We start from the raw sequence: 115343 nt of genomic DNA on the forward strand, positions 1-115343 counted from the left end.
GGCGTATCCAGATGGATGGCGCACTGCCCCCGCTGGTACTGCACGCGGCAGTCAAAGCCCAGATGCAGGCTCTTCTGGTCGCTTTTTTCCAGCGTCTGCTGAAGATGCCAGAACAGCGCCTCGCGGGCGAGATCGCCACGCCAGTAACGGAGCAGGCTCTGCGAATCTCGAATCGGGTGCCACGGCGAATCCCACATGATCGACAGCGTATCCTGTTTCACCTGCTCGCTGATCAGGCTCACCGGCTGCTGCGGCAGCGGCGTCAGGGTCGGCATCGGGGCCGGGGTTTCACGTTTGCCCTGCAGCGGCGAGAACGCCTTGTTGATCTGCTCGCCCAGGCTGCGGCTGTCGACCTTGCCGACCACGAACAGCGTCATGGCGTCCGGGGTATACCACTGTTGATAGAATTTCTTCAGCTGCTCGAGATTGACCGGCCGTTTCGCCGGCTGCGCCGGATCGTGCGCCAGCAGCGTCGAGCCTTTCAGGCGGTAACGCCACCAGGCATCTTGGGTATTGGGCGGGAAAGTGCCGACCGGATTGATGCTGGAATTCATCACCGCGTGCACCGTATGCTCGTCGATCGCCAGTTTGCCGGTGGTGTCCGCCAACCAGGCCAGCGCTTCTTTCAGCAGGTCGGGCCGGTTGTTCGGCAGGCTGAGGTTATACATGGTGAAATCATACGAGATGATCGCCGGTGGCAGCGGCCGCTCGTTATCCACGCTCTGTTGCCACAGGGCGCGCAGCTGCGGCGCGGTAAAGCTTTCGCTGCGCGCCAACGCCAGCCGCGGCAGCAGATGGGCGAAACCGGTCTGCTGCGAAGACTCCACCAGAGAGCCGGTATTGACGATCAGCCGCAGTTCCACGCGGTCGCTTGGCCGCTGCGGCGTATCGAGAATCTGCCATGAAAACCCGTTGGCCAGCGCCCCCTGCTGCCAGGCAGGATCGGGTTGTAGTGCTTCAGCCTGCACGCTGCTACTGGCTGCCGCCAGTAGCAGCCCACCAACTATAAGATGAATTCTGGTGCCCTGCATGTGAACCCCTACTTAATGACTATCCAATTTCTTATGCAAATGCGTGTATTCCATTCAATGGAATCATAAAAATACGCCCTGAGTTTCACAGTGGGGCGGAAAGCAGAAAGTGTACCATCGTGTTAGACCGCGCGCCTTTGCGGATGTCACTCATTAGAGTGAAAAATAATAGATTGCGGGGTTTTTAATGCAAAAAATCGTTACGAGGCAAGGGAAGAAGCTCACCGGCCGCGGCTGCGGCCGGTGATTTACCACCGAAATCAGGCGGAAGGCAGCGTTTTGTCCGCGCCGGTGTTTTTGTTGTTCAGGGTGTCTTTCAGCTGTTTCTCATCCAGCTGATTACACCATTTGGCCACGACCACGGTCGCCACGCCATTGCCCACCAGGTTGGTCAGCGCGCGGGCTTCCGACATAAAGCGGTCGATGCCGAGGATCAGCGCCAGGCCGGCCAGCGGCAGGTGGCCTACGGCGGAGATGGTGGCGGCCAACACGATAAAGCCGCTGCCGGTCACGCCCGCCGCCCCTTTGGAGGAGAGCAGCAACACCACCAGCAGGGTAATCTGATGCATGATATCCATGTGGGTGTTGGTCGCCTGAGCGATAAACACCGCAGCCATGGTCAGGTAGATAGAGGTGCCATCCAGGTTGAAGGAGTATCCGGTCGGGATCACCAGACCCACCACCGATTTCTTGCAGCCCAACTTCTCCATTTTATCCAGCATGCGCGGCAGCGCGGATTCGGACGACGAGGTTCCCAGCACGATCAGCAGCTCTTCTTTGATGTAGTTGACGAATTTGAAGATGCTGAAGCCGTTGGCGCGGGCGATGCTGCCCAACACCACCACCACGAACAGGATGCAGGTGATATAGAAGCACACGATCAGTTGGCCGAGTTGCACCAGCGTGCCGACGCCGTATTTACCGATGGTAAACGCCATGGCGCCGAAGGCCCCCAGCGGCGCCAGGCGCATGATCATGTTGATGATGCCGAAAATCACCCGCGAGAAGCTGTCGATCACGTTGTAGATCAGTTGCCCTTTGTCGCCCAGACGATGCAGGGCGAAGCCGAACAGTACCGCGAACAGCAGCACCTGAAGAATGTTGCCGCTGGCGAACGCGCCGATCACGCTGCCGGGGATGATGTCCAGCAGGAACGGAATGATGCCCTGCTGCTGCGCCTGCTCGGCGTAGACTGCCACCGCTTTGGCGTCCAGTGTGCCGGGATCGACGTTCATGCCGGCGCCCGGTTGCACCAGGTTGACGATCACCAGGCCGATAATCAGCGCGATGGTGCTGACGATTTCAAAATACAGCAGCGCGATGGCGCCGGTGCGCCCCACCGCCTTCATGCTTTCCATGCCGGCGATGCCGGTCACCACGGTGCAGAAGATCACCGGCGCGATGATCATCTTGATCAGTTTGACGAAACCATCGCCCAGAGGTTTCATCTCGGCGCCGAGGTCAGGGTAGAAATGGCCAAGCAGGATACCCAGCGTGATCGCCGTCAGCACCTGAAAATAGAGGCTCTTAAAGATCGTTGTTTTCATATGAACATCCTATGGGGGGAAGACACGCACCAGGCAGCAGTCTAAAAATCCAGCCTGTTCATCGCTTGCGCGGAAAATAACACCCACTTAACAACATGGAAATAATTTGTTGCACCCACCGTGTGGGGTTGATGTGAATTTAAGAGCTGAAACGCGTCAGTCGGGGTGCAAAGCTGAAAATTGCGTAAGCCTTTGTTTGCACTAACGCAAAAGAGGTAGGTAAAGAATGGCGATTTTCGGACGAGGAAAAGTACCGGAAAAGTATCGCGACGCTCACGGCGCCGCGCGGCAAAACTCGGCTTCGAACGCTTCGCGCGGCAGCGGCCGGGCGAACAGGAATCCTTGCCCACTGCGAATGCCGTGCTGCAGCAGCCAGTTGCGCTGTTCGGCGTTTTCCACGCCTTCGGCCATCACCGGCAACGCCAGCACTTCGGAGATCGAACTGACGATGCGCACCATCGCATCGTCGGCCGGCAGCCCCTGAATGAAACTGCGGTCGATCTTAATCAAATCGATCGGCAGGGATTTCAAGCGGTTGAGGTACTCCAGGCTGGAGTAGCCCATGCCGAAGTCGTCCAGCGCGATCGACAGCCCCAGGTCGTGCAGCTCGCGCAGCAGCGCCAAGGCGCGATCGAGATCGTCGATGCGTACCGTCTCGGTGATCTCCAGCAGCAGCTTGCGCGGATCGATCCGATACTGCGCCAGCAGGTTTTTCAGATGCGGGACGAACGCTTCATCCTGCATCTGAATACCGGAAACGTTAACCGCCAGCGGCAGCGCAATGCCGCGCTGCTGCCAGTCCGCCAGGATACGGCAAGACTCTTCCAGCACCCAGTTGCCGAGAGGCACGATCACGCCCAGCTCTTCCGCGAGCGGGATAACGTCGGCCGGCAGGGTATAGCTGCCGTCATACTGCTGCCAACGCAGCAGCGCTTCGGCGCCGATCACCTCGTTGGACTGCATGTCGATCTGCGGCTGCAGGAACAGCGTGAAATGCCGCTGCTCGATGCCGTGCAGGATCTCGCTCTCCTGCGTCAGCCGCTTCTGCGTGCGTTCCGTCAGGCTGGGTTCGAAGAACAGGATCTGATTTTTTCCTTCGCGGTGCGCGGACATCATCGCCGAGGTGGCGCTGCGCAGCAGCTGCTCCGCGCTCTCCCCCTGATTGAGGTAGTGCGCGATGCCGATGCTGGCGTTGGGCCGCAGCGCCAGACCTTCCAGCGTCAACGGCGCATTGATCTCCGCCATGATGCGCCGCGCCAGCTGCATGGCGTGGAACGGCCGCTCAATGCCTTTGGCCAGAATGGCGAATTCGGTATTGCTCAGCTGTGCCAGCACGCCGTTTTCGTCGATGCAGCCGCGCAGCTTCTTCGCCAGCGCCAGCAGCAGCGCTTCACGCATCGCCGGGCTCATCACGCCAGACGCTTCATGCAGCGTCTCGATGCCGATCACCAGCAGGTTAAAACGCTCAGGGCGCAGACTGGAGGCGATATGCTGTTCCAGCAACGCGTTCAGCAATGCAGGATTCGGCAGTTCGGTCACCGGGTGGCGGGTACTCAGGCGGCTCATATCGGCATGCGCCTTGGCCAGCGTCTGTTGATTGCGGTTGTAATTGCGCACCAGCAGGCCGAGCTCGTCGTCCTGGTGCAGCGCCGGCAGCATCAGCTGGTGATAGGGCGCTTCGTCCTGCGAGATGTTCTCCAGCTCTTTGGCCATCGCGCGCAGCGGATGCACCATCAACCGGTTCATGCACCAGGTGATGGCCACCGACAGGATCAGCGCCAGCAGCAGATAGGTCGACAGCATGGTCGACAAAATGCTGAGGATAAACTGGTACATGCGGAACGAATCGGCCTGCAGCACCAGATAGGCCAGCGGCTGCTGGTTGGCGGGCACCCGCTCCAGCGAATAGAGCGGCACGGAAATTTGGATAGGCAGTTCAAACAGCCGGGCGATCAGCGTCGGCACCGGCCGCTCCGGCGGGAAATTGGCGTGCAGCGCCTGAAACTCGTTCGGCAACACAATATCCGCCCGGCTGAGAATGCCGACCGGCAACAGCGTGTTCAGCACCCTTTTGGCTTCCGGCACGTCCATGCGCAGCACCGCTTCCGCCAGCGGCTGGCGCACGGAGTGAGCGATATTCTCCAGTTGCTGGGCGTAGTCATCCCTGCGCTGCTGCACAAAGTGGAATAACTGGATCACGATAAAAATGCAGATCGTGACCAGCGCCACGCCGGACACTGTCGCCATCTGCTTAATCGTTAACGAACGCCTGACCCGCAAACCTGCTCTCCGTGAAATCGGGCTGAAACAAAAAAGGGGGCTGACTCTCACCCGCCCCCTCGAACCGGGCTGAGTATACTCGATCATCGGCTGTTTTTATCTGGCTATGCCGCAGGCAAAACCAAGAAAATCGCGGGTTTCAGTCTTTTCCTAAAGCGAACAAACGCGACCCGGACACAGGGTAACAAAACTCCCCGGCGTCCGACACTCCGAATCTTTCCCCTTCCGGCTACTTGAAGTCGGCGTAAGGCGTCAGCGGCTGCGGCGGCAAATCGAGATCCCCTTGCCAGCCGGCCAGGGAATAACGCAGATAAATCAACGCGTGGCTCGGCGTATAGTCCTTCGCCTGTTGAATATCGATGCCGGCGCCGAGCGTCCAGTGCGAACTGAGACGGCGTTCGACGATCGCCCGCAGGGTATAACCGACGCCGCTCGAAGAGCTGCCGTCCTCGACGGCGAACTTATCGGGCAACGAATCCGGGATCAGCCCCTGCAGCGGATAGCGGCGCTGGCTGTCGGTTTTCGAATGGGACAGCGAAACCGAACCGCCCAGCTCCCACGACCAGTTCTCGGTGCGCTGGCGGTAGTTGACCGGCAGCGACAGCGACAGATATTGCTGCGGGCTGTAATAGCCGCCCTGCCCCAGCGAATAGCCGCTCAAATCCTTCTGGTAGTGCCACAGCATGGTATTGAGCCCGACGCTCAGGCGGCGATTGTCTTCGTTGATCAGCTTGTAGTAGTAACCGGCCATCAACCGCTGCCGCTGGTTGTCCGCCACGTTTTTGCCGGTAATCTGGTGCGCGCTGAGATCGGCCCAGACGCCGTTCGCCTCGCCGCGATCGTAGCTGGCGCTCAGGCTGACGCCGGTGGCGCGCACGCCGCCCCAGGTGATGCCGGTATTCGGGTCTTTGGCGCCGCCGAACGCCAGCAGCGAGCTGGAGATCGGCCGTCGCGAGGCCGCCACCGTCCAACCAATGTGGTTCCAGTCGCCGCTGTAGGCCAGGCCGCCGGTCCAGTCGACCACCTCAAAGCCCATCGGCGTCGTGCCGATGTCGGCGGCCCAGCGATCGTTTTTCCAGCCGGCCGCCACGCTGGTGCCGGTGGTTTTCTGGTGTTCATCGCCGCGGCACCCTTGTGTGTGGCAGGTGCCGAAGGTTTCGTAGTATTTGCCGCTGCCGTCGGTCGAGAAGCGGCCGGCATCCAGCTGCACGGTGTCGGTGCGCAAGAAGGCGCGCCCGTCATGCAGCGGCATGTCCACCTGCAGCATGGTATCGTGCGCGTTGAAGTCGGAAATGCCGCCGGTGCCGCTCGAGCGCCAGTAATCGTGATCGAGCGTGACGTTCACGTCTTGCTGTCGATACAGATCCGCGGCGTCGGAGCGGATGCCGCGTTTCAGCCAGTCGTCGCTCGGATTATTGCGCGTCAAATAGGTGTAGCTGTCATTATCCTGCGGCAGCGTCGGCGTGATGCCGCTGGCCACCATCGCCTGGCGGTAATCCTGCTGCGCCCGCTCAGGCTGTTGCTGAGCCCGCTCCAGCCGGGCGGCGTCACGGTAAACCAGCGCCTTGGTCTGTCCGACGGGCTCCGAAGCCGCCGCCGTTTTCAGTCGGTCGAAGATAGCTTCGGCCTGCTGCGGATCGCCGACCGCCCCCCAGGCGTTGGCGACTCGCCGCTGGCTGTTGAGCGAAGCGTCTTGTGGCTGCGGTTCGGTTTTCAGCCGCTGACGCGCCGCGTCCAGATCTCCCTGCGCCACATAGGCTTCGATCTCGCCCAGCTGCGCATCCGGGTTATTCGGCTCACGCCGTTTCACCCGCTGATAGTCGTCCAGCGCCGCCGCATACTCCCCGCGCGCCAGCGCCCAGTCGGCCAGCAGCAAATCGATGCGCGTGTCCGCCGGCTGCCGGCGCAGATAGGCCTCCGCCGCCGGTTCGTCACCGGCCGCCCGCAGCCGTTCGGCATGCTCGATTACCGCCTGCATTTTCAGCCGCTGCGCCAGCTCGCGCATGTTGTCGTTCCACTGTGCCGCAGGCAGCGTATTAAGCTGCGCCAGCGCCTGCCTGTCGCGATCGCTGCCGGAAAGATAGAGCGCATAGGCGTAGGTCAGCTGCGGATTGGCATGTTGGCGCTGCGCCAGCTGCCGGAACAGAGCGTCTGCCTGCTGCGGCTGCCCGGCCTGACGCAGCGCCTGCGCATAGCGATAGGTCAGCCAGACGTCGTCGGGATCCATCGGCTGAGCGCGGCGATAGATTTCCGCCGCCTGCTGCCACTGCTGCTGTGCCGCCAGCGTCTCCGCCTGCTGCTTCAACATATCGAGCCGCAGTCCGTCGAGGGTGCTGCGCAGCTTGGCCTGTTGGCTGCGCGGCAGGCCGTTGAGGTAGGCCAGCGCTTTTTCCGGCGACTGGCGCTGATAGATATTCACCAGGCCGCGCAGCGCGCTGCCGTTGCCGGGATCGCGTCGCAACGCCTGCTGATAAAACCCTTCCGCCGCGGCGTCATCCTTGCTCGCCACCGCCACATCGCCCAGGCCGATAAACGCATTGCCGTCGCCGTCGTCGAGCTGGCGCGCCTGCTGATATTTCTGCCGGGCCAGCGCGAGATTGCCGGCCTTGAGCGCTTTGTCGCCCTCGTCGATCGCCAGCCAGTAGCCGGTGCTCTTGATCAGGCTCTGCCATTTGCCGCTGCCGTAGCCATTCTTGTCGGCCGCCAGCGCCTGGCGGAACAGCTTCAGCGCCTGCGGGCGGTTGCCGGCGCGCGAGTAGGCCTGGCCGAGCGCCCCCAGCACCTCGGCGTCGTTCGGCGCCGCCGCCAGCGCCTTTTGCAATTCCGGAATAGCCGCCCGGCTGCCGCCTTTATCCACCTGCGCCAGGCCGCGCACCCGCGCCTGATAGGCCGGATCGGCCAGCAGCTTCTGCTGTCTGGCCAGCTCTTCGCGGGCGCTGGCCGCCTGATCGCCGGTGTCGAATACGCCGAGGAAACGGTTGAGCGCCGCTACGCTCTGCGCGCTGACCGGCATCGCTTTGACCTTGTCCAGCCACAGATCGGCGGCGTCGCCGCGCCCGGCCGGATCGGCGGCGATCTTCTGCAGCAGTTCATAGGCCTGCGCGTCCTGGTTCTGACTGAACAGCATGCGCGCCAGCGACATGCGCAGCGCCACATTGCCTGAATATTGCTGATCCAGCGCCTGCAGTTGCTTTAACGCCTTCGCCTCCTGCCCCGGCAAACGCGCCACCAGCCGCCAGTATTCGACCGCCAGATCGAGCGTCGGCGGCTCGCCGTGAAACAACGCATCGTACTGCGCCTTGGCCTCCGGCAACCGGCCGGCGGTCGCCATCAGGCGCGCCTGCTGCAGCTTTTGCCGGGTTTCCGGCTGGGTCAGCAGCATGTTCATTTGCGCCTGGCGATAGGCGCTGGACTGCGGCGCGAGGGTTTTCAGCTTGTCCAGCTGCTGCTGCGCCAGCGCCATGTTGCCCTGCCGCAGCGCCAAACGCATGCGCGCGGCGATCACGTCCGGGTTGTTCGGATCCATCAGCTCGAGCCGGTACAGCGACTGGCGCACCAGATCGTCCTTGTTGCCGGCCTCACCAATGCGCACCTGTTCCAGCAGCCACTGTTCCGGGGCCACGGCCTCCGCAGCGCGCGCCTGCGGCAGCATCGCCAGGCTCAGCGGAATCAAACTCAGCCAGTTTATTTTGAAGTTGTGCATTGGCCGTCCCACGAGGGTTGCAATTCACCCTGACGATTAAAGCGATAACGTTGTTGATCCCATCCCTGACCGAACAGCGTCAGCGAAGCGCTGAAATAGGCGTCGTCACCCGGCGGGTGCTCGCTGATGCGCTGCCGCTGCACCGCCAGCGCTTCAGCCTGCGTCGCCAGCATCGGCAGCACAGAAGCGGAGAAACCGACCGGGCCATCGCCGGTGGTTTTGCCGCTGGCGGTATCGGTTTTCTCCGGCGGAACGCCCTGTTTGGCAGTGAGCTGCGCCATCGGCTGGAAGCGTTCAAGCAGCGCCGCCTTGTGCTCATCGTCGTCCGCCAGCATGCCGGCCCACAGATAAACCCGAATGGCGTCGTAGCTGCCGACGTTCGGCTTGACGGTGTCCGGCTGCCAACCGGCGCCGACCCGCCACACCACCCAATCCGGTGAGAAACCGTGCGGCGCGGTGTCCAGCCACAGCCGTTGATTGACCTCGCGCATCGCGCGCCATGGGCCGTTCAGCGCCGCAAAACGCGCCAACAGCTGCGGTGGCAGGTAGCTGGGATTCAGCCGCCAGCGATCTTCCGCCACGAACCCGACTTTGCCCGGTAGCAGCATCAGGCCCAGGCCGGGAATGTCGGCCACTTCCTCGCGGCCGATGCGTTGCAGCAGCAGCGTCCCCAGGGTTTGATAACGCCGGCTTTTCCACAGGCGGCCGGCTTCGAGCAGGTTGTAAGCGATCCACAGATCGGCGTCCGACGCCGAGTTGGCGTCCAGCACCTTCCACTGCTTATCGTCGCTCTCGCCCCACAGCCAGGCGGGCAAACGGGCGCTGAGATCGCCCGCCGCCAGATTGTTCTCCGTCCAGGTCAACAGCTGGTCGAAGGTCGGCCGGTCATTGGCCACCAGGGCGAAAAACAGGCCGTAACTCTGCCCCTCAGAGGTGGTGATTTTGTTCGGGCTGCTCGGGTCGATCACCCGCCCCTGCGGGCTGATGTAGAACTGCTTGTACTGTTGCCAGCCCGGCCATTCGCAGGCCGCCGCCGCGCTGAAAGCGCACAGCAGCAGCATGCCGAGCGACAGGCGTTGCAGCATCGCGTTCACCGCCGTCAATCCCGATCTTCAGGCGCCAGACGCCGCCGGCTGAAGGCCTTCAGGCCACGCCACAGCATCAGCCCCAGGATCACCACCAGCACCACCGCGAGCACCGCCAGCAGAACAGGGTGGGTGGAGAGGGCATACCACAGCCGCTCCCACCACGGCAGGTGGCCGACATAGTAAACATCGCCGACGCGCAAGCTGTTGACCCCCGATTCGCGGATCACCGCCACCGAGCCGAACACCGCGGCACGTTTGCCGCTGTCCAGCAGGGCATTGTTCAGCAACTCATAGCCGCGCGGGCTGTCCGCCAGCAGCGCCACGATGCTGCGCTGATCGTTGAACGGCGATTGCACGCCGATGATCGCCGACATTGCGCCCTCGGAGCTGACGGTGGTCTTGCTGTCCGGCTTGGCGTCCTCGGCCAGCAATTCCGCGCTCGGCAACGGCGGTTGGCGCGTCGGCTGCTTCACCCAGCTTTGAGTGGCGTCCACCAGCAGGCTGATTTTCTTGTCGTCGCGCAACGCCGGCGGAATGGTGCCGATCATCAGGATATCGTCGTCACGATCCTTGGCCAGCGACCAGTCGTCGCTCAGCGTAAAGGCCAGCGCCGGGTAGCCGGTTTGCGCGCCGATCACGCCGAGCGCGTTCAGCAGCGCGCTGACCTGCGCCGGCTGCGGTTTCTGGTTCACCAACACCAGCGTTTGCGACAGATCCGCCAGGCGGCTGAACGGGAAGCCGGCGTTGGCGAAGGCGCGCAAATCCGGCATCGCCATAAAGTGGCGATAGCCGGAGAAATCGATGGTGGACGCGCCGTCGATCACCGCGTGGTTTTGCGTGAAGGAGTAGGTTTCGCAGCGCCCTTCCGCGCCGCTGGCCAGCAGCGTGGTGTAGTCAAAGTCAAAGCGCAGCTGGTTGGTGGCGCCCAGCCGCAACGCCGGGATGCTGACGTTCCTGTCGGAGTCGAGCAGCCCCTGCGTCAGCGGCAGGCGCAGCAGCTGCGCGCCCTGCTCGTGTTCCGGCACCAGCGAGTAAGCCTGCACGAACTGGTTGTTCAGGCTGACGCTCAGCCGCGAACCGTCCTGAATGCGCGGCGCGGTATAACGGTATTTCAGGTGCATGTCGATGCCGGTGCTGCGGATCAGGAACAGATCCGGCGGCAGGTTCATGGTCAGCGAAATCGGGCCGGGTTCGATGCCGCTGGTTTGCAGCTGTTCGGCATATTGCTGCAGCTCGGCGAAGGTCATCGGCCGATCGGTGCGCACCCAGTTCGGCGCGTCGTAAGGCTGGCGCGCCGCGAGCTGTTCCACCTTGTCCACCGTCACGTTCTGGCCGCGGAACAGGATGTTACCCTGCGCGATGCCCTTCACCGCGGTGATCAAATCGTTGTCGTCACGCCCCTGAATCAACAGCAGTTTGACGTACGGATTGTCGGGGTGGCTGATCATCTCCACCGTCGGGCCGTTGACCGCCGGATAATCGAGCAGGAAATCCGGGCGCTGCGAGTTGGTGGCGAACACCACCGCGTGCTGCGCCGGCAGCGCGTTATACAGCGTCGGGAAGGATTGCCCGCGCCACTGCGCCTTGCTGCCGAACCAGGAGGCCAGAATACCCGCCGCGCGCTGCTGGGCGAGATCAGGCTGGCCGGCGAATACCATCGGCAGCGTCAGCGGCCGATTGTCGCGGCTGTCGAAGAACGGCTCAGGGAAGTGCGACAGCTCGTTTTTCACCGGCAGCGTCTGGAAACGCAGCTTCAGCGCGCTGGACTTGCTGACGTCGAGCCACAGCGAAGTGCTGGCCGGGTTTTCGCAGATGTTCTGATAATGGCCGACAAACACCAGCCGGACGCGGTTAAAATCGGTGATATAGCGCGGATCGATCGCCATCTGGATGCGATTGGGCTTGCCCAACTGCTCCTTGGCGATCGTGGTCACGCCCATCAATTCGTCGTTCAGATAGATTTTGACGTGCGACTCGACCGGGATCAGCGCCGGCGACGGCGTAAATTCCAGGTCGAGCATCGCCTGCGAGACCACCTCATCGCTGCGCACGCCGAATTCGATCTGCCCGTCTGGCCGGGTGCCGCGCAGAACAAAGGTGCCCGGCGGCGGCGCTATCTGCGCGAACGGCAGCGACACGTCGCGCACCGGCGCATTCGGATCCTGCGGCGCGGTCGCCGTATCGGCCGCCGCGGCGATCGGCGGCTGGGCCGCCACGGTCGGCGCGGTAGCGGTTTCGGCCTGCGACAGGGTGCTGATGCCTAAGGCCAGAGCAGTTAACCAGGTTATTTTTCGCGTCATCGTATCATCATCAATGTTGGAGCCTGTTCACCGGGCGAGTGAGCGGGCGGTTGAACTCGCAGCTAACCCACTGTTTCTTGTTGACCCAAGGTCGGATCCCTGCCGACGCCGCGCGGAATAAACGACACTACCCAGGCGGTCAGCGAAGTGACCCCGACCAGCAGGCCGCGCACCAGCGGCGGCGCGTAGTCCGCCATGCGCACATAGCCGCGGAAGCCCAACGCCAGCACGTCGCGCAGGCTTTCGATCGGCCGGTCTTCAGGGAACCCGTCCTGCCACAGCGCCCAGGTATCGGCGCGGGCGAAGGTGCACTGAATGAAATCGATGTGTTCACGGGTGGAGAGACTGACCAGACGCACCCCCACCTTGTTGCCGAAGGCTCGCGTCACCACACAGGGGAAGCTGTACTCCTGCTGGCCGCGCTTGAGCAACAGCGAGGCCTTGTCGCCATCTTTCAACGCGTTTTCCACTCGCATCTCAATGCCCACGCCGCCGTCGGAGTAATCGCGCAGCGTGCAGGGGTAAAGGTGGCCATCGGCACGCGCGATCGCCGCCGGCATGGCGATCTCCACGCGGTGCGCCTGGCGCACCTGCTTGGCCTCCACCGCCACCGCCACCGCGCCGCCGAGAATGGTCATGTTGTACAGCACCCACACCAGGCTGATGATCACCGTCATCACCTCGTCCGTCGGGCCATAGGCCAGCCGCCAGGCGCCGAACGCCAGCCCAGCCAGGTTAAGCACCACCAGGAACATGTAAGGCCGGGTGATCACCCAGTCGACGTGCTCCTCCTCCACCAGCCCGCCCTTGGCGGTCACGTTGAATTTGCCCTTGTGCGGATTGAACAGCGCCACCGTTGTCGGCCGCGCGATATACCAGGCCAGCACCGTTTCATAGATTTCGCTCCAGAACGAATGGCGGTATTTTCCCTGGATGCGCGAGTTGGTCAGGCTGGCGTGGATCATGTGCGGCAGCACATAAAGCGCGATCGCCAGCGCCGGCGCGAAGATGATGTAGGCATGCAGCAGTAAAAACGCCAACGGCGCGGTGAGGAAGATCAGCCGCGGAATACCCGACAGGAAGTGCAGCATGGCGTTGGCGTAGCACAGACGCTGCGCCAGTTTCAGCCCTTTGCCCAGCAGCGGGTTATCGAGCCGGAAGATCTGCACCATGCCGCGCGCCCAGCGAATGCGCTGGCCGATATGCGCCGACAGGCTCTCGGTCGCCAGCCCGGCGGCCTGCGGAATGCGGATATAGGCCGAAGTGTGCCCGCGCCGGTGCAATCGCAGCGAGGTATGGGCGTCCTCGGTGACGGTTTCCACCGCGATGCCGCCGATCTCGTCCAGCGCACTGCGGCGCAGGATGGCGCAAGAGCCGCAGAAGAAAGTGGCGTCCCACATGTCGTTGCCGTCCTGCACCAGCCCGTAGAACAAAGTGCCTTCGTTGGGCGTCTGGCGGAAGCGGCCGAGGTTGCGCTCGAACGGATCCGGCGAGAAGAAGTGGTGCGGGGTCTGCAGCATCGCCAGCTTTTTGTCTTTGAAGAACCAGCCCATGGTCAGCTGCAGGAAGGAGCGCGTCGGCACGTGGTCGCAGTCGAAAATCGCCACAAACTCGCCGGTGGCCTGCTTCAGCGCATTGTTGATGTTGCCGGCCTTGGCGTGTTCGTGGGTCGGCCTGGCGATGTATTTCACCCCCACTTCGGCGGCGAACGCCCGGAATTCGGGGCGATTGCCGTCGTCGAGGATATAGATGTTCACTTTCTCTTTCGGCCAGTCGATGCCCAACGCCGCATAGAGGGTGGGCTTCACCACCCCGAGGTCTTCGTTGTAGGTCGGCACCATCAGATCGATGGTCGGCCAGGTGGCGCTGTCTTCGGGCAACGGCACCGGCTGGCGGTTAAGCGGCCAGATGGTCTGGAAATAGCCCAGCACCAGCACCACCCAGGCGTAGGTTTCCGCCACCAGCAGCAACAGGCCGCACACCAGGCTGAGCGGATCGTCCCAGTTCAGCGTGGCGGTATAACGCCACCACAGGTAACGACAGGACACGGTCAGCGACAGCACGATCAGCATCAGCGCAGGCAAACGCCCCGGCACCCGGCGCACCACCATCGCGATCCCCCACAGCAGCACGACGAACACGAACTGCGCCGACAGATCGAACGGCTGCGAAATGCACAGTATGGCGAGGATCGCCGCCAGCACGCCGACCAGAATAAACAGCGCGCGTCGCATGCCGCGGTTCATGCGGCCGAGGCGCTCTACCGAACGCTGTTCCACGCCGGCGTTTTTCAGCCGTTGCGGCAGGCTCTGCAGCCAATCGGCGTAGCGCTGCTGCAGCCGCCGCCACCCGGCGAAATAGTCGCGCGGCACCGGCGCGCGGCCGCTGCGAAACAGCAGCAGCCACAGGCCCTGCAGCAGATAGCGCAGCGCATCCGCCGGGCGCGGGCGTTCGGCGGACAGATGCGGGAACCAGTAAGCGCGGCCGACGCGCACGCGCTGCCAGGCCGGTGACTCGAAGCGCAGCAGCATCCACCCCAGCGCCACCAGCAGCGTGGCGAAAAAGGCGGTCAGCGCCGACGCGCCGTTGCGGCGATAGCCGCGGTAGCGCGCCTGCACCGCCTGACGCACCGGCGGCACCAGCAGCAGGCTCAGCACCCGGCTCATGGCGCAACGCCCCGTTTGAGGTTGATCAGGCACCAGTTGGCCAGCGTCAGCACTTCATCCGCCGCCAGGCTCTCGGGGCGATACTCGCCCAACGGCTGTTTGACCGCCAGCGCTTCCGCCAACGCTTCGTCGCGGTGGATCACCACCGGCAGCAGGCCGCTCAGGGTTTGCAGCCACAGCTGATGCAGATCCTGCTGCAGCTGGCTGGCGGAGGAGTAGTGATTGACCAGGAAATGGCAGTCATTCGGCAGCGTCTGTTGATGGAGCCGCACCTGACAGTTGGCATCGGGGTTCAACAGCACGAACACGCTGTCGGCGAGCTGCAGCGCCTGCTGCGCCAGCACGCCGTCCCCGACCGGGACATCCAGCAGGATCCAGCGCTGCGGATCGCCGGCGATCAGTTGGCGCAGGTTGTCGCGCCAGCGTTCCGGCTGTTGCCGACACTGGCGCTGCACTTCTAGCCGTTCCGCCCCATTCAGGCGGCCAAAAGGCAGAAAGTCGAGGTTTTCACAATAACGCAGCGCGCCTTCCTGCCAAAGGCCGCCATCCCGCTCCGCGCGGGCCCAGCCGCGCGCCAGCTCGAACGGGGTGTTGAAATGCAAGCGCAGCAGATTATCCGGCGTGAAGTCGATCGCCAGCACCGACTCGCCCAGCTGCTGCAACGCCCAGGCGAGCGCCGCCGTGACCGAGGTCGTCCCCATTCCACCCCGCAACCCTTGCAGCGCGAGCACCGGCATAGATCAGTGACTCCCCGTGGTCTGCGCCAGTTCGGCCAACAGTGGCCAGCGCGTCATCATTTGCGTTAACCGCTCCTGCCGCGAAATATCGACATAGCGTAATTTCGGCAATGAAAAAGCCTGGCTGAGCGCCTGCAGGTCATCCTGGCTCTCCCCAGGCGCCGCTGCACGAAAATGGGTGGGTGCGTTATTCATTCTTCCGCCTTGGCGAAAATAGGCTATGTTAATTAACTATAGCAACGATACAAAAAGAGAGAGGCAATAAGATGATTCTCAACAAATATTGTTTAAGAGCGTCGGAGATTTGTTATTGCCAGCGTAAAAATGGCTATCTTTAAATATAAACGCCTTTAGTCGGCTTTCAACGAAAGTAGAACACATCCTATGGCGCACTCTTTTTCTCTAGGCATTCGGCAGATTTGGGAAGAGCTGTCGGTGATGCAGGCCCCCGGTCTTTATTGGATCAATATCGACAGGCAAAGCGACGCCGCGCTGCTGTGTCGCCAGGTCATCGCCGCTCAACCGGCCACCCACAAAGCCGCCCTGATCTGCAGCGGAGACAAACCCGAGCGCCTGCTGGCCGAGCTGGCTGCGCCCGCGTTGCAGAAGCTGCCGCTGTATCAATTACCGGAGAAAAAAGCCGCGCTGACACAGTTGAACGACGATCTGATGCGCGCCCTGCGGCCGCAAAATCGCTTACTTATCCTGCTGGCCCACGCCAGCCTGTGGCAAACCTTCACCACCGAAGAGCTGCGCGAGTGGACGCGCACCCTCGCCGCCTGGCTGCGGCGGCAGGGCTGTACGCTATTGATCCTCAGCCACGGCGGCGGCATCAATAAGCTCAAAGGGCAGCTCAGCGCACAGCACCGCATCCTGAACGGCCTGTCCAGCCTGCAATGGCAGCAGGACAGCGCGCAATACCTGGTGAACTGGTGGAGCACCGAAAACGGCATCAACGCCAACCAGCTGCTGACCTTGTATGCGGCGGAAGGCGGCTGGCAGGGCGAGGATGAAAATAGCCAACCCTCCCCCACCGCCTTACGCAGCGACGAAAGCCAGTATCTGGCCGAGCGCAGCATCCTGGAAGGCGCGCCGCCGCTGTCCGCCAACTGGCAACTGCTGGAGAGCAACGACGAACTGGCGCAGCACGGCATGCTGAGACTCTCGGCGACGTTGATTTTCGCGTTGTATCAAAGCGACCAAATCGATCATCTGGCGCACCAGATCCACACCCTGCGCCGCAGCCGCGGCAACGGCCTGAAAATCGCGGTGCGCGAGATGAGCGCCAGCCTGCGCTACAGCGACGAACGGCTGCTGCTGGCCTGCGGCGCCAACCTGATCGTGCCGCACGTCGCGCCGCTGTCGCGTTTTCTGACCATGCTCGAGGGCATCCAGGGGCAGCGCTTCTCACGGCATGTGCCCGCCGACATCGATGCGCTGTTGGCCGGGCTGCGTCCGCTGCAGCTCAAAGGCTACATGCGGCCGGAAGCGTTCAGCCAGGCGGTGCTTTCGCTGATGGCCAACACCTTGCTGCCCGAGGACGGCAAAGGCGTGATGGTGGCGTTGCGCCCGGCCACCGGCCTGCGCGCCGAACAGGCGATGACCCTGTGCCACCTGCGGCGGTTCGGCGACGTGATGACCGTGGTGCAGGGGCGGCTGGTGCTGTTCCTTTCCACCTGCCGCATCAACGATCTGGATACCGCGCTGAAGTTCATCTTCCGCCTGCCGGTGGATGAAGCCTTCAGCAACCGGGTGGTGTGGCACCAGGATGTCGATATCATTTCGGAAATAAAACGCATGGCCCAGGGGCGCTGGCAGATTTCGGCCACCGGCGCCGCCGGTGCCGCGCCGCGCCCCCGCGTGGCGGCAGCCGAGGTGCCCGCGGAACGGCGGCAGCCGGTCGCCTTCACGCTGCCGCTTGGCCCGCAGGAGGAACCGCATGCTGAACCTTAACGACATCGTGCAACTGATCCTGCTGTGCGCGCTGATCTTCATTCCGCTGGGCTACGCCTTTCACCGGCGTTTTCCGCATTTGCGTCAATACTGGCAAAACCTGTTGTTATCGCCGCGCTATTTGAAATCCGCCGGTTTATGGGTGCGCACAGGCTCCTCATCTCAGATTAAACGTAAGAAGCAGCCATGAATCCAAACTCGAAGACGCAATCCGATAACGCTCTGTGGCGCTACTGGCGCGGGCTGGGCGGCTGGAACCTCTACTTTCTGGCCAAATTCGCCCTGCTGTGGTTCGGCTACCTGAATTTCCACGCGCTACCGAACCTGGTGTTCATGGCGTTTCTGCTGATGCCGATCCCTTCGCAACGCCTGCATCGCTGGCGCCATTACCTCGCTATCCCGATCGGCATCGCGCTGTTCTACCACGACACCTGGCTGCCGGGCATCAACAGCATCCTCAGCCAGGGCTCGCAGCTGGCCGGTTTCAGCGCCCAGTATCTGCTGGAGCTGATCAACCGCTTTATCAACTGGCAGATGATCGGCGCGGCCTTCGTGCTGTTTATCGCCTACCTGTTCGTCGCACAGTGGGTGCGCGTCACGGTGTTCACCGTGGCGGCGCTGGTGTGGCTCAATATCGTCAACATCGCCGGGCCGGCGGTTTCACTGCTGCCCGCCACTTCCACGGCTGCCGCCGGCGGCGCCAATACCCCGGCCACATCAGCGCCGGCGGCGGGGGACGCTGCGCCGGCAGACAGCCTGCCGCCGACCAGCGCCAACCTGACGGCCTACCTGAACCAGTTCTACGAGCGGGAAAAAGGCCGCGCCACCGCGTTCCCGGCCACCTTGCCCGCCGACGCCCAACCGTTCGATCTGCTGGTGATCAACATCTGTTCGCTGGCCTGGGCCGATATGGAGGCGGTCAACCTGCAGAACCATCCGCTGTGGTCGAAGATGGACATCATGTTCGACAGCTTCAACTCGGCCACCGCCTACAGCGGCCCGGCCTCGATACGGTTGCTGCGCGCCAGCTGCGGCCAGCTTTCGCATCATGATTTGTACCAGCCGGTGAACCAGCAGTGTTACCTGTTCGACAACCTGGCGAAGCTCGGCTTCAAGCAACAGCTGATGCTCGATCACTCCGGAGTGTTCGGCAACTACCTGAAAGAGCTGCGTGAACAGGGCGACATGCAGGCGCCGTTAATGTCGCAGGCCGGCATCGGCAACGAGCTGACGTCGTTCGACGGTGAGCCGATTTATAACGATCTGGAATTGCTGACCCGCTGGCTGGATCAGCAGCAAAAAGCCGGAGACGCCCGCACCGCCACCTTCTTCAACGTCATCCCGCTGCACGACGGCAACCGCTTCGTCGGCTCCAACAAGAGCGCCGACTATCAGCCGCGCGCGCAGAAGCTGTTCGATCAGCTGAACACCTTCCTCGATCAGCTGGAAAAATCCGGCCGCAAAGTGGTGGTGGTGATCGTGCCGGAGCACGGCGCGGCGTTGGTGGGCGACAAGATGCAAATGTCCGGCCTGCGCGATATTCCCAGCCCGAACATCACCCATACGCCGGTCGGCATCAAACTGGTGGGCATGAAGGCGCCGCATCAGGGCAGCCCGCTGCAGATCAAAACGCCGAGCAGCTATCTGGCGCTGTCGGAGCTGGTATCACGTCTGGTGGACGGCAAGGTCTTCAGCGAATCCAGCGTCGACTGGCAGGCGCTGACCCAGGGGCTGCCGCAGACCCCGGTCATCTCCGAAAACGACAACGCCATCGTGATGCAATATCAGGGGAAACCTTACATTCGCCTGAACGGCGGCGACTGGGTGCCTTATCCGCAATAAGCGCGGCCTCATCAACCTAAAGCGCGCCGACGGCGCGTTTTTTTGGGCTTTTATAATAAAAATGGTGAAGCCGATAGGCCGATATAATGTTATTAACAACAACCCGTTGAATTCCATAATTCGATTATTATTCTCATGCGAAGATTCTTAGAAAAATAACTCTTATCAGAATTTAATTAGGGAGGTAATTAAAATGGCGGACTGTGGTAGTTTTCTACTTATTAACCCTTTGATTGAGTAATAAAAAACGCCGGCGTGATGCCGGCGTGAATTTAAGCGATGACGTTCGACGCTTTACGCCCCCGGATGTTCGTCCTGATCGACCGCAAAGCAGGCCACCATCTGCTCACCGTACTGTTTTAGCTGCGGCTGCAGCTGCACGCAGGTGCCGAAAGCGCGGCGGCAGCGGGCATTGAACGCACAGCCCGGCGGCGGATTCATCGGGCTGGGTAGTTCGCCGGTCAGCTTGATGCGCTCGCGGCGCATATCCGGGTTCAACCGTGGCGTCGCCGACAGCAGCGCCTGGGTGTACGGATGGCGCGGGTTGTTGAAGATCGCCTCTTTGCTGCCCTTTTCCACGCAGCGGCCGAGGTACATCACCATCACCTCGTCGGCGATGTGTTCCACCACCGACAGATCGTGCGAGATGAACACATAGGACAGCCCCAGCTCCTGCTGCAGATCCATCATCAGATTCAGCACCTGCGCGCGCACCGACACGTCCAATGCCGACACCGGTTCATCGGCGATCACCACGTCCGGATTCAACATCAGCCCGCGGGCGATAGCGATACGCTGGCGCTGGCCGCCGGAGAACATGTGCGGGTAGCGGTCATAATGCTCGGTCTTCAGGCCGACCTTCGCCATCATCTCCAGCGCTTTTTCCCGCCGTTCGGCGGCGCTGAGCGACGTGTTGATCAACAACGGCTCCTCGAGGATCTGCCCGACCTTCTTGCGCGGGTTGAGCGATCCGTAAGGATTCTGGAACACGATTTGGATCTTCTGGCGCCGCAGTTTCTCGGCCGAGACGTCCGGCTTCAGCAGATCCTGCCCCTGGTAATACAGCTCGCCGCCGGTCGGCACTTCAATCATCGTCAGCAGGCGGCCGAGCGTTGATTTGCCGCAGCCCGACTCACCGACCACCGCCAGCGTTTTGCCGCGCTCCAGGGTGAAGGACACGCCGTCGAGCGCCTTGACCAGCCGCTCCGGCGCGAACAGGCCCTTTTTTACCGGGTAATGCTTCTTCAGGTCAATCGCCTGCAGTAAAGGTTGATTCTGGCTCATACGGTCGGCCTCCCCGCATCATCCAGCGGTGTGTGACATTTAACCTGACGGCCGGGAATGCTGCGCAGTTCCGGCTCCTCGTTACGGCAGCGTTCGTTGGCGTACGGACAACGCGGGTTGAGCAGGCAACCGGTCGGGCGATCGTATTTGCCCGGCACCACGCCCGGCAGCGAAGCCAGCCGCGCCTTGTCGGCGGCGAACTCCGGCAACGCGCGCAGCAGCGCCTGGGTGTACGGGTGGCGCGGCGCGCGGAAAATCTCCGCCGCCTTGCCGGATTCCACCACCTGGCCGGCGTACATCACGATGATGTGATGCGCCGCTTCCGCCACCAGCGCCAGATCGTGAGTGATCAGCAACAGCGCCATGTTTTCGCGCTGTTGCAGATCCAGCAGCAGTTCGATGATCTGCGCCTGGATAGTCACATCGAGCGCGGTCGTCGGCTCGTCGGCGATCAGCAGCTTCGGCCGACAGGCGATGGCCATGGCGATCATCACGCGCTGGCTCATGCCGCCGGAAAGCTGGTGCGGGTAGACGTCCAGCCGCGAAGCCGGATCGGGAATGCCCACCTGCGTCAGCAGGTCGATAGCGCGCTGACGGCGGGTGCGGCGGTTGCCGCCCTGATGCACCTTCAGCGCCTCCATGATCTGGTAACCGACGGTATAGCACGGGTTCAGGCTGGTCATCGGATCCTGGAAGATCATCGCCACTTCGGAGCCCACCAGCTGGCGGCGCTCTTTTTCGGAGATCTTGCGCAGATCCTGGCCGTTGAACTCCAGCTTGTCGGCCATCACCTTGCCGGGGAAATCGATCAGGCCCATGATCGCCAGCGAGCTGACGGATTTTCCGGAGCCGGATTCACCGACGATGCCGACCACCTGACCTTGCTCCACGCTGTAACTGATGCGGTCTACCGCGCGGAACGGGGTGCCTTCGTCACCGAAGTGCACCGAAAGCTTGTCTACATTCAATAACGCCATCTCTCTCGTCCTCTGTTACTGCTTGAGTTTGGGGTCGAGAGCGTCACGCAAACCGTCCCCCATCAGGTTAAATGCCAGCACCGTCAGCAGGATCGCCAGGCCGGGGAAGGTCACCACCCACCAGGCGCTTTGCGCGAACTGCAGCACGTCGGAGAGCATGGTGCCCCACTCCGGCGTCGGCGGCTGCGCGCCCATGCCCAGAAAGCCGAGAGCGGCCATGTCCAGAATGGCGTTCGAGAAACCGAGAGAAGCCTGCACGATCAAAGGCGCCAGGCAGTTAGGCAGAATATTGACGAACATCTGGCGCAGCGCGCCGGCGCCCGCCACCCGCGAAGCGGTGACGTAGTCGCGGTTGACCTCCACCAGCACCGCCGCGCGCGTCAGACGCACATAGTGCGGCAGGGCGACGAAGGTCAGCGCCAGCGAGGCGTTGACGATCGACGGCCCGAATACCGCCACCAGCACCAGCGCCAGCAACAGGCTCGGCAGAGCCAGCATGATGTCGACGATGCGCATGATAATCGCGTCCACCACGCCGCCGAAGTAACCGGCCAGCAGGCCGAATATCACGCCCATGATCAGCGACAGCACCACCACCAGACAGCCGACCAACAGCGACAGCCGTGCGCCGTACATCAGGCGCGACAGCACGTCGCGGCCCACGTCGTCGGTGCCGAGGATATATTGCCAGCTGCCGCCTTCTTGCCACACCGGCGGCTTGAGCAGCGCGTCGCGGAACTGGTCCGCCGGCGCATGCGGCGCCAGCACGCCGGCGCCGAGCGCGATCACCAGCATCAGAACGATATACACCAGGCCGACCACGGCCCCTTTATTGCGCTTGAAATAGTGCCAAAACTCCTGAAACGGGGTCATCGGCTTCGGCGCACCTTTAACTGCAGACTCAGTGATTTGAGACATGAGAGCGCCCCTTATTTCTTGTGGCGAATACGCGGGTTGACCACGCCGTAGAGCACGTCTACCAGCAGGTTAACCAGAATGATCATACAGGCGACCAGCAATACCCCGCCCTGCACCACCGGGTAATCGCGGCGCTGCAGCGCGTCGATCAGCCAGCGGCCCAGCCCCGGCCAGGAGAAGATGGTTTCCGTCAGAATAGCGCCGGCCAGCATGGTGCCGACCTGCAGCCCGATCACCGTCACCACCGGCAGCAGCGCGTTGCGCAGCGCGTGGACGACGATCACTCGCATGCGGCTCACGCCCTTGGCGCGCGCGGTGCGGATATAGTCTTCGCCCAACACTTCCAGCATCGAGGAACGGGTCATGCGCACGATCACCGCCAGCGGGATGGTGCCCAGTACGATGGCCGGCAGGATCATGTGCATCACCGCGTCGACGAAGTCGCCAGGCTCGCCCCAGATCAGGGTGTCTATCAGCATGAAGCCGGTCAGCGGCTGGCTGTCGTCGAGGAATACCGTGTCGCTGATGCGCCCCGACACCGGCGTCAGGTTAAGCTGCACCGACACCAGCATGATCAGCATCATGCCCCACCAGAAAATCGGCATCGAATAGCCGGTCAGCGAGATGCCCACCGCGGTGTGATCGAAGACCGAACCGCGTTTGACCGCCGCCAGCACCCCGACCGGGATGCCCACCAGCACCGCGAACAGCATCGCGCAGAAACCCAGCTCCAGCGTGGCCTGGAAGCGCGGAACGAACTCGCTCCAGACGGAGATGCGGCTTTTGAGTGAGGTGCCCAGATCGCCGTGCAGCACGTTGGACACGTAGGAGAAATATTGTTGATAGAGCGGCTTGTCCAGCCCCATTTCCGCCATCAGCTGCGCGTGGCGCTCGGCGGAGATACCGCGTTCCCCGGCCATGATGGTCACCGGGTCGCCGGGGATCATATGGACAAATGCAAAAGTCAGCAACGTAATGCCGATAAACGTTGGGATAACTAACCCCAAACGTCGGAGTATGAACTGCAACATATCCCGAACTCTCTGTATCAATGCCCGGCAGCTCATCGTCCGCCAGGCTTATTAACGCTCACATGCCTTTGAACGATTCGACGGCCATACGCCGGAGACTGGTCAGCAGAGGCGCAAACCTGTTGCGCCCCTGCAAGTCCATTCGTGCGTCTCCGGTAAAGCGGTCGAAATCAGTCTACAGAGACATTCTCGAAGTGATGCTTACCGAGCGGATCCACGACGTAGCCTTTCACTTCCTTACGCACAGGCTCATACACGGTGGAGTGTGCGACAATCAGCGCCGGAGCCTGATCGTGCATCACCACCTGCGCCTGTTTGTACAGTTCGATACGCTTGTCGTGGTTGGATTCGGCGCGCGCCGGTTGAATCAGATCTTCAAACGGCTTGTAGCACCAGCGGGAGTAGTTGGAGCCGTCTTTCGCCGCCGCGCAGCTGAACAGCGTGGCGAAGAAGTTGTCCGGATCCCCGTTGTCGCCGGTCCAGCCCATCATCACCGTCTGGTGCTCGCCCGCTTTGGCGCGCTTGAGGTATTCACCCCACTCATAGGTCACGATTTTGGCTTTCACGCCGATCTTGGCCCAGTCGGCCTGGATCATTTCCGCCATGCGACGCGCGTTCGGGTTGTAAGGACGCTGTACCGGCATCGCCCACAGATCGATGCTGAAACCGTCGGCCATGCCCGCTTCTTTCAGCAGCTCTTTCGCCTTGGCCGGATCGTAAGCGTAATCCTGCACCGCGTCGTTATAGCCCCACATGGTCGGCGGGATCAGGTTCTTGGCCGCCTGGCCCGCGCCCTGATAGACCGCGTCGATGATCGCCTGCTTGTTGACCGCCATGGTCAACGCCTGACGCACCTTCAGGTTATCCAGCGGCTTTTTCTCGACGTTGAACGACAGATAGCCCACGTTCAGGCCCGGCTGTTCCATCAGGTTGATGGACTTGTCCTGCTTCATGCGGGCGATATCGGCCGGGTTCGGATACGGCATCACCTGGCATTCGTTTTTCTGCAGTTTGGCGTAGCGCACGGAGGCGTCAGGCGTGATGGAAAACACCAGGCGATCGATCTTCGGCTTGGTGCCCCAGAAACCGTCGAACGCCTTGTACAGGATCTTGGAGTCTTTCTGGTATTGCAGCAGCTGGAATGGGCCGGTGCCGATCGGGTTCAGATCGACTTTCTCCGGCGTGCCGGCTTTCATCATCACGTCAGCGTATTCGGCGGACAGAATGGATGCGAAGTCCATGCCCAGGTCAGCCAGGAACGGCGCCTCCGGGCGGTTCAGCACGAAGCGCACGGTGTTGTCGTCCACTTTTTCGATCTTGGCGATCAGCTTTGGCATGTCCATGCCTTCAAAGTATTCGTAACTGCCGCCGGACACTTTGTGATAGGCGTTGTTCGCATCCAACTGGCGTTCAAAGGAGAACACCACGTCGTCGGCGTTGAAATCGCGCGTCGGTTTGAAGTCCTTGCTGCTCTGCCACTTCACGCCTTTGCGCAGGTGGAAGGTGTAGGTTTTGCCGTCTTCGCTGACGTCCCACTTCTCAGCCAGCCCCGGCTGCAGCTCGGTGGTGCCGGTCTTGAATTCGACCAGCCGGTTGTAGATTGGTACCGAGCTGGCGTCATAGGTGGTGCCGGAGGTAAACAGCTGCGGGTTGAACCCTTCCGGGGAACCTTCAGAACAGTAAACCAACGTCTTGGCCTGTACGCTGGCCGCCACGGTCAGCGCGATCAGCCCAATACCGAATTTCAGAATCCCCGATTTACCCAAGGAACGTGTCATCGTTAGTGCTCCATTGTGTGATGTGATGTGTGTAATTGCCGCCAGACCTGTATTTTTTATTGCGTGGCCTGTGCGATCGGCGCCCGAAGGCAGAAGGCGTACGAGGAGAGAATGCCGGATGGAACGCATCGCGGCGGGGACGTCTGAGCGCGTGGAATTCACTCAAACAACTCTCGCTCTTACCCCTGAGGCTATCAAGTTGCCAACTGTTTGGGGTGTCGTCAATATAACCAGTGGGGATTTACGCAGACTGTGAGAAACAGCAAACAAACATAAAAAAAACCTTTTGTTAACAGTTCCAGCATGAAAATTTATGCTAAGCGGCCATTTTTAGCGCATTGGTCTGACCCTCACAAACTTACTGGTTTTTAACTCCGTTAAAAAACGCCAAAACTTTGTTGCTGAATGATGAATATCTGAACGGTTATTTTTGTGATCGCCGTTAAAGACAGGAGGAAATGCTGAAGGATTACCCAAAAGGGTGAGTCCGATGAGCGCGTTTTGCACCGGGCAGGCCCACAATCTGTGCGGCGTAAAAAAACTTTCGGCGGCGAAAAAGCCGGGGGCGAAAGGATATCCCCCGGCAACGCACTGCAACCGATTATTGAACGCCGGCGCTGTTGCCCAGGCTGGCGTTCATGCTGTTGAGAATATCGCCGTTGTCCGCGTCGATCTCCCAAGAGAACAGGCCGCCCAGCTGCTTATCCAGCACGTACTTGCCTTTGGCCTGCACCGAGCGGGCATCGTCGAAGGTGATCAGATCGCCGGTGGAAGGCTTGAACACGTATGGCGCTTCTGCCGTGGCGTCGTAGGTGTACTGCCACTCGCCGCTCATGAACTGGCCAGCGATTTGGCGGTAGTCCACGATGCCGTTCTCCCAGGTGCCTTTAACCGGCCCGGTGGCGGTACCGGTGAACGGAATGTTGTTCTGGTAGCCGTTCACCCCGGTCCAGCCGCGGCCATACATGGCGGTGCCGACGACGATTTTGCCCGGCTTGACGCCCTGCGCCAGCAGCGCATTGACGCCGTTCACCGTGGTGTAAGCGGTGTCCGGCTTCCAGGCCGGCGCATTCAGCGCGGTCTGATGCCCCAGGTTCTTCAGATCGAAGGCGCCATAGAAGTCGTAGCTCATCAGGAAAATGTGATCCATCGAGTTCTGCGCGACGTTGTAAGCCACCTTGTCGATCTTGTCCTTGCCGGCGCTGATGGCGGAGGTCAGTTCATATTTGCGGCCGGTTTCCGCCGACAGCTGATCCAGCATCGCCCGCAGCTCCTTCATCAGCAGCACATAGGTTTCCCCGTCCTGCGGGCTGCCCAGGTTCGGGTTGGCGCCTTTGCCGCCCGGGAACTCCCAGTCGATATCCACGCCATCGAAGAACTTCCAGGTCTGCAGGAACTCTTTCACCGAACCGACGAAGCGATCGCGCTTCACCTTATCACCCATGAAGAAGAACGGGTCGGACAGCGTCCAGCCGCCGATCGACGGCAGAATTTTCAGGTCAGGATGCGCCTGTTTCAGCGCCATCAGCTGGCCGAAGTTGCCCTTGTAGGGGTCATCCCAGGCGGTAACGCCCTTCTGCGCTTTTTGCAGCGCGGCGAACGGATCGTGGATCGAGACTTTGAAGTCCTCGCGGCCCTGGCAGGAGCGCTGCAGCGCCTGGAAGCTGCCTTCGATCTCTTTCAGGCTGTCGTTGATGCCGTTGCCGCCGCAGATCGGGATAAAGCCGTACAGCAGGTGGGTCAAGTTCTGCGCCGGGATCTTGTCGACGGTGAAATTGCGCCCGTAAACGCCCCACTCGACGAAATAAGAACCCACCACTTTGCCGGAGTTCTGTTTATACGGTTTATTCTTTTCCAGCAGCGGCTCTTTCAACGGCGCCAAATGGCTGCCGTCGGTGTCGGCCACCACAATTTCGGTGGCGTCGCTGGCGCTGCAGCCGTCGGCATTGCACAATGCCACCTGCATTTGATAACGGCCGCCTTTATTGACTTTAAAATTCGCCGTACCGGAAGAACCGGTTGAAGGGCCGCTCCACGCCTCCTTGCCATTTAATAAGACTTTTGCCGTCGTACCGGTGTCGCCATTCCATAAATTCCAGGAGACCGAAACATCGGCGGCATTTTTTACCTTCACCAAATTATTATAAGCGGTAGCCGCCTGGTCAACTTCAACGATGGCGAACTTGGTGTTGCCCCAGGCGATGGTCGGCTTGCCCGGCGCGGCGGCCTGCGCCGCGGAACACAGTGTGCTGCCGATCAACAGCGCCAACAGCGGTTTATTAAATTTGCGCATAACTGATTCCTTTATTCCGAGAGGATAAACATAAAAGAGTTAATCGTCGCGATGCATTGCCGAAGCGAAAAATCCCGCAATAATCCTCGAAGATTAACGTTAATAAATAATCACGATATTTTCCACGCAGCGGGAATAACATATCCCGCGTTGTCCATTCAGACTATAGGTAAAAAAAATGTGAAAACAAGAGCGCTATAAACCGGGTTTTATTCGGCAAGCATGAATTTATTTAAATATGAGAAAAAGAGTCCAATGGGAATAAGGAGTGTGAATTAATTAAGCGTAAAGGATAAATATATTTCACGAGGACGGTGGATTGACGCACGCCATAAAGCGAAGCCGACCGTATCGGAGGAGGTGCTCATCCTCATAAACTGCAGGCGAAAAAAAACCTGCTTTAAAAGCAGGTTTTTCGAATGGTGGTCGGCGAGAGAGGATTACGCGCATCGTTGATGCGCGCCCTGCGGGCCGTTGCTAAAGCAACGTTGTCTCGCTTCGCGAGGCTCGAACCTCCTGCGGAGGTGCTCATCCTCATAAACTGCAGACGAAAAAAAACCTGCTTTAAAAAGCAGGTTTTTCGAATGGTGGTCGGCGAGAGAGGATTCGAACCTCCGACCCACTGGTCCCAAACCAGTTGCGCTACCAAGCTGCGCTACTCGCCGATGCGGGGCGCATCTTACTGCTGGCGGTTATAGGCGTCAATCACTTTTTTGCCCCTGCATTTCAAGTGGTGATAAAAGCGCCATAATACGCTGCGCCGGGGGTTGCGCAGCGTATTTTACTCAGGCGTTGGCCGGTTTCAGCGCCGGCGTCTGCGCGCGCAGGAATGGCAGCAGGAACAGCGCCGACAGGCAGGCGGCGATGGAAATCACCACGAAGAAGCCGTTCCAGTGCCAGATCTCCATCACCCGCGCGATCGGGTAGCCGGACAGCGCCGCGCCCAGGTAGGCGAACAGGCCGACGAAACCGGTCGCGGCGCCCGCCGCATCCTTGTGCGAGCACTCCGCCGCCGCCATGCCGATCAGCATCTGCGGACCGAAGATAAAGAAGCCGATGGCGAAGAAACAGCAGGCCTGCAGCAGGTAGGTGACGCCCGGCATCAACCACAGCGCCGCCACCGACAGGAAGATGCCGATGGCGAAGATCAGGTTCATCGGGCCGCGGTTGCCGCGGAACAGCTTGTCGGAACCCCAACCGGCCACCAGTGAACCGATGAAGCCGCCCACTTCAAACAGCGAGATGGCCGAGTTGGCGGTCATCAGCGAATAGCCCTTTTCCTGCGTCAGGTAGAGATTGCCCCAGTCGTTGATCGCGGTACGCACGATATACACCAGCACGTAAGAGACCGCCAGCAGCCAGATGTACTTGTTGGTCAGCACGTAGCGCTTGATGATCTCGCGGTTGCTCAGCCCCTGGCCTTCCGATTCCTGCACCAGTTCCATGGCGTCGTTGCGCCATTTGCCGACGCTCGGCAGCCCCAGGGTGGATGGCTTGTCACGCAGGCGCCAGCACATCAGCAGGCCGAGCACCACGCCGATGATGCCGGGAATGATCATGCCGTAACGCCAGCTGAAGTGCAGCGAGATAAAGCCGACCAACAGCGGGATCAGCGCGCCGCCGACGTTGTGCGAGGTGTTCCAGATCGCCCACCAGCTGCCGCGCTCGGAGCGCGAATACCAGCTGGTGAGGATTTTGGAGCACGGCGGCCAACCCCAGCCCTGGAAGAAGGCGTTGAGGATCCACAGCGTGCCCAGCATCAGCAACGATGAGCTGAGACCGAAGAAGATATTCAGCACCCCGGTCATGATCAGGCCCAGCCCCATAAAGTAACGCGGGTTGGAGCGATCGCTGATCATGCCGGAAATGAATTTCGAGCAGCCGTAGGTGATGTAGAACAGCGTGCCGAGGATGCCGACGTCGGACATCGTCAGGCCCAGATCGCTCAGCATCGCCGGCATGATGAAGTTGAAGCTTTTGCGCGTGAAGTAAAACGCGGCATAACCTATGTACATGGTGCACATCAGCTGAATGCGCCAGTATTTGTAGCTGGCGTCGATCTGCCGTTGATCGGTGACCTGCGGCGCATCCGGGCGGCTTTTAAGGAAAGACCACATGTGGAACCTCAGAGGATTGAATTAAAGTGCCGCTATGATGCTCCTCGCGCGCGCAGGGGGCTTACGCCGGATTCTCGAGGCGGTTAGGAGTTTTTCCTAGTTTTGCGTTTGCGCCGGTGAAACTGTGGGCAAGATCACACTCAAACAGGCGCCCCGCTCAGCGGTGAACCGCAGGCTGCCGCCGAGGGCGCTGATGCGCTCCTGCATGCCGCGCAGGCCGTACCCCGGCTGATGGTTTTCCGCATCGAAGCCCACGCCGTTGTCGCGGATGGTCAGGGCGATCTGCGGCGCGGCGCCTTTGCGCGGCTGCAGCCGCGCATCCAGCGCCAGGCGGCTGGCGCCGGCGTGGCGGCACACATTGGTCACCCCTTCCTGACACACCCGATACAGCGTGATTTTCAGCGTTTCATCCAGCAGCTCGTCGGGCACCTGCCACTGCATGCTGCTCACCAGCGACGCGTCCTGCGGCAGCGACTCCCGCAGCATCGCCGCCACCGCCGCCGACAGCGGCAGGTTGTTCAGCGCCGCCGGCCACAGCTGGGTCAGCACATCGTGCACCCCGTCGTAGACCCGCAGCGCCAGCGCATCGATGGTGTCGGCGCAGCCGATCACCGCCGGTTCCGGCGCCAGACGCTTGACGATGCTGGCCTGAGTGCGGATCACGGTGATGGTCTGCCCCACTTCATCGTGCAGCTCGCGCGCCACCTCGCGCCGGGTTTGCTCCTCCGCCGTCACCAGCGCCCGCGCCAGCTGCCGATTCTCCGCCAGCCGCAGCCGCAGTTGCTGATTCAGTTCGCGCTGGCGCTGAATGCCGGCGCCCAGCAGCAGCCCGGTCAGGCTTTGGGCCAGCAGCGACAGCAGCAGATCGCGGTGCGACTCCGGCTGCGGCGGCTCGTTGACCATCAGCGCCACGCCGTTGAGCAGCGTCGCCAACAGCGCGCCCTGCCAGCCATAGCGATAAGACATGAACACGATGGGGATCGCCAGGCAGAACGGTGCGAAACGGCGCAGCTCGGCGGCGTTAACCTGCTGCTGCAGCCAGATGCTGAACGCAAACAGCAACAGATAGCTGGCCAGGTGGCCCAGACGCAGCTCCACCGGCTTGTGGATCAGCCCCGGCTCCAGCGGCACCCAGATTTGGCGCGCCAGATAGTGCCACAACAGCAGGCAGGTTGGCGCGATGGTGAAACCGCCGGTCAGGCCGAGCAGCAGCGCGCGGGCGCCTTCGCCGCTCACCAGCTGCCAGACCAACGCCTGCAGCAAGGCGGCGATGGCGACCACCGCGCCCTGCAACAGCGGCCAGCGCCATTCGCTGTCGCTCTGCTGATGGCGCAACAGCCACGGCGAGGCCAGCAGACTGAGCAGCACCGTCAACACCAGCACCGCCACCGACGCCCACAGCGCCGGGCCGTAGCCGAACTGATCCGCCAGCAACGCCATCAGCAGCAGGTCAGCCAGCAGGATCCCCGGCCAGAAACGGTACGGGCTCTGCAGCAAAATGCCCATGCGCAGGCCGAACGGGAACAGCAGCAGCGCCTGCCAGGGGGGGTCGATCAGCGCGGTGCCGATGCCCCACAGGCAAAACGCGCTGGCGGCGTAGATGAAAAACAGCGCCAGCTGGGTGATCAGGCGCTGCGTCACAGGTTCAGCATCCGTCTGGCCAGTTCGACGTTGTTGTTGATGCCCAGCTTGGCGAACAGGTTGGCGCGATGCACATGCACCGTCTTCGGCGACAGCCCCAAGGCGGCGGCGATCTCACGCACCTCCTGCCCCTGCGCCAACAGCAGCGCGATCTCGCGCTCGCGGCGGGTGAGCGGATCCACCTTCACCCGCGCCAGCTGCTGCGCGATTTCCGGCATCAGGTAGACGCCGCCGCCGGCGACGGTGCGCACCGCGGTGATCAGATCTTCCGGCTTGCAGCGCTTGGAGAGAAAGCCGCTGGCGCCGCGTTCCAGCGCCATTTCCACCAGCGCCGGGTTATCGTGCATCGACAGCATCACCACGCGGATGCCGGAGGGAATGTCCGCCAGCAGATCCAGCCCGCTGCCGTCCGGCATCGAAATGTCGCAAATGCAGATTTCCGCCTCCAGCCCCGGTAGGCCGGCGCGCGCCTGCGCCGCGCTGCTGAACTCGCCCACCACCTGGATATCGGCCTCCAGCGACAGCAGTTGCACAAAGCCCGAACGCACAATGTCATGATCGTCGATAAACGCCACGCGCAGGGTCATGGAAATCTCCGGTTAGCAGGGGAAGTGCGCAAGTATACCGTATGCGCACACCGGAATAATTGATGAAGAGAATGTATTGGATGAAATTACCGGGTGCGCAAGGCAGGCACCCGGCGAGAGGGATCACAGGCGGGCAGGCGCCGTTTTATCCTGCGGCAGATGGCACCAGTTGTTTTTATCCACGATGCCGCCATCAGGAGAGGTGTAGCCGAGGCAGCCGAGGATGGTGTCAAACAGCTCGACGTGGCGATGCGTTTTGCCGATGCGCTGCTGCGCCTGCAGCTGCTCAAAGGCGCTGAGGTGCTGCGGGTTTTCGAGGAACTTGTCCGACGCCCACACGATCATCGGCACGCGGAATTGCTCCGGCGGCGCCATTTCGCGCGGCGTGCCATGCAGGTGCGTATTCTCGCCGATCGATTCGCCGTGATCGGCGGCATAGAACACGATAGCTTTCTTGTCGCGCACCTGGTCTATCACATTGGCGATAAAGCTGTCGGTATACAGCACCGTATTGTCGAACGCATTGATCAGTTGCGCCTTGGTGCAGGAATCGTCCACCCCCATGCACTCCGGCTGATAACGCGCATAGCTGCGCGGATAACGCTGCGAGTACAGGTAGTGCGAGCCTTTGGTATGCAGGATCACCAGGTGCTTGCCCTTCGGATAGCGCGCCAGCGACTCCTTCATTTCGTCCACCAGCAGCATATCGTCGACCGCCTTGCCGTCGTTGCGCTTCTCGGACGCGATCATCTCGCGGAACGAATAGTTGTTCACCTCGGTGTTGTTGTAGAACCACACCTCGCTCTGCATGGCGAACAGCTCGGAAGAGAAGCCCAGATCCTTCAGCACCGCGAACACGTTCTGCTCTTTCAGCGTGCGCTGCGGATTGTCTTCGGTGCCGCCTTCACGCACGAACATGCAGCGCAGCGACAGCTTGGTGGCGGTATCGCACGACTCGCCGCGGAACGCCACCAGATTCTTCTCTTTAGACAGCCGCGGCGTGGTATCGCGCTCGTAGCCCAGCATGCCCATGTGATCCCAGCGCGTGGTCTCGCCGATGATGAACACCACGTAGGTGTCGTCGATGTCCGCCGGCGGTACGTAGGTGAAGTGTTTGCCCGGATCGAACATCGTGCTCTGATCCTGGCTTTCGTCATAGCGGGTGTAAGCAAACAGCCCCAGCGCCGACAGCCAGTTGGACGGCAGATACGAGTGCGCCACCACGCCGCCGTAGCTTGGCAAATCGACGTTGGAAAGCTTCTCTTGCACGCTCTGCTCGTCGTCCAGCATGCGCAGCGGCAGCCAGACCAGCGCCACCACCGCCAGCAATACCAGCAGCGGCTTGATGCGATGACCAGGGGTTTTCAGCTGTTCTATCAGGGTATAGCGCAGGTTGTTTTTCCAGATCAGCAGCAGCGGCAAGGCGCTGAGCGCCACCATCCACAGCACGAAGTGCAGGCCAACCACCTCTTTCGACAGATCGATATCGGTGGTCATCACCGACACCACGATGCCGTAGCCGATCACCACGTTGAAAAACGTCATGTAGTAGCTGGCGGCAACCGAAATCAACACCAGCAGCGAGGCGACGATGCGATAAAACAGCCGGCCGCCGAGCGATACCAGCCGCATAATGAAGAACGTAAACAGGACGATAGCGATGACTTCCGTCACCGCCGAAATAAGCTTAATTCCCTGAATGCCGTGCGCCAGCGAATCAAAACGGCGATAAAAAACGGACAGGTTTAGAAAGATGCCGATATAGATCGCTAACAATAACGATAAATTCTGCTGTGATAGCGATTTAACTTTGTTCATGTAACGCGGTGGCTCCGGGGACGGTGTAGCGGTTCTGACTCAGTCAGACACTGATTGCGGCTTCTGGTTCAGCCAACCGGCAATAAGCGTTATTTTGCGGGTAATAATCAAGAGAATTCTCACAAAACGGACAAAATTTACCGTTTTTTTGAGCGGTTTTCAGACAGGGCACGCAAGAAAATGGAGGGATAAACCCTCCATTTTTTCCAGATATCGGCAAAAATCTTACTTAACGTTCAGAGTTACATCGATATTTCCACGGGTGGCGTTGGAGTATGGGCACACCACATGCGCCTTTTTCACCAGATCTTCCGCCACGCTGCGCTCGATGCCCGGCAGCGAGATATCCAGCTGCACTTCGATGCCGAAGCCATTCGGGATTTCACCGATGCCGACGGTGCCGTCGATCTTGGCTTCGGCCGGAATTTTGACCTTTTCTTTCGCCGCGACAAACTTCAACGCGCCGAGGAAGCAGGCCGAGTAACCGGCGGCGAACAGCTGTTCGGGGTTGGTGACTTCGCCGCCGGCGCCGCCCATCTCTTTCGGCACGCCCAGTTTCACGTCCAACACGCCGTCGGAGGAGGTCGCACGGCCGTCGCGGCCGCCGGTTGCGGTGGCGTGAGCGCGGTAAACCACTTTCTCAATAGACATCGTTCATTCCTTCTTGCTGGTTGGCGAGATGACTACGGCTTCCACGAGGTAAAGCCGGTCACATATTTATCTTTTGCGATTAAATCGCGCACTACTTATTTTTGACGCTTATTAACCAGTGTAGACCACCCCTGCCGTTCTTGCGTCCGGCGCTGGAGGATCAAATCTGATCGATCAGGCTGCCGCGCAGCTTTTCCAACTGCTGTTTGAGCGAGACGATCTCGTCCAGGCTGCAGTCGGTGGCGCACATCACCGCCTCGGGCACCGATTGAGCCCGCTCACGCAGCGCGCGGCCGGCTTCGGTGAGGGCAATGATCACCTGCCGCTCGTCGGTGGTGGCGCGATAGCGCACCAGCAAACCGGCGGTTTCCAGCCGCTTCAGCAGCGGCGTCAGCGTGGCGGAATCGAGGAACAGCCGCTCGCCGATATCCGATACCGTCACCCGATCGCGCTCCCACAGCACCATCATCACCAGGTATTGCGGGTAGGTGAGTTCGAGCTGATTCAACAGCTTGCGGTAGACTTTGTGCAGCGCCAGGTTGGCGGAGTACAGCGCGAAACAGAGCTGCTGATCGAGCTGCAGCAGATTCTTCGCGTTGGGTTGTGCGGTATCGGTGCTTTTCATGATTGTGAATATAGATAGCGCACGATGTAATCGCAAGCTATTTCTTGTGAGGTATGCTACCTTTTTTTCATGCAGAGGATGCTCGGAGGGAAAGGAAATGACGAATACGCTTGCAGAACGCGCGCGCCGCTACGCCACCAAGGCGCATGCGGCCATCGATCAGCGCCGCAAATACACCGACGATCCGTACATCGTCCACCCACAGGCGGTGATGGAGCTGGTGCGCAGCGTGCCGCACACCGAAGAGATGCTGGCGGCCGCCTGGCTGCATGACACGGTGGAAGATACGCCCACCACCCTCGGCGATATCGAAAGCCACTTTGGGCCAAAAGTGGCGGAACTGGTGCGGATGTTGACCAACGTCAGCCGCGCCGAGGACGGCAACCGCTTCGAGCGTAAAAACCGCGATCGGCGCCACAGCGCCGGCGCGTCGCCGCAGGCCAAAACCATCAAGCTGGCGGATCTGATCGACAACACCCGCTCGCTGCTGGACTACGACAGCCACTTCGCCCAAACCTATCTGATCGAGAAACAGCGCCTGCTGGAAGTGCTGACCGAAGGCGACCCGACGCTGTGGCGCCAGGCCAGCCATATCGTCGAACAGGGGCTGCTCAGATTGCAGCAGCCGCCGCACAACGTGCCGGCCAGCTGGTTTGAGCACGCCCGCCGGCGCTACCGCGAGAGCGACGCGGCCTGATCAGAAGGTCACCACCGTTTTCAACGCCGTCACCCAGGCGTCCTGCGTCTCGCTGACGCCCGCCGGGTGATGCCAGTATTGCAGGCCCGGCTGCAGCTGCAGCCACGGCGTGACGTTAACGCGATAATAGAGCTCCGCCGTCACCGAGTGGCCCGGCACCGGCCGATAGTTCGGATCGTGATAATCGCTGATGCCGCTCATCTGGTTGAGATAACGCTGATTGTCTTTGTAGCGGTCGCTCAGCTTCACCACCGAGACGCCGAGCCCCAGCCAGTCGTCCGGCCGCGCATCGAACAGCCCGCGATAGCGGATGCCGGTCGAGGTAGACCAATGCAGGTAGTTGCTGCGCTGATCTCCCAGCCCCAGGCTGTAAAACACACTCAGACCGCGGTTGACGTCGTCCGCATGGCGCGTCACCTGCTGGTTGAAACCGGTATACAGGAACCAGGTGCGATCGTGGCTGCGATAGCCCTGCGGATCGCTGGCGCCCGGCCCGCCGGACACCCCTTCATAAAGATCGCTCTGGCGCGCGTTGGTGAACAGCACGCCCAGGTTATACACCCCCGGCAGCTGGTTGACGGCGTGGGTTTTCAGCTCCAGCTCCATCGGCAACAGGAAGCCTTTGCTGCCCTTGGTGGACCAGCTCCAGGCGTGGCTGCGGCTGGGGGCGCTCGGGTTCTGTTCCATCACGCCGCCCTTGAGCGTCAGGCCGTCGGTCAGTTTGTATTGCAGCGTGGTGCCCCAGTAATGCACGTTCCAGTTGTACCAGGTCAACGAGTTGGCGGACTTGCCGCCGCACAGCGTCAGCGTCTGAAAATCGCAGGGGATGATCTGATCGAAATCCTGCACCTTGTTCATCATGCCGATGCGCCACTGCAGCCGGCGATCGAGGAAGGAACGGCTGAAGGTCAACCAACCCAGCCGGGTAATCGACTGCCCGCCAAAGCTCTCCTGCGACAGATCGGTCAGGCCGACGCGCGGATCCTGCAAGCGATCGCGGGTCAGGTTGTTGTCATGGTTGCGGTTGACGATATTGCCTTCGATCGCCGCGTCCGGAATGCCGGTCAGCGCCTGCAAATCCTGGCTGAAGGTCAGCGAAAACTGGTCGATATACGACGCCTGTTTATCGTGGTTGTAACCGCCACCGGCGTTATACGACAGCTGGCTGAGGTAGCCGAGATTATAGTGGAAGCCCTGATCCTCCAGGATCGGCCTGATCCCCAGCATATCCCCCAACAGCCCGGGCTGCGGCGGCTCAAAGCCGAGCGCCACCCCTTCCCATTTGGCGGTGGGGGCTTCGACGTCCTTGCCGGTTTGCAGCGTTTCCGCCTGCGCCTGGCTACAGAGCAGCGCCAGCGCCGCCAGGGTCATGGAACGAGGTAATAAGCTTTTCATCATTATTATATTTCTCCGCATAACGGCTGACTGCGGGCAACAGCATTCCCTGGGAGAGAATTTCCCATCATGAACAGCAGCGAATAACGTTAGGTTAACGCCCGGCGCTTGCCGCCGGGCTGAAGGGTTAGCGTCGGTCTTTCAGGCTGGCGCCGTTGCTGTGGATCACATCGCGGTACCAGTAGAAACTCTTCTTGCGGCGGCGCTCGAGGCTACCGTTGCCGGCATCGTCCCTGTCGACGTGAATGAAGCCGTAGCGCTTCGACATTTCGGCCTTCGAAGCGCTGACCAGATCGATCGGCCCCCAGCTGGTGTAGCCCATCACCTCGACGCCGTCGTCGATCGCTTCCGCCACCTGCACCAGATGATCATTGAGGTAGTTGATGCGGTAATCGTCGTTGATGCTGCCGTCGGCCTCGACGCGGTCTTTGGCGCCCAACCCATTTTCGACGATGAACAGCGGTTTCTGATAGCGGTCGTACAACACGTTGAGCAGGTAGCGCAGCCCGATCGGGTCGATTTGCCATCCCCACTCCGAGCTGGCCAGATGCGGGTTCGGCACCATATCGAGAATGTTGCCGCGCGCCGTCTCATACTGCTCCGGGTCGGCGGTGACACAGCCGCTCATATAATAGCTGAACGAGATGAAATCGATGGTTTCACGCAGCGTTCGCCGATCTTCCTCGGTGATCGCCACCTCAATGCCGTTTTCACGGAAGAAGCGTTGCATATAGGCCGGGTAATAGCCGCGCGCCTGCACGTCGCCGAAGAACAGCCAGTCGCGGTTTTGCCGCTGGGTTTCCAGCAGATCTTCCGGCTTGCAGCTCAGCGGATACAGAATGCCGCCCAGCAGCATGTTGCCGATTTTGCCCTCCGGCACGATCTCGTGACAGGCCTTCACCGCTTTGGCGCTGGCCACCAGCTGATGGTGGATCGCCTGATAGATGGCGCTCTTGTCGCTCTCCGGCGGCAGACCGACGCCGGTGAAAGGCGCGTGCAGCGACATGTTGATCTCGTTGAAGGTCAGCCAGTGTTTGACCTTGTGCTTGTAACGTTCGAACACCGTGCGCGCGTAGCGCTCGAAGAAGTCGATGGTGCGCCGATCGCCCCAGCCGCCGTAGCGTTTCACCAGGCCGTAAGGCATTTCATAGTGCGACAGCGTGATCAGCGGCTGAATGCCGTACTTCGCCATCTCGTCGAACAGCCGATCGTAAAACGCCAGCCCGGCTTCGTTCGGCGTCTCTTCGTCGCCCTGCGGGAAAATGCGCGTCCAGGCGATCGAGGTGCGCAGGCATTTGAAGCCCATCTCGGCGAACAGCGCGATGTCTTCCGGATAGCGATGATAGAAATCGATCGCCACGTCCTTGATGCCGCTGTCGCCCGCCGTACGCGGCGTGATGGCGCCGAAGATGCCCTGCGGCTGCAGATCGGAAGTCGACAGCCCCTTGCCGTCGGCCTGATACGCGCCTTCAACCTGGTTCGCCGCTACCGCGCCGCCCCACAGAAAATGTTGCGGAAACTTGCCGTTCATCGCTTGCTCCTCAATTAGCGTAATAAAGTCAGCAGCGGCGCCTGTTCCTGCACCGGAGACAGGCCGCTGGTCAACACGTCCACGTAATCATCGCTGTTGCTGATGATGATCGGCGTGGTGGTGTCATAGCCGGCGGCATGGATCGCCGCCTGGTCGAACTCGATCAGCAGATCGCCCGGGGCGACCCGCTCGCCTTCCCGCACGTGGGCGGTGAAATGCGCCCCGTCCAGCTTCACGGTATCGATGCCGACGTGAATAAGAATCTCCGCGCCGTCGTCCGATTCGATGCCGATGGCGTGTTTGGTTTTGAACAGTGACGCCACGCTGCCGCTCACCGGCGCCACCACGCGCCCCTGCTGCGGCGCGATCGCCACGCCTTTCCCCAGCAGGCCACTGGCGAAGGTCGCGTCGTTCACCTGATCCAGCGGCACGATGTCGCCGGCGATCGGGCTGAGGATGGCCTGCTTACGGTTAAGCGGCGCGGCGGCTTCAGGCTGCGCCGCGTCTTCCGCCGGCGCAACGCCGAACAGATAGCTGGCCAGCGCGGCGAACACGAACGACAGCAGGGTGCCACCGATCGCGCCCCATACCGTGGCGTCAATGCCGCCGCCGGGGATGATCTGCGCGAAGGTGAACACGCTCACCAGGCCGAACGAGTAAACCGAAGTATGGAAGTAGCCGATCACCGCGCCGCCCAGCGCGCCGCCGATGCAGCCGAAGATGAATGGGCGTTTGTTCGGCAGCGTGACGCCATACACCGCCGGCTCAGTGATGCCGAAAATCCCGGCGCCGATGGCCGAAGCGGACAGCGCCCGCAGTTTGGCGTCGCGGGTGCGCAGCATCACGCCCAGCGTGGCGCCGACCTGCCCCATCACCGCCGGCAACAGCAGCGGCACCATGGTGTCGCGCCCCAGCACGCTCAGGTTGTTGATCATCAACGGCACCAATCCCCAATGCAGGCCGAAGATCACGCATACCTGCCACATCGCCCCCATAAAGGCGCCGGCGATGATCGGGTTAAAGGCGTAAATGCTCTGATAGCCGTTGGCCAGCAGGTGGCTGAGCCAGGTTGCCGCCGGGCCGATCAGCAGGAAGGTCAACGGCACGGTGATCGCCAGGCACAGCAGCGGCGTGATGAAATTGCGCAGCGCGCTGTGGATCACCCGGTTAAACAGCGGCTCCAGGCGGCAGGACACCCAGGCCGCGAAGATGATCGGGATCACCGACGAGCTGTAGTTGATGAAGGTCAGCGGAATGCCGAAGAAATACTCGCGCACCGCGCCCGGCTGCTGCGCCGCTTCGAAGGCCGCTATCATCAGCGGATGCGTCAACGCGCCGCCGATCGCCATGGTGACGAACGGGTTGCCGCCGAATTTTTTCCCGGCGGTGTAGCCGAGCATGATCGGGAAGAAGTAGAACAGCGCGTCGCTGGCGGCGAACAGCATTTTGAAGGTGCCGCCGCTCTCCAGCAGCCAGCCGCAGGCCAGGCTCAGCGCCAGGAAGCCTTTCAGGATCCCCGAAGCGGCCATCACCCCGAGCAGCGGGGTAAAAATGCCGGACACCAGATCGATAAAGCGGCTGAGCAGGTTGTCTTTTTTGCCGCCCGCGTCGTCGCTCGGCGCGCCTTCGGCCAACCCGCCGACCCGATTGACCGCGTCGAACACCTCCGCCACGTGGTTGCCCACCACCACCTGGAACTGACCGCCGCTCTCCACCACCATGATAACGCCCGGATTTTTCTTCAGCGCTGCCGCGTTGGCGCGATTGTCGTCGCGCAGCTTGAAACGCAGGCGGGTAGCGCAATGCACCAGGCTTTTCACATTGTCGCGGCCACCGACGCCGGCCAAAATCTCACTGGCTAATGTGTCATATTTCATACTGTTATCCTTAGACTTCGCGTTCTGCCGCTCCCCGCCCCGCACTGGCCTGGCGCTGAGGCGAAATTCGGCGCAAAAAAAAACCTAAACCTCGCGGCCTCTGCCCCATCGGGGAACAGAAACGCGAGGTTTAGGTTTTGCCTGCCGTAGCAGTAACAACCCTAAATCGGTTGAGTTATGACGTTAACACCGCGGATTTTGCCGGGGCAAGCCTTTGCGTCGGCAAATTGCCGAACTGTGATCGGGCGGGCAAAACCGACCTGAGGTATCAAATAAGGCCTGTCGCCCTCTATCGGCTTCAGCACAGCAGTGATATATCGCGCAGGCGGAATAGAGAGGGGGCGGAATATCGCCCGCCTCAGGCCCAAAAAAACATAAGATTAACTAACCAAATAATTCACTATCAAGCGAAAGCAAAGCGCTCGTCCATCCACTGTCAATCCCCGCTTTTTTAGCCACAATCGGCAATCAATAAGGCAAATAGATCGCCAAGCTTGATTGCACATCGTTAACATTCCACGATATTCACCTGCGCAAAAATCACCATGCGCAATTGATAATGGTGAAAGAAACATCAGAATGACTAATTAAAACGACTGGACAAAAGTCACGCGGGCGATTATTACTGGTCAACGCGTAATCGATTGTAAGGATGACAGCGACCATGACGTTGCGGACTGAGTTGGGACGGATTCTGATCACCGGCGCCGGCGGCCGGGTAGCCACGGCGTTTCGCCAGGCGATGGGCAATCGCTACGCGCTGCGGTTGGCGGAAAGGGATGTCAGCCTGCTGCACGATCTGCAGCCCGGCGACGAAGTCATCAGCTTCAACATCGCCGATCTCGACGCCTGCCGCGCGGCCTGCGCCAATATCGACACCGTGTTGCACCTGGCGGCCGATCCCTCCCCCGATGCCGACTTTTGCGGTTCGTTGATGGACAACAACATTCTCGGCACTTTCAATATCTTCCGCGCGGCGAAAGACGCCGGCTGCCGCCGGGTGGTGTTCGCCAGCAGCGCGCAGGCGGTGGAAGGCTATCCGCTCGATTACCAAATCCGCCCGGATGACGCGCCGAAACCGAAAAACCTGTACGGCGCCAGCAAGGCGTTCGGCGAAGGCATCGCCGCCTACTTCGCCCATCAGGAAGGGCTTTCCGCCCTGTCGGTGCGCATCGCCAACTTCACCACCCTCAGCCCGGGCGATCGGCTCAGCGCCCGCGACATGAGCGCGTTTCTCAGCCATCGCGACGCCGCCGATCTGCTGGAGCGCTGCATTCGTGTCGAAGGGGTGCAATATGCGGTGGTGCACGGGGTTTCCAATAACCGCTACACGCGTTTATCGCTGGAAGAGACCCGTCGCCTGCTCGGCTACGCCCCGCAGGACGATGCGTTCAGCCTGCTCGGCTTTGAGTGAGCGCGGCGGGGAACCCCGCCGCACGCTGTCGTTTTTAACCGTTGGCGTAGGCCACTTTTTCGGCCTGACGGTGGGTGAACAGCACCAGCAGCAGCGCCAATCCGGCAATAATCGCCCCCATCACCGGCACGAAGCTGTATCCCAGCCCGGCGGAGACTACCGCGCCACCGGCGGCGGCGCCCAGCGCATTGCCCAGGTTAAAGGCGCCGATATTGACCGAAGACGACAGCCCCGGCGCTTCACTGGCGACACGCATCACGCGCATCTGCAGCGGCGGCACCACGGCAAAGGTCGCCGCGCCCCAAATCACCATGCTGACTGCGGCGCCGATTTCACTACGCGCCAGGAACGGGATCACCAGCATAATGACCACCAGCAGCAACAGGAAACCCTTCAGCGTCGCGCTTTCGGAGCGGTCGGCGAACTTGCCGCCGAGGTAGTTGCCGATGGAGAAACCGACGCCGATCAACACCAGCATGGACGTCACGAACAGCGGTGTCGCATCGGTGATGTGCTGCAACACCGGCGAGATATAGGTATAGAGCGTGAACATCGCGCCCGCGCCCAGCACGGTCGTCAGCAAGGCAGACAGCACCTGCGGGCGCACCAATACCGACAGCTCGCGTTTCACATCCGGACGCGCGCCAGCGCTGCCTTGCGGCAACGAGAACCACAGCCCCAGCATGGCGATCACGCCCAGCCCGGCCGTCGCCAGGAACGACATGCGCCAGCCGATGGTTTCACCCAGCCAGGTCGCGGCGGGCACCCCGCCGATATTGGCGATGGTCAGGCCCATAAACATGGTCGCCACGGCGCTGGCCTGTTTCTCCTTCGGCACCACGCTGGCGGCCACCACCGATCCGAGGCCAAAGAACGCGCCGTGGTTCAGGCTGGTGATGATGCGCGACAGCATCAGGGTGGTGTAGTCAGGCGCAACGGCCGACAGCACGTTACCCAGAGTAAAGATCGCCATCAGGAAGATCAGCGCGCTTCTGCGTGCCCGGTGAGAAAGCAGCAACGTCATCAGCGGTGCGCCGACCATCACGCCGACGGCGTAGGCGCTGATCAACATGCCGGCCATCGGGATGGAGACGTCCACCCCTTTGGCGATGGTCGGCAGCAACCCCATCGGGGAAAACTCGGTCGTGCCGATGCCGAACGCCCCCACCGCCAGGGCTAATAAGGGAAAGTTAATTTTCATTCAACAACTCCGGTTAACCGCTGCCGAAGCGCGGGAAAGTTAAGATGCCAAAAGTATGACATTGATCACACCAAAGATAAGCAGGCGGGAGGCTAAAAGACTTTTGCGATTTTGTTAAAAATCGTGGGGAAAAACAGCAGCCGACTCTATCCCAACCACGCGCCGACAGGCAATAGCCGCCGTCGCCCGAGCGCACATCGGGTTCATTCCCGCCACCTGCGGCAAGCCGGCGGCCACCGCAACTATTGAACACAGAGCAAAAGTGTTTTGTTATTGTGCGCGTTTTTAGAATTAAACGACGAAATATAATGGCCTCAGTAAAACATCAATGCCCTACGGCCCCATTCACACAGAGGGAAGCGCCATGCTTTTTGACTCGTATTCTTTAAACGGTTTATCGCTGAACAATCGCATCGTCATGCCGCCCATGACCCGCTCTCGGGCCGGCGCCGGCGACGTCGCCACCGACATGATGGCTGAATATTATGCCCAGCGCGCCAGCGCCGGGCTGATCGTCAGCGAAGGCACGCAGATTAGCCAGCAAGGCCAGGGTTATGCCTGGACGCCCGGCATTTACACCCCGGAACACATCGCCGGTTGGAAAAAAGTCACCGACGCCGTACATCAGGCCGGCGGCAAGATCTTCGCGCAGCTTTGGCACGTCGGCCGCGTGTCGCATACCATTCTACAGCCTGGCCACGCCGCGCCGGTCTCCTCCTCCGCTATCCAGGCCGATGGGGTCAAGGTATTTGTGGATGTCGAAGGCCGCGGGCCGGAACATGGCGTGGGTGAAATGGTGCAACACTCCGCACCGCGCGCCTTAACGCGGGAAGAAATTCCGGCGATCGTCAATGACTACGCTCAGGCGGCCCGCAACGCCATCGCCGCCGGTTTCGATGGCGTAGAGCTGCACGGCGCGAATGGCTATCTGATCAATCAGTTTATCGACTCGCGGGAAAACCAGCGCGACGACGAATACGGCGGTTCACTGCAAAATCGCCTGCGTTTCCTGCGGGAAGTGGCGCAGGCGGTAGCGGACGCCATCGGCAAAGAGAAACTGGGCGTGCGCCTGGCGCCGCTGACCACCCTGATGGGCTCGCAGGACGATACCCCGGAAGCCACCTATCTGGCGGCGGCCAGCGTGCTGAACGATATCGGCGCCGCTTACATTCACATCGCCGAAGCGGACTGGGATGACGCCCCGGTGATGCCGGCGGCGTTCAAAGAATCACTGCGCCTGATTTTCCGCGGCACGCTGATTTACTCGGGCAAATACACGCGTGAACGCGCTGAAGAAGCGCTGGCCAAAGGCTGGGCGGATCTGATCGGCTTCGGCCGCCCGTTCATCGCCAACCCGGATCTGCCTCACCGCCTGCAACACGGGCTGGCGCTGAATGCGCCCATTAAAGAGAAATTTTTCGGCGGCAGCCGTGAAGGCTACACCGATTACCCGGCGATCGGGTAACGCTCGCCGACAACGCCGGCTCAAGCCGGCGTTATTTTTTTCTGTGCTTCGATCCAGTCAAGAAATTGCATCATTCTGTCGCTAAAATCCGCGTCATTCGCCTCCCCTGCCGCGTGCGCTAACCAATAGTCCATTTCATCGCGCTGCTCTGCATAAAGCGCCAACAGCTGATCGGCATAGTCGGTTAGCGTTATCGGCCAGAACGGGCTCCCCTCGGCGCGCAACATATTGGTGGCGCGGATCAGCTTTCTGGCCGCTTCGCGCTTTAAGCGCCTCTCATCCGATACCGTCCTTGCCTGCAGCAGTTGCTCCCGATAACGCGCCAACGCGGGCCGTAAATCAGCATTGACCGCCAGCGCGATGCTCCGGCGCCAACGCTTCATCAACGCCACCTCATCCCCTCCCATTGCGCACTTTGCCCGCGCGCAGTTCGATGTTCCGCTGCAGTTCGCGCAGCCCGCCGGCCAGGAAGCAGGCTTCCGCCAGCACGAACAGCGGGCCGATGATAAGGCCCGTCACGTCGTCCATAAACGCCGGTTTTCGCCCCTCCCAAAAGTGCCCGGCAAACTGAAACAGCCAGCCGATGACGAAGCCGCCGATGCCGACGCTCAACCACGCCGCCGTCGACAGCGACGCCACCCAGGCACCGAACCCGAGGCACAGCAGCAGCAACGCCAGCATCATGATGCCAAGGCGCAGGTTCAGCCGCAGGTAATAGAGCGCCGAGACGATAACCGCCGCGCAGGCCGGCGAAAACGGCAGCCCTCCCGCGCCCCACGCCGGCCGGGAGAGCAGCGCCAGCAGGCTGATGACGATCAGGGGGATACCGATAAAATGCGTGGCGATATTGCGCGCATCGCGGTGATAGGCGGCATAAGCGGCAAGGTGATCTTCCAGACTTCGCATGTTGACCTCCGGTATGTGCGGCCTTCGTCGCCGAACGCGCGCAGCCGCATGCGGCTGCCCTTACCCATAGCTTAGCGCGGGATCACCAATACCGGTTGACCGATCTCATCCAGCAGGCCACGCGTGACGGAAGCGTTCAGCCAGCGCCCCAACGAAGACAGGTGGCGGTGCGAGATGATCAACAGATCGCAGTTGAACAGCGCCATCTGTTCCGGGATCACCTCAATGGGCGAGCCCGCGGCCAGCAAGCCCTGGGCATTGAAGCCCTGCTGTTTCAGCGCCCGCGTCACCTGCCCGACCTGCTTTTCCGCCAGCGCTTCTTCCCGTTGGGCGGCGGGATACTCCTCGCGCTCATCGCTGTCGAAACGCAGGCCGCTGCGGCTGAGCGTGAAGGCATTGTCCACCACCGTCAGCACAATCACGCCGCCGATGCTGCCTTGCAGGCGCGCCATAAATTCCAGGGCGTTGCCGCTGTGTTCAAAGCAGTCCACCGCCAATAACACTCTCTCAATCATAACCATCCTCACTCGCCCGAGTTAAATCGCGCCCTTGAAATTGGCTTCGCCCTTTTTCCAATAACCTTTGGCAAACAAGGCGGCGCGGGAAATGCCCATTTCGTTGATAAAACGCGCCTTCAGATAGGCGGCGACCTGTTGCTCGCAGGCCAACCACACCTGCCCTTCGCCGGCCGGCAGCTCGCAGTGGCTGACGGCCTGCACCAGCGGACTGTTCATCACGCTGTCGAAATGTCGGGTGCGGATTTGCCAGCTGTTCACCTGCAAAAAGGAGCAATCGACGTCCTGGATCTCCTGCGCATCGCCCACCTCGGCGAACCACAGCACCGGCAACGGGGCGGAGAGCGAGGCGATAATGGTGCGCATGGCGGGCAGCGCGGTCTCATCACCCAGCAACAGCAGCCAGCGAGTTTGCGGCAACAGCCGAAAGCCGCCGGAGCAAGGGCCGGCGAACCCCAGCTTGTCGCCCGGCATCGCGTCGCGCGCCCAGTTCGACGCCGGGCCTTCGCCGTGCAGCACCATGTCGATATCGAAGGTGCGGGCGAGTTTGTCGATGCCGCTCAGGGTGTAGGCCCGCCCGGCCAGCGTGTCGCGCCACGGGAAGAACACCTTGACCCAGCTGGCCGGCTCCTGCGCGCGCGGATCGGCGATAAACTTATCCACATCATCGCCGCTCAACGTGATGCGCCTGATCCGAGCGGTGACTTGCCGCACGGCGCTCACCCGGGCCTCCCGTTTGCGGCGGGTGTCCCTTTCCAGCATCTCGTCGACAATCTTATTCAGCGTGTTGTGCATCAGCCTTCTCCTGTGGCGCCGCAGACGGGTAGGTGAGTTCCCAGCCGCCGCCCAGCGCTCGATAGATATTCACCACGGCGATCGCCGTCTCCTCCTCTGAAACAATTTGCGCGGACTGCAGATCCAGCAGCGCGCGCTGCGTGCTCAGGACGTGGATAAAATCGCTGGCACCGTTCAGATAGCTGTCGCGCGCCAGCGCAAACGCGTGTCGGTTGGCGGCCAGCGCTTCGGCCAGGTGCATCTGGCGGCGCTGTTGGGCGCGATAGCCGGAAAGCGCGTCGTCGATCTCGTGCCAGGCGCGCAGCACCGTTTGCTGGTAGGCGATGGCCATTTCCTGCTGGCGATATTCGCTCAGGCGTACCCGCTGGGTGATTTTTCCCCCGTCGAACAACGGCAGATACAAAACGGGGCCGATGGCGAAGGTATGCGTGGACCAGCTGCCCATATCCGACAAGGCCAATGCCTGGTAGCCCGCGTTGCCGGTCAGCGTGATGCGCGGGTAGTAGTCGGCGGTGGCGACGCCGATCTCGGCGGTCGCCTGATGCAAACGCTCCGCCGCTTCGCGAATATCCGGCCTGCGCAGCGCCAGATCCGACGGCACCCCCATCGGCACCGCGCGCGCCAGCGTCGGCAGCGGCCCCGGCGGCGACAGCATCGCGTTCAGCGCGCCCGGCCGCTCGCCCAACAACAGGCCGATGGCGTTAATCAGCCGTTCTTGCCGGTCGGCCAACGTCGGCAGCAGGGCATCCACCTGCGCCAACTGCACCTGCGCCTGATCGATATCCAGTTCGTTGCCCGCGCCGCTTTGATAGCGGCTTTGCGTCAGCTGCAGCGTGCGCAGCGCCGTAGCACGGTTTTCCTGCGCCACCGCCAGCTGCTGCTGCGTGGCGCGCAGGCGCAGATAGTCGCTCGCCACCTCCGCCGTCACCGACGTCAGCAGCGCGCGCCGATTCTCCTGCGAAGCGGCGAAGCCGGCGCGCGCGCTTTCCGAGGCGCGGCGCAGCTTGCCCCACATGTCCAGCTCCCAGGCGGCGCTGAAGCCGCCGCGCCAGAGGTTGTAATCCGCCTCTCCGCCGTTGCCGGACGGATCCATGCTGCCCACCGAGGTGGCGCGCTGGCGCTGATAGGCGCCGTCCAGGCTCAGATCCGGCATCAGCGCCGCCTCTGTCGCGCCCAGCAGGGCGCGGCTCTGCTGCAGGCGCGCCGTGGCGAGCTGCAGATCCAGGTTACCGGCCGCCACGCGCTGCACCAGCTGCGACAGCGGCGCATCGTTGAATATCGACCACCAGGCCACCGGCAATGCCCCGCCGCCGGCCTGCTCACCCCAGCTCTCGGGCAGCGCGCTCTGCGGCCGAGCGTAGTCCGGCCCTACCGCCCGGCAGCCGCTCAGCGCCATCAACAGCAGCGGGATCACGGCTCTGTTCATTGCAGGCCTCCGTCCAACGTATTGATGCTGACGTCCGCAGACATGCCGACGCGCAGGGCGCTCAACAAGGCGGCATGCTCTTTGTTGATATCAAATACAATTTTCACCGGGATGCGCTGCACGATCTTGGTGAAGTTGCCGGTGGCGTTCTCCGGCGCCACGGCCGCGAAGCTGACGCCGGAAGCCGGCGCGATGCTGTCCACCTGCCCTTTCAGCGTTTGGCCGGGAAAGGTATCGATATGGATGTCTACCGACTGCCCGTGCGCAATGTTTTCCAACTGGGTTTCCTGGTAGTTGGCGATGATGTACAGCTTGTCCTGCGGCACGATGGCCAGCAGCGCATCGCCCGGTTTGACGAACTCCCCGACCCGCAGACTTTTCTTGCCGATCACGCCGCCGATCGGCGCGGTGATGCGGGTGTAAGACAGGTTCAGTTCGGCCATCGCTTTCTTGGCCTGCGCCAGCATCAGCTCGGCATCGCTGTCCGCCAGCTTGGCCTGCAGCACCTGCTCCATGTTTCGCGCCGCTTTGAGCGTCGCCTCCGCCTGCGCCACATTGGCGGAAAGCGTGTGCACCCGCGTTGTCGCCTGCTGCGCCGCCTGCTGCGACCCCGCGCCGCTGCTGGCCATTCTCTGGTAGCGGTTCTGCTCCTGACGCGCAAACGCCAGCTCCGCCTGCGCCGCCTGCCGCTCCGCCAGCGCGGCGGCGATCAGCGCGCTCTGCCGGGTGAGGTTGGCCCTGGCGTCGTCCTGCCGGGCGCGGGCGGATTGCTCCTGCGCCGTCGCCTGCGCAAGGGCAACGTTGAATTCACGCGGATCGATCACCGCCAGCAACTCCCCCTGTTTAACCCACTGGTTGTCCCTGACCAACACCTGCGCAATTTCACCGGCAATCTGCGGAGAAATACGCGAGATATCGGCGCGAATATAGGCGTCGTTGGTATTCTGCTGTGTCTCTTTAATAAAAAACTTATTCATTAATAACCCCAGCGTAATGACGGTAACCGCCAATACGGCGACGGCGACTTTTTTGTTAGCCATAAAAGTGACTCCACTTAATATTTATTTCTGATGATAAAATGTCAGGCGGCGACCGAACGCGGCGGATAAATACGGGTCGGCATAACTAAAATCAGCGCGGTCAGTAATAACGCCAGGCCGGCAACCAACAGATAAAGATCGGCGCTGGCCAGCACGTGGCCCTGCCGGGCGGCAAGCTGCGCCAGCTGCTCCGCCGACCCCGATGCGCTGCTGTAGGCCGAGCCGAAACCGTCGGCGATCGTGCCGGCGTGATAATCCCCGCGCTGGCGGCTGAGCAGCGCGATGGCGCCGCCGGCTGCGGTGGCCGCGAAGCCTTTCACCGCGTTGAACCAGGCCGCCGCAAACGGCCCGTCGGTCGGCAACAGCCCACCGGTCGCCTGCATCAGCAACGGGATGATCGCCATCGGTTGAGCGACCGCCTGCAACAGCGCGATGACGCGAAACGTGTCGCCGTTCCATTCCGGCGTCAGTTGAGCCGCCAGCACGCAGGCGGTGGCCATCAACAGCAGGCTGATCGCCAGCACCCAGCGGCAATCCACCCGCGGCGTATTGCAAATTATGGCGACGATCGGCAGCGTAATTAATTGCGGCAACGCAACCCACAGCATTAAGTCGGAGGTTTGTTCCTGACGATAACCTTGAATCGCGGCTAAATATCCCGACGTGATATTAACCAGCGACACCATAATTAACAGCACGCCACCCAGCGTAATTAAGGAGAAAGACAAATTCCTTTTGCTTAATAGCTGTAAATTAAAAAAGGGCAGCGGGTGGTACCATTCGTTAATCAGAAATAACGCCAATAATCCGCCGCCGCCCAATAATAAAACGTAGATCAGCGGCGAATTCAGCCAGTCGAGCCGCTCCCCCTGTGAAATGCCCACCGTCAGCATGCCGAGCGCCATGCCGCCGAGCAGCAGGCCGCGCCAGTTGAACTGCCGCAGGCGCTCCAGCCGCAGCGGATCCTGTGGCAGACCGTAGCCGATGCACAAGGCGGCGATCGCCATCAGCGGCAGGTTCCAGTAGAAATACCCGCTCCAGCCCCAGTGGAAGGCGAAGGCGGCGGCGGTGGCGCCCAGCGTGGCGCTCCAGGCCGAGACCCAGCCGTAGGCGCCCAGCCCCAGCACCTTGATCAGCGGCGGCATAAAACGCAGCACCACCGTCATCAGCATCGGCGGCAACGCGCCGCCGGCGAAGCCCTGCAGGCTGCGCACCGCCAACAGCGTGCCATACTGTTCTCCCAGCCAGGGCGTCAGCAGCCCGCCGGCCAGATAAATGCCACACATCGTCAACGCCACCCGGCGCAGCGAAAAAGTCGGCCAAAAACAGGGCGTGAACCCGGAACCGATCACAAAACCGGTGACGTAACAGGTAGTCAGCCAGCTGCCGGCATCGAAGCTCAGCAGCATGCCGCCCTGTATGTCCGCCAGCGCGAACTTGCTGGCGTTTTCCCCCACGCCGCTGGCCATCACCGCCAAAAACACGCCGAACAGCCCCAGCCAGGTGCGGCCGTTGATTTCACCGGCGCTGGCGAGCCATCGATTTTTGTGGTGCGGCGTAACAGACACCTCAACCATTCCCCACTCCTGCTGTTTCAGCCTCAATCTTTGTTGTCGTGGGCAGTATCCGGACTTATTTCGATTGTTTAAAATGAAATCATGTAATTAACTAATTGCACAAAACGCAATCCACCACACACGTCACGACCGGAGAGGCCATGCCGCAAAAAATTGATTTCAATCTGATCTATGCGCTGAATCTGCTGCTGGAAGAAGGGAGCGTGAGCGGCGCCGCCGAAAAGATGAACCTGAGCGCGCCGGCGATGAGCCGCATTCTGGGGCGCATCCGCCGGCAGTTCGACGATCCGATCATGGTCAGGGCCGGCAAGCATCTGGTGCCGACGCCGCGCGCGCTGGAGTTGAAACGCCAGCTCGGCGAGATCATCGAGCAGGCCGCCGCGCTGATCGCACCGAATGATGCGTTCGAACCCGGCAAGCTGACCCGAACCTTCACCATTCGCGCCAACGACATTTTTATCGGCGCGCTGGCGGGCGGCTTGCTGGAGACGCTGCGGGACATGGCGCCGTTAAGCGGCCTGAAGTTTATCGCTGAAAGCGACGGCGAGGATGACGCGCTGCGCAGCGGCAAGGTGGATCTGGTGATCGGTTCCTCGCGCGACTGGCACCCGGAAATCAAGACGCAGAGCCTGTTCACCAGCACCTTTCAGGCGCTGGTGCGCCCTGGGCACCCAATCATCGGCCGGGTAACGCCCGAAACCCTGACTCATTACCCGCATATCAGCGTCTCCCGCCGTGGGCGCACGCAGGGGCCGATCGACGACGCGCTGCGCGATCTCGGCCTGCAGCGCAACGTCGCCCTGACCCTGCCGGGCTTCCATTCGGCGATGATGCTGACCATGAAATCGGACTTTATCCTGCCGCTGCCGCGCCACGTGCTGCAAGGGGTGAGCAACATCCACCTGCCGTTGGCGGAGATCGAGCTGCCGCTCGAGCTGGAGTCGGTGTTTATCGTGCAGGCCTGGCACCCGCGCCTGGATCGCGATCCGGCGCATCGCTGGCTGCGGCAGACCATCAAGCAGTTCTTTTTGCAGCGGGAGTGAGGGGGTTAGGGGTTGGGGAGAAGAGACGCTCGCGGCAGAACCCAAATACGCCTGCCAGATAAGCCGGTAATATGGCATTTTGCCGAAGCCCTGCGCATACTCAGACGTCTTGGGTAAACCGAGCGGCGCGGGCAATGGCATCGATGTTCCATTTCGCCAAGCACGAAACAGAAAGGAACTCATGCGCAGGGAGGCGAAAATGACCAAAGTGTATTATTGGAAAAGTCAGGCGTGGGGCGTGACTTACTTTTTTATCGCGCTTTATTACATCTATTCTTTCCAGGACATGGTGAATATCGCACTTTCGTTGATCCTCTCCATCCTGAGCTTTTTACTGTATCCCTGTGCTAAAAAAGGCACTGAAACGGCCGCCCTGCAGTTCACGAGTGAAGAATTTTGGCACCGCGGACTGTTCGCCGATACCATAGGCAAAAATGGCGTGCTGATCCTGTATTATGCATTCTGTTATGTCATGGCCCTGCCGCTGGGCGCCCTGTATCTGCTTGCCCTGTTTCTCAGAAATAAAAAGGCCGCGTAAGCGGTTTTTACGTCAACGGCTTACTGCCTCATAGTCCTTCTTCATGAACGTTTCTTCTACCCACGCAAGCTGCACTAACACAAAGCGAAAGAAGCAAACTCACTCTACCGGAGCCGACAATCACAGAGGAGGTTGGGAGATATTGATTGGCGGAAGATCACAGGAGTCGAACCTGCCCAGGACCGCTGGCGGCCCCAACCGGATTTGAAGTCCGGCCGCCCCACCGGGGACGAGGATCTTCCTTGGAGAAGAGGGAAGCAAGGCGCTGATTATAGCGCAGTTCGTTCGCTGCGCTAAGCGGGAAATGGCGGCCGCCGGCGATTCGGCGGCCGGGGAGCGCTACTTCAGGAAATCCTTCACGTCCAGCAGGATGAACTCGTTGTCATCCGCCATATTAGGCTGGCGGCTGGAGGAGAACGGGAAGTTGTTGTCGTTGCCGACGATGATGTGGTTGGCGTCCACCACGTCCACGTTCTCGATGGTGAAGAACGGGAAGGTCAGCACGTCGTCGTTCAGCGGCTTGCGCGCCAGCTTGTTCGGATCCTGAATGTTCATCAGGTCGATATAACCCAGTTTCTCGACCGGTTTACCGACGTTGGCGTCCGAGAAGGCGATTTTATACACCCGCTTGAACTTGGCCAGCTGGCTGAAGCAGTTGTCGGTCGGCGCGCCGGCGGCGCAGGCTTTATCCGGCGTGCCTTCGCCGTTGTCGCGCTCGATCACCAGCCCGTGGGTGGCGTCGATCATGTTGAAGTCGCCGATGGCGTTCTGGTTGTCTTCCAGTACGTACTGCCAGCTGCGGCCGGTCCAGGCCTGCTGTTTGACGTCGAACTCCAGCACCCGCAGGTAGCGTTTGCCGCCGACGTTCTCGAACTGTTCGCCGTCCCACAGCGCCCCTTCCAGCAGCGGGTACAGCTTGCTGCCGTCCGGCGAGGCAGCCATGCCTTCAAAGCCTTTGGAACGCGCCACCTGGAAGTTCTGTTTGCCGTCCGGCGCGCCCGGCAGGGTCAGCGTCGGGTTGTCCGGCGATTTCACTACTTTGCCATCCACCTGGGTGTCGAACACCGCCAGCACTTTGCCGTTCAGGTCGGCCTTGATCAGGTAAGGCCCAAATTCTTCGCCGATCCACAAGGCATCGTCGGCAAACTGGAAGCTTTCCGGATCGAAATCGCTGCCGGTCAGATAGCGCTGCTCGGTGCTCTCGTTGATGATGTGGAACGGCACCTTTTTATCCGGATCGTGCAGGAACACCGTCTTCAGCGGCGCGACCGTGCCGTCTTTGAAATCGATCTTGTAGTGGTTGAGGTACAGCATGGCGTCCGGCGAGTTGGCCTTGCTGCCGAAACCATTGTCGGTCAGCACCCAGTAGGTGCCGTCGGGCATGTGTTTGATGCCGGAGTGGCCCTGCAGCGGCTGGCCGTTGATCGGCAGGCCGATCCCGGTCAGGCGATCGGCGGATTTGCCCGCCACGCTGCCCAGCTCGGTGATGCGTTTGCCGCTGGTGTATTTGCCGCTCTGCTGCAGATCGCTCGGCGCGTCCTTCGGTGTGGCAACGGTGGATTTCACCGGCAGCAGCGCATGCCCGGCCAGCGTCGCCTGCACCGGCTGCGCCTCGGCCCACAGGTTGGCGCTCAGCGCCATGCAGCCGACCAGCAGCGCCAGCCGGGTTTTGATGTTGTGCATGTCATTATCCCTTTTCGTTGTTATCGCCCAGAAGTAAAAGCAACGTCACTATAGGGAGCGGCAATGACAGAAATATTATTCGGCGAACGCCCGTCGGTAGCTGTGCGGGTGGAAGCGCCAGGTAATGGCGATCAGCACCACCACCAGCAGCGCATGGATCTGCCAGTCCAGCTCGAAGCCGCCGCTGTAGTCGCGCAGCAGGCCGGAGAGGTAGGGCGTCACGCCCGCCAGCAGAAACCCGACGCCCTGCATAAAGGCCACCAGCCGCCCGGCCGCCGCCGGCTGGTGCAGGTGATCGAGCGCCAGCACCAGGCACAGCGGGAACGCGCCGCCCAGCCCCAGCCCGGAAAGCAACACCCACAGCCACGGCAACGTCTGCGGCAGATAAATCAGGCCGATAAAGCCGATCAGTTGCATCATCAGCGCCAGCAGCAGCAGCGGCCGCCGGTCATGATTGCGCGCCAGCGCCGGCAGCAGCAGCGCGCCCATCACCTGGCCAAAGGTCATCAGCGCCAGCAGTGAACCGCTGGCCTGCGGCTGCCAGCCCAGCTGCATGTAATACGGCGGCAGCCAGGCGATCAGGCTGGTATAGCCGCCGTTGATCAGGCCGAAATAGGCGCCGAGCAGCCAGGCGCGCCGGTTGCGCAGCAGGCTTGGGCCGCGGTGTTCGCCCGCCGCGCCCAGGCGAGACAGCCCGCGGCTGACCGGCCACCAGGCCAGCAGCGCCACCAGGGCCGGCAACGCCCACCAGGCCAGCGCGCTGTGCCAGTCGCGCCCCGTACTCATCAGCCATGGGGTGATCGCCGCACCCAAACCGCCGCCACCCATCAGCGCCGCCGACCACAGCCCGGCCACCAGCGCCATGCTTTTAAGGAAGTGATGCTTGATGATGCCGGGCATCACCGCCTGGATCACCCCGATGCCGAGCCCGCCCAGCACCGCGCTCATTAACAGTTGCACGCTGCCGGGGGCCAGTTCGCGCCAAAGCGCGCCCAGCCCGATCGCCAGCAGGCTCAACGCCACGGCGCTGCGTTCGCTGAACAGTCGGTTGATGGCGCCGCCCGCCAGCGCCATCAGCCCCATCATCAGCACCGGCAGCGTGGTCAGCAGCGCCGCGCCGCCAAAACTCAGCCCGGTGGCCTGGCGCAACGTCGGCAGCAACGGGCCGATCGAAGTCAACAGCGGCCGCATGTTCAGGCCGATCAACACCAGCGCCAGCAACAGAGGGTTGAGCCAGCGACGTGGAGAAGGCGAATTAACAGAATGATTTAACACGGTATATTCCTGGTACTGCAAAATGAAGAGTGCGGCGTCACAGCGCGATCGCCGCAGCGTTGCGTTACTGTAGGCAACGCCGCTAGTATTGGGAAATTAAATAATAAAATAGCCAACAGTGGGAAAATGAATCGCTACCCGATGTTCAATCCGCAGCTGCTGCTCAGCTTCGTCGCCGTGTGCGACAGCAACAGCTTCACCCGCGCCGCAGAGCGGGTGTTCTTGTCGCAGTCCACCGTCAGCCAGCAGGTGCGCCGGCTGGAAGAGATGCTGGGCAAGCCGCTGTTTGAACGCTCCTCGCATCAGGTGCTGCTGACCGAAGAAGGCGTCAAGCTGTTGAGCTACGCGCGCCGCATTATCGCGCTGAATGAAGAAGCCCATGACGCGCTGACCGGCATCTGGCGCGACGGCGTGCTGCGAATCGGTATGCCGGAAGATTTCGCCGTGCCCACCACCGAGCTGCTGGCGGAATTCAGCCGCGAGCACCCGCACCTGCGGCTGGACGTCGCCAGCGGCCTGAGCGCCGATCTGCACAGCGCCTACGCGCGTGAAGAGCTGGATCTGATCCTGGTGAAGCAGCGCCGCCAGCAACCGCCGCGCGCCGCGCGGCCGGAACCGCTGCTGTGGCTGGACAGCCTGGCCTTCCCGGCCATCGAACAATCGCCGGTGCCACTGGCGGTGTTTCCACTCAGCGGCCTGTACCGCGACGAGCTGTGCCAGGCGCTCGACAACCTCGGCAAACGCTGGCGCATCGGCTACAGCAGCGCCAGCCTGGCGGCGCTGACCGCCGCTTCCGCCGCCGGGCTGGGCGTCACCCTGCTGCCGGCCGGCTGTCGTTTACCCACGCACCGGGTGCTGGGGGCGGCCGAAGGATTGCCGCCGATAGACAGCTTCGAACTGGCGCTCTACTACCGCGACGGCGCCCCCGCCGCCACGCTGGCGCTGGCCCAGCGTCTGACGGTGTTTTGCGGGTTGATATAAACGCCAGCGCACGCCGGTCATTACCAAATCGAATAGTTACCAGTGGCAAATGTCGCTGCCAACCGGCCGGTTCCTCTCCTAAATTGGGGGATGTTTTCACCCACCTCACCTCTGGATTAAGGAACCGAACGTGGAAAACCCTCAACAACCGGGCCGCAGAGCCTTCCTCAGCCAAACCGGCAAACTCACCACCGCCTGCGCGGTGATCGGCCTGACCGGTGGCGTGGCACAGGCCGCGTCTCCTGGCGGCGAGCAGTGTGCGCCAACGCCGATGACCCTGACCGATCGCCACTACTGCCTGAGCGAGGTGCGGCTGGAAGACGGCTTTGAATACGACGGCGACACGGTGATCGGCACCCGCACCGCGCTGTACACGCTTGAGATCAAAGACGGCAAGATCGCCGCCATTCACGCCGCCAACGCTGCGTTGCCCGCCGGCGTGCCCCGCTATCAGGCGCAGGGCCAGCTGCTGCTGCCGGCGTTTCGCGATATGCACATCCACCTGGATAAAACCTTCTACAGCGGCCCGTGGCAGGCGCCGCGCCCGCGCCAGGGCAAAACCATCATGGACATGATCGCGCTGGAGCAGACGCTGATCCCGAAACTGCTGCCCACCTCGCAGCAGCGGGCGGAAAATCTGATCGCCCTGCTGCAATCCAAAGGCAGCACCGTGGCGCGCAGCCACTGCAATATCGATCCGGTCAGCGGCCTGAAAAGCCTGGAGCACCTGCAGCGCGCGCTGGAAAACCACCAGGCGGACTTCAGCTGTGAAATCGTCGCCTTCCCGCAGCACGGCCTGCTGCACTCCAGGGTCGATGCGCTGATGCGCGAAGCGATGCAGATGGGCGTGCAGTACGTCGGCGGGCTGGATCCGACCAACGTCGACGGCGCGATGGAGAAATCGCTGGACGCCATGTTCCAGATCGCCCTCGATACCGGCAAAGGCGTGGATATCCACCTGCATGAAACCAGCCCGGCCGGGGTCGCCGCCATCAACTACATGATCGCCACCGTGGAGAAAAACCCGGCGCTGCGCGGCAAGGTCACCATCAGCCACGCTTTCGCCCTGACCACGCTGACGCCGGGCGAACTGGCGGAAACCGCCACCCGGCTGGCGGCGCAGCAGATCACCATCGCCTCCACGGTGCCGATCGGCAGCCTGATGATGCCGCTGCCGCAGCTCAGCGAGAAAGGGGTGTTCGTGATGACCGGCACCGACAGCGTGATCGACCACTGGTCGCCGTTCGGCACCGGCGACATCCTGGAGAAGGCCAACCTGTACGCCCAGCTGTACCGCGGCTCCGACGAGTATCACCTGTCGCGCGCCATGGCCATCTCCACCGGCGGCGTGCTGCCGCTGGACGATAAGGGCCAGCGCGCCTGGCCGAAAGCCGGCGATGCCGCCGAGTTCGTGCTGGTCAACGCCAGCTGTTCCGCCGAGGCGGTCGCCCGCCTGCCGGCGCGCAGCGCCACCTTCCATCAGGGGCGCCTGGTGGCTGGCCAGGTGAGCAAAGCCTAAGGTCGGTCCGCTGTTGTCATCATGATGGCCGTTTTTGGCCTTCTGCCAGAGTAATGAGCGGCGCAATATGGTCGCTACACACACTGGCGGAGGGCCGAAAATGTCACAGAGCGCGTTATTGATCATCGATGTCCAGCAATCATTCCAGCACCGTCCATTCTGGCAGGAGGACGATCTGCCGGCGTTTCAACAGGCGCTGACCCGTCTGATCGCGGGCTGTCAGCAACGCGGCGCGGCGCTGGTCGACGTGCTGCACGTCTCGCCGCAGGGGCCGTTCTCGCTGGCTTCGGGCCACGTGCAGCGCCTGCCATTCCTCACCCACCAAGCGGATATCACCGTGCATAAGCATGTACACAATGCGCTGACCGAATCCGGCCTCGACGCCTGGCTGCGCGAGCGGGATATCAACCACCTGATCATCTCCGGCATCCGCACCGAACAGTGCTGTGAAACCACCACCCGGGTGGCGTCCGATCTCGGTTATCGGGTGACCTTCGTCACCGAGGCGACGCTGACCTTCCCGATGCGCCATCCCGACGGTGAAGTCTTTACCCCCGCGCAGCTGAAGCGGCATACTGAAACCGTACTGGTCGATCGTTTCGCCCGCATCGCCAGCGTGGATGAGGCGCTGGCGCAACTCGCACAGGAGTAACCATGCCGCAGGCCGTCTATTTTCTGCTGTTGCCCAACGTGCTGTCGCTCGACGTCAGCGGCCCGGCGGAAACCCTGCGCCTCGCCGGGTCGTTCAGCCTGCGTTACCTCAGCCCGGCGCCGCAGCTCGTCTGCTCCATCGGCATGACGCTGAGCGGCCTGCAGCCGTTGCCCGAACGCCTGGAAGACGGCGCCATCCTGGTGTTGCCAGGCGTCGGCGATTCGCAGCGCTATTTCGCCGGTGAAGAGGCCGAGCAGGCCCGCCGCTGGCTGGCGACGCTGCGGCCCGATCTGCAGCGGCAGCGCATCACCCTGGTGTGCATCTGCTCCGGCGCGCTGCTGGCGGCGCAGGCCGGGCTGCTCGACGGCTATCAGTGCACCACCCACCACGACGTCATCGAACGTATCCGCCTGCAGGCGCCGGCGGCGCAGGTGAAAGAGAACCGCATCTTCGTCGAAGACCGCGGCGTCTATACCAGCGCGGGCATCACCACCGGCATCGATTTGGCACTGCACCTGGTCCACCGCCACTGCGGCTCCGGCCGGGCGCGCGACGTCGCACGCGACATGGTGGTTTATTTCCGCCGCGCCGGCGACGATCCGCAGCTGTCGCCCTGGCTGCGTTACCGCAACCACCTGCACCCGGCGGTGCACCGCGCGCAGGACGTGATGGCCGCCGAGCCGGAAGCCGACTGGTCGGTGCCGCAGGTGGCGGAGAAGGCGCACGTCAGCAGCCGCCATCTGGCGCGGCTGTTTCGCAGCCACGTCGGCATCAGCGTGCGGGAATATCATGAACAGCTGCGGTTGGCGGTGGCGCAACAGCGCCTGCAGCAAGGGTATGGGTTGGAGAAGGCCGCGCTGGCGGCCGGTTTTTCTTCCGGGCGGCAGCTGCGCCGCGCCCAGCAGCGCCAGCGCTCGCCGCTATGACACCAGCCGGCGGGTATCCAGCCGCTGCAGGCCGACAGACAGCAGCAGGCTGCCCCCCAGCGCCACGCCGAACACCCAGAAGATATCCAGCAGCGGGTGGCCGGTGAAATCCAAGTGCCGGCTGCGCATCACGTTAACGATAAGGGCGTGAAAACCGTAAATCGCCAGCGAATGGCGGGAAAATACGCTCAGCCAGCCGATCGGCTGCGGCAAACAGTGTTTCACCCACACCAACAGCGCCACCGCCGCCATAAACACCAGCGGGCCGCTGTAGATGTAGTAGGTATCGGCGAAGTTGCCGTTGACGAACAGCTGATGCTTGGTGCCGCGCGCGATCAGCGCCACGCACAGCGCAAATCCTAGCGCCGCCAACCAGCCCACGGCGCGCCCGCGCGCCTCCATCATGCCAATCGCCCGCCCGGCCAACGCATACAGCAGGTAGTAGAAGGTATCGCCGTAGATATACAGGTTAACCGGCAGCAGGTGCGCGTTGCCGAAGGCCAGCTTGTCGGTATTCGGGTTGGCGAGCGCCGCCAACACCACCAGCGCGACGGCCAGGTAACGGCGCGACACCGGCTTGACGCTGATCAGCGGCGACAGCAGGTAAATCACTGCGATGGCGTAGAAAAACCACAGGTGGTAAAACACCGGCTTTTGCAGGATGCCGCGCAGCGACGGCCAGAAACCGATCTTGGTAAAGGCCGCGATATAGATCAGCGCGATGGCGCTGTAGAACAGAATGCAGCAGGCGATGCGGGTGAAATGCCGCCGGCCGGCGCTCTTTTCGCCGAAGAACAGGTAGCCGGAAATCATGAAGAACAGCGGCACCGATACGCGCGACAGTGAGTTCAGCACGTTGGCGATGTCCCAGTTGTGCAACCCTATCGCCGCGCCGTTGGTGACGTAATAGGTGGTGGCGTGGATCATCACCACCATCATGCACGCCATCGCCCGCAGGTTGTCTATCCAGCCGATTTTCTCGCTCAAACGCTCGCCCGATCTTGTGTCATATTGATATGTTAAGAAGAGGTTATCGGGCACGGCGTTCGGCGACAACCCAAAAGCGAAATATCAGAATGCACTTAAACAACACCTTATGATTGCGAAGGTGAACAATTGGCGGCAAAATAGCCGCCACAACTCGCTCAGTTTGCGCTTCCCGCCCTGGCAGTTCCTTTTTCTCTTTTACTATCAGTACAATAATATGAAAACGACATTACCACCTGCGGCACGTTTGGGCCGACAGGCGCTTTTATTCCCTCTTTGTCTGGTGCTGTTCGAGTTCGCCACCTATATCGGCAACGATATGATTCAGCCGGGCATGCTGGCCGTCGTGGCGGATTTCAACGCCGGCGAAGAGTGGGTGCCCACCTCGATGACCGCCTATCTGGCCGGCGGCATTTTCCTGCAGTGGCTGCTCGGGCCGCTGTCGGATCGTCGCGGCCGTCGCCCGGTGATGCTGGCCGGGGTGGCGTTCTTCATCGTCTCCTGCCTGGCGATCCTGCTGGTCACCACCATCGAGCAGTTTATCGCCATGCGTTTCCTGCAGGGCATCGGCCTGTGCTTTATCGGCGCGGTCGGCTACGCCACCATCCAGGAGTCGTTCGAGGAGGCGGTGTGCATCAAAATCACCGCCCTGATGGCTAACGTGGCGCTGATCGCCCCGCTGCTCGGGCCTCTGGCCGGCGCGGCGCTGATCCACGTCGCGCCGTGGCAGAGCATGTTTGTGCTGTTTGCGGCGCTGGCGGCCATCGCCTTCTACGGCCTGTGGAAAGCGATGCCGGAAACCGCCACGCTGCAGGGCGAGGCGTTTTCCGCCGCCAACCTGTGGCGCGACTACCGCCAGGTGCTGGGCAACCGCCGCTTCCTGTGCGGCGCCCTGGCGATCGGTTTCGCCAGCCTGCCGCTGCTGGCCTGGATCGCCCAGTCGCCGGTGATCCTGATCAGCGGCGAGTCGCTGTCGACGCTGGACTACGGCCTGCTGCAGATCCCGGTGTTCGGCGCGCTGATCCTCGGCAACCTGACGCTGGCACGCCTGACCGGCAAAAACAGCGTGGAGCGCCTGATCAAGCTGGGCGCAGGCCCGATGCTGCTGGGGCTGCTGATCGCCGCGCTGGCGACCCAGTTCTCCAGCCACGCCTACCTGTGGATGACCGCCGGCCTGAGTCTGTACGCCTTCGGCATTGGCCTGGCCAACGCCGGGCTGTACCGCCTGACGCTGTTCTCCAGCAACGTCAGCAAGGGCACAGTGTCGGCCACTATGGGCATGCTGAGCATGATGGTGTTCACCGTCGGCATCGAGCTGGCCAAGGTCGCCTACGTCTGGGGCGGCAGCGGGCTGTTCAACCTGTTCAACCTCATCAGCGGCCTGTGCTGGCTGACGCTGGTGGCGCTGTTCCTCGCCAAACGCCGCAACGGCGACCCCACGCCGCAGCCGAACGGCGCGGCGTAAACGCGACGATAAAACGCCGGTCCGGTTTCCCGACCGGCGTTTTTTATGCGGCTTCAGCCGAGCAGCCCCCACAGCGCATACCCCGTTCCCACCACCGCCCCCCCCAACAGCAGCAACGCCGACAGGACAGAGATCGCCCGCCGCGCGCGCTGCAGCGCCGTTCCCGACAGCAGGGTGATATAGGTCAGCAAAATGGCGAAGTCCGCCAGCACCCACAGCGCGGTCAGCAGCGTCAGGCTGGCGCCGATCGAGGGGGTGACGGCGATGAACTGCGGGAAAAAGGCGACGAAGAAGATAATGTCTTTGGGGTTGGCGATGCCCACCAGAAAACCGTTCAGGATCGCCGAGCGTTTTTGCGGCGGCGCAACGGGCTGCACATCGGGGGCTCGCGCGGATAAATCCTCATACAGCGAGACGATCGCCATGCGGCCGATAAACAGGCAACCCAGCAGGCCTATCCACTGCAGCAAGCGCATATCCACGGCGAACAGCCCGGTGATAATCAGCGCGGCGACGCCGATCAGCAACAAGGAGGCTCCGTTGCTGCCCAGCGCGGTCAACAGCGCGCGCCGGGCGCCAAAGCGCGCCGCGGTGTTGGCCACCATCGCCACCACCGGCCCCGGCGCGGCGATCAGCAACAAAATGGCGGCGAAATACGCCGCCAGCAACGACAGGTTCATCTTTATTTCACTCACATTCAGTCAGTTGGCGTCGCGCCATTATCATGCCGCCGCCCCCGCCTTGAAAAAGGAGTAATCCTGTCGTTTACTGTGAATCAGACTCATTATTAGAGACGCCGCGATGGCCAGTTCCCTTCCGCCGCTTTACGCCCTGCGCGCCTTCGAAAGCGCCGCCCGCACCGGCTCGTTCACGCTGGCCGCCGAGGAGCTGCATCTCACCCCGAGCGCCGTCAGCAAGCACATCAAAACGCTGGAGCAGCACTTCGGCTGCCGGCTGTTCCAGCGCAACGGCCCGCGTATCGAGGTCACGCCGCAGGGGAAAATCTTCGCCGCCGAGCTGCAGCAAGGGTTTGGCCGCATCGAGCAAGCCTGTGAGCTGTTCAGAAGCCACCGCGATCTGCTGCGGCTGAAGGCGCCCTCCACCCTGACCCTGCGCTGGCTGCTGGACTGCCTGAGCCGGTTCCGGCAAACGGCGCAGGCGTTCGAGGTGCAGGCAGCCAGCGTCTGGATGGACATCGACAGCGTGGATTTTTTCAGCGAACCCTACGACTGCGCCATCCTGCTCGGCAACGGCCATTTTGGCGCCAATACCGCCGCCGCCAAGCTGTTCGACGAATGGCTGATCCCGATTTGCGCCCCCGCGCTGCTCGCCGACGGCCAGCGGGATCTCGCCGCCTGCCCGCTGATCCACCCTTCGCCCGATCGGCGCGACTGGCGGCGCTGGCTGCAGAAAAGCGGCATCGCGACCCCGATCGATCTCATGCGCGGCCAGGTATTTGATTCGCTGGAACAGGGCAACGCGGCGGCCATCGCCGGGCACGGCGTCTCGATCGGCGATCTGGCGCTGAGCCTGCGGACGATTGAGGAGGGATTATTGGTGTTGCCTTGTGACGTCGCCGTGCGCACCGGCGACGGTTACTATCTGGTTTGGCCGGAAGAATCGGCAAAACGGCCGCTGATCGAACGTTTACAGGCGTTTCTCACCGCCCAAACGCCCGACGTCAGCCGGGCCGCCGTCAGGTTTATCGGGTAGGGGAATTCGGCCTATCGCTCTTCGCGGGTATGCCAAATACGCAGAACATAAATCGCTGCCGGCTGTACCTGATAACGTATCTCATAGCGGCCGACCAGAATACGCCTCACTTCCTGCGGTAAAAACTCGTCCAATCTTTCACCCAGGCGGGGATTATCGAGCAACGCTTTAGGCGCGGCGACCAAGGCCTTCACCGAATTCGCTGCCGCAGTGCGGTTAGCCAAGGCAAGAAACTCAAACAAACGCGCCAAATCCGATAGCGCCTTACTCGTCCATTTTAATTCCATCAGCGCGGTACCGGCAGCGGCTCGTCACTGTCCAGGCTGGCCGCCCAGGCTTCTACCGACTCATGATCGATAACGTTTTGCTGTTCGACATCGGCCAGCGCCGCCAGCGTTAATCGACGGCGCTCTTCCTCTTGCTCGAGCCAGGCGGTGAGGGCTTGCTTCACTATCCATCCCCGCGAGCGTTCAAGTTTGGCGGCCATTTCATCCACCTTTTCAGCCAAAGGCAGCGGGACATGAGCGGTGATGACTTTCGTATTCATCGTCTTGCTCCTCAGTACAATCAACATCAATCAAAGTGATTAAAGCTGATTATACCGCCATTGGAGAACAAAAAACATGCAATCAGTTGCCGAACAACCCGCCGTCGCGCAGCAGATGCTCGTTGCCCTTGCGGCGGGTAAAGCCGCTGCGATCGAAGAACTCCAGCACCTGGATCGCCAGCTTGCGCCCGACGCCGAGCCGATCGCGGAAATCGGCGGCGTTGGCGCCCCCGCGCTCCGCATCCAGCTCGCGGATCAGCGCCGCGAACTGATCGATGCGTCGGCTGAGGTAGTAGCGATCCACCACCACCGCCGTCACATGGCCCAGCTGAGCCGCCTTGCGCAACAGCGCGCGCACCCGGCTCTCCTCTTCGCCCAGCTCGCTCGCCAGATCGCGCACCCACCACGGCTCGTCGCCGAACAGCGGTTCGATGCGCGCCCACAGCGGCGCCTCTTCGGCGCTGAACGCCAGGCCGTGTTCCGGCAGGTGCAGCCAGCCGCGCGTATTGCGCAGCGCGCCGGCCCGCAGCAGCCGATCGATCATCATAAACACCAGCGTTTCCGGCTGCTGAGGCAGGGCCATGCGCCGCAGGCGGGCGCGCCCTAAGCCCAGCTGATCGGCGTGCTGTTGGTGGTACTCCGCCAGCACCTGCAGCAGGCGGCTTTCCGCCTGTTGCACCTGATCCTGCGCCAGCGCCCGGTCACCGACGATCAGCAGATCGCGGTTCGCCAGCAGCTCGTCCAGGCCATCGTCCGTCAATTGACGCGCCCAAGCGAACGCTGCCAGTGACAGCGCGCCGTGCGGCAATTCAAGCGCCAGCGCCTGCGCATCGTCTTGCGCCAGCGCCAGGGCTTGCAGCCATGCCAGATAGTCCGGCTGACGCTTGCCGCGCTTGGGCGCATTCAGCCTGAGCACCCGAGCCGCGCCCAGCGTTTGCCGCGCGCCGATATCGCGCAGCACCAGCCGATCGTTCTGCGCCAACCACAGCGGACGATCGAGGATCAGTTCCGCCAGCCCGTCGTTCAGCAACGAGATGCGCCCGGTGATGTGGCTGGCGGCATGGTGCAGATGCAGCGGCTGCCAATGGCGGATCGGCCGATCCGTCTCCAGCGCCACCAGAATGCGTTCCGCCGCTTCGTGCGGACGCTGCGCCAGCAGCCAATCGCCGCGCGCGACCCGCTCTTTATCGACATCGCCGCTGATGTTAAGCGCAATGCGCTGCCCGGCCTGCGCATGTTCCACGGTCTGATTCTGGGCATGCAGGCCGCGCACCCGCACCGGCGCGTCGGCGCCGGTCAGCCACAGCGTATCCCCCACCTTCACCCGGCCGCCGAGCGCGGTGCCGGTCACCACCAGCCCCGCCCCTTTGACGCTGAACGCGCGGTCTACCGCCAGGCGAAAACGGCGCGTCAGCGCATGTTCAGCGGGCGACAACGCCAGCAAATGCGCGCGCAGCGCCTCGATGCCCTCGCCCGCCGCCGCCGCGGTCACGAACAGCGGCGCATCGGGCCACCCCTGGCTCGCCAGCTCGTCGCGCACCTGACCGCGCACCTCATCGACACGCGCCGCCTCCACCCGGTCGGCCTTGGTCAGCGCCACCGTCAGCGCCGGGCGCCCGCTCAGGCGCAGGATCGCCAGATGCTCGCGGGTTTGCGCCATCACGCCGTCGTCGCAGGCCACCACCAGCAACGCATGGTCGATGCCGCCGACGCCCGCCAGCATGTTGGCGAGGAATTTCTCGTGGCCGGGCACGTCGATAAAGCCCAGCACCCGGCCGTCCGGCTGCGGCCAGTAGGCGTAACCCAGATCGATGGTCATGCCGCGGCGCTTTTCTTCCGGCAGGCGATCCGCGTTGATCCCGGAGATCGCCTGCAGCAGGGTGGTTTTGCCATGATCGACATGGCCGGCGGTGGCGATGATCATGATGCGCTCAGCGCTGCGATCAGCGCCCCTTCCTGTTCCAGACAGCGCAGATCAAGCCACAGCCGGCCGTCGCCGAGGCGGCCGATCACCGGCTGCGGCAGACGGCGCCAGCGTTCGGCCAGCGCTTCCAGCGTGGCGCCGCGGCCGTCGCGCGGCGTGAAGGTCAGGGCATAGCTGGGCAGGCGATCCACCGGCAGCGAACCGCTGCCTATCTGCGACCAGCAGGGTTCGGCGCGCAGGTCGAAATCGGTGGTGAACCGCGGCGTCAGCGCCGCCAGCAGCCGCTCGGCCGCCTGTTGCATCTCCTGCTGCGGGCGGGTCAGCAGCCGCAGCGTCGGCAGCTGCTCAGCCAGTTTTTCCGGCTGCAAATAAAGCCGCAGCGTGGCCTCCAGGGCCGCCAGCGTCAGCTTGCCGACGCGCAGCGCGCGCTTGAGCGGATGCTGCTGCAGGCGCGCGATCAGCGCCTTTTTGCCGACGATGATGCCAGCCTGCGGGCCGCCCAGCAGCTTATCGCCGGAGAACGTCACCAGATCGACGCCGGCGGCCAGCAGCCGCTGCGGCATCGGCTCGGCGGGCAGGCCGTACTGCGCCATATCGATCAGCGAGCCGCTGCCCAGATCGGTGGCGGTCGGCACGCCCTGTTCGGCCCCGAGCTGCGCCAGTTCGGCCTCGTCGACCGCCGCGGTAAAGCCCTGAATGCTGTAGTTGCTGGTGTGCACTTTCATTAACAAACCAGTCTGCTCGTTGATGGCCTGGCGGTAATCCTTCAGATGGGTGCGGTTGGTGGTGCCGACCTCGACCAATTGACAGCCGGCCTGGCGCATCACGTCGGGAATGCGGAACGCGCCGCCGATTTCCACCAGCTCGCCGCGCGACACCACCACCTCTTTGCCGGGGGAGATCGCCGCCAGCATCAGCAGCACCGCCGCCGCGTTGTTATTGACGATGCAGGCGTCTTCCGCGCCGGTCAGCCGGCACAGCAGATCCGCCACCGCCCGATCGCGATGGCCACGCCCGGCGCCGTCCAGATCGTACTCCAGCGTCACCGCCTCCCCCATCACCGCGTTCACCGCATCCTTCACCGGCTGCGCCAGCAGGGCGCGCCCGAGGTTGGTGTGCAGCACGGTGCCGCTGAGGTTGAACACCGGCAGCAAAGCCGGGCGTTGCTGCCGGGCCAGCTCGGCCCGCAGCGCCTGCGGCCAGTCGCCGCACCAGGCGGGTAAACGTTGCTGTTGCCTGATAGCGGCGCGCGCCTCGGCCTGCAGCCGGCGCAGCAGTTCGCCGATCAGCGTCTGGCCATGCTGCGCCACCAGCGGTTCAATCGCGGGTTCACGCAGCAGGCGGTCGATGGCGGGCAGTTGGCTGTAAAGAAGGTGGGATTCAGTGCTCATGGTCGCTCGGTTTTCAGTTTAAACGTATCGGCATAGCAAAACCCCGCCGCGGCGGGGAGAAAGGAAAGCTTAGGGCGGCGCCGTGCGGGCGAAACTTTCGCGGGCGAACAGGCGTTCGGCCAGTTTGACCAGCGCCGGGCGCTCGACGCACCAGTTGGGCAGGATGCGGCGGAAATTGAGGTAGCCCAGCGCGCAGCCGGTGGCGATATCCGCCAGCGTCAGCCGCTCGGCATTGAGCCACGCTTTTTCCCGCGCCAGCGCCTCCAGCGCGTCCAGGCCCTGCGTCAGCTTGTCGCGCTGACGCAGCATCCAGCTTTCGTCCTGTTTTTCCGGCGCGCGCCGGCTTTCGCGGAACAGCGTCGCCGCCGCTTCGGTCACGCCGTCCGCCAGCGCCGCCACCTGACGAACGCGCAGCGCAGCGGCGCGCTCGACCGGCAAAAACGCCGGTTCCACCGCCAGCAGCTCAAGGTATTCGGCCACCACCGGCGAGTCGTAAAACACCTCGCCGTCATCGGCGATCAGCACCGGCACTTTGCCGAGCGGGTTCAACTCCTTCACCCGGCTGCCGGGCTCATACGGCGGATCGTTGACGAATTCGAACGCAATTCCCTTCTCCAGCAGCATCACGGAAATCTTGCGCACAAAGGGGCTGGTGTAACTGCCGATAAGCTTCATCCGATCTCCTCCGCTTCGTCCTGGCTGCGGCGTCCTTACTTCACCGCCAGGGTATCGATAATCCGCTGCACCAGCGCCTGATGCACTTCCGGCGTTTTGGCCGGCGACAGCATTTGCAACGTCACCACCCGCTTGTTGAACACCGTCAACACCAGGGTGGAGACCACCTTTTGCCCGTTGACGGTCTGTTCGGTATCCACCCGGCGAAACTTCTGTTTGCCGACGCTGAAGTTCTCTTCTTTGGTGGTCTGGATATTCTGATAGCGTTCGGCCAGCACCGTGATGGCGCTCTGCGTCAGCTCCTTCAGCATTTTGTCGCTGGTGTTAAGCTTCATGCCGTCCGGCGGGATCACTTCGGACGAGACCGCGCTCTGGCGCGACTTGCCGTCAAGGAAGCGCTGAATGGTGGAGGTGCTGTCGTTGATGATGCCGCTGTTCAGCGTTTGATCGCTAAAGCCCGGCGGCAGCTCGAAGGTGATCTTGCCCTTCTGCAGCGACACGTTCAGCCCCGGCGGCGCGGGCGGGGTTTCTACCGGCGCAGGCGGCGGCGGTGGCGCGGGCTGCGTCACGGTCGGCTTGGTGTCCGGCGGCGGCACCGCCGGTTTGGTGTCGTCTTTGTTGTCGCAGGCCGCCAGTCCAACCGCCAACACGGCGACCGCGGTCAGTTTTGCCAGGGTGTTTAACATCGTGGTTCCTTTCGCTTGGCGCGTTATGGCCTAAACGTAGCAACTCGCCCGGGCGATTACCAGAAGCCCGTTCTGAAATTGCTCATCCGGCCCCGCGCGTACGGGGCCGGGCGGTTACTCCGCCGGGAACAGGAACGGATTGATGCTGCTGCGGCCGAAGCCTTCTTCTTCCATACGGGCATCCAGCACCAGCGAAGCCAGATCGTCGGCCACCGCTTCGACCTGCGGGTCTTTTTCCTGATAGAGGATCTTCAGGTAAGTGCCGCAGTCGCCGCAGCTCTCCGCCTTCACCGCCGCCTGCTCGCTGTCCAGCGACCAGTAGTTGAGATCGCGAGTCTGCTCGCAGTTGCTGCACTTCACCCGCACCACGTGCCATTCGCTTTCGCACAGGTTGCAGTGCAGGTAGCGCAGGCCGTTGACGGTGCCGATGTGCACCATGCTGGAGACCGGGATGCTGCCGCACACCGGGCAGAACTGGCGCTGCTCGCCGTATTCGGCGCGCGCCTTGCCGGGGATCAGGCTGGCCATCTGCGCCCAATAGAGCGACAGCGCGGCCCAGAGAAACGGCGCCTTCTCGCTGCCTACCTTGCCGAACTCGCGGTTGAGTAAGGCGTCGGCCATCAGCTCCAGCTCGTGCGCCGAGGCCTTCTCCAGGTTGTCCAGCACCGCCAGAATATGCTCCGGCGCCTGCGGGCGCAGCTCGGCGATCAGCGATGTCAACAGCTTGCGCCAGTGCTCGCTGCGCGGGAACACGCTCAGATCGAGCGGCGGTTTGCCGCTGGCGGCGCCCTGCACCAACGCTTCGCTAAGATCGAGCGCCAGCGGGTTATCGTGCAGCGCATGCTGCTGCGCCTGCGCCAGCTCGGCGGCAAAGTTCAGGTAGTCGCCCAGCGGGTTGTCGACAGCCAGCTGACGCAGACGTTCGGCGCGGCGGCTGTACAGGCTTTTCAGGTTGGCGAAAAGTAACGGCGGGATGTTCTCCGCCGTTGTGGACTTCTCACGCTGTGCCCCTAACTGCTCTTTAGGAACGATGCGGATACTCATCAGGGTTTATCTTCCTGTCGTTTCTCGCGGACCTCACGGTACCAGCGCGGATGATGTTTCTTGGCCCAGGCCGCCGGCACCCAGCCTTCCACCATCGCGGTAATGGTGCCTTTTACCCACAATGCGGCGTAAATGTGCACCATAATCACGATGATAAGGCCGACCGCGGCCAGCGAATGCACCAGCAGCGCGATGCGGATCAGCGGAATGGAGAACGACGGCGCAAAATACGGCCGCCAGATCACCACGCCGCTGGCCAGCAGCAGCACCAGGCTGATAATCGCCGCCCAGAACACGCACTTCTGGCCGAAATTATAGCGCCCGGTATCACCCACTTCCTCGTTCATGGCGATTTTGTGGATGTTCTTGGCCCAGACGATATCTTCCCGGTTGATCAGGTTGTGCTTCCAGTATCGCAGGAACATCAGCAGGAACGCGGCGAACATGATCACCCCGACAAACGGGTGCAGAATGCGCGCCAGCTGCGGCGTCCCGAAGATGTTCATCAGCCAGTTGAAGGAGGGGAAAAAGAACCCCAGCCCGCTGATGGCGGCGAACACGAAGCAGAACGCCACGATCCAGTGGTTGATGCGCTCCGGCGCGCTGTAACGCTGAATGGGCTTTTCCTTTCTCATTTGCGCGTCTCCTCGTCGTGCGACTCGTCGTGCTCGTCCTCATCTTCGACGCGGTTAGGCCCGACGCCGACATAGTGGAACACGCTGGCCGCGAAGGTGGCGGCAAAGCCGATGGCCGCCAGGGGTTTCCACACGCCCTTCCAGAAGGTCACCGCCGGGCTGATGCTCGGGTTGTCCGGCAAACCGTGGTACAGCTGTGGTTTGTCGGCGTGGTGCAACACGTACATCACGTGCGTGCCGCCCACCCCCGCCGGATCGTACAGACCGGCGTTCTGGTAACCGCGGGTGTTCAGCTCGCTGACGCGATCCGCCGCCACCTGCTTCATCGCTTCCTTGGTGCCGAAGTGAATGGCGCCGGTCGGGCAGGTTTTCACGCAGGCCGGTTCCTGGCCGACGTCCACCCGGTCGACGCACAGGGTGCACTTGTACACCCGGTTGTCGTCCTTGTTCATGCGCGGCACGTCGAACGGGCAGCCGGCGATGCAGTAGCCGCAGCCGATGCAGTGCTCGGACTGGAAGTCGACGATGCCGTTGGCGTACTGAATGATCGCGCCTTCCGACGGGCAGGCCTTCAGGCAACCCGGATCGGCGCAGTGCATGCAGCCGTCCTTGCGGATCAGCCATTCCAGCTTGCCGTTTTCCTCCACTTCGGAGAAGCGCATCACCGTCCACGACTTGGCGGTCAGATCGGCGGGGTTATCGTACACCCCGACGTTGTGCCCCACTTCGTCGCGGATGTCGTTCCATTCGGAACAGGCCACCTGACAGGCCTTGCAGCCGATACAGGTGGTGACATCGATCAGTTTGGCCACTTCTTCCTGGTGGTCACGGGCGCGCGGCGCCGGCGTGAAACCATTGGTGGCGGATTTACGAATGATGTCTTGAGATTGCATGGCCATAATTCGTCTCCGTTACACCTTTTCCACGTTGACCAGGAACGCCTTGAACTCCGGCGTTTGCGTATTGGCGTCGCCGACGAACGGCGTCAGCGTGTTGGCGATAAAGCCTTTCTTCGCCACCCCTTCGTAACCCCAGTGAATAGGGATGCCGATGGTGTCGACTTCCTGGCCGTGCACCTGCAGCGTGCGAATACGCTTGGTCACCACCGCCTTGGCCTTGATGTAGCCACGGTTGGAGCTGACTTTCACGGTGTCGCCCTGCTTGATGCCTTTCTTCTCCGCCAGCTTTTCGCCGATTTCCACGAACTGTTCCGGCTGGGCGATGGCGTTCAGCCGCGCGTGCTTGGTCCAGTAGTGGAAGTGCTCGGTCAGACGATAGGTGGTGCCGACGTAAGGGAACTTGTCGGATTTGCCCATCGCCGCCAGATCGTCCTTGAACACGCGCGCCGCCGGGTTGGACACCACGTTCGGGTGCAGCGGGTTGGTGCCGAGCGGCGTTTCGAACGGCTCATAGTGTTCAGGGAACGGCCCTTCCGCCATCTTGTCGGTGGCGAACAGGCGGCCCATGCCTTCCGGCTGCATGATGAACGGCCCGACGTCGCTGCCCGGCGCGGCGGTGCTGTAGTCCGGGATATCGGCCCCGACCCACTTGGCGCCGTCCCACTCCAGCAGTTGGCGTTTCGGATCCCACGGTTTGCCCTGCGGATCCGCCGAGGCGCGGTTGTACAGAATGCGACGGTTGAGCGGCCATGCCCAGGCCCAGCCCAGCGTGTTGCCGAGGCCGGACGGATCGGCGTTGTCGCGCCGCGCCATCTGGTTGCCGGCCGGCGTCCAGCTGCCGGCGAAGATCCAGCAACCGCTGGCGGTGGTGCCGTCGTCGCGCAATTGCGCGAACGAGCTGAGCAGTTCGCCTTTTTTCACCAGCACTTTGCCGTCGGCATCCAGCAGATCCGCCAGCGCCTTGCCGTTGTTCTCCTGCGCCACCTCTTCCGGCGCCGGGTTGTCCGGCGTCAGGTAGTCCCAGGTCATGTTCAGCACCTGCTCAGGCACCGCGCCGCCGTCGCGCGCATACATCTCGCGCAGGCGGCTGAAGATGCCCGCCAGGATCTCGCCGTCGTTCAGCGCTTCGCCCGGGGCGTCCGCGCCTTTCCAGTGCCACTGCAGCCAGCGGCCGGAGTTGACGATCGAGCCGTTCTCTTCGGCGAAGCAGGTGGACGGCAGGCGGAACACTTCGGTCTGGATCTGCGACGGATCCACTTCGTTGAACTCGCCGTGGTTCTGCCAGAAGTTGGAGGTCTCGGTGTTCAACGGATCGATGGTCACCAGGAACTTCAGCTTGGACAGTGAAGCCACCACCTTGTTTTTGTTCGGGAACGACGCCACCGGGTTAAAGCCCTGGCAGAAGTAGCCGTTGACCTTGCCCTGCGCCATCATCTCGAAGTACTGCAGCACGTCGTAGCCTTTGTCCCACTTCGGCAACCAGTCAAAGCCCCAGCTGTTGTCCTTCTGCGCCTTGTCGCCGTAGAAGGTCTTCATCATGCTGACGAAGAATTTCGGGTAGTTGCCCCAGTAGTTCACCTGGCCCGGCAGCAGCGCCTTCGGCGTGTTGGCCTTCAGGTAGGTCTCGAGATCGGTCTGTTTCTCCGACGGCAGCGTCAGGTAGCCCGGCAGGCTCTGCGACAGCAGGCCGAGATCGGTCAGCCCCTGGATGTTGGAGTGGCCGCGCAGCGCGTTGACGCCGCCGCCCGCCATGCCCATGTTGCCGAGCAGCAGCTGGATCATCGCCATGGTGCGGATGTTCTGCGCGCCGACCGAGTGCTGAGTCCAGCCCAGGGCGTACAGGAACGACGCGGTTTTATCCGCCACGCAGGTTTCGGCGATGTATTCGCACACCTTGAGGAAATCGTCCTTCGGCGTGCCGCAGATGTTGCTCACCACGTCAGGCGTGTAGCGGCTCACGTGCTGCTTCAGCAGGTTCCACACGCAGCGCGGATCCTGCAGCGTGACGTCGCGCTTGGCGAAGCCGTTCTCGTCGAACTGGTAGTTCCAGGTGGTTTTGTCGTACTTGCGGTTTTCCGCATCGTAGCCGCTGAACAAGCCGTCTTCGAAGGCAAAGTCTTCCCGCACCAGCAGGCTGGCGTTGGTGTAGGCCTCGACGTATTCGCGGTTGAACTTGTTGTTGGTCATCAGATACAGCAACACGCCCGACAGGAAAGCGATGTCGGTCCCGGAGCGGATCGGCGTGTAGAAGTCCGCCACCGATGCGGTTCGGGTAAAGCGCGGATCGATCACGATCAGCTTGGCATTGTTGTGTATTTTGGCTTCCATCGCCCAGCGGAACCCCACCGGATGCGCTTCCGCCGCATTACCGCCCATGACGATAATCAAATTCGCGTTCTTGATATCAACCCAGTGGTTGGTCATCGCACCGCGACCAAATGTTGGAGCAAGACTTGCTACCGTTGGTCCGTGTCAGACACGCGCCTGGTTGTCTACGGCAAGCATGCCGAGAGCGCGACTAAATTTTTGCGACAGAAAACCGGTTTCGTTGCTGGCGGCCGAAGCGCACAGCATGCCGGTGGTCAGCCAGCGGTTGACGGTAACGCCCTGGTCGTTGGTTTTGATGAAGTTGGCGTCACGGTCTTCTTTCACCAGCTTGGCGATGCGGGTAAAGGCGTCGTCCCAGCTGATGCGCTGCCATTTGTCCGACCCTGGCGCCCGGTATTCCGGGTACTTGAGGCGGCTTTCGCTGTGGATGAAGTCAACCAGGCCGGCGCCTTTCGGGCAAAGCGCACCGCGGTTTACCGGGTGATCCGGATCCCCTTCGATATGGAAAATGCTTTCTTTGGCGTTTTTGGCGCCATCACCAAGGCTGTACATCAACAGCCCACAGCCGACGGAACAATACGTACAGGTATTACGGGTCTCGCGGGCGCGCAGCAGTTTGTACTGCCGGGTTTCCGCCAACGCCACTTCGGGGGCAAAGCCCAGCGCGGCCACCGTCGTTCCTGCCATACCGCCAGCGCAGATCTTAAAGAACTGCCTTCTGCTGACCTGCATGGGGGTCTCCTTTACTCTCGATTGTCACATTGTTCAAATGCGCCTGCCCGCTAGCGCGGCAAACGCGAATGTCACTGTTGTTATGCTTGCTACGAACGCCGGCCATATTACCACAGCGTGCTTGTGGTTGTTACACACTCGTGCTCATTCAGTGAACGCATTGGCACATTTCGATACATTTCGGCGTTGGCGCTCCCTACAGTATAGAGAGTAACCAACGCGCCGGGGCGGCGGTTCGACGCGGCCCCCCAGCGCCCTCTTCTATCAGCATGTTAACGCAACAATTTGTTCATTAACCACACAGTTCACAGGGCATTGATAATCATTTTCAATATCATTTAATTAACTATAATGATCCGACTGCTTACGCGGTGCTCGCCCTTTGCGCCGCCCATACACCACTGGAGATGATGATTATGAGTTATTCACTGCCATCCCTGCCGTACGCTTACGACGCACTGGAACCGCATTTCGACAAGCAGACGATGGAAATCCATCACACCAAACACCACCAGACCTACGTCAACAACGCCAACACCGTGCTGGAAGCCTACCCTGAGCTGGCCAAATACAGCGTTGAAGAGCTGATCCAGGATCTGGATAAAGTGCCTGCCGACAAACGCACCTTCATGCGCAACAACGCCGGCGGCCACGCCAACCACAGCTTCTTCTGGAAAAACCTGAAAACCGGCACCACGCTGGGCGGCGATCTGAAAGCGGCCATCGAGCGCGATTTCGGCAGCGTTGAGAAATTCCAGGAAGAGTTCGAGAAAGCCGCAGCCACCCGCTTCGGTTCCGGTTGGGCCTGGCTGGTGCTGAAAGACGGCAAGCTGGCCGTAGTGTCTACCGCCAACCAGGACAGCCCGCTGATGGGCGAAGCCGTCGCCGGCGCTTCCGGTTTCCCAATCATCGGTCTGGACGTGTGGGAACACGCTTACTACCTGAAATATCAGAACAAACGCCCTGACTACATCAAGGCGTTCTGGAACGTGGTCAACTGGGATGAAGCCGCCGCGCGCTTCGCCGCGAAGAAGTAATTCGCCCCCGTTGATGAAGATGCCCGCCGCCGGCGGGTATTTTTTTGCCTGAAATCCGCTAAAGTTTGACCACTTCCTGCCGATGGTTTGTTCAATTGACGTTCGCCCGGAGAAGGAAAAACGCTATGGCGGCATTGCAAGCATTGGCAGGAAAGTTCACTCATCTCACCGTAGGTAAAAAGCTCGGCCTCGGCTTCGCGCTGTTGCTGCTGTTGGCGGTCGTCATCGCCGGCACCGGAGCGCAATATCTGCACATCATCGAATCCCGCGCCGATCGCATCGACTTCAGCAACCGGCTGAACGAGGAGATCAACCAGGCCAAATACAACCGCGCCATGTACGGCCAGACCTACCAGCCGGAGTATCTGCAGAACAACCGCGCCAATATTGAAAACGCCGTCAAACTGATAGATCAGGGACAGGCGCTGGACTGGGACGCCCAAAGTCGCAAGGATCTGCAGCGTCTGGTGACGCTGATCGGGGAATATCAGCAGCAGCAAAAGGTCTTTGAGCAGGCGGTCTCGGCGAAAGACGCCGTGCGCCAGAGCTGGAACATGTCGGAAGTGCAAGCCAGCCTGAGCCAGGTGGAGCGCCAGCTGACCAACGGCGATCTGCAGCTGGCCTTCATCCAACTGAACCAGAAGCTGACCCAGGTGCGCTACGGCGCGCGCGGCCTGCTGCTGAGCCTGAACAAGGAAACCGAAGCGCCGCTGATGGCGGCCATCGACGACGCGCGCGACGCGGCCAACGCCCTGAGCCGCCGGGTCAGCGACGCGCAGCGCCCGCAGTTGCAACCGCTGCTGGCCGCCCTGGACGATTACAAAAACCGCATCGCGGCCTACCTACCGGCTTATGAACACGAACAGCAAATCAGCCGGCAGCTCGGCGAACGCGCGCAAGCGATCGGCACGTTGGTAAACGCCTTTATGCAGGACGAGCTGGTGCAGACGCGCAACAACATCAACCTGGCGCAGCTGCAGATGGGCGTCACCACCCTGATCGCCATCATCGCCGGGGTGCTAATCGCCTGGCGCATCACGCTGCAGATCACCCGTCCGCTGCACAGCACGCTGGCGATGGCGGAACGCATCGCCGGCGGCGATCTGCGCCAGGCGCAGACCAGCACCCGCCGCGATGAGTTGGGGCAGTTGCTGAACGCGGTGGCGGCGATGAGCCAAAATCTGCGCACCATGATTGAGAAGATCCAGATGGGGGTCAGCCAGGTCTCCACCGCCTCCGCGGAAATCGCCGCCGGCAACACCGATCTCTCTTCCCGCACCGAGCAGCAGGCGGCGGCGGTCGAGGAAACCGCCGCCAGCATGGAACAGCTGACCGCCACGGTGAAACAGAACGCCGACAACGCCCATCATGCCAATCAGCTGGCCACCGACGCCTCGCAGACCGCGCAACAGGGCGGCAAGCTGGTGGAGAACGTGGTCAGCACCATGCGCGATATTTCCAGCAGTTCGCAGCGTATCGCCGAAATTACTACCCTGATCAACGGCATTGCCTTCCAGACCAACATCCTGGCGCTCAACGCCGCGGTGGAAGCAGCGCGCGCCGGCGAACAGGGACGCGGCTTCTCGGTGGTCGCCAGCGAAGTGCGCAGCCTGGCGAGCCGCAGCGCCCAAGCGGCGAAGGAGATCGAAGGGCTGATCGCCGAATCGGTCAGCCGGGTGAAAACCGGCACCGAACTGGTGGAAAGCACCGGCAATACCATGGAGCAGATCGTCCGCTCGGTCACCCACGTGCGCGACATCATGGCCGAGATCGCCGCCGCCTCCGATGAACAGACGCGCGGCATCGCCCAGATTGGCCAGGCGATCGTCGAAATGGACCATACCACTCAGCAGAACGCCGCGCTGGTGGAAGAGTCCGCCGCCGCCGCCGATTCGCTGGAAGAGCAGGCCGACATGCTGTTGCAGAGCGTTTCGGTGTTCCGTTTGGCGGAGCAGACCGAACCCGCCGCCGTGAAAGCCGCCGCGCCGAAAGCGCCGGCCGTAAAACCCGCGGCCGCCAACGCCGCAGCGGAAGAGAACTGGACCACCTTCTGACGCCCTCAGGCGAGGAATATCCGTTCCTCGCCCTATCTTTGTGGCAACAGGTGGGTCGCGACTCCCCAATTCAACAAGTTAAAACCAGAGGCGGTCGCATCAAGCATTGCGTAGCCGCAATTGCGATGACCGTATCTGCGGAGGTCCTCCTGCGGGTCAGCCCCTTTAAGCCACCAAATCAGTGCCTGCAGAGCATGGCCGTGCGTAACAACACCAAGCGTTTGATTTTGTCCATCGACAGCCAGATCGGACAGACAAGCCATCAGGCGCCAGGCAACCTCATAAGCATTCTCCCCTCCCGGAGCCGACGCCTCTGCCTTACCGGCAAAGAGGCACTGCGTCGCTTCTGGATAATCGCGCATGGCCTGCGCATAAGATAATCCTTCCAGTCGGCCAAAATCTTGCTCCTGCAAACGCTCATCCATTTGCACAGTGCAGCCACATCTCTCAGCCAACGTCTCCGCTGTCGTAAAAGCCCGACCAGCCGGTGAACTGATCAACAAAGTGACCGATAACATTTGCAAGCGAGCGCCAAGCCCAGCGATTTGACGTCGCCCCTCTTCTGTCAGCGGACTGTCACTTCGCCCCTGAATAATCCCCGAGCGGTTCCATTCTGACTCCGCATGCCTCAATACAATGAAACGCATGGTTTTTTCTCGACGATAAAAGCCTAAATATAGACAGGAAAAACACATCCTTCCGTACAGGTAAACGCCGGGTAGTGTACGAGAACAACTCAGGCTATGCTGAGCCCTCGACGCGAGACACGGAGGCGCACATGCATCACCCAGACGTTTACATCGGCAGCATCCAACCCTATGAAGGCGGGCGCCCCAGCGCCATCGCCAAACGCCAGGTGGATGGCGCCATCCGGCTCACGCCGCTCGGCCTGGAAGGCGACGAACAGGCCGAAAAAAGCTACCACGGCGGGCCGGACCGCGCGCTGTGTCACTACCCGCGCGAGCATTATGCCCACTGGCGCGAGCAGTTTCCGGCGCAGGCCGAGCAATTTTGCGCCCCGGCCTTCGGCGAGAATCTCTCCACCGAAGGGCTGACCGAACACAATGTGTTTATGGGCGACATCTTCCGCTGGGGCGAGGCGCTGATCCAGGTCACCCAGCCGCGCTCGCCGTGCTTCAAGCTCAATTATCACTTCGCGATCGAGGACATTTCGGTGCTGATGCAGCAAAGCGGCCGCTGCGGCTGGCTGTATCGGGTGGTGTCGCCGGGCGCGGTCAGCGGCGACCGTCCGCTGGAGCTGGCGGCGCGCAGCAGCGACGTGACGGTCGCCGAAGCTATCGCCATCGCCTGGCATATGCCGTTCGACGCGGAACAGTACCGCCGCCTGCTGGCGGTAGCCGGCCTCTCCGCCAGCTGGAGCAAGACCATGCTCACGCGGCTCGCCGAAGGGCGCCTCGAGGACTTCAATCGCCGCCTGCTCGGCCGTTGAACGCGTGGGCGGAAAAATGAAAAACGTGCGCCGGATGCCGCGTTAACCCTTTTCTTCCGCCTATACTGTAGCCGCACGTTTTTTCAGCCAGGAGCCAGGTTATGACCACCCCGACCCATTCGATTCATCACGCCGCCGCCGAGGGCTATCAGGCCAATGCCGATCGCTATGTGAAAGGCCGGCCGGATTACCCGCCGGAAATCGCCGACTGGCTGCGTGACGTCATCGGCCTGCACGCCGGCATGACGGTCATCGATCTCGGCGCCGGCACCGGCAAATTCACCCCGCGCCTGCTGGAAACCGGCGCGCAAGTGATCGCCGTCGAACCGGTGCCGCAAATGCTGGAAAAACTGTCGGCGGCGCTGCCGCAGGTGAAAACGCTGGCGGGCACCGCCGAGGCGATCCCGCTGCCGGACGAGTCGGTGGATGCCGTGGTGTGCGCCCAGTCCTTCCATTGGTTCGCCACGCCGCAGGCGCTGGCGGAAATCCAGCGCATTCTCAAGCCCGGCGGCAAACTCGGCCTGGTGTGGAACATGCGCGATGCGCGCGTCGGTTGGGTGCGTAAACTGAATCAGATCGTCGATAGCCACGAAGGCGATGCGCCGCGTTTCTATACCGGCGAATGGCGCAAGTTCTTCCCGTTCAAAGGCTTTGAACCGCTGCAGGAGCAGGTCTTTATGCTCGGCCACCGGGGCGCGGTGGAGGACGTGATCTACAACCGGGTGCGCTCAACCAGCTTTATCGCCGCGCTGCCGCCGCAGCAACAGGAGCAGGTTATCGATCGGTTGCGCCAGCTGGTGGCGGAAGAAGAGGAGTTGCGGGGTCAGGACACGGTCACCGTGCCCTATCAGACCAAGGCGTATTTCACCACCAAGGTCTGACGCCCGGGGTTCAGAACGCTTTCTTGGCGTAGCCGGTGACCGCTTTCAGGCCCATCTCGCGGCCCAGCGCGGTCATCGGGTGCACCACGATCAGCCCGCGCGCGCTTTTCTTCAGCGCGCCCATATCGGCCTGTTCTTTCTTGGTGATTTCACGACTGAACGGCAGCTTGCTCAGCTTCTGCGCTTCGGCGCTCAGCTTCTCGCCGCGCACGTTTTTCAGGCGCTCGATCTCCGTCGCCAGTTTCTCTTTCTCTTTGGTGTGCTGCGCGATCAACTCAGGGTTGCCCTGTTGGATCACGGTGGCGTCTTTGTGGTTCAAGGCGTCCAGCAGGTCGCTCAGGCGCTTGATCTCTGCCTTTTCTTTCTCTTTCATGGTCTCTGGCCCGTTGTGCCCAAAATGGCACGCTAATCAATGATACCGGCATTGTAGCAAAAGGCGCGCGCCGTTACCCGTCCTGCGCAATGCCGGGCGGCAAGCCGCTCATCTCGCAGGCTTTGGCGCCCAGCCGGGCCAGCGCCTGGGTGTAGCGCGCGTTGAACGGGTAGCAGCAGGAGAGACGCAGCGCGTTGCGGTAACGCCCGCTGGGCGAATACAGGGTGCCCGGCGTCAAACAGATCTGCTCCTCCAGCAGCTGATGGAACAGCGCCACGCTGTCCACGCCAGGGGGGAACTCGACCCAAAATACGAAGCCGCCCGCCGGCTGCGTGGCCAGCGTGCCGCGCGGGAAATGCCGGGCGATCAGCGCCCGCGCCTCGTCGACCTGCGCCGCATAGCGCTTGCGCAGGTTGCGCAAATGGTGATCGTAGCCGCCGCTCTCCAGGAAGGTCGCCAGCGTTTCCGACAATAGCTGCGACTCGGACATCGACGACACCGCCTTCAGCTTGCGCAACGCCTCGTGGAAGCGGCCGCCGCAGATCCAGCCGACGCGAAAATCCGGCGCCAGCGTTTTGGTAAAGCTGGAGCAAAACAGCACCCAGCCGTCGCGATCGAACGCCTTCACCGCCGGCGACAGCGCGCCGCCGAACTGGATCTCGGCATACAGCCCGTCTTCAATCAATGGCACCTGATGATCGTTCATCAGCCGCGCCAGCCGCTTTTTCGCCGCCAGCGGCATGGTGCAGCCCAGCGGGTTTTGTACCGTCGGCATGGCGATCACCGCATTCAGCCGCTTCTCGTTCAACAGCAGCTCCAGCGCGTCCAACGACAGCCCCAGCTGCGGATCGGTAGGGATTTCCAACGCTTTCAGCCCCAGGCTGGCCAGCAGCGGCAGCAGATAAAAGTAGGTCGGCGACTCCAGCCCGACGCAGTCCCCCGGTTGGGTGGTGACGCGCAGCGCCAGCTGCAGCGCCTCCATGCAGCCATGGGTCAGCACCACGTCGCCCGGCTCCAGCAGCATGCCCAGCGTCATCGAACGGCGGGCGATCTGCTGGCGCAGCCGCAGGCTGCCGGGCGGCAACGGATACTGCCCGATCAGATCCGGCTGGCGGCGCAGCTGAGAGGACAGCATGCGCCCCAACTTGCCGCCGGGATAAAAGTCGCTGGTCTGCGGGCAAGCCAACGCAATATTGGTGAAGGCCGGGTTTTGCTGGGCGGCAAACACGGTGTCGATCAGCGCCAGCACGTCGTCCGCCGGCGGTTCGATGCGCCCGCTGGGCGCCGAGGCCATCTTCAGCGCCGGCAGCGTGCTGCGGACATAAAACCCCGACTGCGGTCGCGCCTCGATCAGTCCGCGATCCTCCAGCGTGCGGTAAGCCGACACCACGGTATTGATGCTGACGCGATGGGTTTGCGCACAGCGCCGCACCGAAGGCAAGCGGTCGCCGGGCCGCAGCGTGCCGCGGCGAATGGCCTCAGCCAGCGTATCCGCCAGCTGCAGGTAACGGGTATCCGGGGTTTCATCGAGCAGGGTCACAGTTTCTCTCCAGGCAATGGGTACAGTTTACATTTTGCACAACTGTAACCATGACAATAGCCAATTTGTGGTTCTGTCACCATCCCATTGCAGCGATTATGCTGATCCTCTCGTTATCACCGTCATTTTCAAGGAACCTGCCATGCTGGACTCCGCCTTTGTCAGCTACGTCACCGTCATGTCGATTACCCCCGGCCCCAACAATCTGCTGCTGGCCTCGTCGGGCGTCAACTTCGGCCTGCGCCGCACCCTGCCGATGCTGTTCGGCATCGGCGCCGGCTGCGCGGTGCAGCTGGCGATCATTATCCCGCTGCTGGCGCTGGCGCTGAGCTGGGCCGGCGTCATTCGCTTCCCGCTGGCGGTGATCGGCTGCGCCTACCTGCTGTGGCTGTCATGGAAATTGTTCAAGGCAGCCTCGCCGGACGCCAAAGAGCAGGCGAGGCCAATGAGTTTCCTCAACGGCGCGCTGTTTCAGGCGGTCAACCCCAAGGCCTGGCTGATGGTGATCAACGTGGCGATCCTGTTCACCCCGCGCGAAGGCGCCACCTTCGTCCATACGTTGAGCGTCATCGCAGGTTTCGTCGTGCTGAATTTACCCTGTGTGCTGCTGTGGGCGGTGCTGGGCGACCGGTTGCGCAACGCGCTCCAGGTCGCCTGGAAGCTGCGGGTGTTCAACGGCGCGATGTCCGGGCTGATGGCCGCCACCGCGCTGTGGTTGCTGTTCGACGAGTGGCGCGCGGCCTTTGCTTAGCCGCGGCCGAGAGGAGAGAGCCGGGAGGGTTGTTTGGCGCCGATGCCGGCGATCAGGTCGGTAATGGACAACACCATGGTGGAGCGCACCATCTGCTGATAGCGCTGGCGCTGCATGGCGATCAGCGCTTCATCCGCCTCGCCCGGCTGCAGGAAAGTCGGCACCGGCGGCAGCGCGGCCACGCAATGCAGCTCGCCGAACGGCCCGAGAATTTCGTCGTCGACGAAGCGGTATTCCGATCCGTCGTGGTTCAGCTCTTCGCGCATCGCCATCAGCAGTTCGGCGTCTTCATATTCGTGGCGGGAAATCACCCCCAGGCCGTACATCAGCTTCAGGCGCACCGACAGCTCCCCCAGCGGGCCGCTGCCGGACAATAGCGGTTCGACGGCATATTTCACCGCATAGTCGTCCTTGCGGAATACCTGCACCACCAGCACGTTGAGCGCTTCCGCCAGCAGCTCTACCGCCGCGATCAGGAAGCTGCGCACCGTTTTGCCCGCGTTCAGCTTTTCCAGAACCTGGTTTTCAAATGCCTGTGCTTCTTCCATCGTCGCTTTTCGAAAGGCGTGGGGAGGGCCGTCGATGCCGAACTCGGGTTCCAGGAGCGCAGCAAGCTGCGCTCGGGTGTTCATCATCACGATTCTACTTGTGCATGGCGTTATACACAGCAACGGCCTCTTCTACAACCTCGCTTTCCGCCGGCAGGCCGGAAATTTGCGCCAGCGCGGCTTTCGGCCCGAGCGTGTTCAGCAATTCCGCCAACTCCAGCGCCTGCGGATCCTGTTCGCTGCGGTAACTCATGGCGGCGGCGATGCCCTGGATCAGGTTGGCATGCGGCAGGCCGTATTCCAGCGTGCCCAGCAGCGGTTTGATCAGGCGATCGCCGGCGCTCAGCTTGCGCAGCGGCTGGCGCCCCACGCGCTCGACGTCATCGTGCAGATACGGGTTTTCGAAGCGGCCGAGAATTTTGTTGATGTAGGCGGCGTGCTTGTCGGCGTCGAAGCCGTAACGCTTGATCAGCACCGCGCCGCTCTCTTCCATCGCCCCTTTCACCACGCGGCGGATCGCCGGGTCGAGAATGGCGTCGCGAATGGTTTGCAGCCCGGCCCGTTGGCCGAGGTAGGCGGTGATCGCGTGGCCGGTGTTGAGGGTGAACAGCTTGCGCTCGACGAAGGCCATCAGGTTATCGGTCAGCTCCATGCCGGCGATCGCCGGAGGCTGGCCTTTAAACTGCGTCTGATCGACGATCCATTCGCTGAAGGTTTCCACCGTCACTTCCAGCGGATCGCTGCTGTCCGCCGGCGGCACGATGCGGTCGACCGCCGAATCGACGAAGCCGACGTGCTGCTCAACCCATGCCTGCTCGTCCTGCGGCAGCGCGGCGAACACGTGCTGCTTCAGCTGGCTGGTGCCGCGTACCATGTTCTCGCAGGCGATGATGTTCAGCGGCTGCACATTGCCCTGCTGATGGCGCAACACCAGCCCTTTGGCGATCGTGCCGGCGATTTTGGCGAGAATTTGCGGGCCCACGGCGGTGGTCACCAGATCCGCCTCGGCGATCAGCGCTACCGCGGCTTCGCTGCCGCTGTTGACGGCGCTAACGTTATTGACGCTCTCTACGCGCTCTTGCTCGCCCACCACGTGCACCTGGTAGCTTTTACGGCTGTTCAGCAGATCCAGCACCGTTTGATTGACGTCGGCGAAGGTCAGCTCAACGCCCGCGTCCGCCAGCAGCTTGCCGATAAAACCGCGGCCGATGTTACCTGCGCCAAAATGTAATGCTTTCATAACTCTACCTTCTTAATGTCGAAGGGTGCAGCACGCTGCACCCTTTAAAATGATTCTGTTATCCGGCTTTTTTGCCGCCGAGCAGGTCCAGCACTTCCTGGACACTGGTGGTATTCGCCAGCCGCTCGATCACGCTCTCGTCATCCAGCGCGTTGGTCAGGCTGGTGATCACCTGGATATGCTCGTTGTTGCGCGCGGCGATGCCGATCACCAGACGGGCCACTTCATCCTCTTCATCGCCGAAGCGCACGCCCTGCGGGTATTGGCAGAACACCACGCCGGTACGCAGCACCCGGTCTTTGGCCTCGATGGTGCCGTGCGGCACGGCGATCGACTCGCCCAGGTAGGTGGACGTGAGCTTTTCTCGCTCCAGCATCGCCGGCACGTATTCCGGCTCAACGTAGCCGCCCTTCACCAGCTGCTCACCGGCGAAGCGGATCGCCTGCTCTTTGTCGCTGGCCTGCAGGTTGAGGAACACGTTGCTCTCGCTTAGCTTGAACAGCCCCGGTTCGCCGGCCTCTGCAGCCGCGTGCGCGCCGCTCTGCGGGGCCGCTGCGGCAGCGGTGTTCACCGCCAGCAAACGCTCGACCAGATCGCCATACAGCTTGCTGTCGAGGAAGTTGGTCAGCGAAATATGCTGGGCCTGCGGCGCATGGCGCATCGCGCGCTCGGTCAGATCGCGGTGCGTGATCACCAGGTCCACATCGTCCGGCAAGCTGTTGATGGCGCTGTTGGTCACCGAGATATTCTTCAGCCCGGCGTCCGCCACTTTCTTGCGCAGCACCCCGGCGCCCATGGCGCTGGAGCCCATGCCCGCATCGCAGGCGACGATGATTTTGCGCACGGTGCTCAGATCGCCATCGACCGCCGCCTGCGCGGCCGCGCCGCCCTTGGACTGCGATTTCATCTCTTGCACGCGGCGGGTCGCGGCTTCCAGATCGTCATCCTCTTTCACCTTGGAGGTTTTCAACAGGAAAGCGGACACCACGAAGGAGACGGCAAAGGCTGCTAACACCGCCGCAATGTTGGCGAAGTAGGCGCCTTTCGGGGTCATTGCCAGCACCGCCAAAATCGACCCCGGGGAAGCCGGAGACACCAGGCCGCCGTTCAGCATCGTCAAAGTGAAGACGCCGGTCATGCCGCCCAGGATCACCGCCAGCAGCAGACGTGGGTTCATCAGCACGTACGGGAAGTAGATTTCGTGAATGCCGCCCAGGAAGTGAATGATCGCCGCACCGCCGGCGGATTGCTTGGCGCTGCCGCGGCCGAAGAACATATAGGCCATCAGCACGCCCATGCCCGGGCCTGGGTTGGCTTCGATCAGGAAGAACACCGATTTGCCGGCTTCCGTCGCCTGCTGGATGCCCAGCGGCGAGAAGATGCCGTGGTTGATGGCGTTGTTCAGGAACAGGATTTTCGCCGGTTCAACGAAGATGGACGCCAATGGCAGCAGGTTGTTCGTCACCATCACGTGCACGCCCGCCGCCAGCAGCTTGGAAAGCACCTCCACCAGCGGCCCGATGCCCAGGAAGGCCAGGATCGCCAACAGCATGCCGATGATGCCGGCGGAGAAGTTGTTCACCAGCATTTCAAAGCCGCTTTTGATCTTGCCGTCCACCCAGCGGTCGAAGTGCTTGATGGCCCAGCCGCCCAGCGGACCGGCGATCATCGCGCCGAGGAACATCGGCATATCGGCGCCGACGATGACGCCCATGGTGGTGATGGCGCCGACCACACCGCCGCGATCGCCGCCCACCAGCCGCCCGCCGGTATAACCGATCAGCAGCGGCAGCAGGTAAGTGATCATCGGGCCGACCAGCTTGGCTAAGGTCTCATTCGGCAGCCAGCCGGTTGGAATGAATAGCGCGGTGATAATCCCCCAGGCGATAAAGGCGCCGATGTTGGGCATCACCATGTTGCTCAGGAAGCGGCCAAAGTTTTGCACTTTAACCTTGATGTCTGGTGAAAACATAAAACACACCCCTATTGTTACGCGCTGACAATAGAGCGCGTGATTATTGTTGTGACGATCCAGCCGTGTTGCCGCTGTATGCGAAACGGACTCTATCACGCTGTTTTTGTCACGCGAACTTCACGAATTTTTTGTGATACAAGTCACACACAGCACCCCAACAACCCCTCACTTATGGTGATAAAGATCACATTTATGGCGTGTAAAAAAAGCACAGTGAGAAAAAAACCGCCCATAAACCGACAATAAAGTGATTCAGGTCACATTTTTAACTTGGTAGTTTGTTTTTAAATTGTGACAAATATCACAATTTATTTTTAGCTGCAGCGCCCGAACGCGACGCTCTGTTTGATCTTCCCTGTGAGCACTCATCCCGCCGGGAACTAGCGAAGTGATGAATGAAAGAAAACTACATTGCCGAATGAATGGATTAATTGAAGTGTAGTACAGAAGCCTGCGTAATAAACCAGCAAGCTATTGGAAACGCTGAGGGGAAATAAAACAGGCCGGCAATGCCGGCCTGTAGATCGTCGTAGGCGCGTTATTGCGTCACGCTTTGAATGGCTTTCTGCGCATTCACCAGGTTCTGCTGTTTGGCCACCAGATTCGACATCATGGTGTTGTACTGCGCCACCTGCTGCGCGGTGCGGAACTGCACGCCGTTGTTGTTGAAGCTGACCTGATTGCCCTGGCTCTGCAGGAAATCGCCAACCTGCACCAGATCCTGCACAAAGCTGGCGGTGGTCGGGATCGCCGGCATCAGGGCGTTGGCCGGCGCGGTGACGATTTTGTCATAGGCCTGGTTATACACCGCCTTCAGATCGTCGGGCTGTTTCAGCGCCGTGCGGGCGGTATCCGCCTGCGACTTGGCGGACTGTATCTGCTGGCCCAGCAGGTTCAACGCCCCGACCGATTGCTGCAGCGCATCGCGTTTGTTCAGATAGTCCTGTGCGGTGCGGATCTGGTTAATCTGATCCAGCGCTGGCGTCAGGCTGGCGCCGACCGACTTGGACAGCTGCTGTGAAAAGCCGACCAAAATCGCGTAATCGCCGGCATAGTTGCCGAACTTCTGCTTCTGGTCTTCGCTCAGCGTGGGGATGTTCGCCCCGCTGCGCATCACGGTATTCTGTAAGTAATCGATAAATGCTTTGCGCTGTTCCGGCTCTTTATCGCCGCAGGCGGTCAATTGCATGACCACCAACAATGCCAATACCGGTGCCAACCAACGCGCGAAACCTCTGCTCTGGATCCCTACCGCCATGTGACATAACTCCTGTTATAAACCTGCTTTTTCATTGGACTCCGCCCCTTTTTCCGCACTCCGTGCGCCTATAAGAATAGATCAACTGGCGGCGTTCCGATACGCGATTCCGTTTGCGGTGAACATTGTCTCGGCCGGAGGCGGTTGAACATCGTGCGCAAAACGCACTGAGGTTCATTGCCGTCGGCGACCGGACGCTTCAATTTCCCCAAGTCGCCCCCCAAGTCGCCCCCCAAGTCGCCCCCCAAGTCGCCCCCCAAGTCGCCAGGCGACCTTGCCTTCGCACCCAGGAAACGGAAATAAAAAAGGCGCCCGCAGGCGCCTTTTCACAGCACAGAGCCGTTTACTGCAGTACGGAGATATCCGCCACCTGCAGGAACAGTTCACGCAGTTTGCTCAGCAGCGTCAGACGATTCACGCGCACTTCCGCATCGTCCGCCATTACCATCACGTTGTCGAAGAACGCATCCACCGGCTCACGCAGCGCAGCCAGTTCCACCAGCGCTTCCTGGTAGTTGCCCGCCGCGAAGTACGGCTGCAGCTTGTCGCGCAGCACCACCAGGTGGGTCGCCAACTGGATCTCCGCCGCGTCCTTCAGCACCGAGGCGCGTACGCTGTCGTTCAGCGTTTCGGTAGATTTGGCCAGGATATTGGAGACGCGTTTGTTGGCCGCAGCCAACGCCGCCGCTTCGTCCAGCGTGCGGAAGTGGGATACCGCCTTGACGCGTGCGTCAAAGTCGGCTGGCTTGGTCGGACGGCGCGCCAGCACCGCCTGAATGGTATCGACCGCGTGGCCTTCTTCCTGATACCAGGCGCGGAAGCGGCCCAGCATGAATTCCACCACCTCATCGACCACTTTGGCGTTGGTCAGCTTGCTGCCGTACAGGCGCACGGCCTCTTCGGTCAGGGTCTGCAGATCCAGCGGCAGGTTTTTCTCGACGATGATGCGCAGCACGCCCAGCGCGGCGCGGCGCAGCGCGAACGGGTCTTTATCGCCTTTCGGATGCTGCCCGATGCCGAAAATGCCGGCCAGGGTGTCCATCTTGTCGGCGATCGCCAGGGAACAGGCCACCAGCGACTGCGGCAGCGCATCGCCGGCGTAGCGCGGCTGATACTGTTCGTTCAGCGCAACGGCGACGTCTTCCGCCTCACCGTCGTGGCGCGCGTAGTGCATGCCCATCACGCCCTGGGTGTCGGTGAATTCGAACACCATGTTGGTCATCAGGTCGCACTTCGACAGCAGGCCCGCGCGGGTGGCGTGGTTGACGTCGGCGCCGATCTGGCCGGCAACCCAGCCCGCCAGCGCCTGAATGCGATCGGTCTTGTCGCGCAGGGTGCCCAGCTGCTGTTGGAACAGCACGGTTTCCAGGCGCGGCAGGTTGTCTTCCAGACGTTTCTTGCGATCGGTGTTGAAGAAGAACTCGGCGTCAGCCAGGCGCGGACGCACCACCTTCTCGTTACCGGAAATGATCTGCTGCGGGTCTTTCGAGTCGATATTGGCCACAAAGATAAAGTTCGGCAGCAGTTTGCCCGCGGCGTCATACACCGGGAAATACTTCTGATCGCCCTTCATGGTGTACACCAGCGCTTCCGCCGGCACCGCCAGGAATTTCTCTTCGAATTTGGCGGTCAGCACCACCGGCCATTCCACCAGCGAGGCCACTTCTTCCAGCAGGCTGTCGCTCAGATCGGCCTTGCCGCCAATCTTCTGCGCCGCCAGTTCGGCGTCGCGTTTGATGAGGGCTTTACGCGCTTCGTAGTCGGCGACCACTTTGCCGCGCTCCAGCAGGATCTGCGGGTATTGGTCGGCGTTATCGAGGGTGAACTCGGCTTCGCCCATGAAGCGGTGGCCACGCACGGTGCGCGCAGATTCGATGCCCAGCACGGTGCCCGGGATCAGATCGGCGCCCAGCAGCATCGTAACGGTGTGCACCGGACGCACGAACTGCACGTCGGAGTCGCCCCAACGCATCAGTTTCGGGATCGGCAGTTTAGCCAGCGCGGTGCTGACCATGCCGGCCAGCAGTTGTTGCGCCGACTGGCCTTTGACGTGGGCGCGGTACATCAACCACTCGCCCTTGTCAGTCACCAGGCGTTCAGCCTGATCGACGGTGATGCCGCAGCCGCGCGCCCAGCCTTCGGCCGCTTTGCTCGGTTTGCCTTCGGCGTCGAACGCCTGGGCGATCGCCGGGCCGCGTTTTTCAATTTCGCGATCGGCCTGCGCCGCGCTCAGGTTGGCCACTTTCAGCGCCAGGCGGCGCGGTGCGGCGAACCAGCTCACTTCACCGTGTTCCAGGCCGGCGTTGTCCAGCTCGGCGGTGAAGTTGGCGGCGAAAGATTCCGCCAGGGAACGAAGAGCCTTCGGCGGCAGCTCTTCCGTGCCGATTTCCACCAGGAAAGTCTGTTGAGTCATGGCTGCCTCTTAGTTCTCGTTCTTCTTGTTGCACATCGGGAAGCCCAGCGCTTCGCGGGAAGCGTAGTAGGCTTCGGCAACGGCTTTGGTCAGCGTGCGGATGCGCAGAATGTAGCGTTGGCGCTCGGTCACCGAAATCGCCTTGCGCGCGTCCAGCAGGTTGAAGGTATGACCCGCCTTCAGGATGCGTTCGTAGGCCGGCAGCGGCAGCGGTTTTTCCAGCGCCAGCAGCGATTGAGCTTCTTTCTCGTACTGCTCGAAGCAGGAGAACAGGAAGTCGACGTCGGCGTATTCGAAGTTGTAGGTGGACTGCTCCACTTCATTCTGATGGAACACGTCGCCGTAGGTGGTGACGCCCAGCGGGCCGTTGCTCCACACCAGATCGTACACGCTGTCCACGCCCTGGATGTACATCGCCAGACGCTCCAGACCGTAGGTGATCTCGCCGGTCACCGGCTTGCACTCCAGGCCGCCGACCTGCTGGAAGTAAGTGAACTGCGTCACTTCCATGCCGTTCAGCCACACTTCCCAACCCAGGCCCCAGGCGCCGAGCGTCGGGTTTTCCCAGTTGTCTTCCACGAAGCGAATGTCGTGGATGGTCGGATCCAGACCCAGCTCTTTCAACGAGCCCAGGTAGAGTTCCTGAATGTTGTCCGGCGATGGCTTAATCACCACCTGGAACTGGTAGTAGTGCTGCAGACGGTTCGGGTTTTCACCGTAGCGGCCGTCGGTCGGGCGGCGAGATGGCTGCACATAGGCGGCGGCCATCGGCTCCGGCCCCAGTGCGCGCAGGCACGTCATCGGGTGTGAGGTTCCCGCGCCGACTTCCATGTCCAATGGTTGAACGATGGTGCAGCCCTGGCGCGCCCAATAATCCTGCAGTGTCAGGATCAGGCCCTGGAAGGTCTTGGTATCAAACTTTTGCATGTTGAATTCGCACGCGATACAAGTGGATTTAGATGGAATGAGCCAGTATACCCGTTGACCGTAAGATATACAGCCAGAATCCGGCAACAAGTGCGAATCGGGGCGAGAAACGCTGGATTTTCGCGCGCGGCGCGCGCAGGACAGGGCACCGGTTAGCCGGCTAATTTCACCGGCGACGAACGGGGCGAAAATACGGCCCGCCAAAAACATTAGAATAACTTAACAAAAAACGAGACTAATCGTTGCTTAAATCGTCACTTATTCGCCCGCAGCTCCTGTTCTCACCAACCCTATTTACGCAGATTGAAGTGCACACATGCTTATATTTGCCACAGGGAAAAGTTACGCCAATGTTATTTTTGTTAATTTTATCAACTAAAAAACTCGCCTCACCGGCAGATAATGTGACTAACCGCCAAATTATTTCTTATATCGTGAAAAATAAGGAGAGATCACGCGATGGGCCGCTGCAGCGACTCGAGGAGAAACAAGCGGATATGTAATACGCCAACAATGAGCCACATAAACCCATTGACAGTTAATCTTTGGTTATACAATAATAATTAAAATTTTCCCTGGTGTTGGCCAAGTGGCTACCTGATCCTTTCATAGGATCAGTTTTTTTTTGTATTTCCGTCAGCATCATGACGGCCCGCATAATTAATTCCCGCCCGCTTCCTCTTAATTAGTTTCCCTTATAAGAACGTATCGCTTACGCAATGCCATTTAGCGCGCCTTTGGCAAACGCGCTCTGCAGGCACCCCATTCAAAAACGCGCGCTGACGCCGACGTTATACATAAACTGCTCGCCGCTGCTCAGCCCGCCGGTTTGCGAGACGGTGGCGAAGGCCGATACCCTGTCCGTCAACGGCATGTTGGCCCCGAGCGTGACATCCACCCAGTTTTTGTCCTGGCCCGCACTGTCGCGAGTAAATGAGGTTTGCGTCGATTTCAGGCCGCCGCCGGCGCGGTAGACGTCGTCGCCGAACTGGTGCTGATAACTCACTTCCGCATAAGGGTTAAACACGCCGAATTGCGTATCCAGCCGCCAACCCAACGCACCGATCTGCGAGTGGTAGGTTTGATCGTTGAAGCGCATGGCGGTGCTGTCATCGCCGTCTTCGCTGTAACCGGAAACGCGGCTGTAATCCCAGGCGAACTGCGCCACCGGCCCGGTGGTCAGGTAAGAAGCGATCGGGAAGTCATAGCCGGCGGTCACGCGCGCCCCCCACTGCCTGCCGGTGGTCGAACCGGTTTCGGTGCGCGTCAGCGGCCCCAGCCGCATGCTGCGGCGGATGTCGTCATAATCCATCGTCGCATAGTGCAGATCGGCGTTGACCCAGCCGTGCTCGAATATCGCCAGTGAACTGAAAGCCGAGAACAGCAGCCCGCGCGCCTTGTAATCAAAGCGGCTGGAAGGATGCTGATCGTCGTTGGAACCGGCGATCAACGCGCCGATCAACCAGCTGTCGGTCAGCTGATAGTCCACGCCGACGGTCAGGTTGTGGGTGGTGGCGTTGCCGTCCCCCGCGGCCCGGTTATCGGCATAGTCGTAGTGCTGGCCAGCGTAACCGCCGAACACGCCCAGCGACCCCTGCGGATTGTCGCCGTTGCGCAGCTGCTGGAAACGGCTGTCGAGCGTGGCGCGGCTGTCGCGCGCCATCGCCGCCGTCGCCTGATTCAGCGCCACCACCTGCGCCGGGCCATCCAATACCGCCTGGATATAATCCGCAATCAGCAGGTGCGCCTGTGGGCTGGGGTGGAAATGGTCGGAGAACAGATAGGACTGGCCGGCGTCGAAGCCGGGCATGTCGGAACGGCAAATCGCCGAAGAAACGCCTGGCGGGCAAGCCATGCCGGCGGTGTTGGCGAAGCCGAACTGCGCCGGATTGGCGATCGCTTCGGCGAACAGCTTGTTGACGTCCACCCGCACGATATTGCCGCTCCCCTGCGCCAGCAAACGGTCTTCGCTTTGGTTATAGAAATCGGTCAGCTGAGCGGCCTGCGCGCTCAGGCCGTCATACGCCGCGATAAGCTGCGCGGCGATCGCCTGCTGCACCTGAGGAATGGCGCTGCCCTGCTTCGCCGCAGCGGCCAACGCTGCGTGGATCGCCTGCGTGCGTGAAGCGTTGTCCGGCGTCGCCACCGAATTAAGCGTGGCATAGGCCGCCTGGATCGCCGCCCCCTGCACCGGTGACAGCGCCTGTTGAATGATCAATTCCATCAGCTGCGGCGTGGAGCCGATGTTCGGCACCGTCGGCACGATCACCGTGCCGGCGCCGGCGTTCAGCAACGAATGCACCTGCGCGGCCGCCGCGGCGGCGCTGTTATAGGCCACGCCGGGCGCAGTAGCGGCATTCAGCGCCGCCGCCGCCAGATCGTTGCCGCCGATCCAATGAATATACAAACCGTCGCCGTCGGCCTGGCCATTGACCCGGCTCAGGTAACGCTGCACCTGCTCCTGGGTGTTGTCGGCCGGGTTCAGGCCCGGCACCGCCACGGCGCCGCCGGCGGCGTAGTTCTCACCGCCGTTGTCCGAAGCCACCAGCGCCGCCCCGATGCGCTGCGCCAACGCCTCGTCGTACAGCAGGTGCTGGCTGCCGTCATAGGTGAACCGGCCGTTGTTGCCGGTATCGCTCAGGCTGTCGCCAAAGACGTAGAGTTGATCGTACGCCTGAGCCGGAAGGGTCACACTGCAAAGTAACGCCACTGCAAGCGCCGCCGGGCGGGGCATGCACGTTATTTTTAGAGGCATGAATCGACTCCTGAGAGCCTGCAAATGAAGGCCATGTCGTTTTTATCGTTGGTCAGTTTTCCACCGGCCATGTAGTAACTATTGTCGGCTTTTTCGTCACGTCAAGCGGGCTGATGACAAAACAATCAGAGACTTGCCAAGTTCGGCGCTTCGAGCGATGATTACTGTTCATAAACACAGCATAAGGACATTCAGGATGGCAGACGAACGTTGCGGTTGGGTGACGGCCGATCCGTTGTATCTCGAGTATCACGACAAGGAATGGGGCGCGCCCACCACCGACGCGCGCGAGCTGTTTGAAATGTTGTGCCTCGAGGGGCAGCAAGCCGGCCTTTCCTGGATCACCGTCCTGAAAAAGCGCGCGAACTACCGCCGCGCTTTCCACGGTTTCGATCCGCAGCGGGTCGCCGCCATGACCGAACAAGACGTGGAAAACCTGCTGCAGGACAGCGGCATCATCCGCCATCGCGGCAAGATAGAAGCCATCATCACCAACGCCAAGGCCTATCTGGCGATGGAGGCGGCCGGGGAGAATTTCGTTACCTTCATTTGGGACTTCGTCGGCGGCCAGCCGCAGCTCAACCGCTGGCAAGCGCTGAACCAGGTGCCGGCCAAAACCGAGCAGTCCGACGCCATGTCCAAGGCGCTGAAAAAGCGCGGCTTCAAGTTTATCGGCTCCACCATCTGTTACGCCTTCATGCAGGCCAGCGGGCTGGTGAACGATCATCTCACGGGGTGCATGTGTTACCCAAAGCCACGGTGATCCGCCCCTGTGGCCCGGAGGATATCGAACGGCTGATGGCGCTGTGGCTGCCCAGCACCATCGCCGCCCATCCGTTCGTGGCGGAAAAATACTGGCGTGAGAGCGCCGCGCTGGTGCGGGAAAACTACCTGCCGCGCGCGCAAAGCTGGGCCTGCTGGCACGAAGGCGAGATCGTCGGCTTTATCAGCGTGCTGGACGAGCAGTTCATCGGCGCGCTGTTTGTCGATCGGGCGTTTCACGGCCGCGGCGTCGCCCAGGCGCTGATGACGCACGTGCAGCAGCGCTACCGCCGACTCAGTCTGGAGGTGTACCAACAGAACCTGCGCGCCTGTGCGTTCTACCACAAGCACGGCTTCCAGATAACGCAGCGCCTGTTCAATGATGAAACCCAGGCCTATACGCTGATCATGAACTGGCCGGCAGTCGAAAACTCAACCGGTTACGCTTAAAAAAGGCGCATCCGCACCCCGGATGCGCACAATTAGGAATCCGCTGCATGGCGCCGCCCGGCGTTTTGCCGCATAACTCCCCCAGCACTTACCCGCGCTCATCATTTGTCACGTTTTTCTCCGGAACTGCCGGCGAAAGCGCGCGTCATAGGTAGCGCGGCGATGCGGGCTCCCTGCGTCACCCACTTTTTTGCGTCCCCGCTTTGGGCCGGCGCGTACAGATTCTGATGCCATTAAGGACAAGAACATGAAAAAACGCATTGCAATTATTGCCGGCGCCGTGAGCCTTACGCTCGCGCTGTCGGCCTGTACCACCAACCCTTACACCGGTGAATCCGAAGCCGGCAAATCCGGCATCGGCGCAGGCCTCGGCGCCGCACTGGGCGCCGGCGTCGGCGTGCTGTCCTCTTCCAAGAAAGATCGCGGCAAGGGTGCGCTGATCGGCGCAGCGGCCGGTGCAGCCCTCGGCGGCGGCGCAGGCTATTACATGGACGTGCAGGAAGCCAAACTGCGCGACAAGATGAAAGGCACCGGCGTCAGCGTCACCCGTCAGGGCGACAACATCGTGCTGAACATGCCGAACAACGTGACCTTCGACAGCAGCAGCGCCACGCTGAAACCGGCGGGCGCCAACACCCTGACCGGCGTCGCCATGGTGCTGAAAGAGTATCCGAAAACCGCGGTCAACGTGGTCGGCTACACCGACAGCACCGGTTCCCGTTCGCTCAACATGAACCTGTCGCAGCAGCGCGCCGACGGCGTAGCCAGCGCGCTGATCACCCAGGGCGTGGCGGCGAACCGTATCCGCACCACCGGCGCCGGCCCGGACAACCCGATCGCCTCCAACAGCACCGCGGAAGGCAAGGCGCAAAACCGCCGCGTCGAGATCACGCTCAGCCCGCTGCAGTAATCCCGTGCGGGGCGCCACCTGCGCCCCGCCGCCTCCCTGCGATTTTCTCCTTACCCTTCAACATTCCCGCCCGCACATCGGGTATGGTAGTCTCCTTGGCAATTAACCGCAGGAGGGATCGGCTGTGAGCACTGTCAAGGCAACGCGCGCATCGGGACGCGCCACCATCAGCGATGTGGCCAGCATCGCCAAAACCGGCAAGACCAGCGTGTCGCGCTATCTGAATGGTGAACAACACCTGCTTTCCGACGATCTCAAACAGCGCATCGAACAGGCGATCCAGCAGCTCGACTACCGGCCAAGCCAGATGGCGCGCAGCCTGAAGGGCGGCCAGACCCGCCTGATCGGCCTGATCCTCGCCGATATCACCAATCCCTACTCGGTGGACGTGATGCGCGGCATCGAGGCCGCCTGCCGCCAGCACGGCTTTACCCTGCTGGTGTGTAATACCAACAACGAAGTCAATCAGGAACAGCACTACCTGCAGTTGCTCAGCAGTTACCGGGTGGAAGGTATCGTGGTCAACGCGGTCGGCATGCGCGAGGAAGCGTTATCCACGCTGCAACAGTCGATGCTGCCGATGGTGTTGATCGACCGCAAAATCCCCGACTTCGCCTGCGACGTGGTGGGCCTGAACAACCGCGAAGCGGCCACCGTCGCCACCGAACACCTGTTGCAACAAGGTTTCGAAGCGATCCTGTTCCTCAGCGAGCCGCTCGGTACGGTCAATACCCGCCTGGAACGCCTGCACGCCTTCAGGCATACCATGGCGCAGCACCCCGCGCTGTTGGCGGAGCAGGCCGAAACGCCGCTCAACGATCGGCAGAAACTGGAGCAGGTGCTGAGCGATTTCAGCGGCCGCCACCGCGGCATGCGCAAGGCGGTGATCTCCGCCAACGGCGCCCTGACGCTGCAGGTGGCGCGCGCCATGCGTCGGCTCGGCATCCAGTGGGGCAACGACATCGGCCTGCTGGGCTTTGACGAACTGGAGTGGGCGGAACTGGCGGGCGTCGGCATCACCACGCTGAAACAGCCCACCTACCAAATGGGGCACGCGGCGCTGGAGCGGCTGGTGCATCGCATTCAGGGCCTGGCCGCCCCCAGCGGCGAGCAGATGTTCTCCGGCGAGCTGATCGTCCGCGGCTCCACCACCCGCTAACCCGCCTTTTCCGGGGCGTTAACCGTCCCGCCCTCACCGGCTGTTTTTTGCTCAGCTTCGTGATTGCGATCATATTTTTACACTCTGCCGCTTTTCGCTGGAACCGGTTCCATTTAACGTACCGGTAACAGCAGCGGCGGCGACAATGCCGCCTCAGGAGTCAAAATGAAAACAGAAATCATCGTGGTCACCGGCGCCTACGGCACCGATACCGTCAAACAACACGGCGGCCAGCGCGCGCTGTTGCCCCTCATCGCCGGCGCTGGCGCCGACGGGGTGGAGATCCGCCGCGAACTGTTCGCCGCCGGCGAGCTGGACAGCCTGCCGGTGCTGGCGCAAGAGATCGATCGCCAGCAGCTGTTCGCCGTCTACTCCGCCCCTGAGGCGCTGTTCACCCCGCAACATACGCTGAACCCCAACCTGCCGGCGCTGCTGGCGGAAGCGCAGGCGCTGAACGCGCGCCAGCTGAAGCTGTCCCTCGGTCATTTCCGCCCCGGCTTCGATTTTACCGAGCTGAAAGTGGCGCTGGAGCAACACCCGGTCAAGCTGGTGGTCGAGAACGACCAAACGCCGGACTGCGGCATTTTGTCGATGCTGAACGCCTTTTTCCACGCCGCGGAAGATAGCCATCTGCCGGTCAGCATGACCTTCGATATGGCCAACTGGCTGTGGGTGGGGCAAGACGCCTTCGCCGCCGCCGAGCGCCTGGCCCGCCACGTCGGTTACGTGCACGTCAAAGCCGCCACCCAAGGCCCGCGCGGCTGGCGCGCCGTCGCGCTGGACGATACCGACGGCAGCTGGCGCGATCTGCTGGCCCGCCTGCCGCACGATGCGCCGCGCGGTATCGAATTCCCGTTGCAGGGCGGTGACCTGGAGGCCGTCACCCGTCATTACGTCAATATTTTGCGTGCGGAGTAACCCCATGATGACAACGTTAACGGCAACGACGGCGCAGCAGACGCCCCTGGATGTGGTCACGCTGGGCGAAGCCATGGCGATGTTCGTGGCGGCGCAAACCGGCGACCTGGCGGAGGTGGAAACCTTCACCAAACGCATCGCCGGCGCCGAACTGAACGTGGCGATCGGCCTGGCGCGTCTGGGCATGAACGTCGGCTGGGTCAGCCGCGTCGGCAATGACTCGTTCGGCCGCTTCGCCCTGCAGCAGCTGAAAAAAGAAGGCATCAACTACCGGCAGGTGACGGTCGATGGCCACTATCCGACCGGTTTTCAGGTGAAATCCAAAACCACCGATGGTACCGATCCCAGCGTGGAATACTTCCGCAAGGGCTCGGCGGCCAGCCACCTGTCGATTGCCGATTTTAACCGCGAGTATTTCGGTTCCGCGCGCCACCTGCACCTGAGCGGCGTGGCGGCGGCGCTGTCCGGCGAATCGCTGGCGCTGTGCCACCATGCGGCGCGCGAGATGCGCGCCATGGGCAAAACCATTTCGTTCGACCCCAATCTGCGCCCGGTGCTGTGGCCCAGCCGCGAGGTGATGATCGAGCAGCTGAACCAGCTGGCGTTCGCCGCCGACTGGGTGCTGCCGGGGCTGAAAGAGGGGCAGATCCTCACCGGCCAATCGACGCCGGAAGGCATCGCCGATTTCTATCTGGAACGCGGCGTGCAGGCGGTGATCATCAAAACCGGCCCGGACGGCGCCTGGTTTAAAACCGCCGCCGGCGATAAGGCGGCGGTGGCCGCAGTCAAGGTCGACAACGTGGTGGATACCGTGGGGGCGGGTGATGGCTTTGCCGTCGGCACCCTCAGCGCCCTGCTGGAAGGCAAAACGCTGGTACAGGCGGTGCAGCGCGGCAACAAAATCGGTTCGCTGGCGATCCAGGCCATCGGCGACAGCGAAGGCCTGCCGACCCGCGCGGCGCTGGCCGAATAACAATAAAAAAACGACTTCTCCGCATGACGTCAGCCTCTGGCCCTACAACCGGGACGCGTCGGGAGAGCATCTGCCCCTTCTTCTGGCATGCCGGGCGAAGGGGATGCAACACCACTGAAGGATACTGAACATGAACAAAGCGACTGTCGCGGCCAAACGCTGGTGGTACATCATGCCCATCGTGTTTATCACCTACAGCCTGGCCTATCTCGATCGCGCCAACTTCAGCTTCGCCTCCGCCGCCGGCATCAATGAGGATCTCGGCATCACCAAGGGCATGGCCTCGCTGCTGGGCGCGCTGTTTTTCCTCGGTTATTTCTTCTTCCAAATTCCCGGCGCCATCTACGCCGAACGCCGCAGCGTCAAAAAATTGATCTTCTGGTGCCTGATCCTGTGGGGCGGTTGCGCCTCGCTGACCGGCGTGGTGAGCAATATCCCGATGTTGGCCGCCATCCGCTTTATCCTCGGCGTGGTGGAAGCGGCGGTGATGCCGGCGATGCTGATCTACATCAGCAACTGGTTCACCAAATCGGAGCGGTCACGCGCCAATACCTTCCTGATCCTCGGTAACCCGGTGACGGTGCTGTGGATGTCTGTGGTGTCAGGCTACCTGATCCACGCCTTCGGCTGGCGCGAAATGTTCATCATCGAGGGCATTCCGGCGGTTATCTGGGCGTTCTGCTGGTGGGTGCTGGCGAAAGACAAACCGGCGCAGGCCGGCTGGTTGAGCGCCGATGAGAAACAGGCGCTGCAACAGCAGCTGGACGAAGAACAGAAAGGCATCAAGGCCGTGCGCAACTACGGCGAAGCCTTCCGCTCACGCAACGTGATCCTGTTGTGCGTGCAGTACTTCGCCTGGAGCATCGGCGTGTACGGCTTCGTGCTGTGGCTGCCTTCCATCCTGCGCAGCGGCATGCAGATGGGCATGGTGGAAGCCGGCTGGCTGTCGGCGGTGCCTTACCTGGCGGCAACCATCGCCATGATCGTCGTCTCCTGGGCGTCGGACAAAATGCAAAACCGCAAGCTGTTCGTCTGGCCGCTGCTGCTGATCGGCGCGCTGGCGTTCTTCGGCTCTTACGCCGTCGGCACCAACCACTTCTGGATCTCCTACGGCCTGCTGGTGGTCGCCGGCGCCGCGATGTACGCCCCTTATGGGCCGTTCTTCGCCATCATTCCGGAAATGCTGCCGAAAAACGTCGCCGGGGGCGCCATGGCGCTGATCAACAGCATGGGCGCGCTGGGTTCGTTCTTCGGTTCGTGGTTCGTCGGTTACCTGAATGGCGCCACCGGCAGCCCGGCGGCCTCTTACATGTTTATGGCCATCGCACTGGTGGTGGCGGTGGTGCTGACGCTGATCGTCAAGCCCGCCCGCAACGAGATCCAGCCACAATTGGCTTGATCCGGTTATACTTTTTCTCTGTTAACCCAACCGGGGGGGCGCCATGCCCCCTTTGGCCCAGCTGGAGTTCGTGATGAAGCCTTCTATCGTATTGTACAAAAGCCTGCCCGCCGATCTGCGTGAACGTCTGGAACAGCACTTCACCGTGCACGCCTTCAACGGCCTGCAGCCGGAGAACCGCGACGAACTGCGCCAGGCGCTGCAGCAGGCCGAAGGGATCATCGGTTCCGGCGGTAAAATTGACGAAGCTTTCCTGCAGCAGGCGCCCAAACTGCGCGCGGCCTCGACCGTTTCCGTCGGCTACGACAACTTCGACGTCGAGGCGCTCAACGCCCATAACGTGCTGCTGATGCATACCCCGACGGTGCTGACCGAAACCGTCGCCGACACCATCATGAGCCTGGTGCTGGCGACCGCGCGCCGGGTGGTGGAAGTGGCGGAGCGGGTGAAGGCCGGCGAATGGCGCGGCAGCATCGGGCCGGACTGGTTCGGCGTCGACGTGCACCACAAAACCATCGGCATCCTCGGCATGGGGCGCATCGGCCTGGCGCTGGCGCAGCGCGCGCACTTCGGCTTCGGCATGCCGGTGCTGTACAACGCCCGCCGCACGCACGAAGAGGCGGAGCAACGCTTCAACGCCCGTCGCTGCGATCTGGATACCCTGCTGGCCGAATCGGATTTCGTTTGCATCACGTTGCCGCTGACCGAACAAACTTTCCATCTGATCGGCCGCGATCAGCTGGCGAAAATGAAGAAAAGCGGCATTCTGATCAACGCCGGCCGCGGGCCGGTGGTGGATGAGCAGGCGTTGATCGAAGCGCTGCAAAACGGCGTGATCCACGCCGCCGGGTTGGACGTGTTCGAGAAAGAGCCGCTGCCGGCCAATTCGCCGCTGCTCAGCATGCCGAACGTGGTGGCGTTGCCGCACATCGGCTCCGCCACCCATGAAACCCGCTACGGCATGGCCGCCTGCGCGGTGGATAACTTGATCGCGGCATTGACCGGCACGGTGAAAGAAAACTGCGTCAATCCGCAGCTGTTGCGGAAATAACTCAGCGCGGCCGGTGGTCTGCGGATAACCGGCCGTGTTGCTCTTCCTGCTGCGGCGCGAACAGCGCCTGCAACTGATGTTCTTCGGCGAAGTGCTGCAATTCGGCATCCTGAATTGCCCGAACGATCTCTTCTCGCCAGTTTTTGTCCGTCATCGCTAACCTCCTTTGATGTTCATCGTTTAATCTGCCGCAGCGCGCGCGCAAAGCCAAGCCGAATCAATCCGAAAACGCTCCGCCCTTCTCCTCCTCCCCGAAAAACCCTCGCAGGGAGGAGGCCATTTTTCCGCCGTTTGCCACACTGGCGCTACCCAGCGGAAAAAACGCTTCCTGCCACGCGTAAGGAGAGCCATGAAACTGTTACCCCTGCCCTTGTTGATACTGCTGTCGCCTTCGGCACTGGCCGGCTGGACGTTGGCGGGTTTCCCGGCCTTCGACGAAACTGCCGCCGGGCTGTTCGCCAGCCAGGCCGCGCTGCCCAAAGGCCAACTGCCGCTGCGGCTGTATCAGGATAACCACTGCTGGCAGCCCGCCGAGGCGGTGAAGCTTAACCAAACGCTGTCGCTGCAGCCCTGCGGCGCCCATCCGCCGGCCAGCTGGCGGCAGTTCCGCGCCGGCGATTATCAGGTGCGCATCGACACCCGCAGCGGCACGCCGACGCTGCAGCTCAGCCTGAGCAGCGCGCCGGAAAGCGCCGCCGTTGCCGTGCGCAGCTGCCCGCGCTGGGACGGCAAGCCGGTCACGGTCGACGTCGCCTCCACCTTCGCCGAAGGCGAAACGCTGCGCGATTTCTATTCCGGCCAAACGGCGCAGGTGAGCCAGGGGAAAATCACGTTGCAGCCCGCCGCCGCCAGCGACGGCCTGTTGCTGCTGGAATCCGCCGCCACGGCGAAACCGGCGGCGTTCAGTTGGCATAACGCCACGGTCTACTTCGTGCTGACCGATCGCTTTGAGAACGGCAATCCGGCCAATGACCACAGCTACGGGCGCCGCAGCGACGGCCTGCAGGAAATAGGCACCTTTCACGGCGGCGATCTGGCCGGCCTGACGCAGAAGCTGGATTATCTGCAGCAGCTCGGCGTCAACGCCTTGTGGATCAGCTCACCGCTGGAGCAGATCCACGGCTGGGTCGGCGGCGGCACCCAAGGCGATTTCCCGCATTACGCCTATCACGGCTATTACGCGCTGGACTGGACGCGCCTCGACGCCAACATGGGCACCGAACAGGAGCTGCGCACGCTGGTCGAGCAGGCCCATCAGCGCGGCATTCGCATTCTGTTCGACGTGGTGGTGAATCATGTCGGCTACGCCACGCTGGCGGATATGCAAACGTTCCACTTCGGCTCGCTGTATCTGCAGGGTGCAGAGGTGGAGAAAACCCTGGGGAAAAGCTGGAACGACTGGCGCCCCGGGCCAGGGCAAAACTGGCACAGCTTCAACGACTATATCAATTTCAGCGACAAGGCGGGCTGGCGCCCATGGTGGGGGAAAAACTGGATCCGCACCGACATCGGCGACTATGACGCGCCGGGCTATGACGACCTGACAATGTCGCTGGCCTTCCTGCCGGACATCAAAACCGAAGCGCCCGGCGCCAGCGGCCTGTCGCTGTTCTATCGCCACAAACCCGACACCGCCGCTCGCGACATTCCCGGCGCCACCACCCGCGATTACCTGACCGTCTGGCTCAGCCAGTGGGTGCGCGATTACGGCATCGACGGTTTTCGCGTCGACACCGCCAAGCACGTGGAAAAACCGACGCTGGCGCTGTTGAAGCAGCGCGCCACGGCGGCATTGGCGGCGTGGAAAGCGGAGCATCCGCAGCAGGCGCTGGATGACGCGCCGTTTTGGATGACCGGCGAGGCCTGGGGCCACGGGGTGATGAAAAGCGACTATTACCAAAACGGCTTCGACGCGATGATCAACTTCGATTTCCAGGACCAGGCGTCGCAGGCGCTGGGCTGCTTTGCCGACATCGATGCCACCTACCGGCAGATGGCCGAGCGGCTGCAGGATTTCAACGTGCTGAGCTACCTCTCTTCACATGACACCCGGCTGTTCTTCGCCAGCGACGCCAAAGGCTCGCAGGTGCGCCAACAGCGGGCGGCAAACCTGCTGTTGCTGGCGCCGGGGGCGGTGCAGATTTACTACGGCGATGAAAGCGGCCGCCCGCTCGGCCCAACCGGTTCCGATCCGCTGCAAGGCACCCGCTCCGACATGAACTGGCCTGAGTTGCAGGGGGAAAAAGCCTCGCTGCTGGCCCACTGGCAACGGTTGGGACAGTTCCGCGCTCGCCATCCGGCGATCGGCGGCGGCGTGCAAACCCCGCTGCCACACGCCGCCTACTACGCCTTCAGCCGCCGGCTCGGCGACGATAAGGTGATGGTGGTATGGGCCGGCGAACGGTCACAATAATCCAGCGTAATATGCTGACAATCGGCCGATGAGCGAAGCTTTTGCCCACTGGTCTATTTGTCGGCCGCATTGCAGAGGGATTTGTCTGGCGGTATGGTGGGGGATTACCTGCTAAAAAACAGTATTGCTACACCTATGACTTTCTCACTTTTCGGCGAAAAATTTACCCGTTATGCGGGCATTACCCGTTTGATGGACGACCTGAACGAAGGCCTGCGCACCCCCGGTGCCATCATGCTCGGCGGCGGCAACCCGGCGCAGATCCCAGAGATGGAAGCCTACTTCAAACAGCTGTGCCAGGAGATGCTCGACCAGGGCAAACTGACCGAGGCGCTGTGCAACTACGACGGCCCGCAAGGCAAGGATGCGCTGCTGAAAGCGCTGGCCAATCTGCTGCGCGACGAGCTCGGCTGGGAGATTTCGCCACAGAATATTGCACTGACGAACGGCAGCCAAAGCGCGTTTTTCTACTTGTTCAACCTGTTCGCCGGCCGCTACGCCGACGGTTCGCGCCGCCGCGTGCTGTTCCCATTGGCGCCAGAATATATCGGCTATGCCGATGCCGGGCTGGACGAAGGGCTGTTCGTCTCCGCCAAACCGAACATCGAGCTGCTGCCGGACGGCCAGTTCAAATATCACGTTGATTTCGAACACCTCACCATCGGCGACGACATCGGCATGATCTGCGTTTCACGGCCGACCAACCCGACCGGCAACGTGATCACCGACGAAGAGCTGATGAAGCTCGACCTGCTGGCGCAGCAGCGCGATATTCCGCTGGTGATCGACAACGCCTACGGCGTGCCGTTCCCCGGCATTATCTTCAGCGACGCCACGCCGCTGTGGAACCCGAACACCATCCTGTGCATGAGCCTGTCCAAACTCGGCCTGCCGGGCTCGCGCTGCGGCATCGTGATCGCCGACGAGAAGGTGATCACCGCGCTGACCAACATGAACGGCATCATCAGCCTGTCGCCGGGCAGCATGGGGCCGGCGATGGCAACAGAAATGATTGCGCGCGGCGATCTGCTGCGCCTGTCGAACGAGGTGATTCGCCCGTTTTACAAACAGCGCGTCGAACACACCATCGAGATTATCCGCCGCTACCTGTCGCCGGAGCGCTGCCTGATCCACAAACCGGAAGGGGCCATCTTCCTCTGGCTGTGGTTCAAGGATCTGCCGATCACCACCGAGGTGCTGTATCAGCGCCTGAAAAAGCGCGGCGTGCTGATGGTGCCGGGCCACTACTTCTTCCCGGGGCTGGAGCACGACTGGCCGCACACCCACCAGTGCATGCGCATGAACTACGTGCCCGACCCGGAGAAAATCGAGCGCGGCGTGGCGATCCTGGCAGAAGAGATCGAACGCGCGCATCAGGAAGGCTAATGCCAGCTGATTGAAAATCGACCGATAAAGATATACGATGCATATATCGTATATCTTTTTTTGGAGGGCTAGCGATGACTCGCATCGTGATCGATTTACCTGAAGAAGACCTGCGGCAGCTCGACAATCTGAAAAATATCCGCCACGTTCCCCGGGCCGAAATCATCCGTCAGGCCGTCTCCCGCTATCTGACGGAGAACCACGTTGAAGATCCCAGCAATGCTTTCGGGCTCTGGTCCGGGGCGATGGGAGATGGCGTGGACTACGAAAATCGTCAGCGCGAGGAGTGGGAATAATGGTGGCTCAACGGGCGTTATTCGACACCAATATTCTGATCGATTATCTCAACGGCATTCCTCAAGCCAAAGACGTTTTGACCGAATACCACACCAATCCGGCTATTAGCGCCATCACCTGGATGGAAGTGATGGTGGGTGCCAAAAAGCAGGGGCCGGCGCTGGAGCTGAAAACGCGCCAGTTTTTAGGGCAATTCCTGCTGCTGCCTATTACCGATGAAGTTGCCGAACGCGCCGTAGAACTGCGCCACTCACAGCATGTGAAGCTGCCGGACGCCATTATCTGGGCCACCGCGCAGGTGGGGTTCCGGACGCTCATCTCCCGCAACCCCAAAGATTTTGGCACTGACAACGGCGTGTTAATGCCTTACCGGCTGTAGACGGGCAGCGCTATAGCGTCCAGAACAGCACCGCCAGCAGCTGCGGCGACATGATGCGCAGGAACATCGCCAGCGGATAAACGGTGGCGTAAGACAGCGCCGCGGCGCCGCTGGTGGGATGCAGACCGTTGGCGAACGCCAGCGCCGGCGGATCGGTCATCGATCCCGCCAGCATGCCGGACAGCGTCAGGTAGTTCATCTTGCCCACCGTGCGCGCCAGAATACCGACGCTCAGCAGCGGAATCGCGGTGATCAAGGCGCCGTACCCGACCCACGTCAGCCCCTCGCCGTGCAGCAACGTATCGATGAAGTTACCGCCCGATTTCAAACCAACCACCGCCAGAAACAGCACGATGCCCAGTTCGCGCAGCGCCAGGTTGGCGCTCGGCGGCATAAACCAGTACAGCTTGCCGATGCTGCCGATGCGCCCCAGGATCAGCGCCGCCACCAGCGGCCCGCCGGCCAGCCCCAGCCGCAATGCCGCCGGGAAGCCGGGCACGAACAGCGGAATAGAACCGAGCAATACCCCGAGGCCGATACCGATAAACACCGGCAGCATCTGCACCTGCTGCAGTTTTTGTTGGGCGTTGCCGACAATCGCCGTCACCGCGTCGATGGCCTCCGGCCGGCCGACCAGGTTGAGAATGTCGCCAAACTGCAGCGTGACGTTGCTGCCGGCCACCAGCTCCACGCCGGCGCGGTTGAGGCGTGAAATCACCACGTCATACTTTTGCTTCAGATTCAGATCGCGGATTTTCTTGCCCAGCACCTGCTCGTTGGTCACCACCGCCCTCACCACCTGCAGCGCAGTGCCGCGCGTCGACAGCGAGGCATCCACCTCTTCGCCGATCACCAACCGGGCGTTCTCCAGATCTTCGCGTTTGCCCACCAGGTGCAGGTAGTCGCCAAGCTCCAGCCGCTCGTGCGGCGCCGGCACCATCAACAGCTCCCCGCGCTTGAGGCGCGAACAGACGATCGCTTCACCGTTGAGCAGCGGCACGCTTTTGATCGCCATGCCCTGCAGATTGGGGTTGCGCACCGCCACGTTGATGGCGTGCAGCAACTCGCGCTGATTGCCCAGGCTGCTTTCAAACGCCTGAGCCTCACGCTCGATGTTGATGCGGAAAATCAGCCGGATCAGCCACATCACCAGCAGGATGCCGCATATGCCGAACGGATAGGCCATGGCGTAACCCATCCCCATGCCGTCCACCAGCGCCGGATCGGAACCGAGATCGGTCAGGATTTGTTGACCGGCGCCCAGCGCCGGGGTGTTGGTGACCGCACCGGAGAACACGCCGAGGATGATCGGCAGCGGCACGTCGAACAGCTTGTGTACCGCCGCCGCCACGACGCCGCCGGTCAGCACCAGCAGCACCGCGAAGGCGTTGAGCCGCAGACCGGAGACGCGCAGCGAAGAGAAGAAACCGGGGCCGACCTGGATGCCGATGGTGTAGACGAACAGGATCAGGCCAAACTCCTGGATAAAGTGCAGCATGTCCCCATTCAGGCTGATTTGCCCGCTCTGGGCAAAGTGGCCGACCAGGATACCGCCGAACAGCACGCCGCCAATGCCCAACCCGACGCCATACAGCTTCCAGTTCCCCATCCACAGCCCAATGACGGCCGCCAACGCCAACATGCTGACGGTCAGGGCGATATCGCTCATAGGTCACATCCTTGCCAAAGTTGAACATGGGATTTGCGGCCAAAGACACACAATTAACAAGGATTATGGCATCGGGCAGACGGGGGGACTGTGGCGTGCGCCACATAACGCAACGGGGGAGATCCGTTTGGATCTCCCCCGCATGATGATGGCCGTTTTTCAGCCGGTTATTTCGCTTCCAGCTCCGGCGTCGCGCCGATGGCGATGCGCTGAGGCTGCAAGGCTTCCGGCACCTGACGCACCAGATCGATGTGCAACAGGCCATTTTCAAATTTGGCCTCGGACACCTGCAGGTGTTCCGCCAGGGTGAAGGTCAACTGGAACTCTTTGCACACCAGCCCCTGATGCAGGTACTCGACCTGTTTTTCCGGCGGCGTGGGTTTACCGCTGACGGTCAGCCGCGGCCCTTCCACTTCAATATTCAGTTCGCTCTGCCGGAAACCGGCCAGCGCCAGAGAAATGCGGTAGTGATTGTCGTCACTTTTCTCGATGTTATACGGCGGGAACCCCTGGGGTTCCTGGCCGCCCATTGAACTGGCCAATTTATCAAAACCAATCCACTGACGCAGAAGCGGGGATAAATCGTAATTACGCATAGGAACAACTCCTTTCATTAAGCGAGATGTGTTTATTCAGCCCCCTGACGGCAGGCTAATCATGACTTCATATTTACCGGCAGCGTACCTGCCGGCGGAACGGAAATTTATTTAATTTCGATGCGGCGCGGTTTTAATGTTTCCGGCACGATGCGTTGCATGTCGATATACAACAGGCCATTCTCCAGTTTGGCGCCTTTAATTTGAATATGTTCGGCCAGCTGGAATTTACGCTCGAAATTGCGCTCGGCGATGCCCTGGTATAAATAGGTTTTTTCTGCCGGTTCATTGTTGTGCGCCCCGCGCACGATCAGCAGATTGTCCTGTGTGGTGATCTCCAGCTCCTGCTCGGCAAACCCGGCTACCGCGATGGCGATCCGATAATGATTTTCATCCACCAGCTCGACATTATAAGGGGGATAACCGCCGTTGCCCTGACTCTGGCCAGCCTCCAGCGCGTTGAACAGGCGATCGAAACCGATGGCGGAACGGTATAGCGGGGAAAGATCAAAATTACGCATAAAACAGCCTCCTAAGGCACTTCAGCGAGGTTGAAATAAATACGCCTTCCACTCTGGACAGGCTAATTAAGCCAGAATTCCCTTACGGCGAATTCTCAATTCGGCTCTAATGATAAAATGGGGGTTGCTTTCATCAATTCAACAGGCGAGGATCAAAAAAAACTTGCACCAATAAGGTAAAAGTTTTTTTACCACTTACACTAAAGTGAGAGAGCCGCCACAGAGCGGGATTTTGCTTCTTTTAAAGCAACAACAGGATGTTATAAATCAGCTTAATTTAGGGGAACAGCAACCCTGCAGGATGGATTAATGACGACGATGAAAGCGATAGCGACGGGCTGCATGTTGTTGGTGACCAGCGGTTGCTCCAGCGTAATGAGCCATACCGGCCCGAATCAGGGTTACTATCCCGGCACCCGCGCCAGCGTGGACATGCTGAAGGACGACAACACCAGCTGGGCGATGATGCCGCTGGTGGCGCTGGATCTGCCGTTCTCCGCGGTGATGGATACCGTGCTGCTGCCTTACGACTATCTGCGCTCCGGCAACGACGCCACCGCAGACTCGCCAAAAGCGCGTATCCTGCGCAGCGAGCAGCAGAATTTGGCGGCGACCGGCAATCCCGGCCAGGGCGACGACAGCACCGCCACGCACTAATCGCGCACGCAGCGGGTCATCAGGCCCGTCTTACGCCTCAACCACGAAGATCTGGTTGAACCCCGCTATCTCGCGCATAAACGCCACTTTCTTGCCATCCGGCGAGAACACCACGGCATCCCCCGACGGCGGCTGCACGCTGCGCGGCGTCAAACGCTGCAGGCGACCGCTGGCCACCTCGCACAGCATCACGCTGTTGTCGCACACCAGGGCTATCGTCCCGCCCTGCGGGTGCCAGCTGAACGCCGACTGGATGTCATGCTCGCTGCGGCTCACCTGGCGCGGCTCGCCACCGTTAGGCGACACCGTCCACAGCTGCACCACGCCGCCGTCGTCCTTCATCAGAAAAGCTATCTGGCTGCCGTCCGGCGAACTGCGCAACCAGTGGCGCGGCGCACCAGCCACGCCAGGAAAACGGCGATCCCCGGTAAAGGTTACCCGCCGCTGCCTGACGCCAAGCGGCGGCGCCGGCAGCTCACTTTCCGTCCCCTGCAGCGGCAGAGCGCCCGCCCGGGCGTAGTCGACGTCGTTCTCCGGCAGATCGACGATAAACACCTCAGGCAGCTTCTCTCCGGCGGCAGACAACGTATCGCCGATAAATGCCAGCGCCCAGCGCTGCCGGCTGCCGTCGGCCTTACGGTAGCCTTCGCGACCGATCCAGCCTTCTTCGTAAGCGCGATTGATCTGATCGCTGCCCGGCCGCGGCTGCGGCACCGTCTCGCTGACCAACACGCAATAGTGGCTGCCGTCGTACTCGCGCGGGTGCTGTTTTGGCGGGTTAACCCCGTGCAGCGGCACGGCCACGCCGACGTTGCGCAGATCGCGCGCCGGATCGCGTTCATGCATCACGTGATCGTTATAGGTAAAGCTGAGGCGGCTGCCGTCCGGACTGAAAACGTGCACGTGGCTGCCGCCGCGCAGCGCGCCGGGGGTATAGGGCGCGGTGATATCCAGCGCGTCGAGGGTGATGGCCAACTCGCGATCCGGTTCGCTGACGATCACCCCGCGGCGGTGGTGAAAATCATACTGCCAGGCGCTGTCCGGGTGCTCAGGTCCGTGAATAAAGGCATAGCGCGCCGGCGCATCGGGGCTGACCGTGACCACGCCGACGTGGGCGCCGTGCTGGGCGCGATAAATCACCTCCACCGCGCCGCTGGCGACGTTGACACGCTCGATGCTGAGGCCGGTGAAAAAGGCGCCGTGCGGGCGCACGTCATAAGCCAGCCATTGGCTGTCCGGCGTCCAGACGTTGATATTGGTTAACTGATGCCCACGAGGGTCGAAAGTCAGTTGTTTTTCCCGATGGCTCATGGCGGCTCTCCTGCACATGCTGGCACTGAGCCGTCATCTTACCGGATCGCCCGCAGCGTTTCATATGGCCTGTGAGGGTGAGGCGGGAGGATTTTTCGATTCGAAATCACGCAATTATTTTCCAGCGTCTTATCATTTAAGCCGATCGACGGCGTCGGCAGGAAATAAGCGGCCGACCAGGCGATAGAATTCCTGCCGGCGAGACTCAACGGCGCCAATGTAATAGAGGTGGGTGATGCAAACGCTATTTTTCCATTCTCACTTCCCTTACAAGAATAAGGCAGCGGTAGCGCCTTACTTAACGCAAATAAATAAAAAATCGGGCCGCTAAACGACAGGTTTATGATTATTTTCACCGAAAACGGCAATGCTCCCGCCGACCGTTGCCGTTTTCTGATCGGTGTGCCCGAAGGTCGGGCCGCGGGGTTTACAATCAATACAAAAAAGTACAAACTGGATTTTTAAGTCCAAATAAGTTTTCTGGAGCCGGTATGAACCCCCTCTTCGATGCCATTGTTTCCGCTCATCAGCAACTGCGCCCTCAGGTGCGGGTCACGCCGCTGGAGCGCAGCGTGCTGCTTTCACAGCAGTTGGGCTGCGAGCTGTATCTGAAATGCGACCACCTGCAGCACACCGGTTCCTTTAAATTTCGCGGCGCCAGCAACAAGCTGCGGCTGTTGGATAACGAGCAACGCCGGCGCGGCGTGATCGCCGCCTCAACCGGCAACCACGGCCAGGCTGTCGCCCTGGCGGGGCAACGGATGGGCGTTGGCGTCACGGTTTATGCGCCGGAGACGGCGGCGAGCATCAAGCTCGACACCATCCGGGCGCTGGGCGGCACCGTGGAATTGGTGCCGGGCGACGCGCTGAACGCCGAACTGGCGGGGGAACAAGCCGCACGCGAACAGGGGAAAACCTACATCTCGCCGTATAACGACGAGCAGGTCATTGCCGGCCAGGGCACCTGCGGCATGGAGCTGGTTGAACAACTCGCCGATCTGGACGCGGTGTTCGTGGCGGTCGGCGGCGGTGGCTATATCGCCGGCATCGGCACCGTTCTGCGGCAACTGTCGCCAAACACGCAGCTTATCGCCTGCTGGCCGGAAAACGCCACCAGCCTGTACAGCGCGTTGGAAGCCGGCCATATCTTCCCGGTGGAAGAACAAGAAACCCTGTCCGACGGCACCGCCGGCGGCGTCGAGCCAGGCGCCGTGACCTTCCCGCTGTGCCAGCAGCTGATTGACCGTAAAGTGCTGGTCAGTGAGGCGGAGATCAAACGCGCGATGCGCCGGATCGCCGCCAGCGATCGCTGGATTATCGAAGGCGCAGCAGGCGTAGCGCTGGCGGCGGCGATCAAACTGGCGCCGGAATACCGAGGTAAAAAGGTGGCGGTGGTGCTGTGCGGTAAAAACATCGTGCTGGAGAAATACCTCAAGGCCATCGCCGATGCGCATCCTTAATCGGCAGCAAATTCTCGCCGCGTTCGACGCCGAGACCATAACACCGCTGCTGAAGCAGGGTTTTATCGCCTACTCGCAACAGCGGGTACAACAGCCGCCGGCGCAGCATTTCCTGTTCGAGCAGGCCGCCGGCGACTGCTGCATCAAGTCCGCCTGGTTGGAAGGCGACGAACTGTTCGTGGTCAAGATCTCTACCGGTTTCTATCGCAATGCCGAACACGGCCTGCCGAGCAATCAGGGGCTGATGATGGCGTTCTCCGCCCAGACCGGCGAGCCGCAGGCGCTGCTGCAAGATGAAGGTTGGCTGACCGCGCTGCGCACCGCCCTGACCGGCCGCATCGCCGCCGAGCTGTGCGCGCCGCCGCATATTCAGGCGATCGGCATGGTCGGCACCGGCCTGCAGGCGCGGCTGCAGCTGCAATGTCTGAAACCGGTGACCGATTGCCGCGAGGTATGGGTGTGGGGCCGCAACGAACAGGCGCTGGCGGCGTATCGGCGCGATGCCGAGGCTGAGGGTTTTCGGGTGCGGGTCACGCAGGATGCGGCGGAGCTGGCGGCGCACTGTCAGCTGATCGTCACCACCACGCCCAGCCGCGAACCGATTTTGCAGGCGGCGGATATTCGGCCCGGCACGCACATTACCGCGGTGGGCGCCGACGCGCCCGGTAAGCAGGAGCTGGCGACCGAGCTGGTGGCCCGCGCGGACGCGCTGTTGGTCGATGCGCTGGCTCAGTGCACAGACTATGGCGAGATCGCGACGGCTTATCGGCAGAACAAGCTGACTTCAACGCCGATCGTCGAAATGGGCGCCGCATTGGCGCAGGGCGGGCGGGTACGACGCGAGCCGCAGCACATCACCATCGCCGATCTCACCGGCTTGGCGATTCAGGATCTGCAGATCGCCAAAGGGGTGTTGGCGAAAGTATAAAGGGGCGCCGCAGCGCCCCGTTTTCTCAGGCGTTGAGCACGAACTTCTCGATAGCGCGCGCCACGCCGTCTTCGGTATTGGCGCTGGTGACAAACTGCGCCACCGCTTTCAGCTCGGGAATGGCGTTGCCCATCGCCACGCCGACGCCGGCATATTCGATCATCGCCGTATCGTTAGCCTGATCCCCCAGCGTCATGATGTTTTCCCGCGCCACGCCGAGGTGCTCGGCCAGCATTTTCACCCCGGCGCCCTTATCGACGTTTTTATGTAAGATCTCGAGGTAGTAAGGCGCACTTTTCAAGATAGTGTAACGCGCGCGCGTTTCCTCCGGGATGCGCGCGATGGCGCTGTCCAGCAGCGCCGGTTCGTCGATCATCATCACTTTTGGAAAACGCATCTGGCGATCCATCTCTTCCACGCTGCGGTATTTCAGCGGAATGCCGGTCATTTCCGCCTCGTGTATGGTGTACTTGCCGATGTCCTTGTTCGGGGTATACAAGGTATCGAAATCAAACGCCTGGAAGTGAACGCCTAACTCGCGCGCCATCTGCTCGAAGTGCAGATAATCCTCGAAGCCCAGGGTTTCCTGCAGGATGCAGGCGCCGTCGACCGCGCGCAACACCAGCGCACCGTTATAGGTGATACAGAAATCGCCGGGGCCCTGAATGTCCAACTGGCGCAGATAGTCCTGCACGCCGACATAAGGCCGCCCGGTAGCCAGCACCACGTGCACCCCTTTACGCCGCGCCGCCGCGATAGCCTGCTTTACCGCCGGCGTGATTTGATGCTGCGGATCCAGCAACGTGCCGTCCATGTCGATCGCAATCAGTTCAATAGCCATTCAACGCTTCTCCCAGTGGTTTTTATTCATGCTAACGCGTTTCAGCCTCGGCTGTCAGCGCCAAAAAAGGCGTAAAAAAATCCGCGCGGGTCGCCCGGCGCGGATTTTCACAGCCATTAACGCATCAGATATCGATGTTCGCCGCTTTCAGGGCGTTTTCTTCGATAAAGGCGCGGCGCGGCTCAACCGCATCGCCCATCAGCGTGGTGAACAGCTGATCGGCAGCGATGGCGTCCTTGACGGTCACGCGCAGCATGCGGCGGCTTTCCGGATCCATGGTGGTTTCCCACAGCTGCTCCGGGTTCATCTCGCCCAGACCTTTATAACGCTGTACGGACAGGCCGCGGCGCGACTCTTTCACCAGCCACTCCAGCGCCTGTTCGAAGCTGTCTACCGGCTGACGGCGTTCGCCGCGCTCGATGAACGCGCCCTCTTCGATCAGCCCGCGCAGCTGCTCGCCCAGCTGGCAGATCTTGCGGTATTCACCGCCGTGGATGAAGTCGAAGTCCAGCTTGTAGTCGGTATCCACGCCGTGGGTGCGGATGCGCAACGCCGGCTCGAACATCTGGCGCTCACGGTTCTCGAAGATCACGAAATCATAGCTGCTGCCGTGTTGCTCTTTGTCGTTCAGCGCCTGCACCAGCGACGCGATCCAGGTCTTCACCTTGGCTTCATCGCTGAGATCGCCTTCGTTCAGCGTCGGCTGGTAGATCAGGCTGTTCAGCAGCGCGCGCGGGTAGCGGCGCTCCATGCGGCCAATCAGCTTCTGCACGCCGTAGTGCTCGGCCACCAGTTTTTCCAACTGCTCGCCGCCGAGCGCCGGCGCGCTGGCGTTGGTGTGCAGCGTAGCGCCGTCCATCGCGATGGCGATCTGGTACTGATCCATCGCCTCGTCATCTTTGATGTACTGCTCCTGCTTGCCTTTCTTCACCTTGTACAGCGGCGGCTGTGCGATGAACACGTGGCCACGCTCGATGATTTCCGGCATTTGGCGGTAGAAGAAGGTCAACAGCAGCGTACGGATGTGCGAACCGTCGACGTCGGCATCGGTCATGATGATGATGCTGTGATAACGCAGCTTGTCCGGGCTGTACTCGTCGCGGCCGATGCCGCAACCCAGCGCGGTGATCAGCGTCGCCACTTCCTGCGAAGAGAGCATTTTGTCGAAACGCGCTTTCTCGACGTTGAGGATTTTCCCCTTCAGCGGCAAGATAGCCTGATTCTTGCGGTTGCGCCCCTGCTTGGCAGAGCCGCCCGCGGAGTCCCCTTCCACCAGGTACAGTTCGGACAGCGCCGGATCGCGTTCCTGGCAGTCCGCCAGCTTGCCCGGCAGGCCGGCCAGATCCAGCGCGCCTTTGCGGCGGGTCATCTCACGCGCTTTACGCGCCGCTTCGCGCGCGCGCGCCGCGTCGATGATTTTGCCGACCACGATTTTCGCGTCGCCCGGGTTCTCCATCAGGTAATCCACCAGCTTCTCGTTCATCAGCGTTTCAACCGCGGTTTTCACCTCGGAAGAGACCAGCTTGTCCTTGGTCTGAGAGGAGAACTTCGGATCCGGCACCTTCACCGACACCACGGCGATCAGGCCTTCACGCGCGTCATCGCCGGTGGCGCTGACCTTGGCCTTCTTGCTGTAACCTTCCTTCTCCATGTAGCTGTTCAGCGTACGGGTCATCGCGGTACGGAAACCGACCAGGTGCGTGCCGCCGTCG

97 protein-coding genes, 2 tRNA genes and 1 other RNA gene (2 of these 100 running past the window's edge) are annotated in these 115343 nt (G+C 61.7%); 34 read left to right on the forward strand and 66 right to left on the reverse strand.

The window, feature by feature from the left end; all coding sequences use genetic code 11:
• From WFM45_RS21330 to bcsR, 9 genes are all read right to left on the reverse strand, one after another.
• Positions 1 to 1031, reverse strand: partial view of a M16 family metallopeptidase gene (locus tag WFM45_RS21330; protein ID WP_250602276.1) — the 5' portion only. Its footprint begins 472 nt before the window's first position; only the first 1031 of its 1503 coding nucleotides appear in the window; its start codon is at positions 1029 to 1031; its stop codon lies beyond the left edge, outside the window.
• A gap of 260 nt (positions 1032 to 1291) precedes the next feature.
• Positions 1292 to 2578, reverse strand: a complete 1287-nt coding sequence (locus WFM45_RS21335) for a dicarboxylate/amino acid:cation symporter (protein ID WP_016929514.1) — start codon at positions 2576 to 2578, stop codon at positions 1292 to 1294.
• A 273-nt stretch (positions 2579 to 2851) separates the two neighbouring features.
• Positions 2852 to 4858, reverse strand: a complete 2007-nt coding sequence (hmsP, locus tag WFM45_RS21340; protein ID WP_033631468.1) for a biofilm formation regulator HmsP — start codon at positions 4856 to 4858, stop codon at positions 2852 to 2854.
• Positions 4859 to 5087: 229 nt separating this feature from the next.
• Positions 5088 to 8561: a cellulose synthase complex outer membrane protein BcsC gene (gene bcsC / locus WFM45_RS21345; protein WP_336957203.1), complete on the reverse strand. Its 3474-nt coding sequence runs from the start codon at positions 8559 to 8561 to the stop codon at positions 5088 to 5090.
• Positions 8543 to 9655, reverse strand: a complete 1113-nt coding sequence (gene bcsZ / locus WFM45_RS21350; protein ID WP_085337623.1) for a cellulose synthase complex periplasmic endoglucanase BcsZ — start codon at positions 9653 to 9655, stop codon at positions 8543 to 8545. Before bcsZ ends, bcsC begins: the two co-directional genes overlap by 19 nt.
• Before the next feature lie 5 nt (positions 9656 to 9660).
• Positions 9661 to 11949: a cellulose biosynthesis cyclic di-GMP-binding regulatory protein BcsB gene (gene bcsB, locus WFM45_RS21355; RefSeq protein WP_099981857.1), complete on the reverse strand. Its 2289-nt coding sequence runs from the start codon at positions 11947 to 11949 to the stop codon at positions 9661 to 9663.
• 62 nt (positions 11950 to 12011) lie between these two features.
• Positions 12012 to 14615: a UDP-forming cellulose synthase catalytic subunit gene (gene bcsA, locus WFM45_RS21360; RefSeq protein ID WP_004934153.1), complete on the reverse strand. Its 2604-nt coding sequence runs from the start codon at positions 14613 to 14615 to the stop codon at positions 12012 to 12014.
• Complete coding sequence (gene bcsQ, locus WFM45_RS21365) at positions 14612 to 15352, reverse strand: cellulose biosynthesis protein BcsQ (RefSeq protein WP_336957208.1); 741 nt, start codon at positions 15350 to 15352, stop codon at positions 14612 to 14614. The genes bcsA and bcsQ overlap by 4 nt, the downstream gene beginning before the upstream one ends.
• Before the next feature lie 3 nt (positions 15353 to 15355).
• The gene (bcsR, locus tag WFM45_RS21370; RefSeq protein WP_004934148.1) at positions 15356 to 15547 is read right to left on the reverse strand and encodes a cellulose biosynthesis protein BcsR; all 192 of its coding nucleotides are present in this window, start codon (positions 15545 to 15547) and stop codon (positions 15356 to 15358) included.
• A gap of 189 nt (positions 15548 to 15736) precedes the next feature.
• Here bcsR and bcsE point away from each other — a divergent pair, with 189 nt between their 5' ends.
• Genes bcsE through bcsG form a run of 3 tightly spaced genes read left to right on the forward strand, consistent with a single transcriptional unit; the run spans position 15737 to position 19147 of the window.
• A complete protein-coding gene (gene bcsE, locus WFM45_RS21375; protein ID WP_336957212.1) occupies positions 15737 to 17305 on the forward strand; it encodes a cellulose biosynthesis protein BcsE in 1569 nt (522 codons plus the stop codon).
• The gene (gene bcsF, locus WFM45_RS21380) at positions 17292 to 17495 is read left to right on the forward strand and encodes a cellulose biosynthesis protein BcsF (RefSeq protein WP_004934139.1); all 204 of its coding nucleotides are present in this window, start codon (positions 17292 to 17294) and stop codon (positions 17493 to 17495) included. Before bcsE ends, bcsF begins: the two co-directional genes overlap by 14 nt.
• Positions 17492 to 19147 carry a cellulose biosynthesis protein BcsG gene (gene bcsG, locus WFM45_RS21385; RefSeq protein WP_021504109.1) on the forward strand — a complete coding sequence of 552 codons (1656 nt, stop codon included), beginning with the start codon at positions 17492 to 17494 and terminating at the stop codon, positions 19145 to 19147. The genes bcsF and bcsG overlap by 4 nt, the downstream gene beginning before the upstream one ends.
• 294 nt (positions 19148 to 19441) lie before the next feature.
• Here the strand turns inward: bcsG and dppF are convergent, their stop codons facing one another.
• From dppF to WFM45_RS21455, 14 genes are all read right to left on the reverse strand, one after another.
• Entirely contained in the window at positions 19442 to 20431 is a 990-nt protein-coding gene (dppF, locus tag WFM45_RS21390; protein ID WP_015376237.1) for a dipeptide ABC transporter ATP-binding subunit DppF, read from the reverse strand.
• The gene (gene dppD, locus WFM45_RS21395) at positions 20428 to 21408 is read right to left on the reverse strand and encodes a dipeptide ABC transporter ATP-binding protein (protein WP_004934132.1); all 981 of its coding nucleotides are present in this window, start codon (positions 21406 to 21408) and stop codon (positions 20428 to 20430) included. Before dppD ends, dppF begins: the two co-directional genes overlap by 4 nt.
• Before the next feature lie 15 nt (positions 21409 to 21423).
• The gene (gene dppC / locus WFM45_RS21400; RefSeq protein ID WP_004934130.1) at positions 21424 to 22326 is read right to left on the reverse strand and encodes a dipeptide ABC transporter permease DppC; all 903 of its coding nucleotides are present in this window, start codon (positions 22324 to 22326) and stop codon (positions 21424 to 21426) included.
• Positions 22327 to 22337: 11 nt separating this feature from the next.
• Positions 22338 to 23357: a dipeptide ABC transporter permease DppB gene (gene dppB, locus WFM45_RS21405; RefSeq protein ID WP_004934128.1), complete on the reverse strand. Its 1020-nt coding sequence runs from the start codon at positions 23355 to 23357 to the stop codon at positions 22338 to 22340.
• A 170-nt stretch (positions 23358 to 23527) separates the two neighbouring features.
• On the reverse strand, positions 23528 to 25135 hold the full coding sequence (gene dppA / locus WFM45_RS21410; protein ID WP_004934126.1) for a dipeptide ABC transporter periplasmic-binding protein DppA: 1608 nt from the start codon (positions 25133 to 25135) through the stop codon (positions 23528 to 23530).
• Positions 25136 to 25736: 601 nt separating this feature from the next.
• Complete coding sequence (locus tag WFM45_RS21415; protein ID WP_004934124.1) at positions 25737 to 27428, reverse strand: glycosyl hydrolase family 18 protein; 1692 nt, start codon at positions 27426 to 27428, stop codon at positions 25737 to 25739.
• A 423-nt stretch (positions 27429 to 27851) separates the two neighbouring features.
• A non-coding RNA gene (locus WFM45_RS21420) (RtT sRNA) lies at positions 27852 to 27980 on the reverse strand.
• A 36-nt stretch (positions 27981 to 28016) separates the two neighbouring features.
• Positions 28017 to 28093, reverse strand: a tRNA-Pro gene (locus tag WFM45_RS21425).
• Positions 28094 to 28213: 120 nt separating this feature from the next.
• The gene (locus WFM45_RS21430; protein ID WP_004934121.1) at positions 28214 to 29545 is read right to left on the reverse strand and encodes an MFS transporter; all 1332 of its coding nucleotides are present in this window, start codon (positions 29543 to 29545) and stop codon (positions 28214 to 28216) included.
• Positions 29546 to 29641: 96 nt separating this feature from the next.
• Positions 29642 to 31186, reverse strand: coding sequence for a signal transduction histidine-protein kinase/phosphatase UhpB (gene uhpB / locus WFM45_RS21435; protein ID WP_336957219.1), 1545 nt, complete (start codon positions 31184 to 31186; stop codon positions 29642 to 29644).
• Entirely contained in the window at positions 31183 to 31773 is a 591-nt protein-coding gene (gene uhpA / locus WFM45_RS21440; RefSeq protein ID WP_019452588.1) for a transcriptional regulator UhpA, read from the reverse strand. Before uhpA ends, uhpB begins: the two co-directional genes overlap by 4 nt.
• A 123-nt stretch (positions 31774 to 31896) precedes the next feature.
• Positions 31897 to 33591 (reverse strand): kdo(2)-lipid A phosphoethanolamine 7''-transferase, encoded by a 1695-nt coding sequence (gene eptB, locus WFM45_RS21445; RefSeq protein WP_033631458.1) that lies wholly within the window; start codon positions 33589 to 33591, stop codon positions 31897 to 31899.
• A 225-nt stretch (positions 33592 to 33816) separates the two neighbouring features.
• Positions 33817 to 34242 (reverse strand): organic hydroperoxide resistance protein, encoded by a 426-nt coding sequence (locus WFM45_RS21450; protein WP_004934114.1) that lies wholly within the window; start codon positions 34240 to 34242, stop codon positions 33817 to 33819.
• 160 nt (positions 34243 to 34402) lie between these two features.
• Positions 34403 to 34867, reverse strand: a complete 465-nt coding sequence (locus WFM45_RS21455; protein WP_004934111.1) for a MarR family winged helix-turn-helix transcriptional regulator — start codon at positions 34865 to 34867, stop codon at positions 34403 to 34405.
• Positions 34868 to 34964: 97 nt separating this feature from the next.
• Here WFM45_RS21455 and WFM45_RS21460 point away from each other — a divergent pair, with 97 nt between their 5' ends.
• Positions 34965 to 35564, forward strand: a complete 600-nt coding sequence (locus tag WFM45_RS21460) for an HD domain-containing protein (RefSeq protein WP_015376230.1) — start codon at positions 34965 to 34967, stop codon at positions 35562 to 35564.
• Here the strand turns inward: WFM45_RS21460 and WFM45_RS21465 are convergent, their stop codons facing one another.
• The 3 genes from WFM45_RS21465 to bglF form a co-directional block, all read right to left on the reverse strand.
• Entirely contained in the window at positions 35565 to 36935 is a 1371-nt protein-coding gene (locus WFM45_RS21465; RefSeq protein WP_443005965.1) for a carbohydrate porin, read from the reverse strand.
• Between the two features lie 151 nt (positions 36936 to 37086).
• Complete coding sequence (locus WFM45_RS21470) at positions 37087 to 38490, reverse strand: glycoside hydrolase family 1 protein (RefSeq protein WP_085337589.1); 1404 nt, start codon at positions 38488 to 38490, stop codon at positions 37087 to 37089.
• A gap of 14 nt (positions 38491 to 38504) precedes the next feature.
• Positions 38505 to 40367 (reverse strand): PTS beta-glucoside transporter subunit IIABC, encoded by a 1863-nt coding sequence (gene bglF, locus WFM45_RS21475; protein WP_085337590.1) that lies wholly within the window; start codon positions 40365 to 40367, stop codon positions 38505 to 38507.
• Positions 40368 to 41031: 664 nt separating this feature from the next.
• Between bglF and WFM45_RS21480 the strand changes: the two genes are divergently transcribed.
• Positions 41032 to 41781, forward strand: coding sequence for an NAD-dependent epimerase/dehydratase family protein (locus tag WFM45_RS21480; protein WP_033631453.1), 750 nt, complete (start codon positions 41032 to 41034; stop codon positions 41779 to 41781).
• Between the two features lie 34 nt (positions 41782 to 41815).
• Here WFM45_RS21480 and WFM45_RS21485 read toward each other — a convergent pair whose 3' ends face one another.
• The gene (locus WFM45_RS21485) at positions 41816 to 42982 is read right to left on the reverse strand and encodes an MFS transporter (protein WP_004934092.1); all 1167 of its coding nucleotides are present in this window, start codon (positions 42980 to 42982) and stop codon (positions 41816 to 41818) included.
• 364 nt (positions 42983 to 43346) lie between these two features.
• Here WFM45_RS21485 and WFM45_RS21490 point away from each other — a divergent pair, with 364 nt between their 5' ends.
• Positions 43347 to 44447: an alkene reductase gene (locus tag WFM45_RS21490; protein WP_004934091.1), complete on the forward strand. Its 1101-nt coding sequence runs from the start codon at positions 43347 to 43349 to the stop codon at positions 44445 to 44447.
• 20 nt (positions 44448 to 44467) lie between these two features.
• Here WFM45_RS21490 and WFM45_RS21495 read toward each other — a convergent pair whose 3' ends face one another.
• From WFM45_RS21495 to WFM45_RS21525, 7 genes are all read right to left on the reverse strand, one after another.
• A complete protein-coding gene (locus tag WFM45_RS21495; RefSeq protein ID WP_226988573.1) occupies positions 44468 to 44830 on the reverse strand; it encodes a hypothetical protein in 363 nt (120 codons plus the stop codon).
• 10 nt (positions 44831 to 44840) lie between these two features.
• Entirely contained in the window at positions 44841 to 45353 is a 513-nt protein-coding gene (locus WFM45_RS21500; RefSeq protein WP_004934084.1) for an Mpo1 family 2-hydroxy fatty acid dioxygenase, read from the reverse strand.
• A gap of 71 nt (positions 45354 to 45424) precedes the next feature.
• Positions 45425 to 45868: a universal stress protein gene (locus WFM45_RS21505; RefSeq protein WP_015376224.1), complete on the reverse strand. Its 444-nt coding sequence runs from the start codon at positions 45866 to 45868 to the stop codon at positions 45425 to 45427.
• A 21-nt stretch (positions 45869 to 45889) separates the two neighbouring features.
• Positions 45890 to 46663: a siderophore-interacting protein gene (locus WFM45_RS21510; RefSeq protein ID WP_336957221.1), complete on the reverse strand. Its 774-nt coding sequence runs from the start codon at positions 46661 to 46663 to the stop codon at positions 45890 to 45892.
• Positions 46644 to 48089: an efflux transporter outer membrane subunit gene (locus WFM45_RS21515; protein ID WP_336957223.1), complete on the reverse strand. Its 1446-nt coding sequence runs from the start codon at positions 48087 to 48089 to the stop codon at positions 46644 to 46646. Before WFM45_RS21515 ends, WFM45_RS21510 begins: the two co-directional genes overlap by 20 nt.
• Positions 48086 to 49129: an HlyD family secretion protein gene (locus WFM45_RS21520; RefSeq protein WP_004934076.1), complete on the reverse strand. Its 1044-nt coding sequence runs from the start codon at positions 49127 to 49129 to the stop codon at positions 48086 to 48088. Before WFM45_RS21520 ends, WFM45_RS21515 begins: the two co-directional genes overlap by 4 nt.
• 41 nt (positions 49130 to 49170) lie before the next feature.
• Positions 49171 to 50706 (reverse strand): MFS transporter, encoded by a 1536-nt coding sequence (locus WFM45_RS21525; RefSeq protein ID WP_193843181.1) that lies wholly within the window; start codon positions 50704 to 50706, stop codon positions 49171 to 49173.
• Positions 50707 to 50846: 140 nt separating this feature from the next.
• Between WFM45_RS21525 and WFM45_RS21530 the strand changes: the two genes are divergently transcribed.
• Both WFM45_RS21530 and WFM45_RS21535 read left to right on the forward strand, forming a co-directional pair.
• Positions 50847 to 51749 (forward strand): LysR family transcriptional regulator, encoded by a 903-nt coding sequence (locus WFM45_RS21530; RefSeq protein WP_031299766.1) that lies wholly within the window; start codon positions 50847 to 50849, stop codon positions 51747 to 51749.
• A gap of 199 nt (positions 51750 to 51948) precedes the next feature.
• Entirely contained in the window at positions 51949 to 52287 is a 339-nt protein-coding gene (locus WFM45_RS21535; protein WP_004934067.1) for a colicin E1 family microcin immunity protein, read from the forward strand.
• Positions 52288 to 52434: 147 nt separating this feature from the next.
• Here the strand turns inward: WFM45_RS21535 and WFM45_RS21540 are convergent.
• From WFM45_RS21540 to WFM45_RS21550, 3 genes are all read right to left on the reverse strand, one after another.
• Positions 52435 to 52529: transfer RNA gene (locus tag WFM45_RS21540), tRNA-Sec, on the reverse strand.
• Between the two features lie 97 nt (positions 52530 to 52626).
• Entirely contained in the window at positions 52627 to 53970 is a 1344-nt protein-coding gene (locus WFM45_RS21545) for an esterase-like activity of phytase family protein (RefSeq protein ID WP_336957224.1), read from the reverse strand.
• 75 nt (positions 53971 to 54045) lie between these two features.
• Entirely contained in the window at positions 54046 to 55245 is a 1200-nt protein-coding gene (locus WFM45_RS21550; RefSeq protein WP_082997384.1) for a cyanate transporter, read from the reverse strand.
• Positions 55246 to 55371: 126 nt separating this feature from the next.
• On the opposite strand from WFM45_RS21550, the gene WFM45_RS21555 reads away from it, so the two are divergent.
• The 4 genes from WFM45_RS21555 to WFM45_RS21570 all read left to right on the forward strand — a co-directional run bounded on the left by WFM45_RS21555 (position 55372) and on the right by WFM45_RS21570 (position 59323).
• Positions 55372 to 56226 (forward strand): LysR family transcriptional regulator, encoded by an 855-nt coding sequence (locus tag WFM45_RS21555; RefSeq protein WP_033631422.1) that lies wholly within the window; start codon positions 55372 to 55374, stop codon positions 56224 to 56226.
• A 130-nt stretch (positions 56227 to 56356) separates the two neighbouring features.
• Positions 56357 to 57745: an amidohydrolase family protein gene (locus WFM45_RS21560; protein ID WP_336957225.1), complete on the forward strand. Its 1389-nt coding sequence runs from the start codon at positions 56357 to 56359 to the stop codon at positions 57743 to 57745.
• A 100-nt stretch (positions 57746 to 57845) separates the two neighbouring features.
• A complete protein-coding gene (locus WFM45_RS21565) occupies positions 57846 to 58397 on the forward strand; it encodes an isochorismatase family protein (protein ID WP_004934049.1) in 552 nt (183 codons plus the stop codon).
• 2 nt (positions 58398 to 58399) lie between these two features.
• Entirely contained in the window at positions 58400 to 59323 is a 924-nt protein-coding gene (locus tag WFM45_RS21570; RefSeq protein WP_033631420.1) for a GlxA family transcriptional regulator, read from the forward strand.
• Here WFM45_RS21570 and WFM45_RS21575 read toward each other — a convergent pair.
• Positions 59318 to 60310: an acyltransferase gene (locus WFM45_RS21575; protein ID WP_336957226.1), complete on the reverse strand. Its 993-nt coding sequence runs from the start codon at positions 60308 to 60310 to the stop codon at positions 59318 to 59320. The two genes, WFM45_RS21570 and WFM45_RS21575, sit on opposite strands and share 6 nt — an antisense overlap.
• A gap of 217 nt (positions 60311 to 60527) precedes the next feature.
• Between WFM45_RS21575 and WFM45_RS21580 the strand changes: the two genes are divergently transcribed.
• On the forward strand, positions 60528 to 61775 hold the full coding sequence (locus WFM45_RS21580; RefSeq protein WP_033633516.1) for an MFS transporter: 1248 nt from the start codon (positions 60528 to 60530) through the stop codon (positions 61773 to 61775).
• A 53-nt stretch (positions 61776 to 61828) separates the two neighbouring features.
• Here the strand turns inward: WFM45_RS21580 and WFM45_RS21585 are convergent, their stop codons facing one another.
• Entirely contained in the window at positions 61829 to 62455 is a 627-nt protein-coding gene (locus tag WFM45_RS21585; protein WP_274851749.1) for a LysE family translocator, read from the reverse strand.
• Positions 62456 to 62576: 121 nt separating this feature from the next.
• On the opposite strand from WFM45_RS21585, the gene WFM45_RS21590 reads away from it, so the two are divergent.
• Positions 62577 to 63488: a LysR family transcriptional regulator gene (locus WFM45_RS21590; RefSeq protein ID WP_033631417.1), complete on the forward strand. Its 912-nt coding sequence runs from the start codon at positions 62577 to 62579 to the stop codon at positions 63486 to 63488.
• 11 nt (positions 63489 to 63499) lie between these two features.
• Here WFM45_RS21590 and WFM45_RS21595 read toward each other — a convergent pair whose 3' ends face one another.
• From WFM45_RS21595 to fdnG, 10 genes are all read right to left on the reverse strand, one after another.
• Positions 63500 to 63775 carry a type II toxin-antitoxin system RelE/ParE family toxin gene (locus WFM45_RS21595; RefSeq protein ID WP_033631416.1) on the reverse strand — a complete coding sequence of 92 codons (276 nt, stop codon included), beginning with the start codon at positions 63773 to 63775 and terminating at the stop codon, positions 63500 to 63502.
• Positions 63775 to 64035 (reverse strand): CopG family ribbon-helix-helix protein, encoded by a 261-nt coding sequence (locus WFM45_RS21600; RefSeq protein ID WP_033631415.1) that lies wholly within the window; start codon positions 64033 to 64035, stop codon positions 63775 to 63777. The genes WFM45_RS21595 and WFM45_RS21600 overlap by 1 nt, the downstream gene beginning before the upstream one ends.
• A gap of 82 nt (positions 64036 to 64117) precedes the next feature.
• Positions 64118 to 65959, reverse strand: coding sequence for a selenocysteine-specific translation elongation factor (gene selB / locus WFM45_RS21605; protein WP_033631414.1), 1842 nt, complete (start codon positions 65957 to 65959; stop codon positions 64118 to 64120).
• Positions 65956 to 67350 carry an L-seryl-tRNA(Sec) selenium transferase gene (selA, locus tag WFM45_RS21610; RefSeq protein WP_156866345.1) on the reverse strand — a complete coding sequence of 465 codons (1395 nt, stop codon included), beginning with the start codon at positions 67348 to 67350 and terminating at the stop codon, positions 65956 to 65958. Before selA ends, selB begins: the two co-directional genes overlap by 4 nt.
• A gap of 69 nt (positions 67351 to 67419) precedes the next feature.
• Positions 67420 to 68025 (reverse strand): glutathione S-transferase, encoded by a 606-nt coding sequence (locus WFM45_RS21615; RefSeq protein WP_156866344.1) that lies wholly within the window; start codon positions 68023 to 68025, stop codon positions 67420 to 67422.
• A 35-nt stretch (positions 68026 to 68060) separates the two neighbouring features.
• A complete protein-coding gene (locus WFM45_RS21620; RefSeq protein WP_004934023.1) occupies positions 68061 to 68711 on the reverse strand; it encodes a DcrB-related protein in 651 nt (216 codons plus the stop codon).
• Positions 68712 to 68825: 114 nt separating this feature from the next.
• Entirely contained in the window at positions 68826 to 69755 is a 930-nt protein-coding gene (gene fdhE / locus WFM45_RS21625; protein ID WP_156866343.1) for a formate dehydrogenase accessory protein FdhE, read from the reverse strand.
• Positions 69755 to 70390 carry a formate dehydrogenase cytochrome b556 subunit gene (fdoI, locus tag WFM45_RS21630; RefSeq protein ID WP_004934017.1) on the reverse strand — a complete coding sequence of 212 codons (636 nt, stop codon included), beginning with the start codon at positions 70388 to 70390 and terminating at the stop codon, positions 69755 to 69757. Before fdoI ends, fdhE begins: the two co-directional genes overlap by 1 nt.
• Entirely contained in the window at positions 70387 to 71289 is a 903-nt protein-coding gene (gene fdxH, locus WFM45_RS21635; protein WP_004934014.1) for a formate dehydrogenase subunit beta, read from the reverse strand. The genes fdoI and fdxH overlap by 4 nt, the downstream gene beginning before the upstream one ends.
• 12 nt (positions 71290 to 71301) lie before the next feature.
• The gene (fdnG, locus tag WFM45_RS21640) at positions 71302 to 74349 is read right to left on the reverse strand and encodes a formate dehydrogenase-N subunit alpha (protein ID WP_103086119.1); all 3048 of its coding nucleotides are present in this window, start codon (positions 74347 to 74349) and stop codon (positions 71302 to 71304) included.
• Between the two features lie 416 nt (positions 74350 to 74765).
• On the opposite strand from fdnG, the gene sodA reads away from it, so the two are divergent.
• Both sodA and WFM45_RS21650 read left to right on the forward strand, forming a co-directional pair.
• Positions 74766 to 75386 carry a superoxide dismutase [Mn] gene (gene sodA / locus WFM45_RS21645; protein WP_004934003.1) on the forward strand — a complete coding sequence of 207 codons (621 nt, stop codon included), beginning with the start codon at positions 74766 to 74768 and terminating at the stop codon, positions 75384 to 75386.
• Between the two features lie 125 nt (positions 75387 to 75511).
• Positions 75512 to 77440 (forward strand): methyl-accepting chemotaxis protein, encoded by a 1929-nt coding sequence (locus tag WFM45_RS21650; protein WP_336957228.1) that lies wholly within the window; start codon positions 75512 to 75514, stop codon positions 77438 to 77440.
• Positions 77441 to 77472: 32 nt separating this feature from the next.
• Here WFM45_RS21650 and WFM45_RS21655 read toward each other — a convergent pair whose 3' ends face one another.
• Entirely contained in the window at positions 77473 to 78087 is a 615-nt protein-coding gene (locus WFM45_RS21655) for a histidine phosphatase family protein (protein WP_031299772.1), read from the reverse strand.
• 131 nt (positions 78088 to 78218) lie between these two features.
• On the opposite strand from WFM45_RS21655, the gene yiiM reads away from it, so the two are divergent.
• Positions 78219 to 78890 carry a 6-hydroxyaminopurine reductase gene (gene yiiM / locus WFM45_RS21660; RefSeq protein WP_336957229.1) on the forward strand — a complete coding sequence of 224 codons (672 nt, stop codon included), beginning with the start codon at positions 78219 to 78221 and terminating at the stop codon, positions 78888 to 78890.
• A 101-nt stretch (positions 78891 to 78991) separates the two neighbouring features.
• Positions 78992 to 79771, forward strand: coding sequence for a class I SAM-dependent methyltransferase (locus WFM45_RS21665; RefSeq protein WP_033631408.1), 780 nt, complete (start codon positions 78992 to 78994; stop codon positions 79769 to 79771).
• Positions 79772 to 79781: 10 nt separating this feature from the next.
• On the opposite strand, the gene WFM45_RS21670 is transcribed toward WFM45_RS21665, so the two are convergent.
• On the reverse strand, positions 79782 to 80144 hold the full coding sequence (locus tag WFM45_RS21670) for a YibL family ribosome-associated protein (protein ID WP_004933989.1): 363 nt from the start codon (positions 80142 to 80144) through the stop codon (positions 79782 to 79784).
• A 73-nt stretch (positions 80145 to 80217) separates the two neighbouring features.
• Complete coding sequence (locus WFM45_RS21675) at positions 80218 to 81684, reverse strand: aminotransferase-like domain-containing protein (protein ID WP_004933986.1); 1467 nt, start codon at positions 81682 to 81684, stop codon at positions 80218 to 80220.
• Positions 81685 to 81826: 142 nt separating this feature from the next.
• On the opposite strand from WFM45_RS21675, the gene WFM45_RS21680 reads away from it, so the two are divergent.
• Positions 81827 to 82435, forward strand: coding sequence for a LysE family translocator (locus WFM45_RS21680; RefSeq protein ID WP_033631407.1), 609 nt, complete (start codon positions 81827 to 81829; stop codon positions 82433 to 82435).
• On the opposite strand, the gene WFM45_RS21685 is transcribed toward WFM45_RS21680, so the two are convergent.
• The 7 genes from WFM45_RS21685 to WFM45_RS21715 form a co-directional block, all read right to left on the reverse strand.
• Positions 82432 to 82983, reverse strand: coding sequence for an MltR family transcriptional regulator (locus tag WFM45_RS21685; protein WP_016929575.1), 552 nt, complete (start codon positions 82981 to 82983; stop codon positions 82432 to 82434). The two genes, WFM45_RS21680 and WFM45_RS21685, sit on opposite strands and share 4 nt — an antisense overlap.
• A 94-nt stretch (positions 82984 to 83077) precedes the next feature.
• Entirely contained in the window at positions 83078 to 84223 is a 1146-nt protein-coding gene (locus tag WFM45_RS21690) for a mannitol-1-phosphate 5-dehydrogenase (RefSeq protein WP_021504154.1), read from the reverse strand.
• Between the two features lie 58 nt (positions 84224 to 84281).
• On the reverse strand, positions 84282 to 86195 hold the full coding sequence (locus tag WFM45_RS21695; protein WP_085337606.1) for a PTS mannitol transporter subunit IICBA: 1914 nt from the start codon (positions 86193 to 86195) through the stop codon (positions 84282 to 84284).
• Positions 86196 to 86736: 541 nt separating this feature from the next.
• Entirely contained in the window at positions 86737 to 87456 is a 720-nt protein-coding gene (locus WFM45_RS21700; protein ID WP_015376162.1) for a DUF3053 domain-containing protein, read from the reverse strand.
• A gap of 343 nt (positions 87457 to 87799) precedes the next feature.
• Positions 87800 to 89869, reverse strand: coding sequence for a glycine--tRNA ligase subunit beta (glyS, locus tag WFM45_RS21705; RefSeq protein ID WP_336957230.1), 2070 nt, complete (start codon positions 89867 to 89869; stop codon positions 87800 to 87802).
• 9 nt (positions 89870 to 89878) lie between these two features.
• Complete coding sequence (glyQ, locus tag WFM45_RS21710; protein ID WP_004933966.1) at positions 89879 to 90796, reverse strand: glycine--tRNA ligase subunit alpha; 918 nt, start codon at positions 90794 to 90796, stop codon at positions 89879 to 89881.
• A gap of 766 nt (positions 90797 to 91562) precedes the next feature.
• Positions 91563 to 93551 carry an autotransporter domain-containing esterase gene (locus tag WFM45_RS21715; protein WP_048326768.1) on the reverse strand — a complete coding sequence of 663 codons (1989 nt, stop codon included), beginning with the start codon at positions 93549 to 93551 and terminating at the stop codon, positions 91563 to 91565.
• Positions 93552 to 93747: 196 nt separating this feature from the next.
• Between WFM45_RS21715 and WFM45_RS21720 the strand changes: the two genes are divergently transcribed.
• From WFM45_RS21720 to ghrB, 8 genes are all read left to right on the forward strand, one after another.
• Positions 93748 to 94314 (forward strand): DNA-3-methyladenine glycosylase I, encoded by a 567-nt coding sequence (locus WFM45_RS21720; protein ID WP_336957231.1) that lies wholly within the window; start codon positions 93748 to 93750, stop codon positions 94312 to 94314.
• A complete protein-coding gene (locus tag WFM45_RS21725; protein ID WP_015376160.1) occupies positions 94311 to 94763 on the forward strand; it encodes an N-acetyltransferase in 453 nt (150 codons plus the stop codon). The genes WFM45_RS21720 and WFM45_RS21725 overlap by 4 nt, the downstream gene beginning before the upstream one ends.
• A gap of 247 nt (positions 94764 to 95010) precedes the next feature.
• The gene (locus WFM45_RS21730) at positions 95011 to 95673 is read left to right on the forward strand and encodes an OmpA family lipoprotein (protein ID WP_033631402.1); all 663 of its coding nucleotides are present in this window, start codon (positions 95011 to 95013) and stop codon (positions 95671 to 95673) included.
• Between the two features lie 124 nt (positions 95674 to 95797).
• A complete protein-coding gene (locus WFM45_RS21735; RefSeq protein ID WP_015376159.1) occupies positions 95798 to 96832 on the forward strand; it encodes a LacI family DNA-binding transcriptional regulator in 1035 nt (344 codons plus the stop codon).
• Between the two features lie 165 nt (positions 96833 to 96997).
• The gene (locus tag WFM45_RS21740; RefSeq protein WP_336957232.1) at positions 96998 to 97750 is read left to right on the forward strand and encodes a sugar phosphate isomerase/epimerase family protein; all 753 of its coding nucleotides are present in this window, start codon (positions 96998 to 97000) and stop codon (positions 97748 to 97750) included.
• 7 nt (positions 97751 to 97757) lie between these two features.
• Positions 97758 to 98723, forward strand: a complete 966-nt coding sequence (locus WFM45_RS21745; protein ID WP_033645233.1) for a sugar kinase — start codon at positions 97758 to 97760, stop codon at positions 98721 to 98723.
• 130 nt (positions 98724 to 98853) lie between these two features.
• A complete protein-coding gene (locus WFM45_RS21750) occupies positions 98854 to 100122 on the forward strand; it encodes an MFS transporter (RefSeq protein WP_004933942.1) in 1269 nt (422 codons plus the stop codon).
• Between the two features lie 73 nt (positions 100123 to 100195).
• Entirely contained in the window at positions 100196 to 101173 is a 978-nt protein-coding gene (gene ghrB / locus WFM45_RS21755) for a glyoxylate/hydroxypyruvate reductase GhrB (protein WP_033631399.1), read from the forward strand.
• Between the two features lies 1 nt (position 101174).
• Here the strand turns inward: ghrB and WFM45_RS21760 are convergent, their stop codons facing one another.
• Positions 101175 to 101327 (reverse strand): hypothetical protein, encoded by a 153-nt coding sequence (locus WFM45_RS21760; protein ID WP_015376155.1) that lies wholly within the window; start codon positions 101325 to 101327, stop codon positions 101175 to 101177.
• A 195-nt stretch (positions 101328 to 101522) separates the two neighbouring features.
• Here WFM45_RS21760 and WFM45_RS21765 point away from each other — a divergent pair, with 195 nt between their 5' ends.
• From WFM45_RS21765 to WFM45_RS21780, 4 genes are all read left to right on the forward strand, one after another.
• Positions 101523 to 103586, forward strand: coding sequence for an alpha-amylase (locus tag WFM45_RS21765; RefSeq protein ID WP_336957233.1), 2064 nt, complete (start codon positions 101523 to 101525; stop codon positions 103584 to 103586).
• Between the two features lie 135 nt (positions 103587 to 103721).
• A complete protein-coding gene (locus WFM45_RS21770) occupies positions 103722 to 104972 on the forward strand; it encodes a valine--pyruvate transaminase (protein ID WP_004933935.1) in 1251 nt (416 codons plus the stop codon).
• 74 nt (positions 104973 to 105046) lie between these two features.
• Entirely contained in the window at positions 105047 to 105268 is a 222-nt protein-coding gene (locus WFM45_RS21775; protein ID WP_004933932.1) for a ribbon-helix-helix domain-containing protein, read from the forward strand.
• Entirely contained in the window at positions 105268 to 105648 is a 381-nt protein-coding gene (locus WFM45_RS21780; RefSeq protein ID WP_004933929.1) for a type II toxin-antitoxin system VapC family toxin, read from the forward strand. Before WFM45_RS21775 ends, WFM45_RS21780 begins: the two co-directional genes overlap by 1 nt.
• A 10-nt stretch (positions 105649 to 105658) precedes the next feature.
• Here the strand turns inward: WFM45_RS21780 and WFM45_RS21785 are convergent, their stop codons facing one another.
• The 3 genes from WFM45_RS21785 to ibpA all read right to left on the reverse strand — a co-directional run bounded on the left by WFM45_RS21785 (position 105659) and on the right by ibpA (position 108434).
• On the reverse strand, positions 105659 to 107317 hold the full coding sequence (locus WFM45_RS21785; protein WP_004933926.1) for a putative transporter: 1659 nt from the start codon (positions 107315 to 107317) through the stop codon (positions 105659 to 105661).
• Between the two features lie 167 nt (positions 107318 to 107484).
• Entirely contained in the window at positions 107485 to 107913 is a 429-nt protein-coding gene (gene ibpB / locus WFM45_RS21790; protein WP_004933922.1) for a small heat shock chaperone IbpB, read from the reverse strand.
• Between the two features lie 107 nt (positions 107914 to 108020).
• On the reverse strand, positions 108021 to 108434 hold the full coding sequence (gene ibpA, locus WFM45_RS21795) for a small heat shock chaperone IbpA (RefSeq protein ID WP_004933919.1): 414 nt from the start codon (positions 108432 to 108434) through the stop codon (positions 108021 to 108023).
• A 309-nt stretch (positions 108435 to 108743) separates the two neighbouring features.
• On the opposite strand from ibpA, the gene WFM45_RS21800 reads away from it, so the two are divergent.
• On the forward strand, positions 108744 to 109091 hold the full coding sequence (locus WFM45_RS21800; protein ID WP_082997390.1) for a YceK/YidQ family lipoprotein: 348 nt from the start codon (positions 108744 to 108746) through the stop codon (positions 109089 to 109091).
• Between the two features lie 30 nt (positions 109092 to 109121).
• On the opposite strand, the gene WFM45_RS21805 is transcribed toward WFM45_RS21800, so the two are convergent.
• On the reverse strand, positions 109122 to 110402 hold the full coding sequence (locus WFM45_RS21805) for a DUF3748 domain-containing protein (protein ID WP_033631395.1): 1281 nt from the start codon (positions 110400 to 110402) through the stop codon (positions 109122 to 109124).
• A 491-nt stretch (positions 110403 to 110893) separates the two neighbouring features.
• Between WFM45_RS21805 and WFM45_RS21810 the strand changes: the two genes are divergently transcribed.
• Together WFM45_RS21810 and WFM45_RS21815 are read left to right on the forward strand one after the other, a co-directional pair.
• Positions 110894 to 111862: a threonine/serine dehydratase gene (locus tag WFM45_RS21810; protein WP_060558015.1), complete on the forward strand. Its 969-nt coding sequence runs from the start codon at positions 110894 to 110896 to the stop codon at positions 111860 to 111862.
• Positions 111849 to 112790 carry an ornithine cyclodeaminase family protein gene (locus WFM45_RS21815; RefSeq protein WP_336957234.1) on the forward strand — a complete coding sequence of 314 codons (942 nt, stop codon included), beginning with the start codon at positions 111849 to 111851 and terminating at the stop codon, positions 112788 to 112790. The genes WFM45_RS21810 and WFM45_RS21815 overlap by 14 nt, the downstream gene beginning before the upstream one ends.
• A 25-nt stretch (positions 112791 to 112815) precedes the next feature.
• On the opposite strand, the gene yidA is transcribed toward WFM45_RS21815, so the two are convergent.
• Both yidA and gyrB read right to left on the reverse strand, forming a co-directional pair.
• Entirely contained in the window at positions 112816 to 113631 is an 816-nt protein-coding gene (yidA, locus tag WFM45_RS21820) for a sugar-phosphatase (RefSeq protein ID WP_021504165.1), read from the reverse strand.
• 124 nt (positions 113632 to 113755) lie between these two features.
• Positions 113756 to 115343, reverse strand: the 3' portion of a protein-coding gene (gyrB, locus tag WFM45_RS21825; protein ID WP_004933898.1) for a DNA topoisomerase (ATP-hydrolyzing) subunit B. It continues 827 nt past the right edge of the window; 1588 of the gene's 2415 nt are visible here — the last part of the coding sequence; the start codon falls outside the window, past its right edge; its stop codon occupies positions 113756 to 113758.

Source organism: Serratia sp. KG1D (genome assembly GCF_037150675.1).
Classification (GTDB): Bacteria; Pseudomonadota; Gammaproteobacteria; order Enterobacterales; family Enterobacteriaceae; genus Serratia; species Serratia nematodiphila.

Excerpts from the sequence above, each read along its gene's own strand:
- WFM45_RS21720 (WP_336957231.1), top strand. The coding sequence starts at position 93,748 with ATGGCAGACGAACGTTGCGGTTGGGTGACGGCCGATCCGTTGTATCTC.
- WFM45_RS21585 (WP_274851749.1), bottom strand. The coding sequence starts at position 62,455 with ATGAACCTGTCGTTGCTGGCGGCGTATTTCGCCGCCATTTTGTTGCTG.
- WFM45_RS21450 (WP_004934114.1), bottom strand. The coding sequence starts at position 34,242 with ATGTCTATTGAGAAAGTGGTTTACCGCGCTCACGCCACCGCAACCGGC.
- WFM45_RS21520 (WP_004934076.1), bottom strand. The coding sequence starts at position 49,129 with ATGGCTAACAAAAAAGTCGCCGTCGCCGTATTGGCGGTTACCGTCATT.
- WFM45_RS21495 (WP_226988573.1), bottom strand. The coding sequence starts at position 44,830 with ATGAAGCGTTGGCGCCGGAGCATCGCGCTGGCGGTCAATGCTGATTTA.
- uhpA (WP_019452588.1), bottom strand. The coding sequence starts at position 31,773 with ATGACCCTGCGCGTGGCGTTTATCGACGATCATGACATTGTGCGTTCG.
- ghrB (WP_033631399.1), top strand. The coding sequence starts at position 100,196 with ATGAAGCCTTCTATCGTATTGTACAAAAGCCTGCCCGCCGATCTGCGT.
- WFM45_RS21485 (WP_004934092.1), bottom strand. The coding sequence starts at position 42,982 with ATGAAAATTAACTTTCCCTTATTAGCCCTGGCGGTGGGGGCGTTCGGC.
- WFM45_RS21650 (WP_336957228.1), top strand. The coding sequence starts at position 75,512 with ATGGCGGCATTGCAAGCATTGGCAGGAAAGTTCACTCATCTCACCGTA.
- bcsR (WP_004934148.1), bottom strand. The coding sequence starts at position 15,547 with ATGAATAACGCACCCACCCATTTTCGTGCAGCGGCGCCTGGGGAGAGC.
- WFM45_RS21535 (WP_004934067.1), top strand. The coding sequence starts at position 51,949 with ATGACCAAAGTGTATTATTGGAAAAGTCAGGCGTGGGGCGTGACTTAC.
- yiiM (WP_336957229.1), top strand. The coding sequence starts at position 78,219 with ATGCATCACCCAGACGTTTACATCGGCAGCATCCAACCCTATGAAGGC.
- WFM45_RS21565 (WP_004934049.1), top strand. The coding sequence starts at position 57,846 with ATGTCACAGAGCGCGTTATTGATCATCGATGTCCAGCAATCATTCCAG.
- WFM45_RS21490 (WP_004934091.1), top strand. The coding sequence starts at position 43,347 with ATGCTTTTTGACTCGTATTCTTTAAACGGTTTATCGCTGAACAATCGC.
- bcsG (WP_021504109.1), top strand. The coding sequence starts at position 17,492 with ATGAATCCAAACTCGAAGACGCAATCCGATAACGCTCTGTGGCGCTAC.
- WFM45_RS21815 (WP_336957234.1), top strand. The coding sequence starts at position 111,849 with ATGCGCATCCTTAATCGGCAGCAAATTCTCGCCGCGTTCGACGCCGAG.
- WFM45_RS21805 (WP_033631395.1), bottom strand. The coding sequence starts at position 110,402 with ATGAGCCATCGGGAAAAACAACTGACTTTCGACCCTCGTGGGCATCAG.
- WFM45_RS21665 (WP_033631408.1), top strand. The coding sequence starts at position 78,992 with ATGACCACCCCGACCCATTCGATTCATCACGCCGCCGCCGAGGGCTAT.
- WFM45_RS21595 (WP_033631416.1), bottom strand. The coding sequence starts at position 63,775 with ATGGAATTAAAATGGACGAGTAAGGCGCTATCGGATTTGGCGCGTTTG.
- WFM45_RS21800 (WP_082997390.1), top strand. The coding sequence starts at position 108,744 with ATGACGACGATGAAAGCGATAGCGACGGGCTGCATGTTGTTGGTGACC.
- fdxH (WP_004934014.1), bottom strand. The coding sequence starts at position 71,289 with ATGGCCATGCAATCTCAAGACATCATTCGTAAATCCGCCACCAATGGT.
- dppC (WP_004934130.1), bottom strand. The coding sequence starts at position 22,326 with ATGTCTCAAATCACTGAGTCTGCAGTTAAAGGTGCGCCGAAGCCGATG.
- WFM45_RS21670 (WP_004933989.1), bottom strand. The coding sequence starts at position 80,144 with ATGAAAGAGAAAGAAAAGGCAGAGATCAAGCGCCTGAGCGACCTGCTG.
- WFM45_RS21470 (WP_085337589.1), bottom strand. The coding sequence starts at position 38,490 with ATGAACGGCAAGTTTCCGCAACATTTTCTGTGGGGCGGCGCGGTAGCG.
- dppF (WP_015376237.1), bottom strand. The coding sequence starts at position 20,431 with ATGAGCCAGAATCAACCTTTACTGCAGGCGATTGACCTGAAGAAGCAT.
- WFM45_RS21745 (WP_033645233.1), top strand. The coding sequence starts at position 97,758 with ATGACAACGTTAACGGCAACGACGGCGCAGCAGACGCCCCTGGATGTG.
- fdoI (WP_004934017.1), bottom strand. The coding sequence starts at position 70,390 with ATGAGAAAGGAAAAGCCCATTCAGCGTTACAGCGCGCCGGAGCGCATC.
- bcsE (WP_336957212.1), top strand. The coding sequence starts at position 15,737 with ATGGCGCACTCTTTTTCTCTAGGCATTCGGCAGATTTGGGAAGAGCTG.
- WFM45_RS21460 (WP_015376230.1), top strand. The coding sequence starts at position 34,965 with ATGACGAATACGCTTGCAGAACGCGCGCGCCGCTACGCCACCAAGGCG.
- dppD (WP_004934132.1), bottom strand. The coding sequence starts at position 21,408 with ATGGCGTTATTGAATGTAGACAAGCTTTCGGTGCACTTCGGTGACGAA.
- WFM45_RS21700 (WP_015376162.1), bottom strand. The coding sequence starts at position 87,456 with ATGGCGGTAGGGATCCAGAGCAGAGGTTTCGCGCGTTGGTTGGCACCG.
- WFM45_RS21530 (WP_031299766.1), top strand. The coding sequence starts at position 50,847 with ATGCCGCAAAAAATTGATTTCAATCTGATCTATGCGCTGAATCTGCTG.
- WFM45_RS21525 (WP_193843181.1), bottom strand. The coding sequence starts at position 50,706 with ATGGTTGAGGTGTCTGTTACGCCGCACCACAAAAATCGATGGCTCGCC.
- sodA (WP_004934003.1), top strand. The coding sequence starts at position 74,766 with ATGAGTTATTCACTGCCATCCCTGCCGTACGCTTACGACGCACTGGAA.
- WFM45_RS21515 (WP_336957223.1), bottom strand. The coding sequence starts at position 48,089 with ATGAACAGAGCCGTGATCCCGCTGCTGTTGATGGCGCTGAGCGGCTGC.
- WFM45_RS21655 (WP_031299772.1), bottom strand. The coding sequence starts at position 78,087 with ATGCGTTTCATTGTATTGAGGCATGCGGAGTCAGAATGGAACCGCTCG.
- glyS (WP_336957230.1), bottom strand. The coding sequence starts at position 89,869 with ATGACTCAACAGACTTTCCTGGTGGAAATCGGCACGGAAGAGCTGCCG.
- fdhE (WP_156866343.1), bottom strand. The coding sequence starts at position 69,755 with ATGAGTATCCGCATCGTTCCTAAAGAGCAGTTAGGGGCACAGCGTGAG.
- WFM45_RS21580 (WP_033633516.1), top strand. The coding sequence starts at position 60,528 with ATGAAAACGACATTACCACCTGCGGCACGTTTGGGCCGACAGGCGCTT.
- WFM45_RS21760 (WP_015376155.1), bottom strand. The coding sequence starts at position 101,327 with ATGACGGACAAAAACTGGCGAGAAGAGATCGTTCGGGCAATTCAGGAT.
- WFM45_RS21430 (WP_004934121.1), bottom strand. The coding sequence starts at position 29,545 with ATGTGGTCTTTCCTTAAAAGCCGCCCGGATGCGCCGCAGGTCACCGAT.
- WFM45_RS21335 (WP_016929514.1), bottom strand. The coding sequence starts at position 2,578 with ATGAAAACAACGATCTTTAAGAGCCTCTATTTTCAGGTGCTGACGGCG.
- WFM45_RS21615 (WP_156866344.1), bottom strand. The coding sequence starts at position 68,025 with ATGAAGCTTATCGGCAGTTACACCAGCCCCTTTGTGCGCAAGATTTCC.
- WFM45_RS21570 (WP_033631420.1), top strand. The coding sequence starts at position 58,400 with ATGCCGCAGGCCGTCTATTTTCTGCTGTTGCCCAACGTGCTGTCGCTC.
- WFM45_RS21620 (WP_004934023.1), bottom strand. The coding sequence starts at position 68,711 with ATGTTAAACACCCTGGCAAAACTGACCGCGGTCGCCGTGTTGGCGGTT.
- WFM45_RS21750 (WP_004933942.1), top strand. The coding sequence starts at position 98,854 with ATGAACAAAGCGACTGTCGCGGCCAAACGCTGGTGGTACATCATGCCC.
- bglF (WP_085337590.1), bottom strand. The coding sequence starts at position 40,367 with ATGAAATATGACACATTAGCCAGTGAGATTTTGGCCGGCGTCGGTGGC.
- dppA (WP_004934126.1), bottom strand. The coding sequence starts at position 25,135 with ATGACACGTTCCTTGGGTAAATCGGGGATTCTGAAATTCGGTATTGGG.
- WFM45_RS21695 (WP_085337606.1), bottom strand. The coding sequence starts at position 86,195 with ATGTTTTCACCAGACATCAAGGTTAAAGTGCAAAACTTTGGCCGCTTC.
- WFM45_RS21510 (WP_336957221.1), bottom strand. The coding sequence starts at position 46,663 with ATGCACAACACGCTGAATAAGATTGTCGACGAGATGCTGGAAAGGGAC.
- bcsA (WP_004934153.1), bottom strand. The coding sequence starts at position 14,615 with ATGAGCCGGGTGCTGAGCCTGCTGCTGGTGCCGCCGGTGCGTCAGGCG.
- WFM45_RS21770 (WP_004933935.1), top strand. The coding sequence starts at position 103,722 with ATGACTTTCTCACTTTTCGGCGAAAAATTTACCCGTTATGCGGGCATT.
- bcsQ (WP_336957208.1), bottom strand. The coding sequence starts at position 15,352 with ATGCCGGTGCTCGCGCTGCAAGGGTTGCGGGGTGGAATGGGGACGACC.
- bcsF (WP_004934139.1), top strand. The coding sequence starts at position 17,292 with ATGCTGAACCTTAACGACATCGTGCAACTGATCCTGCTGTGCGCGCTG.
- bcsB (WP_099981857.1), bottom strand. The coding sequence starts at position 11,949 with ATGACGCGAAAAATAACCTGGTTAACTGCTCTGGCCTTAGGCATCAGC.
- WFM45_RS21545 (WP_336957224.1), bottom strand. The coding sequence starts at position 53,970 with ATGCACAACATCAAAACCCGGCTGGCGCTGCTGGTCGGCTGCATGGCG.
- WFM45_RS21600 (WP_033631415.1), bottom strand. The coding sequence starts at position 64,035 with ATGAATACGAAAGTCATCACCGCTCATGTCCCGCTGCCTTTGGCTGAA.
- WFM45_RS21740 (WP_336957232.1), top strand. The coding sequence starts at position 96,998 with ATGAAAACAGAAATCATCGTGGTCACCGGCGCCTACGGCACCGATACC.
- WFM45_RS21500 (WP_004934084.1), bottom strand. The coding sequence starts at position 45,353 with ATGCGAAGTCTGGAAGATCACCTTGCCGCTTATGCCGCCTATCACCGC.
- WFM45_RS21785 (WP_004933926.1), bottom strand. The coding sequence starts at position 107,317 with ATGAGCGATATCGCCCTGACCGTCAGCATGTTGGCGTTGGCGGCCGTC.
- ibpB (WP_004933922.1), bottom strand. The coding sequence starts at position 107,913 with ATGCGTAATTACGATTTATCCCCGCTTCTGCGTCAGTGGATTGGTTTT.
- dppB (WP_004934128.1), bottom strand. The coding sequence starts at position 23,357 with ATGTTGCAGTTCATACTCCGACGTTTGGGGTTAGTTATCCCAACGTTT.
- selA (WP_156866345.1), bottom strand. The coding sequence starts at position 67,350 with ATGAGCACTGAATCCCACCTTCTTTACAGCCAACTGCCCGCCATCGAC.
- WFM45_RS21780 (WP_004933929.1), top strand. The coding sequence starts at position 105,268 with ATGGTGGCTCAACGGGCGTTATTCGACACCAATATTCTGATCGATTAT.
- WFM45_RS21555 (WP_033631422.1), top strand. The coding sequence starts at position 55,372 with ATGAATCGCTACCCGATGTTCAATCCGCAGCTGCTGCTCAGCTTCGTC.
- WFM45_RS21685 (WP_016929575.1), bottom strand. The coding sequence starts at position 82,983 with ATGGAAGAAGCACAGGCATTTGAAAACCAGGTTCTGGAAAAGCTGAAC.
- WFM45_RS21465 (WP_443005965.1), bottom strand. The coding sequence starts at position 36,935 with ATGACCCTGGCGGCGCTGGCGCTGCTCTGTAGCCAGGCGCAGGCGGAA.
- ibpA (WP_004933919.1), bottom strand. The coding sequence starts at position 108,434 with ATGCGTAATTTTGATCTTTCCCCGCTATACCGTTCCGCCATCGGTTTC.
- WFM45_RS21775 (WP_004933932.1), top strand. The coding sequence starts at position 105,047 with ATGACTCGCATCGTGATCGATTTACCTGAAGAAGACCTGCGGCAGCTC.
- WFM45_RS21480 (WP_033631453.1), top strand. The coding sequence starts at position 41,032 with ATGACGTTGCGGACTGAGTTGGGACGGATTCTGATCACCGGCGCCGGC.
- WFM45_RS21730 (WP_033631402.1), top strand. The coding sequence starts at position 95,011 with ATGAAAAAACGCATTGCAATTATTGCCGGCGCCGTGAGCCTTACGCTC.
- yidA (WP_021504165.1), bottom strand. The coding sequence starts at position 113,631 with ATGGCTATTGAACTGATTGCGATCGACATGGACGGCACGTTGCTGGAT.
- WFM45_RS21455 (WP_004934111.1), bottom strand. The coding sequence starts at position 34,867 with ATGAAAAGCACCGATACCGCACAACCCAACGCGAAGAATCTGCTGCAG.
- glyQ (WP_004933966.1), bottom strand. The coding sequence starts at position 90,796 with ATGCAAAAGTTTGATACCAAGACCTTCCAGGGCCTGATCCTGACACTG.
- WFM45_RS21765 (WP_336957233.1), top strand. The coding sequence starts at position 101,523 with ATGAAACTGTTACCCCTGCCCTTGTTGATACTGCTGTCGCCTTCGGCA.
- WFM45_RS21680 (WP_033631407.1), top strand. The coding sequence starts at position 81,827 with ATGCTGGACTCCGCCTTTGTCAGCTACGTCACCGTCATGTCGATTACC.
- WFM45_RS21810 (WP_060558015.1), top strand. The coding sequence starts at position 110,894 with ATGAACCCCCTCTTCGATGCCATTGTTTCCGCTCATCAGCAACTGCGC.
- WFM45_RS21505 (WP_015376224.1), bottom strand. The coding sequence starts at position 45,868 with ATGATTGAGAGAGTGTTATTGGCGGTGGACTGCTTTGAACACAGCGGC.
- eptB (WP_033631458.1), bottom strand. The coding sequence starts at position 33,591 with ATGAACAAAGTTAAATCGCTATCACAGCAGAATTTATCGTTATTGTTA.
- bcsC (WP_336957203.1), bottom strand. The coding sequence starts at position 8,561 with ATGCACAACTTCAAAATAAACTGGCTGAGTTTGATTCCGCTGAGCCTG.
- selB (WP_033631414.1), bottom strand. The coding sequence starts at position 65,959 with ATGATCATCGCCACCGCCGGCCATGTCGATCATGGCAAAACCACCCTG.
- WFM45_RS21415 (WP_004934124.1), bottom strand. The coding sequence starts at position 27,428 with ATGCGCAAATTTAATAAACCGCTGTTGGCGCTGTTGATCGGCAGCACA.
- WFM45_RS21590 (WP_033631417.1), top strand. The coding sequence starts at position 62,577 with ATGGCCAGTTCCCTTCCGCCGCTTTACGCCCTGCGCGCCTTCGAAAGC.
- WFM45_RS21690 (WP_021504154.1), bottom strand. The coding sequence starts at position 84,223 with ATGAAAGCATTACATTTTGGCGCAGGTAACATCGGCCGCGGTTTTATC.
- WFM45_RS21715 (WP_048326768.1), bottom strand. The coding sequence starts at position 93,551 with ATGCCTCTAAAAATAACGTGCATGCCCCGCCCGGCGGCGCTTGCAGTG.